105 protein-coding genes and 8 pseudogenes (2 of these 113 running past the window's edge) are annotated in these 111,962 nt (G+C 70.7%); 65 read left to right on the top strand and 48 right to left on the bottom strand.

What is annotated here, in order from left to right:
• The 3 genes in view from zwf to tkt are tightly spaced (at most 35 nt apart) and all read right to left on the bottom strand, a layout consistent with a single transcriptional unit that may run on beyond the window.
• Positions 1–928, bottom strand: partial view of a glucose-6-phosphate dehydrogenase gene (zwf, locus tag A8W25_RS07345; RefSeq protein WP_067157799.1) — the 5' portion only. Its footprint begins 596 nt before the window's first position; 928 of the gene's 1,524 nt are visible here — the first part of the coding sequence; it begins with the start codon at positions 926–928; its stop codon lies beyond the left edge, outside the window.
• Positions 929–931: 3 nt separating this feature from the next.
• Complete coding sequence (gene tal, locus A8W25_RS07340; protein ID WP_067157797.1) at positions 932–2,050, bottom strand: transaldolase; 1,119 nt, start codon at positions 2,048–2,050, stop codon at positions 932–934.
• Between the two features lie 35 nt (positions 2,051–2,085).
• Entirely contained in the window at positions 2,086–4,188 is a 2,103-nt protein-coding gene (gene tkt, locus A8W25_RS07335; RefSeq protein WP_067157794.1) for a transketolase, read from the bottom strand.
• Positions 4,189–4,518: 330 nt separating this feature from the next.
• On the opposite strand from tkt, the gene A8W25_RS07330 reads away from it, so the two are divergent.
• From A8W25_RS07330 to A8W25_RS07320, 3 genes are all read left to right on the top strand, one after another.
• Positions 4,519–5,472, top strand: a complete 954-nt coding sequence (locus A8W25_RS07330) for a heme o synthase (protein ID WP_079125879.1) — start codon at positions 4,519–4,521, stop codon at positions 5,470–5,472.
• A 90-nt stretch (positions 5,473–5,562) separates the two neighbouring features.
• The gene (locus tag A8W25_RS07325; RefSeq protein ID WP_067157788.1) at positions 5,563–5,904 is read left to right on the top strand and encodes a hypothetical protein; all 342 of its coding nucleotides are present in this window, start codon (positions 5,563–5,565) and stop codon (positions 5,902–5,904) included.
• Between the two features lie 71 nt (positions 5,905–5,975).
• On the top strand, positions 5,976–7,079 hold the full coding sequence (locus A8W25_RS07320; RefSeq protein ID WP_067157785.1) for an amidohydrolase: 1,104 nt from the start codon (positions 5,976–5,978) through the stop codon (positions 7,077–7,079).
• On the opposite strand, the gene A8W25_RS07315 is transcribed toward A8W25_RS07320, so the two are convergent.
• The 3 genes from A8W25_RS07315 to A8W25_RS07305 form a co-directional block, all read right to left on the bottom strand.
• Positions 7,053–8,048, bottom strand: a complete 996-nt coding sequence (locus A8W25_RS07315; protein ID WP_079125878.1) for a COX15/CtaA family protein — start codon at positions 8,046–8,048, stop codon at positions 7,053–7,055. The genes A8W25_RS07320 and A8W25_RS07315 overlap by 27 nt on opposite strands.
• A gap of 64 nt (positions 8,049–8,112) precedes the next feature.
• Entirely contained in the window at positions 8,113–8,886 is a 774-nt protein-coding gene (locus A8W25_RS07310) for an ABC transporter permease (protein ID WP_067157779.1), read from the bottom strand.
• Positions 8,883–9,809: an ABC transporter ATP-binding protein gene (locus A8W25_RS07305; RefSeq protein ID WP_067157777.1), complete on the bottom strand. Its 927-nt coding sequence runs from the start codon at positions 9,807–9,809 to the stop codon at positions 8,883–8,885. The genes A8W25_RS07310 and A8W25_RS07305 overlap by 4 nt, the downstream gene beginning before the upstream one ends.
• Before the next feature lie 350 nt (positions 9,810–10,159).
• On the opposite strand from A8W25_RS07305, the gene A8W25_RS07300 reads away from it, so the two are divergent.
• From A8W25_RS07300 to A8W25_RS07250, 11 genes are all read left to right on the top strand, one after another.
• A complete protein-coding gene (locus A8W25_RS07300; protein ID WP_067157697.1) occupies positions 10,160–10,915 on the top strand; it encodes a helix-turn-helix transcriptional regulator in 756 nt (251 codons plus the stop codon).
• Positions 10,912–12,333 carry a Fe-S cluster assembly protein SufB gene (gene sufB, locus A8W25_RS07295; RefSeq protein WP_067157694.1) on the top strand — a complete coding sequence of 474 codons (1,422 nt, stop codon included), beginning with the start codon at positions 10,912–10,914 and terminating at the stop codon, positions 12,331–12,333. Before A8W25_RS07300 ends, sufB (A8W25_RS07295) begins: the two co-directional genes overlap by 4 nt.
• A 63-nt stretch (positions 12,334–12,396) precedes the next feature.
• Positions 12,397–13,578: a Fe-S cluster assembly protein SufD gene (gene sufD, locus A8W25_RS07290; RefSeq protein WP_067157690.1), complete on the top strand. Its 1,182-nt coding sequence runs from the start codon at positions 12,397–12,399 to the stop codon at positions 13,576–13,578.
• Positions 13,578–13,898: a non-heme iron oxygenase ferredoxin subunit gene (locus A8W25_RS07285; RefSeq protein WP_067157688.1), complete on the top strand. Its 321-nt coding sequence runs from the start codon at positions 13,578–13,580 to the stop codon at positions 13,896–13,898. Before sufD (A8W25_RS07290) ends, A8W25_RS07285 begins: the two co-directional genes overlap by 1 nt.
• 6 nt (positions 13,899–13,904) lie before the next feature.
• Positions 13,905–14,669, top strand: coding sequence for a Fe-S cluster assembly ATPase SufC (gene sufC / locus A8W25_RS07280; RefSeq protein ID WP_067157685.1), 765 nt, complete (start codon positions 13,905–13,907; stop codon positions 14,667–14,669).
• Entirely contained in the window at positions 14,666–15,922 is a 1,257-nt protein-coding gene (locus A8W25_RS07275; protein WP_067157682.1) for a cysteine desulfurase, read from the top strand. Before sufC (A8W25_RS07280) ends, A8W25_RS07275 begins: the two co-directional genes overlap by 4 nt.
• Before the next feature lie 10 nt (positions 15,923–15,932).
• Complete coding sequence (gene sufU, locus A8W25_RS07270) at positions 15,933–16,397, top strand: Fe-S cluster assembly sulfur transfer protein SufU (RefSeq protein WP_067157679.1); 465 nt, start codon at positions 15,933–15,935, stop codon at positions 16,395–16,397.
• Positions 16,394–16,732 carry a metal-sulfur cluster assembly factor gene (locus A8W25_RS07265; RefSeq protein WP_067157773.1) on the top strand — a complete coding sequence of 113 codons (339 nt, stop codon included), beginning with the start codon at positions 16,394–16,396 and terminating at the stop codon, positions 16,730–16,732. The genes sufU (A8W25_RS07270) and A8W25_RS07265 overlap by 4 nt, the downstream gene beginning before the upstream one ends.
• 228 nt (positions 16,733–16,960) lie before the next feature.
• Positions 16,961–18,283 carry a hypothetical protein gene (locus A8W25_RS07260; RefSeq protein WP_234386194.1) on the top strand — a complete coding sequence of 441 codons (1,323 nt, stop codon included), beginning with the start codon at positions 16,961–16,963 and terminating at the stop codon, positions 18,281–18,283.
• A 77-nt stretch (positions 18,284–18,360) separates the two neighbouring features.
• A complete protein-coding gene (locus A8W25_RS07255; RefSeq protein ID WP_067157770.1) occupies positions 18,361–18,897 on the top strand; it encodes a TetR/AcrR family transcriptional regulator in 537 nt (178 codons plus the stop codon).
• A 54-nt stretch (positions 18,898–18,951) separates the two neighbouring features.
• Complete coding sequence (locus A8W25_RS07250) at positions 18,952–19,275, top strand: DMT family transporter (RefSeq protein WP_067157767.1); 324 nt, start codon at positions 18,952–18,954, stop codon at positions 19,273–19,275.
• A 15-nt stretch (positions 19,276–19,290) separates the two neighbouring features.
• On the opposite strand, the gene A8W25_RS07245 is transcribed toward A8W25_RS07250, so the two are convergent.
• Positions 19,291–20,178: a winged helix-turn-helix transcriptional regulator gene (locus A8W25_RS07245; protein WP_067157764.1), complete on the bottom strand. Its 888-nt coding sequence runs from the start codon at positions 20,176–20,178 to the stop codon at positions 19,291–19,293.
• Positions 20,179–20,272: 94 nt separating this feature from the next.
• On the opposite strand from A8W25_RS07245, the pseudogene A8W25_RS32045 reads away from it, so the two are divergent.
• A pseudogene (locus A8W25_RS32045) lies at positions 20,273–20,863 on the top strand (MFS transporter); the annotation flags it as partial.
• 246 nt (positions 20,864–21,109) lie between these two features.
• Positions 21,110–21,841 carry an antibiotic biosynthesis monooxygenase gene (locus tag A8W25_RS07235; RefSeq protein WP_234386315.1) on the top strand — a complete coding sequence of 244 codons (732 nt, stop codon included), beginning with the start codon at positions 21,110–21,112 and terminating at the stop codon, positions 21,839–21,841.
• Between the two features lies 1 nt (position 21,842).
• On the opposite strand, the gene A8W25_RS07230 is transcribed toward A8W25_RS07235, so the two are convergent.
• Positions 21,843–23,681 carry an endonuclease/exonuclease/phosphatase family protein gene (locus A8W25_RS07230; protein WP_067157760.1) on the bottom strand — a complete coding sequence of 613 codons (1,839 nt, stop codon included), beginning with the start codon at positions 23,679–23,681 and terminating at the stop codon, positions 21,843–21,845.
• A gap of 375 nt (positions 23,682–24,056) precedes the next feature.
• Between A8W25_RS07230 and A8W25_RS07225 the strand changes: the two genes are divergently transcribed.
• Both A8W25_RS07225 and A8W25_RS07220 read left to right on the top strand, forming a co-directional pair.
• Positions 24,057–25,496 (top strand): hypothetical protein, encoded by a 1,440-nt coding sequence (locus tag A8W25_RS07225; RefSeq protein WP_067157758.1) that lies wholly within the window; start codon positions 24,057–24,059, stop codon positions 25,494–25,496.
• 66 nt (positions 25,497–25,562) lie between these two features.
• Positions 25,563–26,615, top strand: coding sequence for an aminotransferase class V-fold PLP-dependent enzyme (locus tag A8W25_RS07220; RefSeq protein ID WP_067157755.1), 1,053 nt, complete (start codon positions 25,563–25,565; stop codon positions 26,613–26,615).
• 126 nt (positions 26,616–26,741) lie between these two features.
• Here the strand turns inward: A8W25_RS07220 and A8W25_RS07215 are convergent, their stop codons facing one another.
• Positions 26,742–27,269: a MarR family winged helix-turn-helix transcriptional regulator gene (locus tag A8W25_RS07215; protein WP_079125876.1), complete on the bottom strand. Its 528-nt coding sequence runs from the start codon at positions 27,267–27,269 to the stop codon at positions 26,742–26,744.
• A gap of 92 nt (positions 27,270–27,361) precedes the next feature.
• Here A8W25_RS07215 and A8W25_RS07210 point away from each other — a divergent pair, with 92 nt between their 5' ends.
• Both A8W25_RS07210 and A8W25_RS07205 read left to right on the top strand, forming a co-directional pair.
• Entirely contained in the window at positions 27,362–28,447 is a 1,086-nt protein-coding gene (locus A8W25_RS07210) for an alkene reductase (RefSeq protein WP_067157751.1), read from the top strand.
• A gap of 57 nt (positions 28,448–28,504) precedes the next feature.
• Complete coding sequence (locus tag A8W25_RS07205) at positions 28,505–29,200, top strand: hypothetical protein (RefSeq protein WP_067160745.1); 696 nt, start codon at positions 28,505–28,507, stop codon at positions 29,198–29,200.
• Here the strand turns inward: A8W25_RS07205 and A8W25_RS07200 are convergent.
• The 6 genes from A8W25_RS07200 to A8W25_RS07175 all read right to left on the bottom strand — a co-directional run bounded on the left by A8W25_RS07200 (position 29,178) and on the right by A8W25_RS07175 (position 34,377).
• The gene (locus tag A8W25_RS07200) at positions 29,178–29,837 is read right to left on the bottom strand and encodes a hypothetical protein (RefSeq protein WP_067157747.1); all 660 of its coding nucleotides are present in this window, start codon (positions 29,835–29,837) and stop codon (positions 29,178–29,180) included. The two genes, A8W25_RS07205 and A8W25_RS07200, sit on opposite strands and share 23 nt — an antisense overlap.
• Positions 29,838–29,892: 55 nt before the next feature.
• On the bottom strand, positions 29,893–30,747 hold the full coding sequence (gene thpD, locus A8W25_RS07195) for an ectoine hydroxylase (protein WP_067157744.1): 855 nt from the start codon (positions 30,745–30,747) through the stop codon (positions 29,893–29,895).
• 5 nt (positions 30,748–30,752) lie between these two features.
• On the bottom strand, positions 30,753–31,157 hold the full coding sequence (locus A8W25_RS07190; protein WP_067157741.1) for an ectoine synthase: 405 nt from the start codon (positions 31,155–31,157) through the stop codon (positions 30,753–30,755).
• Positions 31,158–31,207: 50 nt separating this feature from the next.
• The gene (gene ectB / locus A8W25_RS07185; RefSeq protein WP_067157738.1) at positions 31,208–32,482 is read right to left on the bottom strand and encodes a diaminobutyrate--2-oxoglutarate transaminase; all 1,275 of its coding nucleotides are present in this window, start codon (positions 32,480–32,482) and stop codon (positions 31,208–31,210) included.
• A complete protein-coding gene (gene ectA / locus A8W25_RS07180) occupies positions 32,479–32,988 on the bottom strand; it encodes a diaminobutyrate acetyltransferase (protein WP_067157735.1) in 510 nt (169 codons plus the stop codon). Before ectA ends, ectB begins: the two co-directional genes overlap by 4 nt.
• Positions 32,989–33,279: 291 nt before the next feature.
• Positions 33,280–34,377: a pyridoxal-phosphate-dependent aminotransferase family protein gene (locus tag A8W25_RS07175; protein ID WP_067157732.1), complete on the bottom strand. Its 1,098-nt coding sequence runs from the start codon at positions 34,375–34,377 to the stop codon at positions 33,280–33,282.
• Between the two features lie 90 nt (positions 34,378–34,467).
• On the opposite strand from A8W25_RS07175, the gene A8W25_RS07170 reads away from it, so the two are divergent.
• Entirely contained in the window at positions 34,468–35,559 is a 1,092-nt protein-coding gene (locus A8W25_RS07170) for an amidohydrolase family protein (RefSeq protein ID WP_067160742.1), read from the top strand.
• 45 nt (positions 35,560–35,604) lie between these two features.
• Here the strand turns inward: A8W25_RS07170 and A8W25_RS34750 are convergent.
• Positions 35,605–36,555: pseudogene (locus A8W25_RS34750) on the bottom strand (DUF5954 family protein); the annotation flags it as partial.
• A gap of 284 nt (positions 36,556–36,839) precedes the next feature.
• On the opposite strand from A8W25_RS34750, the gene A8W25_RS07160 reads away from it, so the two are divergent.
• The gene (locus A8W25_RS07160; protein WP_067157726.1) at positions 36,840–37,610 is read left to right on the top strand and encodes a hypothetical protein; all 771 of its coding nucleotides are present in this window, start codon (positions 36,840–36,842) and stop codon (positions 37,608–37,610) included.
• A gap of 119 nt (positions 37,611–37,729) precedes the next feature.
• Here A8W25_RS07160 and A8W25_RS07155 read toward each other — a convergent pair whose 3' ends face one another.
• Complete coding sequence (locus A8W25_RS07155; protein WP_067157723.1) at positions 37,730–38,095, bottom strand: hypothetical protein; 366 nt, start codon at positions 38,093–38,095, stop codon at positions 37,730–37,732.
• A gap of 347 nt (positions 38,096–38,442) precedes the next feature.
• On the opposite strand from A8W25_RS07155, the gene A8W25_RS07150 reads away from it, so the two are divergent.
• Positions 38,443–38,871 (top strand): hypothetical protein, encoded by a 429-nt coding sequence (locus tag A8W25_RS07150; protein WP_067157720.1) that lies wholly within the window; start codon positions 38,443–38,445, stop codon positions 38,869–38,871.
• Positions 38,872–38,968: 97 nt separating this feature from the next.
• On the opposite strand, the gene A8W25_RS07145 is transcribed toward A8W25_RS07150, so the two are convergent.
• On the bottom strand, positions 38,969–39,688 hold the full coding sequence (locus tag A8W25_RS07145) for a neutral zinc metallopeptidase (RefSeq protein WP_067157717.1): 720 nt from the start codon (positions 39,686–39,688) through the stop codon (positions 38,969–38,971).
• A 787-nt stretch (positions 39,689–40,475) separates the two neighbouring features.
• Between A8W25_RS07145 and A8W25_RS07140 the strand changes: the two genes are divergently transcribed.
• Together A8W25_RS07140 and A8W25_RS07135 are read left to right on the top strand one after the other, a co-directional pair.
• The gene (locus tag A8W25_RS07140) at positions 40,476–40,814 is read left to right on the top strand and encodes a beta/gamma crystallin domain-containing protein (RefSeq protein ID WP_420708452.1); all 339 of its coding nucleotides are present in this window, start codon (positions 40,476–40,478) and stop codon (positions 40,812–40,814) included.
• 218 nt (positions 40,815–41,032) lie between these two features.
• Positions 41,033–41,791, top strand: a complete 759-nt coding sequence (locus tag A8W25_RS07135; RefSeq protein ID WP_199831693.1) for an alpha/beta fold hydrolase — start codon at positions 41,033–41,035, stop codon at positions 41,789–41,791.
• A 105-nt stretch (positions 41,792–41,896) separates the two neighbouring features.
• On the opposite strand, the gene A8W25_RS07130 is transcribed toward A8W25_RS07135, so the two are convergent.
• On the bottom strand, positions 41,897–42,949 hold the full coding sequence (locus A8W25_RS07130) for an LLM class flavin-dependent oxidoreductase (RefSeq protein WP_067157707.1): 1,053 nt from the start codon (positions 42,947–42,949) through the stop codon (positions 41,897–41,899).
• A gap of 254 nt (positions 42,950–43,203) precedes the next feature.
• Here A8W25_RS07130 and A8W25_RS07125 point away from each other — a divergent pair, with 254 nt between their 5' ends.
• Positions 43,204–43,743, top strand: coding sequence for an ArsR/SmtB family transcription factor (locus A8W25_RS07125; RefSeq protein WP_067160739.1), 540 nt, complete (start codon positions 43,204–43,206; stop codon positions 43,741–43,743).
• A 17-nt stretch (positions 43,744–43,760) separates the two neighbouring features.
• Positions 43,761–45,026 carry an MFS transporter gene (locus A8W25_RS07120; protein WP_199831736.1) on the top strand — a complete coding sequence of 422 codons (1,266 nt, stop codon included), beginning with the start codon at positions 43,761–43,763 and terminating at the stop codon, positions 45,024–45,026.
• A gap of 129 nt (positions 45,027–45,155) precedes the next feature.
• Here the strand turns inward: A8W25_RS07120 and A8W25_RS07115 are convergent, their stop codons facing one another.
• A complete protein-coding gene (locus A8W25_RS07115) occupies positions 45,156–45,677 on the bottom strand; it encodes a DUF11 domain-containing protein (protein ID WP_067157700.1) in 522 nt (173 codons plus the stop codon).
• A 304-nt stretch (positions 45,678–45,981) separates the two neighbouring features.
• Here A8W25_RS07115 and A8W25_RS07110 point away from each other — a divergent pair, with 304 nt between their 5' ends.
• The 8 genes from A8W25_RS07110 to A8W25_RS07075 all read left to right on the top strand — a co-directional run bounded on the left by A8W25_RS07110 (position 45,982) and on the right by A8W25_RS07075 (position 52,572).
• Positions 45,982–46,737: a helix-turn-helix transcriptional regulator gene (locus A8W25_RS07110; RefSeq protein WP_067157697.1), complete on the top strand. Its 756-nt coding sequence runs from the start codon at positions 45,982–45,984 to the stop codon at positions 46,735–46,737.
• Positions 46,734–48,155 (top strand): Fe-S cluster assembly protein SufB, encoded by a 1,422-nt coding sequence (sufB, locus tag A8W25_RS07105; RefSeq protein ID WP_067157694.1) that lies wholly within the window; start codon positions 46,734–46,736, stop codon positions 48,153–48,155. Before A8W25_RS07110 ends, sufB (A8W25_RS07105) begins: the two co-directional genes overlap by 4 nt.
• A gap of 63 nt (positions 48,156–48,218) precedes the next feature.
• A complete protein-coding gene (sufD, locus tag A8W25_RS07100; RefSeq protein ID WP_067157690.1) occupies positions 48,219–49,400 on the top strand; it encodes a Fe-S cluster assembly protein SufD in 1,182 nt (393 codons plus the stop codon).
• Positions 49,400–49,720 carry a non-heme iron oxygenase ferredoxin subunit gene (locus tag A8W25_RS07095; RefSeq protein WP_067157688.1) on the top strand — a complete coding sequence of 107 codons (321 nt, stop codon included), beginning with the start codon at positions 49,400–49,402 and terminating at the stop codon, positions 49,718–49,720. Before sufD (A8W25_RS07100) ends, A8W25_RS07095 begins: the two co-directional genes overlap by 1 nt.
• Before the next feature lie 6 nt (positions 49,721–49,726).
• Positions 49,727–50,491, top strand: a complete 765-nt coding sequence (sufC, locus tag A8W25_RS07090; protein WP_067157685.1) for a Fe-S cluster assembly ATPase SufC — start codon at positions 49,727–49,729, stop codon at positions 50,489–50,491.
• Positions 50,488–51,744 (top strand): cysteine desulfurase, encoded by a 1,257-nt coding sequence (locus A8W25_RS07085; protein ID WP_067157682.1) that lies wholly within the window; start codon positions 50,488–50,490, stop codon positions 51,742–51,744. Before sufC (A8W25_RS07090) ends, A8W25_RS07085 begins: the two co-directional genes overlap by 4 nt.
• Positions 51,745–51,754: 10 nt before the next feature.
• Complete coding sequence (gene sufU, locus A8W25_RS07080; RefSeq protein ID WP_067157679.1) at positions 51,755–52,219, top strand: Fe-S cluster assembly sulfur transfer protein SufU; 465 nt, start codon at positions 51,755–51,757, stop codon at positions 52,217–52,219.
• Positions 52,216–52,572, top strand: a complete 357-nt coding sequence (locus A8W25_RS07075) for a metal-sulfur cluster assembly factor (RefSeq protein ID WP_067157676.1) — start codon at positions 52,216–52,218, stop codon at positions 52,570–52,572. The genes sufU (A8W25_RS07080) and A8W25_RS07075 overlap by 4 nt, the downstream gene beginning before the upstream one ends.
• On the opposite strand, the pseudogene cbiE reads toward A8W25_RS07075, so the two are convergent.
• Positions 52,486–53,523, bottom strand: a pseudogene (gene cbiE / locus A8W25_RS32035) (precorrin-6y C5,15-methyltransferase (decarboxylating) subunit CbiE); the annotation flags it as partial. The gene A8W25_RS07075 and the pseudogene cbiE sit on opposite strands and share 87 nt — an antisense overlap.
• A complete protein-coding gene (gene cobM / locus A8W25_RS07070) occupies positions 53,520–54,356 on the bottom strand; it encodes a precorrin-4 C(11)-methyltransferase (RefSeq protein ID WP_067157673.1) in 837 nt (278 codons plus the stop codon). The pseudogene cbiE and the gene cobM, both read right to left, overlap by 4 nt.
• Positions 54,357–54,433: 77 nt before the next feature.
• Here cobM and A8W25_RS07065 point away from each other — a divergent pair, with 77 nt between their 5' ends.
• The gene (locus A8W25_RS07065; RefSeq protein WP_067157669.1) at positions 54,434–55,153 is read left to right on the top strand and encodes a ZIP family metal transporter; all 720 of its coding nucleotides are present in this window, start codon (positions 54,434–54,436) and stop codon (positions 55,151–55,153) included.
• 35 nt (positions 55,154–55,188) lie between these two features.
• Here the strand turns inward: A8W25_RS07065 and cobI are convergent, their stop codons facing one another.
• From cobI to A8W25_RS32030, 3 genes and pseudogenes are all read right to left on the bottom strand, one after another.
• Positions 55,189–55,917 carry a precorrin-2 C(20)-methyltransferase gene (gene cobI, locus A8W25_RS07060; RefSeq protein WP_067157666.1) on the bottom strand — a complete coding sequence of 243 codons (729 nt, stop codon included), beginning with the start codon at positions 55,915–55,917 and terminating at the stop codon, positions 55,189–55,191.
• Positions 55,914–56,711: pseudogene (locus A8W25_RS07055) on the bottom strand (cobyrinic acid a,c-diamide synthase); the annotation flags it as partial. The pseudogene A8W25_RS07055 and the gene cobI, both read right to left, overlap by 4 nt.
• Positions 56,647–57,468 (bottom strand): annotated as a pseudogene (locus tag A8W25_RS32030) (inorganic phosphate transporter); the annotation flags it as partial. The pseudogenes A8W25_RS07055 and A8W25_RS32030, both read right to left, overlap by 65 nt.
• Positions 57,469–57,766: 298 nt before the next feature.
• On the opposite strand from A8W25_RS32030, the gene A8W25_RS07035 reads away from it, so the two are divergent.
• The 3 genes from A8W25_RS07035 (at position 57,767) to A8W25_RS07025 (ending at position 61,263) form a co-directional block, all read left to right on the top strand.
• On the top strand, positions 57,767–58,426 hold the full coding sequence (locus A8W25_RS07035) for a class II aldolase/adducin family protein (RefSeq protein WP_067157656.1): 660 nt from the start codon (positions 57,767–57,769) through the stop codon (positions 58,424–58,426).
• Between the two features lie 75 nt (positions 58,427–58,501).
• Complete coding sequence (locus A8W25_RS07030; protein WP_067157654.1) at positions 58,502–59,626, top strand: alpha/beta hydrolase; 1,125 nt, start codon at positions 58,502–58,504, stop codon at positions 59,624–59,626.
• 320 nt (positions 59,627–59,946) lie between these two features.
• On the top strand, positions 59,947–61,263 hold the full coding sequence (locus A8W25_RS07025; RefSeq protein ID WP_067157652.1) for a hypothetical protein: 1,317 nt from the start codon (positions 59,947–59,949) through the stop codon (positions 61,261–61,263).
• 42 nt (positions 61,264–61,305) lie between these two features.
• On the opposite strand, the gene A8W25_RS07020 is transcribed toward A8W25_RS07025, so the two are convergent.
• Positions 61,306–61,695, bottom strand: a complete 390-nt coding sequence (locus A8W25_RS07020; protein WP_067157647.1) for a VOC family protein — start codon at positions 61,693–61,695, stop codon at positions 61,306–61,308.
• 106 nt (positions 61,696–61,801) lie between these two features.
• A complete protein-coding gene (locus tag A8W25_RS07015) occupies positions 61,802–62,695 on the bottom strand; it encodes a neutral zinc metallopeptidase (RefSeq protein WP_067157645.1) in 894 nt (297 codons plus the stop codon).
• A 98-nt stretch (positions 62,696–62,793) separates the two neighbouring features.
• On the opposite strand from A8W25_RS07015, the gene A8W25_RS07010 reads away from it, so the two are divergent.
• The 4 genes and pseudogenes from A8W25_RS07010 to A8W25_RS32025 all read left to right on the top strand — a co-directional run.
• Entirely contained in the window at positions 62,794–63,492 is a 699-nt protein-coding gene (locus A8W25_RS07010; RefSeq protein ID WP_067157642.1) for a PQQ-binding-like beta-propeller repeat protein, read from the top strand.
• A gap of 187 nt (positions 63,493–63,679) precedes the next feature.
• A complete protein-coding gene (locus tag A8W25_RS07005; protein ID WP_067157639.1) occupies positions 63,680–65,278 on the top strand; it encodes an ABC-F family ATP-binding cassette domain-containing protein in 1,599 nt (532 codons plus the stop codon).
• A 347-nt stretch (positions 65,279–65,625) separates the two neighbouring features.
• Positions 65,626–65,847 carry a helix-turn-helix domain-containing protein gene (locus tag A8W25_RS07000; protein ID WP_067157635.1) on the top strand — a complete coding sequence of 74 codons (222 nt, stop codon included), beginning with the start codon at positions 65,626–65,628 and terminating at the stop codon, positions 65,845–65,847.
• 176 nt (positions 65,848–66,023) lie between these two features.
• A pseudogene (locus A8W25_RS32025) lies at positions 66,024–66,758 on the top strand (enoyl-CoA hydratase/isomerase family protein); the annotation flags it as partial.
• Positions 66,759–66,761: 3 nt separating this feature from the next.
• On the opposite strand, the pseudogene A8W25_RS06995 reads toward A8W25_RS32025, so the two are convergent.
• Positions 66,762–68,057, bottom strand: a pseudogene (locus tag A8W25_RS06995) (MFS transporter); the annotation flags it as partial.
• Between the two features lie 70 nt (positions 68,058–68,127).
• On the opposite strand from A8W25_RS06995, the gene A8W25_RS06990 reads away from it, so the two are divergent.
• From A8W25_RS06990 to A8W25_RS06980, 3 genes are all read left to right on the top strand, one after another.
• A complete protein-coding gene (locus A8W25_RS06990) occupies positions 68,128–69,114 on the top strand; it encodes a GlxA family transcriptional regulator (RefSeq protein WP_420708414.1) in 987 nt (328 codons plus the stop codon).
• A gap of 99 nt (positions 69,115–69,213) precedes the next feature.
• Positions 69,214–69,933 carry a DsbA family oxidoreductase gene (locus A8W25_RS06985; protein WP_067157630.1) on the top strand — a complete coding sequence of 240 codons (720 nt, stop codon included), beginning with the start codon at positions 69,214–69,216 and terminating at the stop codon, positions 69,931–69,933.
• 116 nt (positions 69,934–70,049) lie between these two features.
• Complete coding sequence (locus A8W25_RS06980; RefSeq protein ID WP_079125874.1) at positions 70,050–71,192, top strand: aminotransferase class V-fold PLP-dependent enzyme; 1,143 nt, start codon at positions 70,050–70,052, stop codon at positions 71,190–71,192.
• 201 nt (positions 71,193–71,393) lie between these two features.
• On the opposite strand, the gene A8W25_RS06975 is transcribed toward A8W25_RS06980, so the two are convergent.
• The 5 genes from A8W25_RS06975 to A8W25_RS33885 form a co-directional block, all read right to left on the bottom strand.
• Positions 71,394–72,236, bottom strand: a complete 843-nt coding sequence (locus A8W25_RS06975) for a hypothetical protein (protein WP_324616212.1) — start codon at positions 72,234–72,236, stop codon at positions 71,394–71,396.
• Between the two features lie 424 nt (positions 72,237–72,660).
• The gene (locus A8W25_RS06970; protein ID WP_067157624.1) at positions 72,661–74,202 is read right to left on the bottom strand and encodes a hypothetical protein; all 1,542 of its coding nucleotides are present in this window, start codon (positions 74,200–74,202) and stop codon (positions 72,661–72,663) included.
• 270 nt (positions 74,203–74,472) lie between these two features.
• Positions 74,473–75,375, bottom strand: coding sequence for a CAP domain-containing protein (locus A8W25_RS33890; RefSeq protein ID WP_067157621.1), 903 nt, complete (start codon positions 75,373–75,375; stop codon positions 74,473–74,475).
• A 279-nt stretch (positions 75,376–75,654) separates the two neighbouring features.
• Complete coding sequence (locus A8W25_RS06960) at positions 75,655–76,392, bottom strand: VOC family protein (RefSeq protein ID WP_067157618.1); 738 nt, start codon at positions 76,390–76,392, stop codon at positions 75,655–75,657.
• A gap of 215 nt (positions 76,393–76,607) precedes the next feature.
• Entirely contained in the window at positions 76,608–77,213 is a 606-nt protein-coding gene (locus tag A8W25_RS33885; protein WP_067157616.1) for a HEAT repeat domain-containing protein, read from the bottom strand.
• Positions 77,214–77,222: 9 nt separating this feature from the next.
• Here A8W25_RS33885 and A8W25_RS33880 point away from each other — a divergent pair, with 9 nt between their 5' ends.
• The 3 genes from A8W25_RS33880 to A8W25_RS06940 all read left to right on the top strand — a co-directional run bounded on the left by A8W25_RS33880 (position 77,223) and on the right by A8W25_RS06940 (position 80,259).
• The gene (locus tag A8W25_RS33880) at positions 77,223–77,648 is read left to right on the top strand and encodes a hypothetical protein (protein ID WP_067157613.1); all 426 of its coding nucleotides are present in this window, start codon (positions 77,223–77,225) and stop codon (positions 77,646–77,648) included.
• Between the two features lie 562 nt (positions 77,649–78,210).
• The gene (locus A8W25_RS06945) at positions 78,211–78,945 is read left to right on the top strand and encodes a helix-turn-helix domain-containing protein (RefSeq protein ID WP_234386427.1); all 735 of its coding nucleotides are present in this window, start codon (positions 78,211–78,213) and stop codon (positions 78,943–78,945) included.
• Between the two features lie 141 nt (positions 78,946–79,086).
• Complete coding sequence (locus A8W25_RS06940) at positions 79,087–80,259, top strand: 4-hydroxybenzoate 3-monooxygenase (RefSeq protein WP_199831692.1); 1,173 nt, start codon at positions 79,087–79,089, stop codon at positions 80,257–80,259.
• Positions 80,260–80,378: 119 nt separating this feature from the next.
• On the opposite strand, the gene A8W25_RS06935 is transcribed toward A8W25_RS06940, so the two are convergent.
• Positions 80,379–80,780, bottom strand: coding sequence for a winged helix-turn-helix transcriptional regulator (locus tag A8W25_RS06935; RefSeq protein WP_067157605.1), 402 nt, complete (start codon positions 80,778–80,780; stop codon positions 80,379–80,381).
• Between the two features lie 96 nt (positions 80,781–80,876).
• Between A8W25_RS06935 and A8W25_RS06930 the strand changes: the two genes are divergently transcribed.
• Both A8W25_RS06930 and A8W25_RS06925 read left to right on the top strand, forming a co-directional pair.
• On the top strand, positions 80,877–81,254 hold the full coding sequence (locus A8W25_RS06930; protein ID WP_067157602.1) for a VOC family protein: 378 nt from the start codon (positions 80,877–80,879) through the stop codon (positions 81,252–81,254).
• Between the two features lie 78 nt (positions 81,255–81,332).
• Positions 81,333–83,324, top strand: a pseudogene (locus tag A8W25_RS06925) (glycoside hydrolase family 9 protein); the annotation flags it as partial.
• A 65-nt stretch (positions 83,325–83,389) separates the two neighbouring features.
• Here the strand turns inward: A8W25_RS06925 and A8W25_RS06920 are convergent.
• Genes A8W25_RS06920 through A8W25_RS06905 form a run of 4 tightly spaced genes read right to left on the bottom strand, consistent with a single transcriptional unit; the run spans position 83,390 to position 88,789 of the window.
• Positions 83,390–85,789, bottom strand: a complete 2,400-nt coding sequence (locus A8W25_RS06920; protein ID WP_067157599.1) for a beta-glucosidase family protein — start codon at positions 85,787–85,789, stop codon at positions 83,390–83,392.
• Entirely contained in the window at positions 85,786–86,604 is an 819-nt protein-coding gene (locus A8W25_RS06915; RefSeq protein ID WP_067160736.1) for a carbohydrate ABC transporter permease, read from the bottom strand. The genes A8W25_RS06920 and A8W25_RS06915 overlap by 4 nt, the downstream gene beginning before the upstream one ends.
• Positions 86,604–87,500 carry a carbohydrate ABC transporter permease gene (locus tag A8W25_RS06910; protein WP_067157596.1) on the bottom strand — a complete coding sequence of 299 codons (897 nt, stop codon included), beginning with the start codon at positions 87,498–87,500 and terminating at the stop codon, positions 86,604–86,606. The genes A8W25_RS06915 and A8W25_RS06910 overlap by 1 nt, the downstream gene beginning before the upstream one ends.
• Positions 87,497–88,789: an ABC transporter substrate-binding protein gene (locus A8W25_RS06905; protein WP_067157593.1), complete on the bottom strand. Its 1,293-nt coding sequence runs from the start codon at positions 88,787–88,789 to the stop codon at positions 87,497–87,499. Before A8W25_RS06905 ends, A8W25_RS06910 begins: the two co-directional genes overlap by 4 nt.
• Positions 88,790–88,970: 181 nt before the next feature.
• Between A8W25_RS06905 and A8W25_RS06900 the strand changes: the two genes are divergently transcribed.
• Positions 88,971–90,008, top strand: a complete 1,038-nt coding sequence (locus A8W25_RS06900; protein ID WP_067157590.1) for a LacI family DNA-binding transcriptional regulator — start codon at positions 88,971–88,973, stop codon at positions 90,006–90,008.
• Between the two features lie 231 nt (positions 90,009–90,239).
• On the top strand, positions 90,240–91,544 hold the full coding sequence (locus A8W25_RS06895; protein WP_067157586.1) for an endo-1,4-beta-xylanase: 1,305 nt from the start codon (positions 90,240–90,242) through the stop codon (positions 91,542–91,544).
• Positions 91,545–91,606: 62 nt separating this feature from the next.
• Here A8W25_RS06895 and A8W25_RS34735 read toward each other — a convergent pair whose 3' ends face one another.
• Together A8W25_RS34735 and A8W25_RS06890 are read right to left on the bottom strand one after the other, a co-directional pair.
• Complete coding sequence (locus A8W25_RS34735; RefSeq protein WP_420708413.1) at positions 91,607–91,771, bottom strand: helix-turn-helix domain-containing protein; 165 nt, start codon at positions 91,769–91,771, stop codon at positions 91,607–91,609.
• Between the two features lie 23 nt (positions 91,772–91,794).
• Positions 91,795–92,223, bottom strand: a complete 429-nt coding sequence (locus A8W25_RS06890; protein ID WP_067157583.1) for a VOC family protein — start codon at positions 92,221–92,223, stop codon at positions 91,795–91,797.
• A 256-nt stretch (positions 92,224–92,479) separates the two neighbouring features.
• On the opposite strand from A8W25_RS06890, the gene A8W25_RS06885 reads away from it, so the two are divergent.
• A complete protein-coding gene (locus tag A8W25_RS06885; RefSeq protein WP_067157580.1) occupies positions 92,480–93,136 on the top strand; it encodes a DUF1326 domain-containing protein in 657 nt (218 codons plus the stop codon).
• Here the strand turns inward: A8W25_RS06885 and A8W25_RS06880 are convergent.
• Positions 93,133–94,329 carry a permease gene (locus A8W25_RS06880; protein WP_067157577.1) on the bottom strand — a complete coding sequence of 399 codons (1,197 nt, stop codon included), beginning with the start codon at positions 94,327–94,329 and terminating at the stop codon, positions 93,133–93,135. The two genes, A8W25_RS06885 and A8W25_RS06880, sit on opposite strands and share 4 nt — an antisense overlap.
• A gap of 129 nt (positions 94,330–94,458) precedes the next feature.
• Between A8W25_RS06880 and A8W25_RS06875 the strand changes: the two genes are divergently transcribed.
• Positions 94,459–95,073 carry a DUF1326 domain-containing protein gene (locus A8W25_RS06875; protein WP_067157574.1) on the top strand — a complete coding sequence of 205 codons (615 nt, stop codon included), beginning with the start codon at positions 94,459–94,461 and terminating at the stop codon, positions 95,071–95,073.
• A gap of 1 nt (position 95,074) precedes the next feature.
• Here the strand turns inward: A8W25_RS06875 and A8W25_RS06870 are convergent, their stop codons facing one another.
• The 3 genes from A8W25_RS06870 to A8W25_RS06860 all read right to left on the bottom strand — a co-directional run bounded on the left by A8W25_RS06870 (position 95,075) and on the right by A8W25_RS06860 (position 97,656).
• Positions 95,075–95,911 carry a DUF2182 domain-containing protein gene (locus tag A8W25_RS06870; RefSeq protein WP_067157570.1) on the bottom strand — a complete coding sequence of 279 codons (837 nt, stop codon included), beginning with the start codon at positions 95,909–95,911 and terminating at the stop codon, positions 95,075–95,077.
• Positions 95,912–96,125: 214 nt separating this feature from the next.
• Positions 96,126–97,028: a DUF3626 domain-containing protein gene (locus tag A8W25_RS06865; RefSeq protein ID WP_067160733.1), complete on the bottom strand. Its 903-nt coding sequence runs from the start codon at positions 97,026–97,028 to the stop codon at positions 96,126–96,128.
• Positions 97,029–97,188: 160 nt separating this feature from the next.
• Positions 97,189–97,656 (bottom strand): MarR family winged helix-turn-helix transcriptional regulator, encoded by a 468-nt coding sequence (locus A8W25_RS06860; RefSeq protein ID WP_067157567.1) that lies wholly within the window; start codon positions 97,654–97,656, stop codon positions 97,189–97,191.
• A 161-nt stretch (positions 97,657–97,817) separates the two neighbouring features.
• On the opposite strand from A8W25_RS06860, the gene A8W25_RS06855 reads away from it, so the two are divergent.
• Both A8W25_RS06855 and A8W25_RS06850 read left to right on the top strand, forming a co-directional pair.
• On the top strand, positions 97,818–98,972 hold the full coding sequence (locus tag A8W25_RS06855) for a serine hydrolase domain-containing protein (RefSeq protein ID WP_067157564.1): 1,155 nt from the start codon (positions 97,818–97,820) through the stop codon (positions 98,970–98,972).
• Between the two features lie 118 nt (positions 98,973–99,090).
• Positions 99,091–99,663, top strand: coding sequence for an antibiotic biosynthesis monooxygenase (locus A8W25_RS06850; RefSeq protein WP_067157561.1), 573 nt, complete (start codon positions 99,091–99,093; stop codon positions 99,661–99,663).
• Here A8W25_RS06850 and A8W25_RS06845 read toward each other — a convergent pair.
• Entirely contained in the window at positions 99,660–100,328 is a 669-nt protein-coding gene (locus A8W25_RS06845; RefSeq protein WP_067157558.1) for a hypothetical protein, read from the bottom strand. The two genes, A8W25_RS06850 and A8W25_RS06845, sit on opposite strands and share 4 nt — an antisense overlap.
• Positions 100,329–100,401: 73 nt before the next feature.
• Entirely contained in the window at positions 100,402–100,980 is a 579-nt protein-coding gene (locus A8W25_RS06840; RefSeq protein WP_067157556.1) for an NIPSNAP family protein, read from the bottom strand.
• 549 nt (positions 100,981–101,529) lie between these two features.
• Here A8W25_RS06840 and A8W25_RS06835 point away from each other — a divergent pair.
• Positions 101,530–102,663, top strand: a complete 1,134-nt coding sequence (locus A8W25_RS06835; RefSeq protein WP_234386313.1) for a M4 family metallopeptidase — start codon at positions 101,530–101,532, stop codon at positions 102,661–102,663.
• A gap of 88 nt (positions 102,664–102,751) precedes the next feature.
• Positions 102,752–103,054 (top strand): protealysin inhibitor emfourin, encoded by a 303-nt coding sequence (locus A8W25_RS06830; RefSeq protein ID WP_067157553.1) that lies wholly within the window; start codon positions 102,752–102,754, stop codon positions 103,052–103,054.
• A gap of 43 nt (positions 103,055–103,097) precedes the next feature.
• On the opposite strand, the gene A8W25_RS06825 is transcribed toward A8W25_RS06830, so the two are convergent.
• Positions 103,098–104,834, bottom strand: a complete 1,737-nt coding sequence (locus tag A8W25_RS06825; RefSeq protein WP_067157550.1) for an immunity 49 family protein — start codon at positions 104,832–104,834, stop codon at positions 103,098–103,100.
• 383 nt (positions 104,835–105,217) lie between these two features.
• Between A8W25_RS06825 and A8W25_RS06820 the strand changes: the two genes are divergently transcribed.
• The 6 genes from A8W25_RS06820 to A8W25_RS06795 all read left to right on the top strand — a co-directional run bounded on the left by A8W25_RS06820 (position 105,218) and on the right by A8W25_RS06795 (position 111,427).
• Positions 105,218–107,047, top strand: coding sequence for an SCO2524 family protein (locus A8W25_RS06820; protein WP_067160727.1), 1,830 nt, complete (start codon positions 105,218–105,220; stop codon positions 107,045–107,047).
• 3 nt (positions 107,048–107,050) lie between these two features.
• Positions 107,051–107,953, top strand: a complete 903-nt coding sequence (locus tag A8W25_RS06815) for an SCO2523 family variant P-loop protein (protein WP_067157547.1) — start codon at positions 107,051–107,053, stop codon at positions 107,951–107,953.
• Positions 107,950–108,921 carry an SCO2522 family protein gene (locus A8W25_RS06810; protein ID WP_067157544.1) on the top strand — a complete coding sequence of 324 codons (972 nt, stop codon included), beginning with the start codon at positions 107,950–107,952 and terminating at the stop codon, positions 108,919–108,921. The genes A8W25_RS06815 and A8W25_RS06810 overlap by 4 nt, the downstream gene beginning before the upstream one ends.
• Before the next feature lies 1 nt (position 108,922).
• Complete coding sequence (locus tag A8W25_RS06805; protein WP_067157541.1) at positions 108,923–109,891, top strand: SCO2521 family protein; 969 nt, start codon at positions 108,923–108,925, stop codon at positions 109,889–109,891.
• 58 nt (positions 109,892–109,949) lie between these two features.
• The gene (locus A8W25_RS06800; RefSeq protein WP_067157538.1) at positions 109,950–110,897 is read left to right on the top strand and encodes a DUF6879 family protein; all 948 of its coding nucleotides are present in this window, start codon (positions 109,950–109,952) and stop codon (positions 110,895–110,897) included.
• Between the two features lie 68 nt (positions 110,898–110,965).
• On the top strand, positions 110,966–111,427 hold the full coding sequence (locus A8W25_RS06795) for a GNAT family N-acetyltransferase (RefSeq protein WP_067157536.1): 462 nt from the start codon (positions 110,966–110,968) through the stop codon (positions 111,425–111,427).
• A gap of 12 nt (positions 111,428–111,439) precedes the next feature.
• On the opposite strand, the gene A8W25_RS06790 is transcribed toward A8W25_RS06795, so the two are convergent.
• A protein-coding gene (locus tag A8W25_RS06790; protein ID WP_067160724.1) for an ATP-binding protein crosses the window boundary here: on the bottom strand, positions 111,440–111,962 show its end. 1,832 nt of this gene lie beyond the right edge of the window; only the last 523 of its 2,355 coding nucleotides appear in the window; its start codon lies off the right edge, out of view; the stop codon is at positions 111,440–111,442.

The following is a 111,962-nucleotide window of genomic DNA, read 5'->3' as shown; positions in this document are numbered from 1 at the left end:
CCGCGTACTGGCCGCGCACCGCGTTGGCGCCCAGGTCCTTCGGCAGCCGTACGGCGCCCAGGACCTTGGTCTTCTCGGCCGCGAGCGCATCCGCGTCGAAGGAGGCGGGCTCCTCCATCGCGGTCAGCGCGAGCAGCTGGAGGAGGTGGTTCTGGATGACGTCACGGGCCGCGCCGATGCCGTCGTAGTACCCGGCCCGGCCGCCGATGCCGATGTCCTCGGCCATGGTGATCTGGACGTGGTCGACGTACGACCGGTTCCAGAGCGGCTCGAACATGGTGTTGGCGAAGCGGAGCGCCAGGATGTTCTGGACGGTCTCCTTGCCGAGGTAGTGGTCGATCCGGAAGACCTCGTCCGGCGGGAAGACCTCGTGGACGACCTGGTTGAGCTCCTGGGCGGAGATCAGGTCGTGGCCGAAGGGCTTCTCGATGACCGCGCGGCGCCAGGAGCCGTCCTTCTGGTCGGCGAGCCCGTGCTTCTTGAGCTGCTGGACGACCTGGGGGAAGAACTTCGGCGGCACCGAGAGGTAGAAGGCGAAGTTTCCGCCGGTGCCCTGCGCCTTGTCGAGCTCGGCGATGGTCGACTTCAGCTGCTCGAAGGCGTTGTCGTCGTCGAAGTCGCCCTGGACGAAGCGCATGCCCTGGATGAGCTGCTGCCAGACCTCCTCGCGGAAGGGGGTCCGCGCGTGCGCCTTGACGGCGTCGTGCACCTCCTGCGCGAAGTCCTCGTCCTGCCACTCGCGGCGGGCGAAGCCGATCAGTGAGAAGCCCGGCGGAAGCAGACCGCGGTTGGCGAGGTCATAGACAGCGGGCATCAGCTTTTTACGGGACAAATCGCCCGTGACGCCAAAGATCACCAGGCCCGACGGCCCCGCGATACGCGGGAGCCGTCGGTCTGCGGCGTCACGCAGCGGATTGCTGCTTGACAAGTTCTACGCCTCCGAGGGTGCGAGGCGCGCCAGCTCCGCCTCGGTCGACTTGAGCAGGTCGTTCCAGGCCGCCTCGAACTTCTCGACGCCCTCGTCCTCCAGGAGCTGCACGACCTCGTCGTACGAGATCCCCAGCTTCTCGACGGCGTCGAGCTCGGCGCGGGCCTGCTCGTAGGTGCCCGAGACGGTGTCGCCGGTGATCTGCCCGTGGTCGGCGGCCGCCTCCAGGGTGGCCTCCGGCATGGTGTTCACCGTGTTGGGGGCGACCAGGTCGTCGACGTACAGGGTGTCCTTGTACGCCTTGTCCTTCACGCCGGTCGAGGCCCACAGCGGGCGCTGCTTGTTGGCGTGCGCCTTGTCCAGCGCGGTCCAGCGGTCCGAGGAGAAGACCTCCTCGTACGCCTCGTACGCGAGACGGGCGTTGGCCAGACCGGCCTTGCCGCGGGCGGCCTTGGCCTCGTCCGTGCCCAGCGCGTCGATCCGCTTGTCGATCTCGGTGTCCACGCGGGACACGAAGAAGGACGCCACGGAGTGGATCTTCGCAAGATCCAGGCCGCGCTCCTTGGCCTTCTCCAGGCCGGCCAGGTAGGCGTCCATGACCTCGCGGTAGCGGGCGAGGGAGAAGATCAGCGTGACGTTGACGCTGATGCCCTTGCCGATGACCTCGGTGATCGCGGGCAGGCCCGCCTTGGTCGCCGGGATCTTGATGAGCGTGTTCGGCCGGTCCACCAGCCAGGCGAGCTGCTTGGCCTCGGCGACCGTCGCCTTGGTGTGGTGCGCCAGGCGCGGGTCGACCTCGATGGAGACCCGGCCGTCCTGGCCCTCGGTCGCGTCGAAGACCGGGCGCAGGATGTCGGCGGCGTCCCTCACGTCCGCCGTCGTGATCATGCGGATGGCCTCTTCGACGGTGACCTTGCGAGCGGCGAGGTCGGCGAGCTGCTGCTCGTAGCCGTCACCCGAGGAGATCGCCTTCTGGAAGATCGACGGGTTGGTCGTGACGCCCACGACGTGCTGCTGGTCGATCAGCTCGGCGAGGTTGCCCGAGGTGATCCGCTTGCGCGACAGGTCGTCGAGCCAGATCGCGACGCCTTCGTCGGAGAGGCGCTTGAGTGCGTCTGTCATGAGAAATGCATCTCCTACTAGTTCGTATACCGGCGTCAGCGCGCGGCGGCGGCGAGAGATTCCCGGGCGGCTGCGGCCACGTTCTCGGCGGTGAAGCCGAACTCGCGGAAGAGCACCTTGCCGTCGGCGGAGGCACCGAAGTGCTCCAGCGAGACGATGCGGCCCGCGTCGCCCACGTACCGGTGCCAGGTCAGGCCGATACCGGCCTCGACCGCGACCCGCGCCTTGACCGACGGCGGCAGGACGCTGTCCTTGTACGCCTGGTCCTGCTCCTCGAACCACTCGACGGACGGCATCGAGACGACCCGGGTCGGCACACCGGCCGCCTGGAGCTCCTCGCGCGCCCCGACGGCGAGCTGGACCTCGGAACCGGTGCCGATGAGGACGACCTGCGCCTCAGCGGTCTCGCCCGAGGGGCCCGTGGCGTCGAAGAGCACGTAACCGCCCTTGGCCGCGTCCTCGTTGGGCTCGTACGTCGGCACGCCCTGACGGGTCAGCACCAGGCCGTGCGGGGCGCCCTTGCCGAACACCTTGGTGTACCGCTTGAGGATCTCGCGCCAGACGATCGCGGTCTCGTTGGCGTCCGCCGGGCGGACCACGTTCAGACCCGGGATCGCGCGCAGCGAGGCCAGGTGCTCGACCGGCTGGTGGGTCGGGCCGTCCTCGCCCAGACCGATGGAGTCGTGCGTCCACACGTACGTCACCGGCAGGTGCATCAGGGCCGACAGGCGCACCGCGTTGCGCATGTAGTCGGAGAACACCAGGAAGGTGCCGCCGTAGATACGGGTGTTGCCGTGCAGCGCGATGCCGTTCATCTCGGCGGCCATCGAGTGCTCGCGGATGCCGTAGTGGATCGTGCGGCCGTACGGGTCGGCCTCCGGCAGTGGGTTGCCCTCGGGCAGGAACGACGAGGTCTTGTCGATCGTCGTGTTGTTCGAGCCCGCGAGGTCGGCGGAGCCGCCCCACAGCTCGGGGATGACCGAGCCCAGCGCCTGCAGGACCTTGCCGGAGGCGGCGCGGGTGGCGACGCCCTTGCCGGACTCGAAGACCGGGAGCTTCTCCTCCCAGCCCTCGGGCAGCTCGCCCGCGTTGACGCGGTCGAACTCGGCGGCGCGCCGCGGGTTGGCGGTACGCCACGCGGCGAACGACTTCTCCCACTCACCCCGGGCCTCACGGCCGCGGTCCAGGGCGCCGCGGGTGTGCGCGATGACCTCGTCGGCGACCTCGAAGGTCTTCTCCGGGTCGAAGCCCATGACGCGCTTGGTGGCCGCCACCTCGTCGTCGCCGAGCGCCGAGCCGTGCGCGGCCTCGGTGTTCTGCGCGTGCGGGGCGGGCCAGGCGATGATCGAGCGCATCGCGATGAAGGACGGGCGCCCGGTCTCGGCCTTGGCGGCCTCCAGCGCCTCGAACAGCGCCTGCGGGTCGAGGTCGCCGTTCTCCTGCGGGGCCACGCGCTGGACGTGCCAGCCGTACGCCTCGTACCGCTTCAGCGTGTCCTCGGACACGGCGGTCTCGGTGTCGCCCTCGATGGAGATGTGGTTGTCGTCCCAGAGCAGGACCAGGTTGCCCAGCTTCTGGTGACCGGCCATCGAGGACGCCTCGGCGGAGATGCCCTCCTGGAGGCAGCCGTCGCCGGCGATCGCGTAGACGAAGTGGTCGAACGGGGAGGTGCCGGGGGCCGCCTCCGGGTCGAACAGACCGCGCTCGTAGCGGGCGGCCATCGCCATGCCCACGGCGTTGGCGACACCCTGGCCCAGCGGGCCGGTGGTGGTCTCCACGCCGGTGGTGTGGCCGTACTCCGGGTGGCCCGGGGTCTTGGAGCCCCAGGTGCGGAAGGCCTTCAGATCGTCCAGCTCCAGGCCGTACCCGGCCAGGTAGAGCTGGATGTAGAGCGTGAGGGACGAGTGGCCCGCGGAAAGGACGAAGCGGTCGCGCCCGGTCCAGTCGGCGTCCGCCGGGTCGTGGCGCATCACCTTCTGGAAGAGGGTGTACGCGGCCGGGGACAGGCTCATCGCCGTACCAGGATGGCCGTTGCCGACCTTCTGTACAGCATCCGCGGCCAGAACGCGGCCGGTGTCTACGGCCCGCTGGTCCAGTTCGGTCCACTCAAGGTCTGTGGTGGTCGGCTTGGTGCTCACCCTGAGTCAGGGCTCCTCTCCACATGTTCGTTCCCGGTGACTGTGGGCGCACCGGGCGCTGTCGAGCCTACCCCCGCCGGAACGCTCATTTTTTCGACTGCCCACCGGTTGGGACACACACCTCCAGAGTGCCCAAGAGCGGTCACTTCCGCCTCACGGCGTAGTCTTCGCGACCCGGCCCCAACACGAGCCCACCCCCGCGAAGGGCGGCGTATGGGCAACGTCTACAGTGGCGTGGTACGCGCAAGTCTTCGCCGGGCTCTCCTGCCCGGAACGTCCGGGCCCATCCGACCGATTGCCCCGGGACTTGCTGGGAATTCTCTGTCAGGGGTGTGCGTGACGGCCGTCGAGTCCCGACCCGCAGGGGTCGTCTTGACTCCCAGCCCGGGGGCCCATCGGCCGTTCGGGGCCCGCGTCAAGGCGTTCGTGGCACTGACCAAGCCGCGGATCATCGAACTGCTCCTCATCACCACCATTCCGGTGATGTTCCTGGCCGAGCAGGGCGTGCCGTCACTCTGGCTGGTGCTCACCACCACCATCGGCGGCTATCTCTCCGCAGGCGGCGCCAACGCGCTGAACATGTACATCGACCGCGACATCGACGCCCTGATGGACCGCACCTCGCAGCGGCCGCTGGTGACCGGGATGGTCTCGCCGCGCGAGTGCCTGGCCTTCGGCATCACTCTCGCGGTCGTCTCGACGCTGTGGTTCGGACTGCTCGTCAACTGGCTGTCCGCCGCGCTGTCCCTCGGTGCGCTGCTCTTCTACGTGGTCGTCTACACGATGATCCTCAAGCGCCGTACCGCGCAGAACATCGTCTGGGGCGGCATCGCGGGCTGTATGCCGGTCCTCATCGGCTGGTCGGCCGTCACGAACTCGATGTCGTGGGCCGCCGTCATCCTCTTCCTGGTCATCTTCTTCTGGACGCCGCCGCACTACTGGCCGCTGTCGATGAAGGTGAAGGACGACTACGCGCGCGTGGGCGTCCCGATGCTGCCGGTCATCGCCTCCAACCGGGTCGTGGCGCGCCAGATCGTCGCCTACAGCTGGGTGATGGTCGCCGTCTCGCTGCTGCTGACCCCGCTCGGCTACACCGGCTGGTTCTACACGGCGGTGGCGCTCGTCTCCGGCGGCTGGTGGCTCTGGGAGGCGCACGGGCTCCAGAACCGCGCCAAGTCGGGCGTGACGGGCGCGAAGCTGAAGGAAATGCGCCTGTTCCACTGGTCGATCACCTATGTGTCGCTGCTGTTCGTGGCGGTCGCGGTGGACCCGTTCCTGCGCTAGTCAGCCGCTCTTGTGACGGGAGGGCCCAGTGGTACAAGCCACTGGGCCCTCCCGTCGCATCTGGATCTACTCGCGAGTAGCATCCTGGACATGGCAGAAACCCAGGTTGACGAGAAGCAGGCCGCCAAGGCCCAGCGGCGGGCGGCGCGCCTCGCCAAGCAGATCGGCCACTTCGCCAAGGAGCACGGCGGCGCCGAGGGCCAGGTGGCGTACCTCGGCCGGCGCGGCGCGCGGATCGTGCTGGTCGGCGAGGACGGCGGCTGGGGCGACCTGGTGGCCCCCAGCCACGCCGTCGCGCTGAGCGCGGTCGAGAAGGCCGGGATCACCGTCCACGAGGACTTCGACGGCGAGTTCGCGGCCAAGGTGAAGACCGGACGGTACGAGTGGAGCCGGATGGCCGGGATCCAGCTCGGCGGTCCTAAGAACGGCTGAACGGCAACAGCAACACTCATCCGGGGCTCACCCGTTAGTGAGGTGGAAGCACACCACCCAGGGAGCCCCGGATGATCGACGCCGTGCCGCAGCCGGACCTGGTGGACCAGTACTGCCACGGGGTGCTCCGCACCGAGCTGGGGCTCGGTACGTTCGAGACGCAGCTCGGCAGGACCGGCGCCCCGCCCGCCCCCGGCACCACCTTCTTCGACACCCAGACCGGCTTCGCGGTGCGCCGCTGGTGCCCGCCGCTGCTGGGTCTGGAGGCGCACTGCGCCCCGGCCCGCTATCTCGCCCGCCGGCGCGAACTGGGCGTCCTGGAGACCGTCCGGCGGCTGCTGCGCGGCTCCGGCGTCTCCACCTATCTGGTCGACACCGGCCCGCCGGGCGATCTGACCGGGCCGGGCGAGCTGGCCGCCGCCGGGGCCGCCGACGCCCATGAGATCGTCCGGCTCGAACTCCTCGCCGAGCAGGTCGCCGACACCTCGGGCACCGTCGACGCCTTCCTCGCCAACCTCGCCGAGGCCGTGCACACCGCGGCCGCCTCCGCCGTCGCCTTCATCTCCGTCACGGCCGTCCGCCAGTGCCTCGACCCGGACCCGCCCGGACCCGGCGAGGTGCGCGGGGCGGCGGGCCGCTGGCTCACCCGGCGCCGCATCCAGGAGCCGCTGGAGGACCCCGTGCTGCTGCGGCACCTGCTGTGGAGCGCGGTCGCCTCGGGGCGGCCGCTCCAGCTGCGGCTCGGCATGGACGACGCGACCGGGCTGGCCGCCTTCGCCGCCGCGACCAACGGCCTCGGCACGGACCTGGTGCTGCTGCACGGCTATCCGTACCACCGCCAGGCCGCCCATCTGGCGAGCGTCTTCCCGCATGTGTACGCGGACGTGGGGCCGGCCCTGGTGCGTACGGGGGCGCGGGCCGCCGACGTCCTGGCGGAGCTCCTGGAGCTGGCGCCGTTCGGGAAGCTGCTCTACTCCAGCGGCGCGCGCGGGCTGCCCGAGCTGCACGTGGTGGGCGCGCGGCTGTTCACCCACGCGCTGGGCCGGGTGCTGGGCACCTGGGTGGCCGACGGCGCGTGGGCGCGTACGGACGCGGAGCGGGTCGCCGCGATGATCGGGGCGGGGAACGCCCGGCGGGTGTACGGGCTGTCAGGCGCGGGTGAGCGCCGGGTCTGACTGGGCCGGGACGGGCACGGACGTGTGCGGGCGCTCGCGCAGCGACAGCATGACGCGGACCACGGCGATCCACACCAGGCAGGAGCCGAACATGTGCAGGGCGACCAGGGCCTCGGGGGTCTTGGTGAAGTACTGGACGTAGCCGATGACGCCCTGGCCCATCAGCACCAGGAACAGGTCACGGGCCCGGTCGCGCGGGCCCATCGGGGCGTCGACCGCCTTCAGGACGAACCAGAGCGCGACCGTGAGGGCCACCACGACCCAGGCGAGGTCGGCGTGCAGCTGGCTGATCATCGTCCAGTTCAGCGGGATGCGCTCCACGTCGCTGGAGTCGCCCGCGTGGCGGCCCGCGCCGGTGACGACCGTGCCGACCGCGACCAGCGCGCCCGCCGCGACCACAAGCAGCCAGGTCAGCTGGACCACGGCCTTGCCCACCAGCGGGCGCGGCTCGCCGTCGCCCTCCCGGGTGCGCTGCCAGGTCATCATCGCGACCGTGAGGAGCGCGGTGGAGAGCAGGAAGTGCGCCGCGACGGTGTACGGGTTGAGGCCGACCAGGACGACGATGCCGCCCAGGACCGCGTTGCCCATGACGATCCAGAACTGGACCCAGCCGAGCCGGGTGACAGAGCGCCGCCAGGGCTTGGCGGCCCGGGCCGCGATGATCGCCCAGCCGACGGCCGCGCACAGCACGTACGTCAGCATCCGGTTGCCGAACTCGACGGCGCTGTGGAAGTTCATCTCGCCGGTCGGCGTCAGGCTCTGGTCGGTGCACTTGGGCCAGGTCGGGCAGCCGAGCCCGGACCCGGTGAGCCGTACCGCGCCGCCGGTCACCACGATGACGACGGCCATGACGACGGCGATGAGCGCCGCGCGCTGGACGGTCCGCGGGGACGGCGTCCACCGCTCGGCGATGAAGGCGAGCGGATTGCGCACCGCCTGAGCCGCATCGGCTCGGGTCACGTTCGGCATGGGCTCTATCGTAGGGGTCCGTTTGTGCATGTTTTCACGAGGGGTCGGCCGCCCGGCGGGACCCTTACTCCCAGCGGAAGAACCGCGCCGCCGCGCCCAGGCCGAGCACCGCCCAGACCGCCAGGATCCCCAGGTCGCCCCAGGGCATCGAGGCGCCGTGCTGGAGGACGTCCCGCAGCCCGTCCGAGAGGGCCGAGACGGGCAGCAGCCCGAGCGCCGTCCGGACGCCGTCCGGGAACTTCTCCATCGGCACGATGACGCCGCCGCCCACGAGCAGCAGCAGGAACACCAGATTGGCGGCGGCGAGCGTCGCCTCGGCCTTCAGCGTGCCCGCCATCAGCAGCCCGAGCCCGGAGAACGCGGCCGTGCCCAGCACCAGGAGCAGCAGCACGGCGAACGGGTTGCCGTGCGGCGACCAGCCGAGCGCGAAGGCGATTCCCGTCAGCAGGGCGATCTGGAGGACCTCGGTGACCAGCACCGACAGCGTCTTGGCGGTCATCAGCGCCCAGCGCGGCAGCGGGGAGGCGCCGAGCCGCTTGAGCACGCCGTAGCGGCGCTCGAAGCCGGTGGCGATGGCCTGGCCGGTGAAGGCGGTGGACATCACGGCGAGGGCGAGGACGCCGGGGGTGAGGAAGTCGACGGACTTCCCCTCGCCGGTGTCGATGATGTCGACGCCGCTGAACAGCACCAGCAGCAGCGTCGGGATGACCACGGTGAGCAGCAGCTGCTCGCCGTTGCGCAGCAGCATCCGCGTCTCCAGCGCGGTCTGCGCGCCGATCATCCGGCCGACGGGCGCGGCCCCGGGCCTCGGCGTGTACGTACCGGTACCGGCGCTCATCGGCGCAGCTCCCTGCCCGTGAGTTCCAGAAAGACGTCTTCGAGGGTGTGGCGCTCCACCGCGATGCCGTCGGGCATCACGCCGTGCTGGGCGCACCAGGAGGTGACGGTGGCCAGCAGCTGCGGGTCGACGGTGCCGCTGATGCGGTACGCGCCCGAGGTGAGCTCGGCCGCGGCCGAGCCCTCGGGCAGCGCCTTGAGGAGCGAGGCGAGGTCGAGCCCGGGGCGGCCGGTGAAGCGGAGCGTGTTCTCGGCGCCGCCCCGGCAGAGCGTCTCGGGGGAGCCCTGGGCGACGACCTTGCCCGCGTCGACGATCGCCACGTCGTCCGCGAGCTCCTCGGCCTCGTCCATGAAGTGCGTGGTCAGGACGGTGGAGACACCGTCGGCGCGCAGTTCCCGTACGAGGTCCCAGGTGGCGCGGCGGGCCTGCGGGTCCAGGCCCGCGGTCGGCTCGTCCAGGAAGACCAGCTCGGGGCGGCCGACCACGGCCATGGCGAGCGCGAGGCGCTGCTGCTGGCCACCGGAGAGCCGGCGGTAGGTGGTGCGCCCGCAGCTCTCCAGGCCGAGGCGCTCGATGAGCGCGGGCACGTCGAGGGGCTGGGCGTGCAGCTTCGCCATGTGGCGGAGCATCTCCTCGGCGCGGGCGCCGGAGTAGACGCCGCCGGACTGGAGCATCACGCCGATGCGCGGGCGCAGCCGCTCGGCCTCGGTGACCGGGTCGAGGCCGAGGACGCGGACGGTGCCGGCGTCGGGTCTGCGGTAGCCCTCGCAGGTCTCGATCGTGGTGGTCTTGCCGGCACCGTTGGGGCCGAGGACGGCGGTGACGGTCCCGGCGGCGACCCGCAGGTCGAGGCCGTCCACGGCGGTCTTCGATCCGTACCGTTTGACCAGGCCGGTGACCTGGACGACGGACTCGCTCTTCATGACGGGCAAGTCTAGGCAGCGCGCGCGGGGCGCCGGACCGTGGGGCGGGGGTCGTACGGGGGCACGGACGCGCGGGTGCGCGACCTTCGTTTTCCGGCCATCGGGGGCCCGGTCGAGCCCCTCTGCGGACCCGGCCGAAAGTGATCGCCCCGGGGTAGCCGAAAAGGACTGCGTCCCGGCCATATGGCGAGGTCAAGGGGGTTGGCGGGGTCTATTTCAGGTCTGCCCCATTTGATCGATCAAAGATCGTTTCCGCAGGTCAGCTTAGGTATGCCTAAGTGATGCACCGCACCGCTCGATGATCGAGACGTGGCTTGTCAGGCTCTGAGGAATTACGCAACAATGGTGTTGTGAAAAACGTCGGCGAGGCTCCGCAGGAGGAACTCGCGACCGGTGAGCGGTCCACCCGCAACCGGGTCGCGCGCTCCATCCTGGACCATGGGCCCTCCACCGTCGCGGACCTCGCGAAGCGCCTCGGCCTCACCCAGGCCGCCGTCCGCCGCCACCTCGACGCACTGGTGGCCGACGAGGTCGTGTCCCCCCGCGAACAGCGGGTGTACGGGGCACGGACCCGCGGCAGGCCCGCCAAGGTCTTCGCCCTCACGGACTGCGGGCGGGACGCCTTCGACCAGTCGTACGACAAGCTGGCCGTGGACGCGCTCCGCTGGATCGAGAAGTCCGCGGGCGGCGGCCCGGCAGGCGAGGAAGCCGTCGTCGCCTTCGCCCGGGCACGGATCGAGGCCCAGGCCGAGGGCTACCGCGAGGCGATCGAGGCAGCGCCCCCCGAGGAGCGCACCGAGGCCCTGGCCAAGGCCTTGACCGCCGACGGGTACGCTGCTACGGCGCGCAGTGCGCCCCTCCCCGGACGGGGCGAGCAGCTCTGCCAGCACCACTGCCCGGTCGCCCACGCCGCCGAGCAGTTCCCACAGCTGTGCGAGGCGGAGACGGAGTTCTTCTCCCGCCTCCTCGGGACCCATGTGCAGCGTCTGGCCACCATCGCCCATGGCGACGGGGTGTGCACGACGTTCATCCCGCACAGCGCACCGCAGCCCCCGCACGACACCGAATCAGCATCCACAAGCACGGCCGGGAGGAACCCCGCATGACTCTCCCCACGGAGACTGCCCACCCCGAACTCGAGGGTCTGGGCAACTACGAGTACGGCTGGGCCGACTCCGACGCGGCGGGCGCCGCCGCCAAGCGCGGGCTCTCCGAGGACGTCGTCCGCGACATCTCGGGCAAGAAGAACGAGCCCGAGTGGATGCTGAAGCTGCGCCTCAAGGGCCTGCGGCTCTTCGGCAAGAAGCCCATGCCGAACTGGGGCTCCGACCTCTCGGGCATCGACTTCGACAACATCAAGTACTTCGTGCGCTCCACCGAGAAGCAGGCCGCTTCCTGGGAGGACCTGCCGGAGGACATCAAGAACACGTACGACAAGCTCGGCATCCCCGAGGCGGAGAAGCAGCGCCTCGTCGCCGGTGTCGCGGCCCAGTACGAGTCCGAGGTCGTCTACCACCAGATCCGTGAGGACCTGGAGGAGCAGGGCGTCATCTTCCTCGACACCGACACCGCGCTGAAGGAGCACCCGGAGCTCTTCCAGGAGTACTTCGGCACCGTCATCCCGGTCGGCGACAACAAGTTCGCGTCGCTGAACACCGCGGTGTGGTCGGGCGGATCGTTCATCTACGTCCCGAAGGGTGTCCACGTCGACATCCCGCTCCAGGCCTACTTCCGTATCAACACGGAGAACATGGGCCAGTTCGAGCGGACGCTGATCATCGTCGACGAGGACGCGTACGTCCACTACGTCGAGGGCTGCACCGCCCCGATCTACTCCTCGGACTCGCTGCACAGCGCCGTCGTGGAGATCATCGTCAAGAAGGGCGGCCGCTGCCGCTACACGACGATCCAGAACTGGTCGAACAACGTCTACAACCTGGTCACCAAGCGCGCCGTGGCGTACGAGGGCGCGACCATGGAGTGGATCGACGGCAACATCGGTTCCAAGGTCACCATGAAGTACCCGGCCGTCTACCTGATGGGCGAGCACGCCAAGGGCGAGACCCTGTCCATCGCCTTCGCGGGCGAGGGCCAGCACCAGGACGCCGGATCCAAGATGGTCCACATGGCGCCGAACACGTCCTCCAACATCGTCTCCAAGTCGGTGGCGCGTGGCGGCGGCCGCACCTCGTACCGCGGTCTGGTCGAGATCGGCGAGGGCGCGGCCGGATCGAAGTCGAACGTGCTGTGCGACGCGCTGCTCGTCGACACGATCTCCCGCTCCGACACCTACCCGTACGTCGACGTCCGCGAGGACGACGTGTCCATGGGCCACGAGGCGACCGTCTCCAAGGTCTCCGAGGACCAGCTCTTCTACCTGATGAGCCGCGGTCTGACCGAGTTCGAGGCGATGGCGATGATCGTGCGCGGCTTCGTCGAGCCGATCGCCAAGGAGCTGCCCATGGAGTACGCCCTGGAGCTCAACCGGCTGATCGAGCTGCAGATGGAGGGCTCGGTCGGCTAGTACGGCCACCGTCCCCGCAGCAGCGAACGCAGACTGATCTAGGAAGAGAGCACTACGACAGCCATGGCTGAGGCTCAGAACATTCCCGCGGGCTCCACCACCGCGGGTTCGATCGCGGTGGCCGCCGAGTCGACCGTCGCCACGCGCATGAGCGCGCCCCCGTCCTTCGACGTGGCGGACTTCCCGGTGCCGCACGGCCGCGAGGAGGAGTGGCGGTTCACGCCGCTGGAGCGGCTGCGCGGGCTGCACGACGGCACCGCCGTCGCGACCGGCGACGGGCTGCGCGTCGAGGTGAACGCCCCCGAGGGCGTCACCGTCGAGACCGTCGGCCGCGACGACGCCCGGCTCGGCCGGGCCGGCACGCCGGTGGACCGGATCGCCGCCCAGGCCTACTCGGCGTTCGAGAAGGCCTCGGTCGTGACCGTTCCCAAGGAGGCGGTCCTCAGCGAGCCGATCCGCATCGCCGTGCACGGCGAGGGCGGCACCGTCTTCGCGCACCAGGTCGTCGAGCTCGGCGCGTTCGCCGAGGCCGTCGTGGTCATCGACCACACCGGTGACGCGGTGCTCGCCGCCAACGTGGACTTCGTCCTCGGTGACGGCGCCAAGCTGACCGTCGTCTCCGTCCAGGACTGGGACGCCAAGGCCGTCCACGTCGCCCAGCACAACACGCTGGTCGGCCGGGACGCCTCCTTCAAGTCCGTCGTCGTCACCTTCGGCGGCGACCTGGTCCGGCTGCACCCGCGGGTCTCCTACGCGGGCACCGGCGGCGAGGCCGAGCTCTTCGGCCTGTACTTCACCGACAAGGGCCAGCACCAGGAGCACCGGCTCTTCGTCGACCACAACACGCCGCACTGCAAGTCCAACGCCGTGTACAAGGGCGCCCTGCAGGGCGACGACGCGCACGCCGTGTGGATCGGTGACGTCCTCATCCAGGCCAGCGCCGAGGGCACCGACACCTACGAGATGAACCGCAACCTGGTCCTCACGGACGGCGCCCGCGTCGACTCCGTGCCGAACCTGGAGATCGAGACCGGCGAGATCGCCGGCGCCGGTCACGCCTCGGCCACCGGCCGCTTCGACGACGAGCAGCTGTTCTACCTGATGGCGCGCGGCATCCCCGCGGCCGAGGCCCGCCGTCTGGTGGTCCGCGGCTTCTTCGCCGAGCTGGTCCAGCAGGTCGGCGTCGCCGATGTCGAGGAGCGCCTGCTCGCCAAGATCGAGGCGGAGCTGGAGGCGTCCGTCTGATGACCGCCTTCGTCCGCGTCTGCGCACTGAGCGAGCTGGAGGAGGACACCCCGAAGCGGGTGGAACTCGACGGCACGCCGGTGTCGGTCGTCCGCACGGCGGGCGAGGTGTTCGCGATCCACGACATCTGCTCGCACGCGAACGTCTCGCTGTCGGAGGGCGAGGTGGAGGACTGCCAGATCGAGTGCTGGCTGCACGGCTCGACCTTCGACCTCCGCACCGGCAAGCCGTCCGGCCTTCCCGCGACGCGACCCGTGCCCGTTTACCCCGTAAAGATCGAAGGGGACGATGTGCTCGTCTCCGTATCCCAGGAGAACTAAGTCCCCATGGCAACGCTTGAAATCCGCGACCTGCACGTCTCCGTGGAAGCCGAGAACGGCCCCCGGGAGATCCTCAAGGGCGTCGACCTGACCGTGAAGCAGGGCGAGACCCACGCCATCATGGGCCCCAACGGCTCCGGCAAGTCCACCCTCGCGTACTCGCTCGCGGGTCACCCCAAGTACACGATCACCGGCGGTACGGTCACCCTGGACGGCGAGGACGTCCTGGAGATGTCCGTCGACGAGCGCGCCCGCGCCGGCGTCTTCCTCGCCATGCAGTACCCGGTCGAGGTCCCCGGCGTCTCGGTCTCCAACTTCCTGCGCACCTCCGCCACCGCCGTGCGCGGCGAGGCCCCCAAGCTGCGCACCTGGGTGAAGGAGGTCAAGTCCGCGATGGAGCAGCTCCAGATGGACCCGGCCTTCGCCGAGCGCAACGTCAACGAGGGCTTCTCCGGCGGTGAGAAGAAGCGCCACGAGATCCTCCAGCTGGAGCTCCTCAAGCCGAAGATCGCGATCCTCGACGAGACCGACTCGGGTCTGGACGTCGACGCGCTCCGCGTCGTCTCCGAGGGCGTCAACCGCGTCCGCGAGTCCGGCGAGGTCGGCACGCTGCTGATCACGCACTACACGCGCATCCTGCGCTACATCAAGCCCGACTTCGTGCACGTGTTCGCGAACGGCCGCATCGCCGAGTCCGGCGGCGCCGAGCTCGCCGACAAGCTGGAGAACGAGGGCTACGAGGCTTACACGAAGGGTGGCGCATCCGAGTGACACAGCTGCCGGGCCTCCTCGACACCGAGGCGATCCGTAAGGACTTCCCCTTGCTGGACCGTGTGGTCCACGACGGGAAGAAGATCGTGTACCTCGACAGCGCGGCGACTTCGCAGAAGCCGCGCCAGGTGCTCGACGCCCTCAACGAGTACTACGAGCGGCACAACGCCAACGTCCACCGTGGTGTGTACACGGTGGCCGAGGAGGCCACGGCGCTGTACGAGGGTGCGCGCGACAAGGTCGCCGCGTTCATCAACGCGCCCAGCCGCGACGAGGTGATCTTCACCAAGAACGCCTCGGAGTCGCTCAACCTGGTCGCCAACATGCTGGGCTGGGCCGACGAGCCCTACCGGGTGGACCACGAGACCGAGATAGTCATCACGGAGATGGAGCACCACTCCAACATCGTGCCGTGGCAGCTGCTCGCGCAGCGCACCGGCGCGAAGCTGAAGTGGTTCGGCCTCACCGACGACGGCCGTCTCGACCTCTCCAACATCGACGAGATCATCACCGAGAAGACGAAGATCGTCTCCTTCACGCTGGTCTCCAACCTGCTGGGCACGGTCAACCCGGTCGAGGCGATCGTCCGCCGCGCCCAGGAGGTCGGCGCGCTGCTCTGCATCGACGCCTCGCAGGCCGCGCCGCACATGCCGCTGGACGTCCAGGCCCTCCAGGCCGACTTCGTGGCCTTCACCGGCCACAAGATGTGCGGCCCGACCGGCATCGGCGTCCTGTGGGGCCGCCAGGAGCTGCTGGAGGACCTTCCCCCCTTCCTCGGCGGCGGCGAGATGATCGAGACGGTCTCGATGCACTCGTCGACGTACGCGCCGGCGCCGCACAAGTTCGAGGCGGGCACGCCCCCGATCGCGCAGGCCGTGGGCCTGGGCGCGGCCGTGGACTACCTCTCCTCGATCGGCATGGACAAGATCGCCGCGCATGAGCACGCGATCACCGAGTACGCGGTCAAGCGTCTGCTCGAAGTCCCCGACCTGCGGATCATCGGCCCGACCACGGCCGAGGACCGGGGCGCCGCGATCTCCTTCACGCTCGGCGACATCCACCCGCACGACGTGGGCCAGGTCCTCGACGAGCAGGGCATCGCGGTCCGGGTCGGCCACCACTGCGCGCGCCCGGTCTGCCTGCGCTACGGAATTCCCGCGACCACGCGAGCGTCTTTCTACCTGTACTCCACGCCTGCCGAGGTCGACGCCCTGGTGGACGGTCTGGAGCACGTACGGAACTTCTTCGGCTAGGGGTAGCGACGTGAAGCTGGATTCGATGTACCAGGACGTCATCCTGGACCACTACAAGCACCCTCACGGGCGGGGCTTGCGGGACGGTGACGCCGAGGTGCACCACGTGAACCCGACGTGCGGGGACGAGATCACCCTCCGGGTGAAGTACGAGGGCTCGCAGATCTCCGACATCTCGTACGAGGGCCAGGGCTGCTCCATCAGCCAGGCCAGCGCCTCGGTCCTCAACGACCTGCTGGTCGGCAAGGAGCTGGACGAGGCGCAGCGGATCCAGGAGACCTTCCTGGAGCTGATGCAGTCCAAGGGCAAGCTGGAGCCGGACGACGCGATGGAGGAGGTCCTTGAGGACGCGGTCGCGTTCGCCGGGGTCTCCAAGTACCCCGCGCGCGTGAAGTGTGCTCTGCTGAGCTGGATGGCCTGGAAGGACGCGACGGCCCAGGCGCTGGGCGCCGGAGCCGAGAGGAAGAGCGCATGACCGAGAACGCAGAGGCCACGTTGAAGCCGGCCTCGGAGGAAGAAGTCCGCGAGGCGCTGTACGACGTCGTCGACCCCGAGCTGGGTATCGACGTCGTCAACCTGGGCCTCATCTACGGCATCCACATCGACGACTCCAACGTCGCCACCCTGGACATGACCCTGACGTCGGCGGCCTGCCCGCTGACCGATGTGATCGAGGACCAGGCGAAGTCGGCGACCGAGGGCATCGTCAACGAGCTGAAGATCAACTGGGTCTGGATGCCGCCGTGGGGCCCGGACAAGATCACGGACGATGGCCGCGAGCAGCTGCGGGCGCTGGGGTTCAACGTCTGACCTCTCCGGTCGCACCAGTACGCCGGACGGCCCGCACGCGCTTTGGCGCGTGCGGGCCGTCCGGCGTTGTTCGTCTTCCGTACGTACCCCGTACGGCCGGAATTGGCGCACGCACCGGAGTCTTCTCGTCGACATCGCGTCGACGAGAGGCACCCAGTGCTGCATCACGTTTCCCGTACCAGGCGCGTTGCCCTTGTGGTGGTGAGCGGGGGTCTTACGCTGGCCGGCATGGGCCTGAACGCACCCGCGCACGCGGCCGGATACGGCACCCCGACCCTCTCGCTTTCGGCCGGATATCTCTCGGGGGCCGTGGGGGCCACCGGGGACCCCGTGGTGACCGTGACCGTGGGGCAGAGCGGGGCCGACGCCTCCGCGCTCACCGTCGCCGCCTCGGCCAGCACCAAGTCCTCCGTCGCCGGGACCGGGGACGTGAGGGTCACCGGGACCGGGGCCACCCGGCAGGTGGCGGTGGCCGCGCGCGGGCGCGGGTACACCGACCTCACCCTCAAGCTCACCGGGCTCGGCGGCAAGAGCGTCACCAAGACACTGCACTACGCCGCCTCGGGCGCGGTGCGGGACGCCGCCGACACCCGCTACTTCACCGGGTCCAGCGACGCCTCCGCCGCCGTCGACGTGGGCGGCGGTCATGTCGTCGTCGCGGACGACGAGTCCAACACCCTGCGGCTGTACGACCGTTCGGCCTCCGGGGCGCCCGTGCGGACCTGGGACTTCAGCTCCCAGCTCGGGGTCTCCAAGGAGATCGACATCGAGGGCGCGGCCCGGGTCGGCGACACCGTCTACTGGACCGGCTCGCTCGGCAACAACAAGGACGGCGAGTACAAGGCCGACCGCAACACCGTCTTCACCACCACCGTCACCGGGTCGGGCGCGAGCACCCAGCTCACCGTCGGCCGCTCGTACAAGAAGCTGCGCGACGACCTCGTCGCCTGGGACCGCGCCAACGGCGACCGGTACGGCTTCGCCGCCGCGACCGCCGCCGGACAGGCGCCCAAGCAGATCGACGGGTTCAACGTGGAGGGCCTGGAGTTCGCGCCCGGCTCGACCACCACCGCGTACATCGGGTTCCGCGCGCCGCTGGTGCCGCCGGCGAGCGGCGGCAAGGCGCTCATCGTGCCCGTCACCAACATCGACAAGGTGGTGGGCAGCGGGGTCAAGGCCGCCTTCGGGGCGCCCGTCGAGCTCGATCTGGGCGGGCTGAGCATCCGGGACATCCGTAAGAACGCCGCCGACCAGTATCTGATCGTCGCCGGGTCGTGGGCCGCCGACGACAACTCCGACCCGTACGCCCTGTACTCGTGGGACGGGGTCGCCGCCCACGCTCCCGTGAAGCTGCGCGACCTGCCCACCAGCGACCCGGGCGGCTGGGAGGCCGTCGTGGAGGTGCCGGACCTGTCGGCGCCGGGCGCCCGCGCCCAGCTGATCACCGACAACGGCTCGGCCGACCTGTACGGCGACGGGACCGATGCCAAGGACCTCACCCACCCCGAGTGGAAGAAGTCCCGCGCCACCTGGTTCACCGTCACCGGCTGACCCCGGGCGGCCGCCGTCCCGTCACCGGGTGCCGGGTACGGTCGTGGCATGGCCCCCGTCCCAGGAGCGTGCGACTGATGGCCCGACGGTACGACCCCGACCGGCGGCGCCGCATCATCGACGCCGCGATCCGGGTGGTGGCCGAGCGCGGGATCTCCGGGCTCAGCCACCGCAGCGTCGCCGCCGAGGCCGATGTGCCGCTCGGCTCCACCACGTACCACTTCACGACGCTCGACGAGCTGATGGTCGCCGCGCTGCGCCAGGCCAACGAGGGCTTCGCCGCCGCGATCCGCGACAGCGGGGCCCTGGCGGAGCCGGGCGTGGACGTGGCCGCCGAGCTCGCGCGGCTGATGGGCGAGTGGATCGCGGGCGACCGGGCGCGGGTGGAGCTGGAGTACGAGCTGTATCTGGCGGCGCTCCGGCGGCCCCCGCTGCGGCCGGTCGCCGCCGAGTGGACCGAGGGCGTGGCGGAGGTGCTCGCCCGCCACACGGACCCGGTCACGGCTCGCGGTCTGGTCGCACTGATGGACGGCATCTGCCTGCAGGCGCTGCTGACGGGGGGCGAGTACGACGAGCGGTACGCGCGCGTGCTGCTCGCCCGGTTGCTGCCCTGACGTTCATCCCCTCGTTATGTACGCCCGTACGCATCGCTGTGTACGCTTGTCCGTATGCCGTACGTCCTGCTCTCCTGCGCCATCGCGTCGGAGATCGCCGCCACCTCCGCGATGAAGTACAGCGAGGGCTTCACCCGGCTCTGGCCCTCACTCGTCACCGCCTGCGGATACCTTCTGGCGTTCTATCTGCTCTCGCTCACCCTGAAGTCGATGTCCGTGGGCACGGCGTACGCGATCTGGTCCGGCGCGGGCACGGCCGTCATCGCCGCCATCGGGATGCTCTTCCTGGGCGAGACGATGACGGCCGCCAAGTTCGCCGGGATCGCGCTGATCATCGTCGGTGTGGTGCTGCTCAACCTCGGCGGCGCCGCGCACTGAGAGCCTGGCGGGGGTTCAGCCTCCGCCGCCCGCCCGGCGCACCGCGTCGAGCGCCGCCCGTACGCTCGCCTCGATGTCGGTGATCGGGTACAGCGCCTCGACGACCGTCCGGTCCCGGTCGACCACCAGCGTCAGACGCTTCAGCCGGCTCACCCCCGCCGTGCGGAAGGTCGGCAGCCGCAGCGCGGCCGTCAGCGTCAGGTCCGCGTCCGACAGGAGCGGGAAGCGCAGTCGCTCCTTGTCCGCGAACGCCCGCTGCTCGTCCGGGCGTTGGGTGGACACGCCGTGCACGGTCGCGCCCGCCGCCGTGAACTCCTCCAGCTGGTCGCGGAACGTGCACGATTCGAGCGTGCAGCCCGGCGCCCCCGGGATCCCCGCCCAGCCGGGCGGATAGGACTCCTTGCGGGCGTAGGCGCCGGGAAAGCAGTAGAGCACGGTGTACGCGCTCTCCCGCGCCACCGGATCCCTCAACTCGCCGTCGAAGTCCATGAGTTGGACCTCCGGCACCTTGGTGCCCACCAGCTCCCGCACCCGCCCGGTCTCCCCGGACCTCTCCGTCGCCGTGGCCATCGTCTCTCCTTCTCCCAGCACCCAGGTGTCTCCCCAGTCCTGGAGTGCGATCAGTACGGGCAGCAGGGCACGGCCGCGCGGAGTCAGGCGGTACTCGTACCTCACCGGGCGCTCCTGATAGGGCTCCCGGGTCAGCACCCCGGCCTCGACCAGCAGCTTCAGCCGCTCGGCGAGCACCTTGCGGGACATGCCGAGCTCACGCTGGAGCGCGTCGAAGCGGTGCACCCCGCGTGCGGCGTCGCGCACGATCAGCAGGGTCCACCAGTCGCCGACGACGTCCAGGGCCTGGGCGATGGCGCAGTGCTCGTCGTCGAGCCGGGTGCGTTGAGGCATGCCTCCATCCTTCCGTACGCCGTTGACCTGCGATCCCCATGCTGACATAGTCCGTTCCCATAAGGAACTCACTACGGATCAAGGGGGCGGCCGCGTGAAGACCTTGCGTGCGGTGCCGAGAACCGTCCGGCTGCTGTGCTTCGGCATGTTCTTCAACGCGGTCGTCAGCTTCACGTTCATCTACCTCTTCGTGTACCTGACCGGCCCGCGCGGTCTGAGCGTCGGCCAGGCCGGAGTGATCAGCGGGGTCGGCGGCATCGGCCTGGTCGCCGGGAACTTCACCGGCGGCTGGTTCGGCGACCGCTACGGCCACCGCCGCGCCCTGCTCGCCGGGGCGCTGGTCAGCGGCTCCCTGCTCGCCGTGCTCGCCCTGCTGCCGACCCCGGCCCTGATCGCGGCCCTGCCGCTCGCCCAGTACGCCTCCGGAGTCGTGCGGTCCGCGAACTCCGCGCTCGTCGCCGTCGGCGTCCCCGAGGGCAGCCGCCGCCAGGGCTTCGCGGTGATGCGGTTCGCGTCCAACGCGGGCTTCACCGTCGGCCCGCCGCTCGGCGCCCTGGTCGCCGACCACTGGTCCTACGACTGGCTCTTCGCCGCCGACGGCGTCGGCACCCTGCTCTTCGCGGCGTACGCGGCCCGGGTGCTGCCCGCCCGCGCGGCCGCCCGGCTGAGGGCTTCGGCCGCGCCCGCCGTCGACGCGGGTGTGCCCGAGCCCGGCCGGACCTTTCCCGAGCTGGTCGCGGAGGCGGCGCTGCTCCAGGCCCGGCTCGACTGGTTCCAGGGCGAGTTGGCGCGGCTCGGCGACCAGGAAGGGTGACCCGGCGGGCGGGGGGCGGGAGTGCTCCTGTCCGGCCTTGACCTCAAGTGTCCTTGACGTTTCAGGATGGTGATCGTCAACGCAGCACAGCACCGCGACGATCACCAGGAGACCGCCATGCCCGCCATGCCCGCCACGCCCACCGACGTGAAGTTCGACGCCCTGCCCGACCTCCGCCGACCCGGCGTCGAAGTCGTCAAGTCCAGCGTCTGGCGGATGGGCACCCCCGAGCGGCAGCGCGCCGCCGTCGAGGCGATCGCCGCGGCGTGGGGCAGCCGGGACTGGCCGGACGTGGGCCTGCTGTCGTACAGCGTCTACACCGGTACCGACGGCGACGCCCTGCTGCACTACTCGCAGTGGCGGAGCGAGGCCGCCTACCAGGACTTCTTCCGCCGGTTCCGGGACGGCCGCAACGCCGAGATCGACGCGGCGGTCCCCGGTATCGAGCGCGTGGGACTCCACTCGTACGAGCTCTACCGCAGCAGCGGCCCGCGGCCGGGCGACCCCCGTACGCCCGGCTGCATAGTGATCGTCGACGTGGAGTTCGAGGGACCGGACCCGGAGCGCCAGCGGGCCTGGGTGGACGGTGTCTTCGAGGCCCTGGCCACCGACCCGGACCTGCCCCCGGGCGGTGTCTCCGCCCACTTCCACACGAGCCTGGACGGCACCCGCGTCCTCAACTACGCCGAGTGGGAGAGCGAGCAGGCTCACCTCGACGCCCTGGCCGCGCCCGGCGCCGGGGTCGGCTCGAAGACCCCGCAGTGGGCCCGGGTGCAGAACCACCCGGGCGTCACCGGTGGCGGGGTGACGCGCTACCTTCCGGCGCTGACCGTCACCCCGGCCTCCTGACCTACGGGCGGAAGCGGATGACCTGCGGGTCGTGGTCGCTGTTCTGGTCCGAGAACTCCGCGTTGATGTGCACGCTGTCGTAGTCGAAGCCGCGGACGGCCGGGCTGTGGAGGATCTGGTCGAGCACCTGGGTGTTGCCCTGGTACACGTAGGAGTAACGCTCCTTCTTCGGCAGCGCGCGGAACGCCGAGCGCAGTGCGCCGCCGTCCTCCAGGGCCTTGGTGGTGCCCGAGAAGTCGAAGTCGTTGATGTCGCCGAGCGCGAGGACCCGGGCGTGCTTGTCGACCGCGAGGATCTGCTTCACGAAGCCGTTCACGGCCTGCGCCTGGAGCAGCCGCTTGGCCTCGGAGGAGCGCGGCACCGGCTGGTGCTGCGAGACCAGGCCCTCGTCGCCGCCCTTGGAGGCGAAGTGGTTGGCGATGACGAAGACCGTCTGCCCCTTGAAGACGAACTCGCCCGCGAGCGGCTTGCGGCTGTCCGCCCACGCCGGGTTCGCCGGGTCGATCCGCCCGGGGGAGAGGGTCAGCGCCGGGCGGCCCTTGGTGCCGGTGACGCCGACGGCGGTCTTGGAGTCGCCGCCGGGGCGGTCGGTGAAGGAGACCCGCGCCGGGTTGAAGAGGAACACCTGGCGGATGTTGCCGCCGGGCTCGCCGCCGTCCTTCAGGTTCTCCGGGTCGATCGAGCGCCACTGGTAGGCCGGGCCGCCCTTGGCGACGATCGCGTCCGTGAACTTCTTGAGGGTGGCGGAGGCGTCCACCGTGCCGTCGTTCTTGGCGCCGTTGTTGTCCTGGATCTCCTCCAGGGCCACGATGTCGGGCGAGGCGAGGTGGGTGACCACACCGTCGGCCAGCGCGTCGAACTTGGCCTGCGGGTCGGACGGGTCCAGGTTCTCCACGTTGTAGGTGGCGACCGCGAGCTCACCGGCCCGCTGCTTGCGGGTGCTCTCCCGCTTGAGGCCGTTGTCCTTGACCGTGCCGAGCGTACGGGCCGTGATCGTGTACCCGCCGAACTGGTTGAAGTCCAGCGGCCCTTCGGTGGCGCCGGTCAGCGTGTCGCCGACGTTCGCCTTGGGGAACGGCTGCTGGGCGCTCGGCACCAGGCTCTGGATCTGGAGACGGCCGGAGTTCTGGTCCTCGTACGACGCGTACAGCGCGCCGCCCCGCTTGGTGCGGTTCTCGTGCGGCTTCACCGTGACCCACAGCTCGCTGTACGGGTCGGTGGCGCCCACGATCCGCGAGGTGCCGATGCGGACGTCCATGCCCTCCAGGGACTCGTAGTAGTCCAGGGCGTACTTCTTGGGCTGGAGGGTCAGACCGTTGACGCTGTTGCCGGCGGCCGGGTCGCCCGCCGGGGTGTAGCGGCCGGGAACCGTACGGGCCGACACCGTGACCGGGGCGGGCAGCGCGTTGCCCGAGGAGACGACCGTCACGGTCGGCTTGGATATCTGGGTCAGCGACTGGTTGCCGGAGGAGAGGCCGCCCGGGACGTACTCGGTGACCGTGCCGGAGACCGTCACCGCGTCACCGACGGCCACCTTCGGCGCCGAGCTCGTGAAGACGAAGACGCCCTCACTGGTGGCCGGGTTGTCGTCCGGCGCGGTGTCCTGGAACCAGAAGCCCTTCGAGGAGCCGTACGTCCGTACACCCGTGACGACGCCGGGCACCTCCGCCACCTGCTGGCCGGCCAGCGGCGAGGTGCGGGTCGTGCCCTGGATGTCGTGGATGCGGGCCGGGGCGGCGGCGGCCGGGTCGGCGGCGGCCGACGAGCCGGCGGCGAGCAGACCGGCGCCCAGCGCTGCGGCGACGACGGCGGAGACGGCGGCGGATCTCGGAACGGGCATCAACAAACTCCGGGAGGATGAGGGATCGGTGCACGTGCGGGTGCGGTGCTGCTCAGGTGTGCAGCAAGTTCTACGCGCGTCAATCTCTTGGCTGAGCGGTGCAGTTGTCAAGGGTCGCCGGGTGGCCGGAATCTGACGGCCGGATGAACCGTCCGCCGGGGGAGACCGGACACCGCCCGGTGATTCCCGTACGCAACGGCCGCCGCCCCGGCCGGAACCCGCCGTACGGCCCGGCGCCGGACCGGCGGGGGAGCGTGGCCGGGCGCGGCGATACCCGGTGAAATGCGTCTACGCTGGGTGCCTCTCGAATCACCCGTGATTCACCCTGCGACCCACCCGGCAACCACGCCGCTTCGCCCGAGGAGTACGCCACAGATGTCCGGAGACCGCCCCACCCTGCCGCCGGTGCGGCTGCACTCCGAGGCCGAGCTCGCGCGGGCGGCGCTCGCCGCCCCGCTGCTCGCCCACGCGGTCAGGCTCGCCCGCTGGGCCGGGCCCGAGACCCGTGTCGGCGCCGGGGGCGAGCTCGTCGAGGAGCAACTGCCCGCGGCCGCCGAAGCCCTGGGTCTCGCCGCCGACGACGACGGCGCGGCGGACGCCAGCGAGGCGTGGCGGGTCGCCGTCGACGCCGGGCTCGTCGACGTCACCGACGCCGAGGAGGAGGACGCCGAGGGGACGGCCGCGCCGGGTGAGGCGCTCGCCCTGCTCACCTCCGGCTCCCCGCAGGACGTCCTCACCACCTGGCTGGACGCCTTCGACGCGGTCTTCGCGGACGCGACCGCGCCCGTGCTCGACGACTTCGCCGACCTCATCGGGGACGACGGCGAGCTCGACTTCGACCGGCTCGACTGGGACCCGCAGGCCGAGGCGGACTTCCTGGAGGGCGTGCTCGGCAACCTGTACCTGCTCACCGTGACCGAGGGCGGCGCGGGCGAGGGCCCGGTGCCGCTGCCCGCGCTCGCCGCGTCGATGATCGTCCCCGACGACATGGGGGAGCCCACCGACGACATCCTGGAGCAGGTCTCGGACGCGATGATGCGCCTCGACGACCAGTTCCGGATCCTGGAGCCGATCGGCCTGGTGGAGTACCGGCCGGTGGACGAGGCCCTGATGGCCGAGGAGGGCGAGGAGCCCGCCCCGCCCGTCGACGACGAGGACGTCGCCCGGTACGGCATGGTCCGCCTCACCCCGCTCGGCCTCTACGGCGTACGGGCCCGGATGCTGGAGGCGGGCGTGGAGGCGCCGGCCGTCGGTGACCTCGCGGACAAGGGCGCGGACGTGCTGCTCGACGGCATCGCGTACTACCCGGAGGCGGCCGCCCGCGCCGAGACCGAGCAGTGGCTGGCGCGGCACGAACTCCCCGCCGCGGTACGGGAGCTGCTGGCGGCGGCGCGCGGCTCGGACGAGCGCGGTCCGCTGCGCCGCCTCCACTGCCAGCAGGCGCTCGCCCTCACCGGTCCCGAGGCCGAGCCCGCGCTGCGCGAGGTCCTGGACGACGCGGAGCTGGGCGGCCTCGCCCGGGTCTGGCTCGCCGAGCGCGGCGCGGCGGACGTGCCCGCGCCGCCGGAGGCGATGGTGTTCTGGCTCGCCGTGGACACGATTGCCGCGCAGCTGGCGGTGGACGGGGATCTGGAGGAGCTCCAGGGGCTGGTGGAGGGCCTCGTCGGGCAGCACAGCGGCTTCTTCGACGCGGCGTGGCGGGTGGAGCACCCCGCGACGGCGGACGTTCTGGAGGCGATGGGCCGGCTGCACCCGGAGAAGAAGGTGGCGAAGGAGGCCCGCAAGGCAGCCTTCAAGGCCCGCTCGCGGGCGTAGCCGGGGCCCCCTTCTGGGCCCGGTGGGGGCTGGTCGCGCAGTTCCCCGCGACCGCAGGGTGGGATCATGGAGATCCTGGAGCCCCTGTCGGGCGACGCGTTCGCGCCCGAGACGACGTATCTGAACACCTCCGGCTGCGGGCTGCTGCCCCGGCGTGCCGTCGACGCCATCGCACGCCTCGCCGCGGAGAACGCGGCGGGCACCCGCGAGGGTGCGGGCGGCTTCGACGCGCTCGCCGCCGCCCGTGCTTCGTTCGCCCGGCTCGTGGGGGTCGGCGCCGACCGGGTCGCGCTCGGCTCGTCCGTCTCGGTGCACGTCGCCCTGATCGCCCACTCGCTGCCCGCCGGGGCCGAAGTCCTCGCGCCCGAGGGCGAGTTCAGCTCGGTGGTGCAGCCCTTCGCGGTACGCGGCGACCTCAAGATGCGGTACGTGCCGCTGGAGTCGCTGGCCGAGGAGGTGCGGCCGGGCACGGCGCTGGTCGCCTTCTCGTCCGTCCAGTCCGTCGACGGGCGGGTCGCGGACCTCGCGGCCGTACGGGCCGCCGCGGCCGCGCACGGGGCCCGTACGCTCCTCGACGCCAGCCAGTCGGCGGGGTGGCTGCCGCTGGACGCGGGCGCGTACGACTACACGGTCACGGCCGGCTTCAAGTTCCTGACCTGTCCGCGGGGCACGTCCTTCCTGACGGTGACCGAGGAGGCCCAGGAGGGGCTGGCGGCGCTGCACTCGGGGTGGTTCGCGGCGGAGGACCTGTCCGACAACTACGGGCCGGTGCGGGCCCTCGCGGGGACCGCGCGGCGGTACGACGAGCCCGCGTCGTTCCTGTCGTACCACGCGGCCGCGGAGTCGCTGGCGGGGCTTGAGGCCGTGGGCGTCGACGCCGTCCACGCGCACGACCTGGCGCTCGCCGGGCGGCTGCGGGCGGGGCTCGCGGAGCTGGGGCACGGGGTCGTCGCCCCGGACTCGGCGATCGTCGCCGTGCCGGGGCTGGGCGGGAAGCAGCCGGAGTTGCTGCGGGCGGGGGTCTACGCGTCGGAGCGGGGCGGGAACCTGCGGTTCGCCGTCCACCTGTACAACTCGTCCCGCGACGTGGACCGGGCGCTGGAGGTGCTCGCCGGGTGACCCTCGCGGGGTGCGGTGAGTCCGGCCGCGGGTCGTGTGCGGCCGCTCACGCCGTTCCCCGCGCCCCTGATCGGGTCGTCTGCCGCGCCGCTCCCCGCGCGCCCTCAGGGGTTCAAAGGCAGGCTCTCAGCAGTTCTCCGGGTCCGCCATCGGGCAGAGGTTCGCTTCCACCTTTGCCAGGAGGCGGGCCAGTTCGGTGCGCTCCCTGGGGGTGAGGCCCGCCAGGGTCTTCTCCTCCAGGTCGCACCAGGCCGCCTCCACCTCGTCGTGCAGGGCGCAGCTCGCCTCGGTCGCCTCGACCAGGGAGGCGCGCCGGTCGGTGGGGTCGGGTCGGCGGCGGACCTGGCCCGACTGCTCCAGCCGCTGGAGCATCTTCGTCACCGTCGACGGGTCCAGCTCAAGCACCCTGATCAGCTCGGACTGGCGCACCGCGCCCGCGTCCCACAGATGCATCATCAGGATCTCCTGGCCCGCGTAGAGCCCGGTCGTGCGCAGCAGCCGGCCCGCGGCGACGCGGTGCAGCCGGGCCACCCGTGAGACGGCGTGGCTGATCGGGCCCCCGCGCGCCGCCTCCGGGGTGCGGGACAGCTCGGCGCAGACGGAGGGCCCCGTCTCCGTACAGAGAGGGTCTGGGGTGGGTGCGTCCGTGGTCATGCCACAACTTTACCTTGGTCGGCCAATGAATGGGTTACAGTGAAGCGCGTCGGATTACTTGGCCGACCACATAACCCTCCCCTGGAGCTGTCATGACCACCGCCTTCGACCCGATCGACCTGTCCGGCCTCCACCTCCCCAACCGCATCGCCATGGCGCCGATGACCCGCAGCCGCGCCTACGGCCCGGGCAACTCGCCCACCGCGTCCACGGCCGCGTACTACGCCCAGCGAGCCGGTGCCGGGCTGATCATCAGCGAGGGCATCCAGCCGGCCGCCGTCGGCCAGGGCTACCCGGACACCCCCGGGCTGCACAGCGAGGAGCAGGTCGCCGCCTGGCGCGAGGTCACCGACGCCGTACACGCCGAGGGCGGCCGCATCTTCGCCCAGCTGATGCACGCCGGCCGCATCGGCCACCCCGACCTGCTCCCCGGCGAGCTGGTCAACGTCGCCCCGTCCCCGGTCGCCGCCGCCGGGAAGGTCTACACGCACAACGGCCCGCAGGACTTCCCCACCCCGCGCGAGCTGACGGACGACGAGGTCGTCGAGACCATCGGCGCCTACGCCTCGGCGGCGCGCAACGCCATCGCGGCCGGCTTCGACGGCGTCGAGCTGCACGGCGCCAACGGCTACCTCATCCACCAGTTCCTGGCGCCCCACACCAATGTGCGCACCGACCGCTGGGGCGGCTCCGACGAGGCCCGCACCCGGTTCGCCGTCGAGGTCGTCAAGGCCGTCGCCGCCGAGATCGGCGCGGGCCGCACCGCCCTGCGCATCTCGCCCGGAAACAGCTACAACGACATCAGCGAGCCCGCGCCGGAGGCCACGTACACCGCGCTGGTCCGCGAGCTGGCGCCCGTCGGGCTCGCTTATCTGCACATCCTGGAGGGCGGCCCCGGGCTGCGCGACCTCACCCGGAACCTGCGCAAGCTCTTCGAGGGCACGGTCGTGCTCAACGCGGCCACCGAAGGCCCCACCGGCCCGGACTCGCTCGGGCTCATCGAGGACGGCACCGCCGACCTGCTCTCGTACGGGGCGCTCTTCCTCGCCAACCCCGACCTGCCGCGGCGGCTGGAGACGGGCGGCCCCTTCAACACCCCCGACCCGGCCACCTTCTTCGGCGGCGACGACAAGGGCTACCTCGACTACCCGGCCCTGGACGCCGCCGTGGTCGCCTGACCCAGGAAAACCCGATGGTCACGGCCCGGCCCCCCGAGGGAGGATCGGGCCGTGACCATGGACATCGAGCAGGACGTCAGGGCGCGCGCCGCCGCCCGCAACAACGCCGAGTGGTGCGAGGCGCTCTGCCGCGCCCACGGCATCACGGGCGCGTGGGGCCCGCACGCCTGGACCAGCGCCCGGCGCACCCCGCCGCTCTACCCCGACGCGGTGACCCTCGACCCGGCCGCCGCGGCGCACGAGATCACGGCGGGCATCGACGCCTCACCGGGCGCCTCGGTCAAGGACAGCTTCGCCACCCTCGACCTGACGTCCGACGGCTTCGAGGTCCTCTTCGACGCCCAGTGGATCCATCGCCCCGCGCCCGGGCCGGGCGAGGGCGGGTGGGAACTCGTGCGTACCGAAGCCGAGTTGGAGCGGTGGGAGCAGGCGTGGGCGGACGGGGACGGCGGCGGTCTGTTCCCGGCCGCGCTCCTCGCCGAGGGCTCCCACGCCTTCCTCGCGGCGCGGGACGCGACGGGCCGGACCGTCGCGGGCGCCGTCGCCAGTACCAGCGAGTCGGTGGTGGGCGTCTCCAACCTGTTCGCGGCCGACGGCGACCTCGACGCTGCCTGGGCCGGCTGCCTGGGCACGCTCGCCCGGCACCGGCCCGGCCTCGACGTGGTCGGCTACGAGAGCGGTGACGACCTCGCGGCCGCCGTCCGCGCCGGGTTCACCCCGGTCGGCGGCCTCAGGATCTGGCTGCGTCACTGAGCGGTTCGCCGTACCAGCGCCAGGACTCCCGGCGCGGCAGCTCCGGCAGCTCCGCCCGGCCGGTGGCCCACAGCAGAACGTGCCACCGGTCCGGGTCCGCCGGAACCTCGAGGAACAGCCGCGCGAGCACCCGGTCGCACAGCCCGCCGGGCGGTGCCCAGGTGACCCCGAGCCCCTCGGCCACGTCGTGGGTGTGCAGCAGCGTCTCGACGACGCCCATCGCCGCGAAGCCCTCCGGGTCCGAGACGCCGAAGCCGTGGAAGGCGCGCACATCCGGGGAGGACGTGCGCACCATCGCGGTCAGCAGGGCGCCGCTCGCCTCCAGGGTCTGAAGGAGCCCGGCGGGCCCGGCCGCGCGGTCCGCGTGCACCGCGTTGCGCGGCCCGCCGGGACGCTTCGCCTCCCACAGGTACGGCACCTCGCCGTCCAGCGGCGGCTGCTGCGGGCCGAGCTGCACGGCGTACGCGAAGAGGTCGTCCGAGAGGTGCTCGACGGTCTCCCAGCAGTCCCACTCCAGGGAGCCGGCCTTCACGCTCCAGTCCGCGGCGAGACCCGCCCGCAGCGCGGTGACCGAGAGCCGCACGGCGTGCTCGACATCGGCCGCGGTGACGGGAGTTCGTGAAGAGTCATCAGCCATGGGCCGACCGTACCAACGATCACCGTACGGTCGCGTGGGGGCCACCCCCCACCGGTCACGGCACCGGAGTGAAGTCTCTGGCGCCGATGAACTCCGGGCGGCGTATCGGGGCCGCGAACGGCTCGGCCGCCGCGTTCTCCACGCTGTTGAAGACGATGAAGACGTTGCTGCGCGGATACGGGGTGATGTTGTCCCCGGAGCCGTGCATACAGTTGCAGTCGAACCAGGTCGCCGAGCCCGCGCGGCCCGTGAACAGCCGGATCCCGTGCCGGTCCGCCATCTTGGTGAGCGCCTCGTCGGAGGGCGTGCCCGCGTCCTGCATCTGCAGCGACTTCTTGTAGTTGTCCTTGGGCGTGGCCCCGGCGCACCCGAGGAAGTCCCGGTGCGAACCGGGCATGATCATCAGGCCGCCGTTGGTGTCGTGGTTCTCGGTGAGCGCGATCGACACGGAGACGGTGCGCATGTTCGGCAGACCGTCCTCGGCGTGCCAGGTCTCGAAGTCCGAGTGCCAGTAGAAGCCCGACGCCCCGAACCCCGGCTTCACGTTGATGCGCGACTGGTGGACGTACACGTCCGAGCCCAGGATCCGCCGGGCGGTGCCGACCACGCGCTCGTCGCGCACGAGACCCGCGAAGATCTCGCTCATGCGGTGCACCTCGAAGACCGAGCGCACGGACTGCGTCGAGGGCTCCACGATCGCCCGCTCGTCGGCGCGCACCGCCGGATCGGCGATCATCCGCTCCAGCTCACGCCGGTAGAAGGCCACCTCGTCGTCGGCGAGCAGCTGGTCGACGGTGAGGAAGCCGTCCTTCTCGTACGACTCGAATCCCTCGGACGGCCCCCAGACGACGGGGTCCTGACGGGGAGTCACTACTTCGGTGGCGCCTCGGGTGGGGTACAGGTCCTGCATGGTGATCAGCCCTCCTCGGGTTCGGTGAGCAGCGGGTAGACGCCGTTCTCGTCGTGGTCCTCCCGTCCGGTGACGGGCGGGTTGAAGACGCAGACGCAGCGGAAGTCGGTCTTGGGGCGCAGGGTGTGGCGCTCATGGCCGTTCAGCAGGTACATCGTGCCGGGCTCGATCCAGTGGGTCTCGCCGCTCTCGTGGTCGGTGAGCTCGGCCTCGCCCTCCACGCACAGCACCGCCTCGATGTGGTTGGCGTACCACATCGACGTCTCGGTGCCCGCGTACAGCACGGTCTCGTGCAGGGAGAAGCCGACCTTCTCCTTGGCGAGCACGATCCGCTTGCTCTCCCAGGTGCCGGAGGCGGCGCGGACATGGCGTTCGGTGTTCTCGATGTCCTTCAACGAGCGGACGATCACAGTGGGTTGCTCTTTTCTCTGTAGTGCGTGCGGGGTGGTCGCCCCGCGGGTCAGACCGCCGTCTCGCGGACGGCGCGGGCGAGGGTGCGCAGCCCCTCGTCGAGCTCGTCCTCGGTGATCGTGAGCGGCGGGAGGAGCTTGGCGACCTCGCTCTGCGGGCCCGAGGTCTCGACGAGGAGACCGAGGTCGAAGGCGCGCCGCGCCACCGCGCTCGCCCGCGCCTTGTCGTGGAACTCCATGCCCCAGACCAGGCCGTGGCCCCGGTACTCCTTGACGTCGACCAGGTTCTCCTCGGTGATGGAGATCAGCGCCTGCTCGACCTGCTCGCCGCGGGCCCGGGTCTGCTTCTCCAGGGCGCCGCCGTCGGCCCAGTACGCCTCCAGGGCCGCGGTCGCGGTGACGAAGGCCGGGTTGTTGCCGCGGAAGGTGCCGTTGTGCTCGCCCGGCTCCCACACGTCCAGCTCCGGCCTGAACAGGCACAGCGACATGGGCAGTCCGTAGCCGCTGATCGACTTGGACAGGGTGACGATGTCCGGGGTGATGCCCGCCTCCTCGAACGAGAAGAACGCGCCGGTGCGCCCGCACCCCATCTGGATGTCGTCGACGATCAGGAGCATGTCCTGGCGACGGCAGAGGTCGGCGAGCGCGCGCAGCCACTGGGGCCGCGCCACATTGATGCCGCCCTCGCCCTGCACGGTCTCCACGATCACGGCGGCGGGCTTGTTGAGCCCGGAGCCCTGGTCCTCCAGGAGCCGCTCGAACCACAGGAAGTCGGGCACCTGCCCGTCCAGGTAGTTGTCGAACGGCATCGGCGTGCCGTGCACCAGCGGAATTCCGGCCCCGGCGCGCTTGAAGGCGTTGCCGGTGACGGCGAGCGAGCCGAGCGACATGCCGTGGAAGGCGTTGGTGAAGGAGACGATCGACTCGCGGCCCTTCACCTTCCGCGCCAGCTTCAGCGCCGCCTCGACCGCGTTGGTGCCGGTCGGGCCGGGGAACATCACCTTGTACGGCAGGTCGCGCGGGCGCAGGATCACGTTCTGGAACGTCTCCAGGAACGCGCGCTTCGACGTGGTGGCCATATCCAGGCCATGGGTGATGCCGTCGCGTTCCAGATAGTCGAGCAGCGCGCGTTTGAGCACCGGGTTGTTGTGGCCGTAGTTGAGCGAGCCGGCCCCGGCGAAGAAGTCGAGGTACTCGTGGCCGTCCTCGTCGGTGAGCCGGGCGCCCTGGGCGCGGTCGAATACGGCGGGCCAGCCGCGGCAGTAGCTGCGGACCTCCGACTCGACGGTCTCGAAGACGCTCAGCGCGGGCGGGGTGATGGTCACAGTCGTACTCCCAGGTCGATCCGGTAGAGGACTTCCGCCTTGTGCCCCTCGTCGGGGAACAGGCCGCTGTCGAAGAGCACTTCGCGGCGGGGCGCGGTGCCGCGCCGCTCGGCGAAGGCGGTGAACAGCCGGTCGGAGGCGGTGTTGTCGGGGGTCACGGTGGTCTCGACGGAGCTGACGCCGTGCGAGTCGGCGACCTTGCCGGTCAGCGCTTCGAGCAGGGTGCCGGCCAGGCCGCGCCCCCGGTGCTCGCGGTCGACGGCGACCTGCCAGACGACGAGCGTCTCGGGCCGGTCGGGCCTGACGTACCCGGTGACGAAGGCGATCGGCTCACCGGTGGCGTCGCGCGCCACCACGGAGGTGGCGGCGAAGTCGCGGCACCAGAGCAGATAGCTGTACGCGGAGTTGAGGTCCAGGACTTGTGAGTCGCGGGCGATACGCCAGATCGCGGCGCCGTCCTCGACGCGTGGGGTGTCGATATGGACAACGGTCTGTGCGGCGGTCATGCGGAGGGAATTTACCCAGCGGAAATCGAAATCGCATTCCCGGGAGGGGGTGTGCTGAGCACTGTTCTGTGTTATCACGCAGGCATACGCGCGAGGTGGTTTGTCCGGTAATTCCCGGACAAAAAGGCACCTCTGTGGAGTCGATCACACCCGTACAACCATCCCGAAAACCTTGTTGAGATCTTGCGTTTGAGATCAACAAGCCGGGGCAGAAGAAAACGGGAAGCTGCTCTGTATAAAGCGGCTTCCCGTTTACTGGAATTAATCGGCTATTTGTCTGCGGTAAAGGTGTTACCAGGTTTGTGAAACGGCCTTGAGGGCAGCTGCCGTGTCGACCTCGCGGCCCGTGGCGCCCAGCGCCGCACCCAGCGCCACGAGGGAGCCGCGCACCGCGGCCGGGGTGGCGTCGGCCCCGTAGTGGTTGACCCGGATCATCTCCTTCGCCAGCGCCCCGCCGCCCGCGATCAGCGGCAGCGCCGGATCGGCCGCCAGCGCCTCGGCGACCAGCTCCGAGGCGTCGACGCCCTCCGGGGTGCGCAGCGTCGTGGCCACCGGGGCCGCGTCCCGCGCCTCGTGGACGTACGGCTCCAGCCCGCCGCCGAGCGCCGAGGCGCCCGCCCGGGTCGCGGCCGCGGCCGAGGCGTGCCGGGCCGTCACCGTGTCCAGGCCCGCCGCCTCGATCCGCTCCACACAGGCCTCCAGCGCCAGCATCTCCAGCTGCGCCGGAGCGTGCGGCAGCGCCTTGCGGCCGCCGTCGATCCAGCGCTCCTTCCAGTCGAGCAGCGAGAGGTAGGAGCGGCGCGGGGCCTTGGGGTTGGCGGCGATCCGCGCCCAGGCGCGCTCGCTCACCGACACCGCGGAGACGCCCGCCGGGCCGCCCATCGCCTTCTGCGCGCCGATCACGCACAGGTCCACGCCCCACGCGTCCGGCAGCAGCGGCTCGGCGCCCACCGAGGCGACCGCGTCCAGCATGAACAGCGCGCCGTGCCGGCGGACCACCTCGCCGATCTCCGCCACCGGGTTGGTGTTGCCGGTCGCCGCCTCCGCGTGGACCAGGGAGACGAAGTCGATCTCCGGGTGCTCGCTCAGCGCCCGGTCGACGTCCTCGGCGGAGACCGCCGTGTGGAAGGGGACCTCCAGGTCGACCACGTGCGCGCCGCAGTCCCGCAGCCAGTTGCCGAAGGTCTGGCCGTAGGGGCCGGTCACCACGTTCAGCGCGGTCGAGCCCGGGTGCGCGGCGCCCCGGATGCAGCCCTCCAGCGGCAGCAGTGCCTCGCCCTGCGTGATCACCACGTCCTGCTCGGTGGCGAGCAGCGCGGCCACCCGCCGCTCGATGGCCGCGAAGCGGGCGGCGGTCAGCGGGGCCAGATCGAGGAACGGGTGCGTCACAGCGGTGCCTTCTTCACATCAGCGGGTGTACTCGGTACGTCGGTGGGTGTACCCGGTCGAGCGTACCCAGCGCCTCGTACAGTGCTGACCATGAGCGATCACGTGGTGCTGCATGTGAAGGGGCGGGTGCTCGTCGGGCCCGAGGAGGTGCGGGAGGAACTGTGGGCGGTGGACGGCCGGATCACCTACGAGCGCCCGCCGGGCGCGGTGGACGCCGTCACGGTCACCGGCTGGGCGCTGCCCGGCCTGGTCGACGCCCACTGCCACGTCGGGCTCGACCAGCACGGCCCGGTCGACGACGAGACCAGCGAGAAGCAGGCCCTCCAGGACCGGGAGACGGGCACGCTGCTGGTGCGGGACGCGGGCTCGCCCTCCGACACCCGCTGGATCGACGACCGCGAGGACCTGCCGAAGATCATCCGGGCGGGCCGCCACATCGCGCGCACCCGTCGCTACATCCGCAACTACGCCCATGAGATCGAGCCCGGCGACCTCGTCGCGTACGTGGCCCGCGAGGCGCGGCGCGGTGACGGCTGGGTGAAGCTGGTCGGCGACTGGATCGACCGCGAGGTGGGCGACCTGTCGCCGTGCTGGCCGCGCGGCGAGGTCGAGGCGGCGATCGCCGAGGCGCACCGGCTCGGTGCCCGGGTGACGGCCCACTGCTTCGCCGAGGACTCGCTGCGGGACCTGGTCGAGGCGGGCATCGACTGTATCGAGCACGCAACGGGCCTCACCGAGGACACCGTCCCGCTCTTCGCCGAGCGTGGTGTCGCCATCGTCCCGACCCTGGTCAACATCGCCACGTTCCCGCACCTCGCGGACGGCGGGGAGGCGAAGTTCCCGGTCTGGTCGGCCCATATGCGCCGCCTCCATGCCCGCCGCTACGACACGGTCCGCTCGGCCTACGACGCCGGGATCCCGGTCTTCGTCGGCACCGACGCGGGCGGCTCGATGGCGCACGGCCTGGTCGCGGCGGAGGTGGCGGAGCTGGTCAGGGCGGGCATCCCCCCGGTCGACGCCCTCTCCGCCACGGCCTGGGGCGCCCGCACCTGGCTGGGCCGCCCGGTCCTGGAGGAGGGCGCTCCCGCGGACCTGGTGGTGTACGAGGAGGACCCGAGGGCGGATGTGCGGGCGCTGGCGGCGCCGAGCAGGATCGTGCTGAACGGCCGGATCGTGGGCTGAGGGCGACGGGGCCGGTGGGGGCGGGGAGTTGACGCGGAGCATGCGGCGGGTGCGGGCGATCCGGTAGAGCGTGCCGTGGACCTCCAGCTCGTTGATCGGTCCGGCGCGGAGTCGCTCGGCGGCCGCGACGTACGCGGCGAGCTGTGTGGCGGTGTGCGGGTCGCAGTCCCCGGCGGCCAGGAGAGTGCGCGCGTCGGTGCGCACGTCGGGGAGGAGGCGGCGTCGGAGGGGTTCGAACTGCAGCAGGGTGTACTCCAGTGTCTTACGGGCCTCATGCGGAGTGGGGTGCAGGGAGCTGGAGGGTGTCCACCCTGTACCGCTGCGTTCGACGAGGGTGTAGGTGGCGGGCAGCAGCACGACGTCCGGGTGAGAATCCCGGGCGCGGTGTGAGTCGTCGCGCACGGGGGAGGGGAAGCGCGTGCCGGTGTAGGACAGGTTGCGCAGGGCGAGGGTTTCCGCGGCCTGGGCCGGGGTGAGCGGCGCGTCGGGGTCCAGGACCAGACCGTCGTCGATCTGTGCCACCGGGGCTTTCGGGTCCCAGTCGGGTACGGCCGGCTCCGGGTCACTCGGGCGAGGCAGCTCGATCCCGTCGCTGCCCGCACCCGCGTACTCTTCGGCCCGTACGATGCGGTAGCGGGTCCCCAACATGGTGAGTTCCTCGACGCGTTCGCGCTCCAGCCGGGCGACCGCTGCCAGCAGCCCACGCCGTTCGGCTCGGTCTTTGGCGTTGTCCTTCGCCCGGAACCACAGCTGTGAGTTGAGGCTGTCGCGGGCTTCTTGCGGGTTGGCCGCTGTCACGGGGACCACGACGCGCCATCGTGGCCCGTCCTCGGCGCGCTGGGCGGCCACCCCGAACACAGGACCGCGCACCGCGACGCCGCCCGCCCGAAAGGCGGCGTCAACGGCGTCTGCCTCCGCGACGGCTTCCACCGGTTCCACCGGGACCCGCACGACCAGTGGCCGCGCCCGGCCTGCTCCCTCTTGCCCGTAGTTCATGGCCCCATCCTGCCGATTACGGTGCACCTACTTGAGGGGTTCGCGGTCTTTGCCACCCACAGGGGCCGCTTTTGCGTCAACGGAGCGCCCTGTGAGGGGTGCTCGGGCCGACTGCGTACGCCAAGACTGACCTGGCGGTCGAGCAGGCTCCGAAGCCGATGTGGCCCGTATCCACGCCCGGGTATGAGCGGGAACCTTGCACCCCGTCCGTCCGTCATTTCCACGGGGGTTGCTACAGAATCAGCACCCCCTCCGCTCTTCACCACCGAGGTCCGAGGAGATCCATGGTCGACACCGTCAACTCACTGGCCGCCCGTCATCACGAAGTGGTGGTGGAGCTCCTGACCAAGGGACCCGCCGTGGCAGGCACCAGGGGCCTCCATGATGTCGTCGCGCGTGCCGCGGCGCTCGGCCCCGACGGTGCGTGGCTCGCCGCGGCCGGCCACGCGGGCCTGGGCGGGCTGGCGTGCGTACAGGGGCAGGTGGATGTGGCCATCCTCCACCTTGAGGCCGCGGTGTCAGGCGGCTTCAACGACTGCGTGTCGCTGCACATCGCCCCGATACGCCCGCTGCATCACGATCCCCGCTTCCAAGCCCTGTACCGGCGGATGCGTATCACCCAGGCCGACCTCGACGAGTTCTTCTGGCTGCACCAGGAAATACAGATCATGTCGAGGGAAGCCCAGAACGCGACCGTCGACAACATCGGCCGCCTCGACACCGGAGTGTCGCTGCTCCCGCAGGCACCCATGCCGACCCGTGAACCGAACACCCCCGGCGTCCTGATCACCCGTATCGACCTCGCCGCGACCCAGACCGCGCTCCAGCAGGCCGCCGTGAAGGCGGAATTCCAGCGCAGCTCCGGCAATACCAGCCTGAGTCTCATCGACGACTCGTGGGACTACGACCGTGCCAGGCGCGACGCCTGGCACGCCGACGACCTGGACACCCACCGCCTACAGGCTGCCGCGGCCCGGGCTTTCGTCGAACGCCCCGGCGTCGACACCAGGATCATTCCCTGCCCGCCGCTGGGGTCGATCACCTACCCGGGCTGAGGAGGGCCCCACCAGCACGGTGGCCGCTGAGAGCCTGTCTTTGGCTCCCTCGGCGGCCACCGTCCGCCATGTCGCGCATGCCCGCCCCCCCCGGCCGACAGGGGCGTGGTGGCAGACGCTCACGCTTCGGTCAGCCAGTCTTCCCCAAGACCGTCGAGAACGAACCCGTTCGCGAAGCGCACCTTGTATGTGATCTGAGCGCCGACTCCCGCGTCGTACGCGCCATGCCCGATGATCTGCCGACGGAGCTGATCGACCAGGTCGGCCGCGAAGCCGGCGAGCAGGGCCGCGCGGATTTGCTGATCGAGGAGCGCGGCCTGCTGCTGGGCGAAGCCGGTGGCTTCCTTCGTCGCGCCCGTGACGATGCCCTCCAAGCCCTCGGCCAGGAACAGCGGACCGGGGAATCCGACCCTGACCGCTGTGTCGTTTGCGCTGACCTGTACATCCCTGGCCAGCTTCACTGTCGCGCCGGTCTCGTACGGCATGGGCGTACCCCCCTCGCTCGATCTTGGCCGTGATCATGGCAAGCGTAGTCGAGGCGCCATGGCAGGAAAGGGCGTTGGCAAGATCAGGAGTCCGGCCTGCCCGGCAGTGTTCTGGGTGCATCAGGCGGGCAGCAGGTCGGACCATCAGTCGCGTTCGTGCGCGTTCCCACAGGTCAGCGGGATTGTTCAGTACGCGAGCAGCGGGCTGCCGAACAATCCCGGGCCTGGTTGGCTTGCGACCAGCGGCCACCAGCCACCGCCGGGGGAGCCTGTGTTCGCCCGTTCTCTCCCCTGCCATGGGCTCTGGCAGGGGCCGTGACCGACCGAATGACACCAGAGGGGAAACCATGCAGATAGGCAAGATCACCGCCACCGCCGCGATTGTCGCCGCCATCACCTCGGGAGCCGTGCTGCCCGCGTCGGCTGCCGGGAAGCCGTTCCGGCCGCCGGAGGGCATTACCGCGAACAAGCTGATCGCCCCGAACGTCGTGCAGTTCTCCTACCGGTGCAAGCCGAATCTGGACCGGAGTATTCACGTGGGTCTGACCGCGCCGGAGACCCAGCCGACGACGTATGTCGGGAAGTGGCTGCGGCGCGGTGACATCGTCTGCAACAACAAGTGGCAGACCAAGACCGTGGCCCTCACCGAGGTTTTCGAGGGACGGGACCGCAAGCTCAACCCGGGGGAGCAGGGCCGGGTGTGGGTACGGATCTACGGCGACTACACCGGGCCCGGTGACCTGCCGATGCAGACCCGCATCATGACCGCCCGCTGAGCAGGGGGATACCGCAGCCAGTGACAACGGCCGCCGCGCTCTTGGGCGCGGCGGCCGTTGTCCGCGTACACGGTGACGGACTCCGGTATGACGCCACTCAGCTGGGCAGGCAGGCGTTGACCCCGCCCCGGCCTCCCGTGCTGAAGGCCGACAGTCGCTGGTCGGCGTTGCCGTGGTCCTGGGAGTTGGTCCAGGGCGACTCGTCGGCGAGCGCGGTCAGCGCCTGGGCCAGTTCGTCGGTGTCCCCCGGCTCGAACTGCAGCTCCTCGGAGCCGAACAGAGTGGCCCCGGCCAGGCAGTCCGCCTGGAGTTCCTGGGCCACGTCCTTGAGCCCCAAGACCCTGCGCTGCACGGCGTGGCCCCATTCATGGGCGATGACCAGATACACCCAGGAGTCGCCTTGGGCGTAGCCGTCGCTCATCAGTTTTCCGTCCCAGGCGATGAAGTCGCCGGCCGGGCAGTAGAACGCGTTGTACGGGACGGCCGGTTGGCTCCCGCAGCTCGGGGCCTGTGGAGTGTTGGGCGTGTACGTGCCGACGACCTTCGGGGAGCGATAGGTGCCGGTGAAGTGCTGATTCCAGTGTGACCGCCAGAAATCGTCCACCACGTTGACAGCGTCCCGGGCCTCGGCCGTCCAGGCTTCGTCCGCCGGGTTCCCGGCGGACGAGCCGTCCGTCCCGCTCCGTTGGTCCCCCTTGTTCGCCGGTACGGTGCCCCGGTTCGGTGGACCGCCGTCCGAGCAGCCCGCGACGAACACCACGGCGAGGAGCACACCTGCCGCACCGGCCACGGGCCACGTGCTGCGATGCAGGGCCATGACTGCCTCCTGTCCTCGGCACACGGGAACAGGGTGCGCGCCCCCCGCCCGCACCCCAGTGTCCCGAACGGGGTCCTTCAGGGCAGCGCCTTGCCCAACACCGACAGATCTGATCGAGGTGCGACCTGGGCGGTCCAGGAGCCCCCCTCTGCTTCAATGCGCCTCCTCAAGTGCCTTGCCACGCGCCTTGGGAGCCGCCGCGTCACGAAGTCGGTCATCCGTGGTCCTCCCAAACCGCGAACGGAACTCCGAGCGTCAGTGGGCCAGTTGGCGATCAATAACCCATCAACAGTGGATCAGCGGCCCTTGGCCGGTCGGTCTCCACCGCGCTCGTCGGCCACGAAGGCACGACCACGGTCACGAGGTGGCCATGCTGCTGTCGGTGGCTGTGCCGCCGGGCGCCAACTGTGCCCATGGGACTGCCCGTTCGGTCCTTGGCCGCCGAGGCGCATGGTCTGTAAATGGATAAGGGGCGTAGTGAGGGGATGCGGAAGAGGTCATCGACGATCTCCTGAGCAAATGCAACGGGTACCTGGGAGAGAAACATGACAACCCGCATAGTCTCGATCTAGACATTCAGGGGAGCATTCCGGCCCTGAGGGACGTGAATGATTGCCGTGTGCAGCTTCCTTGAGTGATATTGATGAGGAAAGCCAGAGAGACGAAATTGCGGAGGGGTTGCGCGTAGGTAGGCGTATGTTTTTCGCGAGCCTTTATTTGTGCAACCGTGACGTGGTTTCCCCCTGTTCGTACATCGAATGAAGGAGAACTGGTGATCTCAAAGACGATGAGGGTGGCACGTTCCGTGGTCGTGGCGTTGGCGGCCACCACGGCGGTGACGGTGGCCATGCCCACGGGTAACGCGTTCGCCATCGACCACGTCGAGTGCCGCGGCGGCGAGAACTTCCTGAAGATCTGGTCGCACCTGGACAACCGCTCCAGCGTGGACTGCTACGCCAACAAGGGCCGGAAGTCCTTCGGCAGCTGGTGGGTGGACCGCATCTCGACGGGCAACAACGATCTCATCTACTACGATGTAAACGGCGACTCGGTCCGTATCAACCGGTGGACGGACATCACGTTCCCGAACCGTCCCCCGCGGGTCAAGGACATCGAAATTCTCTAACGGGCGAGAGGGTGGCACCCCGAGGGATCCACGCCGACTGGCGTCCTCCGTGGATTCAATCTCCTTTCGGCGTGGAATCAAATTGCCCGTCGGGATAAATTCACTCCTGCCCGGCTCATGAATGTAGGCCACGCGAATTCGCGTGGCCTACATTCATGAGGACGCGGTAGCGGAGGTGTTTCCCTCACTGGGGGTACTTGGCGGCTATGCTCGCCTGCGTGGGCGAAATCGTAGTGGTGCGTGATGGCTCTGGGCCGGAGGTCCTGCTGGTACATGGTGGTGCCGGCCCGCGGACGACGTGGGGTGCTCTTGCTGCGCTGTCCGACCGGTGGACGCTGGCATACGTCCATCGCCGTGGCTATCCGCCGAGTCCACCGCCAAAGGAGCGTCAGGACTTCGAGGTTGATGCCCTGGACCTGGCGCCGCTGCTCGTCGGCCGCCCGCACGTGGTCGCCCACTCCTACGGCGTACTGGGGACGTTGATCGCGGCCGCTGCCGCGCCGCACAGCGTGCGCTCGCTCACGTTGATCGAGCCGCCGCTCAACTACCTTGTCCCTGGCGATTCTGAGGCGGCGCGGCTTGAGCGCATCGGCGATGCGGTCCTCACCCACGGGATGGATGCGGACCCGGCCGAGCTGCGGGAGTTCCTCCGCGTCGCGGGCGCACCCATCGGCGACGGCCCGCTCCCCGAGGCGGTGGTCGCCGGTGTTCGGCGGGCGCACGGTGCCCGGCCGACCAGCGAGGCGCGCCCGCGGCTCGACGCGATCCGGGACGCGGGCGTCCCGGTGCTCGTCGCGTCCGGAGACCACGTGGCCGCGCTTGAGCGGATCTGCGATGCGCTCGCGGAGGCGCTCGGTGCCCAGCGCAGCGTGCATCCGGGCGCCGGGCACTTCGTCGCCGCAGCACCGGGCTTCGCCGAACAGCTTGAGACCTTCCTGCGTACGAGCGTCACGCGTCGAGGTTCTTCCAGCAGGTGAGTGCGGCGGCGTTTCTGGTGGGTCCGCCATCTGCATCGCGGCCGTGCATCCGCGCTCTGCCGGTGCCGGGCGAGCAGGCCCGCGTGGTGCGGACGCGCGGAGGGTTCAGGCCAGGAGTTCGGCGAGTTGGGCCATCTCGGTGGGCGGGTCGACCACCGGTTGGATGAGGAGTTCGTCGATACCGGCCTGTTCCAGGGCGGTGATACGGGTGAGGAGGTCGTCGCGGGTGCCGACGAGGGCCAGGGTGTTCATCAGTGAGGGCAGGATCAGGTCCCGGTCCTGCGGGGCGATGCGTCCGAGGTAGTTGGGGTAGAGCTTGGTGTACCGGTCCGGCGCGGTGGCGGTGGTGCCACGCCGGTCCAGGAGCTCACGCACCGCCGCGCGTTCGTCGGGGCCGAGTTGCTCCGCGACCTCGGGTGTGTCGGCGGCGAAGTCCAGCAGCGACAGGACGAGGTGACCTGTCGCGTCCCGGGCCGCGTCGCTGTGGGGGTCCTCGTTCTCGTGCAGCAGGTGGAGCGCGGTGACCACGTAGGAGTTCCCATGGGAGCCGGGGGCACGGGACGTGCCGTGGATGGCTTGGCGGCTGGCGTCGTGCAGCGCCTGCCAGGCGGTGGGGTCGAGCAGGCCGAAGGAGATGAGGCCCGCACCGCGGCGGCCGGCGACGGCGGCGGCCTTGGGCCCGAGCGCGGCCACGACGAACTCGATCGGATCGGTGGTGTTCACGTGCGCCCCGGTGTGCAGGAACCGGATGTCGCGGACCTGGTCTCCTTCGCGGTACGCGGTCGGGCGCCCGGCACACAGATCCTGCAGGGCCGCGGTGAAACGCTCCAGCGCGGCCGCCGTGGTCGGCGGCATGCCCAGGGTGCGCCGGGCGGTGTTTCCGGTACCGACCCCGCAGATGATCCGGCCCGGTGCCAGGGAGTTGAGGCTGGCGAATCCGCTTGCCGCGGCCGGGGCCGAACGCAGCGCCGGTGAGGTCACGCCGATACCGAGCTTGATGCGCCGGGTGGCCTTCGCGCAGAGGCTCAGGGCGACGAAGGGGTCACCGTGGACCATCGGGGTGTCGTTGACCCAGAAGCTGCCGAAGCCCAACTCCTCGGCCCGCACCGCGAGATCCTCCACACCGGGGTGAGCGGCGACCACAACGCCTGCACGCATCAAATCTCCAAGGTACGAGGACCGAGTCGAACGTGCTCATACTCGCAGCTCGCCAAGGCTGAAGCCACGGGGCCGTGCTGCCGATGGCGGACCCACCAGGGGGACTTGCGGCGGCCTCGCTCCTGGAGAACGGCTTCAGCGACGAGTACGTCCGCGTCGCCCGCCGGCTCCTGAAGGGTCGTCATGGCAAGCCGACGCAAGCCGACTCCGAAACCCCCTTGCACAATGGTCAAGAATCATTGACCATTGTGGACATGCCAACCGATGATCTTCCCGAGACGTTCCACGTCACCACTGACGAGCAGCTACGCGCCGTCTCCAACCTCACGCGCCACCGGATCATGGCCGTGCTCCGCTTCGAGCCCGCGACGATCACGCAGATCGCCGAGCGAGTGGGCCTCGCGAAGGGGAGTTCCAGCTACCACGTACGGCTGCTGGAGCGAGCCGGCCTGGTGAAGGTGGTACGGACGCGGAAGGTCCGGGGAGTCACCGAGCGGTACTACGCCATGGCCGCGCGGTCGATCCAGCTGCCGGATCCGGGCGAGGGAGGGCCGGATGTGCTGATGCGGCATGCGGTGGCGGACCTGGAGGCGTCGCCGGCGGATGGCGAGCGGCACGTACGGATGGCGCATCTGCGGCTCACCGATGAGCAGTTCGCGGAGCTGGGGGAGCGGCTGCAGGCCCTGGCGGACGAGTACCGGGAGCTGTCCGACCCGTCGCTGCCGGACACGTCACTCGTTTTCGCACTCTTCCACCCGGCACAGCGCGCGCACACCGAAGGAGACGCCAAGTGACTTCGGACGTCAGAAAGATGCCGACCGGGTTCGGACGGCTGTGGACCGCGCAGACGGTGTCCTCGCTCGGTGACGGCGTGTCGCATGCCGCGCTGCCTCTGCTCGCGTTGACGTTGACGCGGGATCCGATGGCGCTCGCCGTCGTCACGGCCGCCGGAACGCTGCCGTGGCTGCTCTTCGGAGTGCTGGGCGGTGCGCTGGTGGACCGCTGGGACCGTCGGCGCACGATGTGGGTCACGGACGCGGCACGTGCGGTACTGCTCGCGATACCGGCGGCAGCGGCAGTGCTCGACGTGCTGAGCATTCCGCTGCTCGCGGCCGTCGCCTTCCTGCTCGGCCTCGGCGGACTCTTCTTCGACACGGCCGCCACGGCCTATCTGCCGGATCTGCTCGGCCGCGACCCCGCGCTCCTGGAGCGCGCCAACTCCCGCCTGCGCGGAGCCCAGACCGCCGCGTCCGGCTTCGCGGGGCCGCCCGCGGGCAGTGCCCTGCTCGCGCTCGGGCGGTCGCTTCCGCTGCTCGCCGACGCGGTGTCGTTCGCGCTCTCCGCAGCGCTCGTACGGTCGCTGCCCGTCACGCCCCGGCCCGTACCCCAGGTCCGTGAGTCGCTGCTGAGCCAGGCGCGGGCCGGTGCCTCGTACGTCTTCCGGGACCGGTTGCTGCTGGGGCTCGCGCTGCGTCCGGCGGTCGGGAACATCGCCTTCGTCGCCCTGGAGACCGTACTGGCCCTCTTCGCGCACGATCGCCTCGGCATCGGCACCTTCGGCTTCGGCCTGCTCCTGACCGCGGAGGCCACCGGTGGTCTGCTCGGCGCGGGCATCGCCTCCTTCCTCGGCCGACGCCTCGGCACCGGCACCGCGCTGACCTGCACGGCCGCGGTCGAGGGACTCGCCATCCTGGGCCTTGCCGCCGCCCCGAACCCGTACGTCGCCGGCCTCGCGCTCGCCGTCTGCGGAGCGGGCATGGGCGCCACGATGGTGCTCGCCCCCTCCCTGCGGCAGGCCATCGTCCCCGCCCACCTGATGGGCCGGGTCGCCTCCACCTCCCGCATGCTCGGCATGTGCGCCGCCCCGTTCGGCGCCTTCCTCGGCGGCTGGCTGGCCACCACCTACGACGTACGCACCCCGCTCTACACCGCCGCCGGCCTCCTTCTCACCATGACCGCCGTCACGTCGACCATGACCAGCAACCGCCGGGTCGAGGCGGCGCTGCGGGCCGCCGCCCCGGCCGACGATCCAGCTCACCCGGAATCCTCGGAACCCGTTCAGGCGGGTGCCATGTAGGGCTCCGCGAGCTCGTTGAGTCAGTGCTGAGCCCAGCTCGGCGTTCCCGCCCCGGCCATGGAACGCCGAGTTTGCCTTTGGGGTGGGCCCGGCGCTCGCTCGGGCCCACCCGGTGCAGCCTCTGCGATGTCAGGAGCAGGTGGCCAGGAGGATGGAGATCACGGTGCAGTTGGCCGTGGAGGTGTCGTTGCTGGCGTTGGGGTCAATCGGAGTTGACGCGGTACGTGTGCCGGTCACCGACACGCGGCCCAGTGAGAGCAGATGCAGGGGGATGTCGAAGGACTTGGTCGCGCGGGCACCGCTTGCGATGGCCTCGTAGGTACAGGTGACGGTCCCCGCACTGGTGGTGCATCCGGCAGACAGGCCGGTCGCGCTCGTACCCCGGGGCAGCGACGCGGTGATCGTGGCCGAGGTGGCGGCGTGCGGTCCGGCGTTGTTGGCCGTCAGTGTGTAGCGGAGGTAGGGCACCAGGATGCCCACACGCGGCTGGGCCGTGACACGCACATCGATGTCCGTGGCGGCCGGGGCGTAGGTGATGGTCAGCGAGCCGTCGCCCGCGCGCACGCCGGTGTGGAAGGCCGTGTCGGCCGGACCGTACCCGCTGCCTCCGCCGCCGCCCGCTGAGCCGACGGTGGCGGAGGGGCTGCTCATGATGGTCGTACGGGGGCACGGACGCGCGGGTGCGCGACCTTCGTTTTCCGGCCATCGGGGGCCCGGTCGAGCCCCTCTGCGGACCCGGCCGAAAGTGATCGCCCCGGGGTAGCCGAAAAGGACTGCGTCCCGGCCATATGGCGAGGTCAAGGGGGTTGGCGGGGTCTATTTCAGGTCTGCCCCATTTGATCGATCAAAGATCGTTTCCGCAGGTCAGCTTAGGTATGCCTAAGTGATGCACCGCACCGCTCGATGATCGAGACGTGGCTTGTCAGGCTCTGAGGAATTACGCAACAATGGTGTTGTGAAAAACGTCGGCGAGGCTCCGCAGGAGGAACTCGCGACCGGTGAGCGGTCCACCCGCAACCGGGTCGCGCGCTCCATCCTGGACCATGGGCCCTCCACCGTCGCGGACCTCGCGAAGCGCCTCGGCCTCACCCAGGCCGCCGTCCGCCGCCACCTCGACGCACTGGTGGCCGACGAGGTCGTGTCCCCCCGCGAACAGCGGGTGTACGGGGCACGGACCCGCGGCAGGCCCGCCAAGGTCTTCGCCCTCACGGACTGCGGGCGGGACGCCTTCGACCAGTCGTACGACAAGCTGGCCGTGGACGCGCTCCGCTGGATCGAGAAGTCCGCGGGCGGCGGCCCGGCAGGCGAGGAAGCCGTCGTCGCCTTCGCCCGGGCACGGATCGAGGCCCAGGCCGAGGGCTACCGCGAGGCGATCGAGGCAGCGCCCCCCGAGGAGCGCACCGAGGCCCTGGCCAAGGCCTTGACCGCCGACGGGTACGCTGCTACGGCGCGCAGTGCGCCCCTCCCCGGACGGGGCGAGCAGCTCTGCCAGCACCACTGCCCGGTCGCCCACGCCGCCGAGCAGTTCCCACAGCTGTGCGAGGCGGAGACGGAGTTCTTCTCCCGCCTCCTCGGGACCCATGTGCAGCGTCTGGCCACCATCGCCCATGGCGACGGGGTGTGCACGACGTTCATCCCGCACAGCGCACCGCAGCCCCCGCACGACACCGAATCAGCATCCACAAGCACGGCCGGGAGGAACCCCGCATGACTCTCCCCACGGAGACTGCCCACCCCGAACTCGAGGGTCTGGGCAACTACGAGTACGGCTGGGCCGACTCCGACGCGGCGGGCGCCGCCGCCAAGCGCGGGCTCTCCGAGGACGTCGTCCGCGACATCTCGGGCAAGAAGAACGAGCCCGAGTGGATGCTGAAGCTGCGCCTCAAGGGCCTGCGGCTCTTCGGCAAGAAGCCCATGCCGAACTGGGGCTCCGACCTCTCGGGCATCGACTTCGACAACATCAAGTACTTCGTGCGCTCCACCGAGAAGCAGGCCGCTTCCTGGGAGGACCTGCCGGAGGACATCAAGAACACGTACGACAAGCTCGGCATCCCCGAGGCGGAGAAGCAGCGCCTCGTCGCCGGTGTCGCGGCCCAGTACGAGTCCGAGGTCGTCTACCACCAGATCCGTGAGGACCTGGAGGAGCAGGGCGTCATCTTCCTCGACACCGACACCGCGCTGAAGGAGCACCCGGAGCTCTTCCAGGAGTACTTCGGCACCGTCATCCCGGTCGGCGACAACAAGTTCGCGTCGCTGAACACCGCGGTGTGGTCGGGCGGATCGTTCATCTACGTCCCGAAGGGTGTCCACGTCGACATCCCGCTCCAGGCCTACTTCCGTATCAACACGGAGAACATGGGCCAGTTCGAGCGGACGCTGATCATCGTCGACGAGGACGCGTACGTCCACTACGTCGAGGGCTGCACCGCCCCGATCTACTCCTCGGACTCGCTGCACAGCGCCGTCGTGGAGATCATCGTCAAGAAGGGCGGCCGCTGCCGCTACACGACGATCCAGAACTGGTCGAACAACGTCTACAACCTGGTCACCAAGCGCGCCGTGGCGTACGAGGGCGCGACCATGGAGTGGATCGACGGCAACATCGGTTCCAAGGTCACCATGAAGTACCCGGCCGTCTACCTGATGGGCGAGCACGCCAAGGGCGAGACCCTGTCCATCGCCTTCGCGGGCGAGGGCCAGCACCAGGACGCCGGATCCAAGATGGTCCACATGGCGCCGAACACGTCCTCCAACATCGTCTCCAAGTCGGTGGCGCGTGGCGGCGGCCGCACCTCGTACCGCGGTCTGGTCGAGATCGGCGAGGGCGCGGCCGGATCGAAGTCGAACGTGCTGTGCGACGCGCTGCTCGTCGACACGATCTCCCGCTCCGACACCTACCCGTACGTCGACGTCCGCGAGGACGACGTGTCCATGGGCCACGAGGCGACCGTCTCCAAGGTCTCCGAGGACCAGCTCTTCTACCTGATGAGCCGCGGTCTGACCGAGTTCGAGGCGATGGCGATGATCGTGCGCGGCTTCGTCGAGCCGATCGCCAAGGAGCTGCCCATGGAGTACGCCCTGGAGCTCAACCGGCTGATCGAGCTGCAGATGGAGGGCTCGGTCGGCTAGTACGGCCACCGTCCCCGCAGCAGCGAACGCAGACTGATCTAGGAAGAGAGCACTACGACAGCCATGGCTGAGGCTCAGAACATTCCCGCGGGCTCCACCACCGCGGGTTCGATCGCGGTGGCCGCCGAGTCGACCGTCGCCACGCGCATGAGCGCGCCCCCGTCCTTCGACGTGGCGGACTTCCCGGTGCCGCACGGCCGCGAGGAGGAGTGGCGGTTCACGCCGCTGGAGCGGCTGCGCGGGCTGCACGACGGCACCGCCGTCGCGACCGGCGACGGGCTGCGCGTCGAGGTGAACGCCCCCGAGGGCGTCACCGTCGAGACCGTCGGCCGCGACGACGCCCGGCTCGGCCGGGCCGGCACGCCGGTGGACCGGATCGCCGCCCAGGCCTACTCGGCGTTCGAGAAGGCCTCGGTCGTGACCGTTCCCAAGGAGGCGGTCCTCAGCGAGCCGATCCGCATCGCCGTGCACGGCGAGGGCGGCACCGTCTTCGCGCACCAGGTCGTCGAGCTCGGCGCGTTCGCCGAGGCCGTCGTGGTCATCGACCACACCGGTGACGCGGTGCTCGCCGCCAACGTGGACTTCGTCCTCGGTGACGGCGCCAAGCTGACCGTCGTCTCCGTCCAGGACTGGGACGCCAAGGCCGTCCACGTCGCCCAGCACAACACGCTGGTCGGCCGGGACGCCTCCTTCAAGTCCGTCGTCGTCACCTTCGGCGGCGACCTGGTCCGGCTGCACCCGCGGGTCTCCTACGCGGGCACCGGCGGCGAGGCCGAGCTCTTCGGCCTGTACTTCACCGACAAGGGCCAGCACCAGGAGCACCGGCTCTTCGTCGACCACAACACGCCGCACTGCAAGTCCAACGCCGTGTACAAGGGCGCCCTGCAGGGCGACGACGCGCACGCCGTGTGGATCGGTGACGTCCTCATCCAGGCCAGCGCCGAGGGCACCGACACCTACGAGATGAACCGCAACCTGGTCCTCACGGACGGCGCCCGCGTCGACTCCGTGCCGAACCTGGAGATCGAGACCGGCGAGATCGCCGGCGCCGGTCACGCCTCGGCCACCGGCCGCTTCGACGACGAGCAGCTGTTCTACCTGATGGCGCGCGGCATCCCCGCGGCCGAGGCCCGCCGTCTGGTGGTCCGCGGCTTCTTCGCCGAGCTGGTCCAGCAGGTCGGCGTCGCCGATGTCGAGGAGCGCCTGCTCGCCAAGATCGAGGCGGAGCTGGAGGCGTCCGTCTGATGACCGCCTTCGTCCGCGTCTGCGCACTGAGCGAGCTGGAGGAGGACACCCCGAAGCGGGTGGAACTCGACGGCACGCCGGTGTCGGTCGTCCGCACGGCGGGCGAGGTGTTCGCGATCCACGACATCTGCTCGCACGCGAACGTCTCGCTGTCGGAGGGCGAGGTGGAGGACTGCCAGATCGAGTGCTGGCTGCACGGCTCGACCTTCGACCTCCGCACCGGCAAGCCGTCCGGCCTTCCCGCGACGCGACCCGTGCCCGTTTACCCCGTAAAGATCGAAGGGGACGATGTGCTCGTCTCCGTATCCCAGGAGAACTAAGTCCCCATGGCAACGCTTGAAATCCGCGACCTGCACGTCTCCGTGGAAGCCGAGAACGGCCCCCGGGAGATCCTCAAGGGCGTCGACCTGACCGTGAAGCAGGGCGAGACCCACGCCATCATGGGCCCCAACGGCTCCGGCAAGTCCACCCTCGCGTACTCGCTCGCGGGTCACCCCAAGTACACGATCACCGGCGGTACGGTCACCCTGGACGGCGAGGACGTCCTGGAGATGTCCGTCGACGAGCGCGCCCGCGCCGGCGTCTTCCTCGCCATGCAGTACCCGGTCGAGGTCCCCGGCGTCTCGGTCTCCAACTTCCTGCGCACCTCCGCCACCGCCGTGCGCGGCGAGGCCCCCAAGCTGCGCACCTGGGTGAAGGAGGTCAAGTCCGCGATGGAGCAGCTCCAGATGGACCCGGCCTTCGCCGAGCGCAACGTCAACGAGGGCTTCTCCGGCGGTGAGAAGAAGCGCCACGAGATCCTCCAGCTGGAGCTCCTCAAGCCGAAGATCGCGATCCTCGACGAGACCGACTCGGGTCTGGACGTCGACGCGCTCCGCGTCGTCTCCGAGGGCGTCAACCGCGTCCGCGAGTCCGGCGAGGTCGGCACGCTGCTGATCACGCACTACACGCGCATCCTGCGCTACATCAAGCCCGACTTCGTGCACGTGTTCGCGAACGGCCGCATCGCCGAGTCCGGCGGCGCCGAGCTCGCCGACAAGCTGGAGAACGAGGGCTACGAGGCTTACACGAAGGGTGGCGCATCCGAGTGACACAGCTGCCGGGCCTCCTCGACACCGAGGCGATCCGTAAGGACTTCCCCTTGCTGGACCGTGTGGTCCACGACGGGAAGAAGATCGTGTACCTCGACAGCGCGGCGACTTCGCAGAAGCCGCGCCAGGTGCTCGACGCCCTCAACGAGTACTACGAGCGGCACAACGCCAACGTCCACCGTGGTGTGTACACGGTGGCCGAGGAGGCCACGGCGCTGTACGAGGGTGCGCGCGACAAGGTCGCCGCGTTCATCAACGCGCCCAGCCGCGACGAGGTGATCTTCACCAAGAACGCCTCGGAGTCGCTCAACCTGGTCGCCAACATGCTGGGCTGGGCCGACGAGCCCTACCGGGTGGACCACGAGACCGAGATAGTCATCACGGAGATGGAGCACCACTCCAACATCGTGCCGTGGCAGCTGCTCGCGCAGCGCACCGGCGCGAAGCTGAAGTGGTTCGGCCTCACCGACGACGGCCGTCTCGACCTCTCCAACATCGACGAGATCATCACCGAGAAGACGAAGATCGTCTCCTTCACGCTGGTCTCCAACCTGCTGGGCACGGTCAACCCGGTCGAGGCGATCGTCCGCCGCGCCCAGGAGGTCGGCGCGCTGCTCTGCATCGACGCCTCGCAGGCCGCGCCGCACATGCCGCTGGACGTCCAGGCCCTCCAGGCCGACTTCGTGGCCTTCACCGGCCACAAGATGTGCGGCCCGACCGGCATCGGCGTCCTGTGGGGCCGCCAGGAGCTGCTGGAGGACCTTCCCCCCTTCCTCGGCGGCGGCGAGATGATCGAGACGGTCTCGATGCACTCGTCGACGTACGCGCCGGCGCCGCACAAGTTCGAGGCGGGCACGCCCCCGATCGCGCAGGCCGTGGGCCTGGGCGCGGCCGTGGACTACCTCTCCTCGATCGGCATGGACAAGATCGCCGCGCATGAGCACGCGATCACCGAGTACGCGGTCAAGCGTCTGCTCGAAGTCCCCGACCTGCGGATCATCGGCCCGACCACGGCCGAGGACCGGGGCGCCGCGATCTCCTTCACGCTCGGCGACATCCACCCGCACGACGTGGGCCAGGTCCTCGACGAGCAGGGCATCGCGGTCCGGGTCGGCCACCACTGCGCGCGCCCGGTCTGCCTGCGCTACGGAATTCCCGCGACCACGCGAGCGTCTTTCTACCTGTACTCCACGCCTGCCGAGGTCGACGCCCTGGTGGACGGTCTGGAGCACGTACGGAACTTCTTCGGCTAGGGGTAGCGACGTGAAGCTGGATTCGATGTACCAGGACGTCATCCTGGACCACTACAAGCACCCTCACGGGCGGGGCTTGCGGGACGGTGACGCCGAGGTGCACCACGTGAACCCGACGTGCGGGGACGAGATCACCCTCCGGGTGAAGTACGAGGGCTCGCAGATCTCCGACATCTCGTACGAGGGCCAGGGCTGCTCCATCAGCCAGGCCAGCGCCTCGGTCCTCAACGACCTGCTGGTCGGCAAGGAGCTGGACGAGGCGCAGCGGATCCAGGAGACCTTCCTGGAGCTGATGCAGTCCAAGGGCAAGCTGGAGCCGGACGACGCGATGGAGGAGGTCCTTGAGGACGCGGTCGCGTTCGCCGGGGTCTCCAAGTACCCCGCGCGCGTGAAGTGTGCTCTGCTGAGCTGGATGGCCTGGAAGGACGCGACGGCCCAGGCGCTGGGCGCCGGAGCCGAGAGGAAGAGCGCATGACCGAGAACGCAGAGGCCACGTTGAAGCCGGCCTCGGAGGAAGAAGTCCGCGAGGCGCTGTACGACGTCGTCGACCCCGAGCTGGGTATCGACGTCGTCAACCTGGGCCTCATCTACGGCATCCACATCGACGACTCCAACGTCGCCACCCTGGACATGACCCTGACGTCGGCGGCCTGCCCGCTGACCGATGTGATCGAGGACCAGGCGAAGTCGGCGACCGAGGGCATCGTCAACGAGCTGAAGATCAACTGGGTCTGGATGCCGCCGTGGGGCCCGGACAAGATCACGGACGATGGCCGCGAGCAGCTGCGGGCGCTGGGGTTCAATGAACACCGCGTCCGGATCCGCTAGATCGGACAGGACCGTGGGCGCCGCGCCGTGCACCACCCGCACGTCCACGCCGTGCGCGGCCGCGTTGGCCCGGACGTGCTCGCAGCCCTCGGCGGTCTTCTCGACCGCGACCGCCGCCGCCCCGAACCGGGCGCACTCCACGGCCACCGAGCCCGAGCCGGCCCCTATGTCCCAGACGAGATCGCCGAGCCGGGGGCCGATCCTGGCCAGCGCGAGCGCCCGTACCTCGGCCTTGGTGATCATCGAGTCGCGGTGGGTGAACTCGCTCTCGTCCAGCGCCCAGCGGTCGGGTGTGGTCCGGCCGCCCGCGACCGTGCGCACCGGCGAGAGCGTCTTCTCCTCGTCCAGGCAGACGATCACGCTGACCGCGTCCCACTCCCGGGCCGCCGCCTCCGCCGGAGTCACCCGCACCAGCCGCTCCCGCTCGGGGTCGCCGAGGGCCGAGGCGACGACGAGCATCCGCTCGGGCGCCCGGCGGGCGAGCTCCGCGCCCAGCTCGGCGGGCCCGGCACCGGGCCCGGTCAGCACGGCGGTCTTGGGGTGCGCCCGGCACACGTTGGCGGCCGTCCGCAGGTCCCGCCCGTGCGCGCTGACCACCAGCGCGTCGTCCCAGGGCAGGCCGAGGCGGGCGAAGGCGACCGCCACCGAGGCGGTCCCCGGCCGTACGTCCAGCTCCTGCGGCCCGAAGCGCTCGGCAAGCGCCCGCACGATGCCGAAGAACCCGGGATCGCCGGAGGCCAGCACCACGACGCGGCCGCCCCGCTCGCGGTGCTCGGCGACGGCGTCGAGGGCGGGCGCCAGCGGACCGAGCACCACCTGCTTGGCCCCCGGCGGGACCTCGGCCGCCGCGAGATGGCGGGCGGCGCCGGTGACCAGCGTGGCCTCGGCCAGCGCCGCCAGGGCGTCCGGTGCCAGCGGCGCGCCCGTCCCCGTACCGATGACGGTGATCATGACGGGGAGCGCTCCGTCTTCTCGGCGTTCTCGGCCTTCAGCGCGCGCCGGGCCGCCGGGTCGGCCCGGCGGAAGCCGTGGAAGTGGCCCGGGTGGTAGAGGTGCGAGCGGGTGCCGGAGGCCGCGAGGGCCGGGCCGACCAGGAAGAGCGTGTGCTTCCAGAGCTTGTGCTCCTTGACCGTCTCCTCCAGCGTCTCGATCGTGCAGCGCAGCACCAGCTCCTCGGGCCAGGTCGCCTGGTACGCCACGACGACCGGGGTCGAGGTCGGGTAGCCGCCCTCAAGGAGCTCCTCCACCAGCTGGCCGGAGCGGGCGGCCGACAGGAACACCGCCATCGTCGTGCCGTGCCGGGCGAACTCGCGCACCTCCTCGCCGGGCGGCATCGGCGTCTTGCCGCCGCCGAGGCGGGTGAGGATGACGGACTGGGCTATCTCCGGGATGGTCAGCTCGCGCTGGGCGATCGCGGCGACCGCCGAGAACGACGAGACACCGGGGATGATCTCGACCTCCAGGCCGAGCCCCTCCACCCGGTCCAGCTGCTCCTGGGTGCCGCCCCACAGGGCCGGGTCGCCGGAGTGGATACGGGCGACCTTCAGCCCCTCGCGGGCGGCCCGCTCGTACACGCTGACGACGTCCTCCAGGGACATCGCCGCCGAGTCCAGGATCTCGGCGTCCTCGCGCGCGTGGTCCAGGACCTCGGCCTGCACCAGGCTCGCGGCCCAGATGACCACGTCGGCCTCGGCGATCGCCCGGGCGGCGCGGAACGTCAGCAGATCGGCGGCGCCGGGGCCGGCGCCGACGACGGTCAGCCTGCCGGTGGGGGCATCGGCCATGGGAGGGGTCCTCTCGTACGTCACACAGTCGGTAAAGCGAAATGCGCGGGGGTGGGTCAGTCGGTTAGCAAGGGCGCATGGTGGTGATCGTCGCGCTCGGCGCGTTCCTGATGACTCTGGTCGGCGGCTGGACGGCCCAGCGCGTCACCGACCGGCGCCATCTGGTGCTCGGGCTGGCGGGCGGGCTGATGCTCGGCGTGGTCGGGCTCGACCTGCTGCCGGAGGCGCTGGAGGCGGCGGGCGACGACGTCTTCGGCGTACCGGCCGCGCTGCTGCTGTTCGTCGGCGGCTTCCTCCTCGCCCACCTGGTGGAACGCCTGCTGGCGGTGCGCCGGGCGGCCCACGGGGCGGACGAGAGGGCGCCGCAGGTGGGCCTGACGGCCGCCGCGGCGATGGTCGGGCACAGCCTCATGGACGGCATCGCGATCGGCGCCGCGTTCCAGGTGGGCGGCGGTATGGGCGCGGCCGTGGCGGTCGCCGTGATCACCCACGACTTCGCCGACGGCTTCAACACCTACACGATCACCAGCCTGTACGGGAACGACAAGCGCAAGGCCGTCGCCATGCTCGTCGCGGACGCGCTCGCCCCGATGGTCGGTGCCGCCTCGACGCTGCTGTTCACCCTTCCGGCCGAGCTGCTCGGAAGCTATCTGGGTTTCTTCGGCGGGGTGCTGCTGTATCTGGCCGCCGCCGAGATCCTGCCCGAGGCCCACCACGACCACCCGGCCCGCTCGACCCTGCTGTGCACGGTCGCGGGCGTGGCCTTCATCTGGCTCGTGGTGGGCATCGCGGGGTGAGCCCGGCGGGGCCGGGGGCAGGGCCGGCGGCGGGGTCACAGCTTGCCGCCGCGTCCGCCCTCGCGCCGCGCGGGCGCGATGAGCGTCGAGAGGTAGGGCAGGGCGCTGCCGTCGAGCTCGGCGGCCGGGCTGATGGACTCCTCGTCCAGGCCCAGCGCCGAGCCCCACACCGCGTCGTCGATCCGCCCGGTCGCCCGCAGCGCCGCCGCCACCTCACCGGCCTGGCGCCCGAACTTGTACGCCACCACCGTGCCCGGCCCCTCCAGCGCGTCCTTGAGCACGGTCGCCCCGGCGGTGACGGGGACCAGCGTGAGCGGCTCCGTCCCCTCCGTGAGCACGGCGCCCGAACGCGCGGCGAGGTCCTGCATCGCGGTGATCCCGGGGACGGTCGCGATCTCCGTGCCCGGCACCAGCTCGGTGATGGTCTGGGCGAGATAGGTGAACGTCGAGTACACATTGGGGTCGCCGATGGTCGCGAAGGCGACGCGCTCATGGGCGCGCAGCAGCCCGGCGACCGTCTCGCCCGCCGCGTCCCAGGCGGCCTCGCGCCGGCCCCGGTCGGTGCGCTCGTTGAGCGCGAAGACGACCCGGACGACCTTGGCCCCGTCCACGTAGTGGAGCACGGTCGCCTCGGCGCGCCCGCGCTCTCCGGTGTCCATGACGGGCACGACGACCACATCGGCGCCCTGAAGGGCCTTGACGCCCTTCACGGTCACCAGCTCCGGGTCCCCGGGACCGACTCCGACTCCGACCAGCCTGCTCATCCGGCACACCTCTCAACGAACCGACGGGCGATGGTGGGCCGGGCGGCCCAGTGCGTATGCAGATAGCTCGCGTGCACGCCCTGTTGTACGAATCCTTCGACCCGGCGCTCCGGCTGCACGAGCCCCCACGCGGGCGCGGGCCCCGCCCCCGGGTCGAGGACGGTCCGGTGGAACTCGTGGCCGCGCAGCCGTGTTCCGGCCTCGGCCAGGCAACTGTCGCCCACGGCGACGGCTTCCCGGTACCCGAGTGTCAGCCGTTCCGACATCCGCGCGTCGGCGTCCAGGACGCCGCACATCGGCTGCCCGTCGAGCGAGCGCGCCAGATAGAGCAGCCCGGCGCACTCGGCGGCGACGGACGCGCCGCTCCGCGCGAGCTCCCCGACGGCCTTGCGCAGCGGCTCGTTGGCGCTGAGCTCCGCCGCGTAGACCTCGGGGAACCCGCCACCGATGACGATCCCCGCGGTGCCGTCGGGCAGCGCCTCGTCCCTGAGCGGGTCGAACACGACGACGTCCGCGCCTGCGGCGGCCAGCAGTTCGCCGTGCTCGGCGTACGAGAAGGTGAAGGCGGCGGCGCGACAGCTTCCAGATGAAGCCGGAGCCCGCGACCAGCAGGATCGCCACGAGGACGACGCCCCAGGTGCCCTGGCCGGTGAGGAACTCGGCGCCGGCGCCGACCAGACCCGCGGCGGGCAGGGTCAGACCCCAGGCGATGAACATCCGGGTCGCGGTGGACCAGCGGACCACACCGCCCTTGCGGCCGAGGCCGGCGCCCATGACGGAGCCGGAGCAGACCTGGGTGGTGGAGAGCGAGAAGCCGAGGTGCGAGGAGGACAGGATGACGGTCGCGGCACCGGACTGGGCGGCGAAGCCCTGCGGCGGCGCCAGCTCGGTCAGGCCCTTGCCCATGGTGCGGATGATGCGCCAGCCGCCGAGGTAGGTGCCCATGGCGATGGCCATGCCGGCCGAGACGATGACCCACAGCGGGGGGTTGGCGCCCGGGTGCAGCACACCGCCGGCGACCAGGGCGAGGGTGATGATGCCCATGGTCTTCTGCGCGTCGTTGGTGCCGTGGGCGAGCGAGACGAGACCGGCGGAGGCGATCTGTCCGGCCCGGTAGCCCTTGGCGGTGGCCTTCTCGGCGGCCGGGTCGACGTTCCGGTTGATCCGGTACGTCAGACGCGTGGCCAGCATCGAGGCGACGCCCGCCACGATGGGGGCGGCGACGGCGGGGAGCAGCACCTTGGTGACGACGGTCGAGCCGTTCACCGAGGACCAGCCGGCCGACATCACGGCCGCGCCGATCAGACCGCCGAACAGGGCGTGGGACGAGCTGGACGGCAGGCCGAGCAGCCAGGTCACCAGGTTCCAGAGGATGGCGCCGACGAGCGCCGCGAAGATGACCTCGGTTCTGATGCCCTTTTCGTTGATGATCCCGCCGGAGATCGTCTTGGCGACCTCCACCGACAGGAACGCGCCGACCAGGTTCAGTGCCGCGGACATGGCGACCGCGGCTTTGGGCTTCAGGGCGCCGGTCGAGATGGTCGTGGCCATCGCGTTGGCGGTGTCATGGAAACCGTTCGTGAAATCGAACACTAGAGCTGTCACGACCACAATGGCGAGCAGCAGCGTGATGTGTTCCATTTACCCAGGCAATCGTTCGACGTCAGTGGCTGGACGAACGTAAGTAACCTGGATGAACGGAAGGTGAACTGGGTCGGGCGTCACGGTGTATCTGACTGGTTTCTGGTGCGGCCAGGCCCTGACAAACCCCGTTAATCGCCCATAGGCCCCATTGAAGAGATTCTGCTCACTCCGCCGCCCCCGTCGCGGAGCCTGCGAGGATCGCCCCATGGGAGAGCCGAAGGACTCCGAAACGATCGCCGCGGCCTGGGCCGAGCTGACCGCCACCGCGCGCCGCACCGCCGAGGAAGGCCTGGTCGTGGGCACCTCGGGCAATGTCTCCGTACGCGTCGGGGACCTGGTCCTCGTCACCCCCACCGGCGTCCCCTACGACCGCCTCGGCCCCGGCGACACCGTCGCCGTCGACCTCACCGGCCGCCAAGTGAGGGGCACACTGCGGCCCACCAGCGAGCTTCCCATGCACCTGGCCGTATACGAGAACACCGGCGCCCGGGCCGTCGTCCACACCCACGCCGTGCACGCCACGGCCGTCTCCACCCTGGTCGGCGAGCTCCCGCCGGTCCACTACATGACCGCCACGCTCGGTGGTCCGGTCCAGGTCGCGCCCTACGCGCTGTACGGGACCGGGGAACTGGCGCGGAACATGCTCCGCGCCCTCGACGGCCGCACCGGCTGTCTCCTCCAGAACCACGGGACGATCACCTACGGAACCACTCTTTCCCAGGCATACGACCGCACCGCCCAACTGGAGTGGATGTGCCGCCTCTGGCTCGCCGCCTCCTCCGTCCCCGGCCGCACCCCCTCCCTGCTCTCCGCCGCCGACCTCGACCGGGCCGCCGAACAGTTCCGGGGATACGGGCAGGGGTGACGCCCGGGTGCCCGGGGCGTACCCCGGTGGCCCCGCCCACTGGCCGTGTCGCCGCGCACTGCCGACACTGGAACCGTGCGCCCGGCTACAGCGACGGCAGCGGCCGTCACCACACTCATCGGCGTCGGCGCGGCAGCGGTGGCCGCCGGACGGTACGCGAGCGACGCGGCCCTCAAGGCGCCGCCAGGCCGCCCGCTGCCCACCGACCCCGACCTCACCGTGCACTCCACGGCGCCCGGACGGATCGCCCTGACCCGCTGCCTGGCCTCGCTGCGCCCCGGTACGTACGGGATCGAGGGCCGCGGCGTCCACGCGGTGGTCGGCGAGGTCGTCGACGTGCCGCACGCGGCGGACACCGTGGTGCGCCGCCTGGAGCGGGTCACCTGGGGGAGCCCGCAGCCGGGTGACCGGGTCCGGTTCACCCCGCAGCTCCACCACGGCACCCCGGCCGAGGCGCTCGGCCTCGACCACGAGGACGTCGAGATCCCCGCGGAGCTCGGCGTGCTGCCCGCCTGGCTGGTCAAGGGCGTACGGAACACCTGGGTGATCACCGTGCACGGCCTGGGGACCACCCGGGAGCACCCGCTCAACGTCATGGGGTTCCTGCACCGCCACCGGCTGCCGGTGCTCGACCTCGCCTACCGGGGCGACGAGGGCGCCCCCCGGTCCCCGGACGGCCTCGGCCACCTCGGCGACTCCGAGTGGCGCGACCTCGACGCCGCGATCCGCTACGCCGTCCGCTCCGGCGCCGAAGGCGTCATCCTGCACGGCTGGTCCACCGGCGCCACCATGGCGCTGCACGCCGCCGCGAGCTCCGGGATGCGCGAGCGCGTCCGGGGCGTGGTCCTGGACTCGCCGGTCCTCGACTGGGAGGGCACCCTGCGCGCCCTCGCCCTCGCGCACGGCACCCCCAGCGCGCTGCTGCCGCTCGCCGTCCGGGCCGCGCAGGGCCGCACCGGCCCGCACGGCGACCATCTGCGCGAGGCGGCCGACCCGGCCGCCCTCAGCGTGCCGACCCTGATCTTCCACGGCCCCGACGACACCCTGGCCTCCTGGCCCCTCACCCGGGAACTCGCGGCCCGCCGCCCCGATCTGGTGACCCTTCACACAGTCCAGCAAGCCCCGCACGCCTCGATGTGGAACGCGGACCCCGACCGTTACGAGGAGGCGCTGCGGCGCTTCCTGACCCCGCTCATGTGACGGGCGGGGCCAGGGCCCCCGAAGCGGCGCACGAGGCACCCGGCACCGCCCCGGCGATCAGGGCGCCCATTCCGCTTCGGCTTTCGGCCCGTCAACGGACCGCACCCCCCATAGAGGCGGACCCCGTGCCCCGGCCGTGCCCGGCCCGTGCGGAAGCCGGGCGGGCTCCATTCCGTTTGGGCTTTCTGCCCGTCAACGGGAAGACTGCATCCGTGACGTCCCGGAAGCCTGAAGAGAAGTTGCCGCGAGACTCCAGACTGCGGCTTGTCCGCGCACCGCACGCGAAGGATGCCCGACCCCTCGCGACCGCCCGCCGCGCCGTGAGCGACCGCCGCTCCCGGGCGTCCCGGCCGCCCGAGGGCACCCCGGCCGCCGCCGAACTGGCCCGCCAGGCCAGAGCGGTGCTCGCCGACGCCGTCCGCGTCGCCCGCTGGGCCGACGCCGAGCGCGCCCGGGGCAGCGCGCCGCGCCCCGCCCCGACGGGCACCCTGTCGGGCGCCGCGGCCGAACTGGCCGCCGCCACCCTGCGGCTGACGCCCGCCCAGGTGCGGGCCGGCTGGGACCGGGCCCGGCTCGCCGGACTCGTCGAGCTGCACGGCGGCACCGCGCGCCCCGGCTGGCGGCTGCGCGCCTGGGACCGTGACGACGCCGCGGTGCTGCGCGGCTGGGTCGCCCTCTTCGACGCCTGGTCGATCGTCCACCCCGCCCCGGCCGCCATCGCGCCCGCCGCCGTGGCCGAGGTCGTCGAAGCCGTCCCCCAGGTGCTCTCCCTCCTCCAGCTCTCGGCCGGCCCCGTCCTCGTACCGGCCCTGCTCGACCTGCTCGGCCAGCGCGTCGCCGAACTGCGCGACGAGCGCTGCGAAGTGCCGTACGGCACCGACGCGGACGGCGGCGGCGACCACCCCGCCTCCCTCGCCTTCCTCTCCCTTCTCCTCGACTGGGTGCTGGCCGGGCTCGCCGCCGTCGGCGCGCTCACCCTCGGCGAGGGCTCGGCCACCCTCACCCCGCTCGGCAGCTGGGCGGTGTGGGTCAAGCTGGAGCAGATCTGCGTCGCCGCGCAGAGCCCGGCCGGCAACATCGAGCAGTCCGCCGAGGACATGCTGCGCGGCTGCGCCCGGCTCACCCCCGGCCCGGCCCGCGCCGAGTACCGCGCCTGGCTCGCCGCCCGGCCCGTCGGCAGCGCGGTGACCGAGCTGCTCGACGCCGCCCGGGGCGAGGACGCGCTGGTGCGCGGGCTCGCCTTCGAGGCGCTCCGGGTCGTCGGCGCCCCCGCCGAGCCCGAGGTGCGCGCCGCCACCGACGAGATCTTCCTGCGCCCCTACGCCCTGCTCTGGCTCGCCGAGCACGAGGGGACCGACCCCGAGGACGTCACCGCCGTCCTCACCCGCGAGGAGTCCACCTGGCTCTGGGTCGACACGGCCGCGGCCGTCGCCGACCACGGCGAGGTCGACCTGATGGTGCGCCACCTCGACTCGGCCGTGCAGGGCACCGTGCCCGCCCTGCTCGACGAGGTCAGGGCCGTCGGCCACCCCCGCACCGTCCAGGTCCTGGTCGCGCTCGCCGCCGCCCACCCGGACCCGGCCCTGGCCAAGGCCGTGCGACGCGCGGCCTTCCAGGTCCACACGGGCGGGGTCTAGGGCGACAGGCCCCGGGTCCCGGCCGGAGTGGCCCGGCCGGGGTCAGCCGCCCGTGCCGGGGGCGTACGTACCGAAGCTCCACACGTTGCCCTCGGCGTCGCGCGCCATGTAGTCGCGCGAGCCGTAGTCCTGGTCGGTGGGCTCCATCAGGATCTCCACGCCGTGCTCCACCGCCCGTTTGTGGTGCGCGTCCACGTCGTCCACCACCACATAGACACCGACCGGGCCCGCGTCGCGCATGGCCTCCGCGAAGAGGCCGCCCCGGCCCTTCGAGCCGAGCATCACCATGCCGGTGCCGCTGGCGAGTTCGGCGTGCAGCACCAGGCCGTCCGCGTCCTCGTACACACTCGTCTCGGTGAACCCGAAGGCCTCCTTCAGCAGCCGGATCGCCGCCTTCGCGTCCGCGTACAGAATCGTCGGATACACACTCATCACGCACTCCCGTCCCTCGTGCCGACCTGCCTCGATGTGACCTGGATCTCAGTCTTGCACCCGGCACTGACAACGCCCGGGGACCGTGCGCGGGCGGCCCCGGGGCTCAGCGCGCGAAGGTGTTGCAGCGGCCCATGTCGCCCGTGTCGAAGCCGGTGCGGAACCACTGCTGGCGCTGCTGGGCCGAGCCGTGGGTCCAGGACTCGGGGGTGACGCGGCCCTGGAACTTCTCCTGGATCCGGTCGTCGCCCACGGCCGCCGCCGCGTCCAGGCCGTCCTCGATGTCCTGGTCGGTCAGCCGGGTCAGCACCGGCCGGCCCGTCTTGGGATCCGGCGTCGTCGTGGCGTGGTGCGCCCACACCCCGGCGTAGCAGTCGGCCTGGAGCTCGACCTTCACCGCGTTGCTGCCCGCGCCCTGCCGCCCGTCCTGCGAGCGGGCCAGCGTGCCCATCAGGTTCTGGATGTGGTGCCCGTACTCGTGCGCCACCACGTACGCCTGGGCGAAGGGCCCGCCGGTGGAGCCGAACTTGGTCCGCAGGTCGTCGAAGAACCCGAGGTCCAGATAGACCTTCCGGTCGCCCGGGCAGTAGAACGGCCCGACCGCCGAGGTCGCCGTCCCGCAGGCGGTGGGCACCCGGCCGGTGAAGAAGACGGTCTGCGCGGGCGTGTAGCGGCCGCCCCGGCGCGGGAACTCCTGCGACCAGTAGTCCTGCACGCTGTTGACCACCGCAAGGACGCGGCAGTCCTCCCTGGTGTTGGCGTCGCGCCCCTTGCGGCAGCTCGCCTGCACCTGCCCCTGGGCCGACACCGAGGCCGCCGGGGTGGAGTCGCCGGAGGAGAGCCCCAGCTGCTCGGGGCCCACCCCGAAGAGCAGACCGAGCACGAGCGCGATGATCCCGACGATGCCGCCGCCGATGGTGGCTCTGCCGCCGGGGACGCGACTGCCCCGGACGTCCTGGACCTCGGACGTGTCCAGATCGGCGTCGTCGTCGAACTGCACGGCCCACCACCCTCCGTCACGCGATACCAACCCCGAGTATCGAACAGTTCATTGCGTTGCGCCCGTTTTGCCGCGGTGGCCGATACGCTCGGCGCCTCATGGACCGGAACCGTCTCGCGCTGGCCGCCGTCGCCGCCGTACTGGCTCTTCCCCTGGTCACCGCGGGCCGGCACGCCCGGCCCGCCCCCTACGGCGACCGCCTCACCGTGCTGCCCGCCGCCGCACCGGGCCGCCCGGCGGTACGGGTGCGGGGTGCGGCCGTCGAGGCGTACGACCCGAGGAGCGGGGCGCGCAGCTGGACGTACCGGCGCGAGGGGCGCCGCCCGCTCGCCGTGCGCACCGCGCCCGGGCACGCCTTCGCCCTGTGGAGCGACGGCATGGTCACCGACACCGCGCGCGTGCTCTCGGTCGACGCCGTCCGCTGGCACCGGGCCGTCCCGGGCCTCGCGGGCTGGCTCGCCGGGCGCCCCGGCCGGGCCGCGGGTGTACTCCAGCAGCTCGCCCCGCCCGCCCGGAGCGGCGGGATGCTCGCCGTCGTCACCCCCGAGCGCATCGCCGCGTACCGCACCGCCGACGGGGATCTGCGCTGGACGCTGCCCGCCCGGCGGGAGTGCGCCTTCGATCCCGGCCGCGTCGCGCGCGTGGAGGGCGTGCTGATCGTCGCCCAGCCGTGCGGCGACCGGGACGTGTGGACCCAGGAGCTGGTGGCGGTGGACACCCTCGGGCGGATCGCCCCCGGCCGCACCCCGCTGGGCAACGAGCTCCCCGCGCGCGAGGGCGCCGCCCGGGGCGTGTGAGACCCGTGCGCGACGGGGGTGGCGCGGCGCCCGGCGGACGACCTTCCGCAAAGGATCACCGCACGTAAAAGCAGTTGTGCGCCCCCGCTAGAATTGGTCCATGGCAATTCTCCTTGTGCATTAGACGGCGTCGACGCTCCTTCGCCCCCCGTCCGTCCCGCCGTCCATACCGCCCTGGAGTATTTCCGTGATCACCGCCTCCGGCATCGAGCTGCGCGCCGGCGCCCGCATCCTCATCGAGAACGCTTCCTTCCGTGTCGCCAAGGGCGACCGCATCGGTCTCGTCGGCCGCAACGGAGCCGGCAAGACCACCCTCACCAAGTGCCTGGCCGGCGAGGGCATCCCGGCCGGCGGCACCATCACCCGCTCCGGCGAGGTCGGCTATCTGTCGCAGGACCCCCGGACCGGCGACCTCGACGTCCTCGCGCGCGACCGCGTGCTCTCCGCGCGCGGCCTCGACGAGGTGCTGCGCAAGATGCGCGAGAACGAGGAGCGCATGGCGAACGGCAAGGGCGCCACGCGCGAGAAGGCGATGAAGAAGTACGAGCGCCTGGAGACCGAGTTCCTCACCAGGGGCGGGTACGCCGCCGAGGCCGAGGCCGCCACCATCGCCGCCGCGCTCGGCCTGCCCGACCGGGTGCTCGGCCAGCCGCTCCACACCCTCTCCGGCGGTCAGCGCCGCCGCGTCGAGCTCGCCCGCATCCTGTTCTCGGACGCCGACACCCTGCTCCTCGACGAGCCGACCAACCACCTCGACGCCGACTCCATCGTCTGGCTGCGCGACTACCTCAAGTCGTACCGGGGCGGCTTCATCGTGATCTCCCACGATGTGGACCTGGTCGAGACGGTCGTCAACAAGGTGTTCTACCTGGACGCCAACCGCTCCCAGATCGACGTCTACAACATGGGCTGGAAGCTCTACCAGCAGCAGCGCGAGGCCGACGAGAAGCGCCGCAAGCGCGAGCGCCAGAACGCCGAGAAGAAGGCCGCGGCCCTCAACTCGCAGGCCGACAAGATGCGCGCCAAGGCGACCAAGACGGTGGCCGCGCAGAACATGGCCAAGCGCGCCGAGCGGCTGCTCTCCGGCCTCGACGCGGTACGGGTCTCCGACAAGGTCGCCAAGCTGCGCTTCCCGGACCCGGCGCCCTGCGGCAAGACCCCGCTGACCGCCGAGGGCCTCTCCAAGTCGTACGGCTCCCTGGAGATCTTCACCGACGTCGACCTGGCCATCGACAAGGGGTCGAGGGTCGTCATCCTCGGTCTGAACGGTGCCGGCAAGACGACCCTGCTGCGGCTGCTCGCGGGCGCCGAGAAGGCGGACACCGGCGAGGTCACCCCGGGCCACGGCCTCAAGCTCGGCTACTACGCCCAGGAGCACGAGACGCTCGACCCGGACCGCACGGTCCTGGAGAACATGCGCTCCTCGGCGCCCGACCTCGACCTGGTCGACGTCCGCAAGACGCTGGGCTCGTTCCTGTTCTCCGGCGACGACGTGGACAAGCCCGCGGGCGTGCTCTCCGGCGGCGAGAAGACCCGGCTCGCCCTGGCCACGCTGGTGGTCTCCTCCGCCAACGTCCTGCTCCTCGACGAGCCGACCAACAACCTGGACCCGGCCAGCCGCGAGGAGATCCTGGGCGCGCTGCGCACGTACAAGGGCGCGGTCGTTCTGGTGACGCACGACGAGGGCGCGGTCGAGGCTCTGCAGCCCGAGCGCATCATCCTGCTGCCCGACGGGGTCGAGGACCTGTGGGGTCCCGACTACGCGGATCTGGTCGCCCTCGCGTGACGCTGGGCGACTGATCCACTCCATATGGATCATTCGGCTTACGCGTGATCCTCAATCTGAGTGAGTGCGTCTCGTACCCCGGCGTGTCATGCACGGGATCAAGATCCGGTGGGTACGGGACGGACTGATTCCGGAGTGTGACCCCGAGCACACCTCTGACCAGCGCGTTCTTCTCGCGTTTGAATCAGGGACGATTTCGCGGCCGCGCGGAATTCTTGATTCCGGCCCTCTCCGGCCCCGCCCTGCGCCGAAACCCGGTTGCACGGACCTTGCCGAATGGGTGGCCAGGAAGCCCGGGAGGGGTGATCATGAGAAGTCCAGAGCGCACTTCCCATGAGGAGGCACGGGTGGCCGAGACTCTGAAGAAGGGCAGCCGGGTTACCGGCGCCGCGCGCGACAAGCTCGCGGCAGACCTGAAGAAGAAGTACGACTCCGGTGCGAGCATCCGGGCGTTGGCCGAAGAGACCGGCCGCTCCTACGGATTCGTCCACCGGATGCTCAGCGAGTCCGGGGTGGTACTGCGCGGACGCGGCGGAGCGACACGCGGCAAGAAGACCGCCTCGGCCTGACCGGGGCCGGGCGGATCCAGGGGCTCACATCCGTGGGCCCAGCTCTACGGGCTCAGCTGTGTGGACCCAGGTCCATGGATTCGTCGGGTCGGGTTGCCACCCGGTCGGCCGCGCTGTCGGCCGGGTGGTTACTGTGCAGTCACTTATTTTGACCGCACCCGACCCGGAGGCGCCCCATGGCTTCGCCCGACCCCGTACTCGACAAGGACGGCGTCCGGCTCACCGTCGACGACGCAGTCGCCACGGTGACCCTGACCAATCCGGACAAGCGCAACGCCCAGTCTCCCGCTCTGTGGCGGGCGTTGGCGGCCGCTGGTCAGGAACTGCCCGGTACCGTCCGGGTCGTTGTGCTGCGGGGAGAGGGCAAGTCCTTCTCCGCGGGGCTCGACCGTCAGGCCTTCACTCCCGAGGGCTTCGACGGCGAGCCGTCCTTCCTGGACCTCGCGCGCGGCTCCGACGAGGAGCTGGACGGGGTCATCGCCGAGTACCAGGAGGCGTTCACCTGGTGGCGCCGCAACGACATCGTGTCGGTCGCGGCGGTCCAGGGGCATGCGATCGGTGCGGGCTTCCAGCTCGCGCTCGCCTGTGACCTGCGCGTCGTCGCGGACGACGTGCAGTTCGCCATGCGCGAGACCAGCCTGGGCCTGGTGCCGGACCTGACGGGCACCCACCCCCTGGTGGGGCTGGTGGGCTACGCCCGCGCCCTGGAGATCTGCGTGACCGGCCGCTTCGTCGGAGCGGACGAGTCGGAGCGGATCGGGCTCGCGAACCTGGCGGTGCCGGTTTCCGAACTGGACGCGGCGGTACGGGACTTGACGGCTGCGCTCGTCGCGGCGCCGCGGGATGCGGTGATCGAGACGAAGGCGCTGCTGCGGGGGGTTTCGGGGCGGTCGTACGAGGAGCAGCGGGTCCCCGGACACCAGCGCCCCGCACACCGCCACGCTCAGCGCCCCCGCCACCTGCCGCGCCGCGTTCAGTACGCCTGCCGCCAGGCCTGCTCGTTCCTGGGGGAGGGCCTCCATCATGGCTGCCGTCAGGGCCGGGATCGCCAGGGCGCAGCCGAGGGCCACGGGGATGAGGAGGAAGGCCGCCAGCAGCGGGGGCGTGTGTTCGTCGGGGAGCAGGAGGAGAAGCAGGCCCGCCGGGGCCAGGAGCTGGCCGAGCAGCAGGGGGCGGCGCGGGCCGTAGCGGGCGGAGAGCTTGCCCGACAGGACGTTCGTCGCCGGGATCAGCGCCGTCATCGGCAGGAACATCAGCCCGGCCACCAGCGCCGACTCCCCCCGTACCCGCTGGAAGTACAGACTGAAGACGAAGATCACGCCGTAGAAGGCGACGCTCGCCGCCGCCCCGACCGCGACCGCCACCGCGACCGTCGGTGTACGGAAGAGGCCCAGCGGTACGACCGGATGCGCCGCGCGCGACTCGATCAGGAGGAACGCCGCCCCGGACAGCAGGGCGACGGCGCCCGCGACCAGCCGTACCGGCCCCGACTCGATCACCGCGAAGGCCAGCGCGGCCAGCGCCACCACCGCCGTCAGCTGTCCCGGCAGGTCCAGCGGAGCCGGGCGGGGCTCCGGGCGCGGGGCCCGCAGCGTCAGGGCCAGGGCCGCCAGGCCCAGGGGGAGGTTGATGAAGAAGATGCCGCGCCAGTCCCATGCCGTGGTCAGCGCGCCGCCCGCGACCGGGCCGAGCGCCACCGCGACCGAGCCGCCCGCCGCCCACAGCGCCACCGCCCGGGCCCGGCGCGCCGGATCCGCGTACGCCTGGCGCACCAGCGCGAGCGAGGCGGGCAGCACCACGGCCGCCGCCGCGCCCTGCACCACCCGGGCCCCGATCAGCACCCCGAGATCCGGCGCGAAGCCGCACGCGGCCGAGGCGAGGACGAAGACGACCGTGCCCAGCGCGTACGCACGGGCCGAGCCGATCCGGTCCGCGAACGCGCCGGTCGACAGCATCAGCGCCGCGAACGCCAGCGTGTACGCGTCGACCACCCACTGCAGCCCGGACATCCCGCCGCCCAGGTCGGAGCCGATCGCGGGCAGCGCCACGTTCACCACGGACGCGTCCAGCGTGATCAACGCGAAGCCGAGGAGCGCGGCGGCCAGGGTGACGCCGGGGGAGGAGGGGCGGGCCGGCCGCCCAGGAGTCGGCTTCTCCGCGGTCAACGGGGTGGCGGTGGCGGTGGGTTGGCGTACGGCATCGGTTGGCATGCCCTCAGCCTGACGATCCACAGGCCGATACAGTAGTGACCCGAACGCCATGCATCCGGAGGTTCTGGCCATGCGGTCCGACCGAAAGCCCACCCCCTGGCGGCCCCACCGCGTCGTCGTCATCGCACCCTCCCCCCTGTCGATGTTCAACCTCGCCATCCCCGAACTGCTCTTCTCCAAGGTCGAGATCGACGGCGCCCCCGGGTACGAGCTGACCGTCTGCACCCCGGAGCCGGGCCCGGTCGCCACCACCGGCGGGCTCGATCTGTACGTGGGCCTGGGCCTGGAGGCCGTGGCGGACGCCGACACGGTGCTGGTCGCGGGGACGGGGCAGCGCTACACCGTCGATCCCCGCACGGTGGAGGCCGTCCGCGCGGCCGCCGCCGACGGGCGCCGGATCACCTCCATCTGCAGCGGCGCCTTCGTCCTCGCCGAGGCCGGACTGCTCGACGGGCGCAGCGCCACCACGTACTGGGAGCTGGCCGAGGAGCTGCGCCGGCGCTACCCGGCCCTCGACCTCAAGGGCGACGTCCTCTATGTGGAGGACGGCGACGTCATGACCTCGTCCGGCTACGCGGCCGGGATCGACATGTGTCTGCACATCATCCGCACCGACTACGGCGCCGCCGTCGCCAACCAGGTGGCCAGGGCCGCGCTGGTCGCGCCGGTGCGGCCCGGCGGGCAGACCCAGTTCACCCAGACCCCGCTGCCCCCCGAGCGGGGCGTGGCCTGCGCCGACGTCCGGGGCTGGGCGATGCGCAACCTGGACAGGCCGCTCACCCTCGCCGACCTGGCCCGGCACGCGGGGGTGAGCGTGCGCACCCTGACCCGGCGCTTCCAGGCCGAGAGCGGGGTCAGCCCGCTGCAGTGGCTGCTGCACCAGCGCATCGAGCGGGCCAAGGAGCTCCTGGAGACCACCACGCTCGCCATGGACCGGATCGCCGAGGCCAGTGGTCTGGGCAGCGCCGACTCGCTCCGCGCCCATCTGGTCCGGCGCACCGGCCTGACCCCGAGCGCGTACCGGGCCGGCTTCAGCAGGCTGGAGCGGGTGGGCTGAGCGGAGGGTGGGCCGGCCGGGGGAATGCCTCGCGCGTCCCGTACGTTGCACTACTTGAAAGTGATACAACCTCCTCCGAGAGAATCCGAGAGAAGTGACATGCGCGTCGAGATCTGGAGCGATATCGCCTGCCCGTGGTGTTATATCGGAAAAGCCCGATTCGAGAAGGGTTTGGCCGAGTTCGCCCACCGCGACGACATCGAGGTCGTGCACCGCTCCTTCGAGCTCGACCCGAACCGCCCCAAGGGCGCTGTCGGCCCGGTGATCCCGATGCTGGCCGAGAAGTACGGCCGCACCCTGGACGAGGCCCGCGGTATGGAGGAGCACGTCGCCTCCAACGCGCACGCCGAGGGCCTGGGCTACCTCACCGAGGGCCGCGACCACGGCAACACCTTCGACATCCACCGGCTGCTCCACCTGGCCAAGGCCCGGGGCCGCCAGGAGGCGCTGCTCGACCTCGCCTACCGGGCCAACTTCGCCGAGGAGCGCTCGGTCTTCGACGGCGGTGTGCTGCTGGAGCTGGCCGTCGAGGCGGGCCTGGACGCCGACGAGGCGCGGGCCGTGCTCGCCGACGGGAGCGCGTACGCCGAAGAGGTGCGCGCGGACGAGGCCGAGGCCGCCGCGCTCGGCGCCAACGCGGTGCCGTTCTTCGTGGTCGACCGCAAGTACGGGATCTCCGGCGGCCAGCCCGCCGAGGTGTTCACCCAGGCCCTTCAGCAGGCCTGGCAGGAGCGCACCCCGGTCCTCGCCACCCTCGGTACCCCCGCGGCCGACGGCGAGGCGTGCGGCCCGGACGGGTGCGAGGTCCCGCGCGCGTGACGCCCGTACGGCCGTGGGGCGCCCATCCGGGTGGCCCCAACCCGTAAGCATTCGTTGACGGTTCCCCCCGCCTTTTGTTGATTGACCCCGGGGCGGGGGGACCGCAGGGTGGGATCATGGAGATCCTGGAGCCCCTGTCGGGCGACGCGTTCGCGCCCGAGACGACGTATCTGAACACCTCCGGCTGCGGGCTGCTGCCCCGGCGTGCCGTCGACGCCATCGCACGCCTCGCCGCGGAGAACGCGGCGGGCACCCGCGAGGGTGCGGGCGGCTTCGACGCGCTCGCCGCCGCCCGTGCTTCGTTCGCCCGGCTCGTGGGGGTCGGCGCCGACCGGGTCGCGCTCGGCTCGTCCGTCTCGGTGCACGTCGCCCTGATCGCCCACTCGCTGCCCGCCGGGGCCGAAGTCCTCGCGCCCGAGGGCGAGTTCAGCTCGGTGGTGCAGCCCTTCGCGGTACGCGGCGACCTCAAGATGCGGTACGTGCCGCTGGAGTCGCTGGCCGAGGAGGTGCGGCCGGGCACGGCGCTGGTCGCCTTCTCGTCCGTCCAGTCCGTCGACGGGCGGGTCGCGGACCTCGCGGCCGTACGGGCCGCCGCGGCCGCGCACGGGGCCCGTACGCTCCTCGACGCCAGCCAGTCGGCGGGGTGGCTGCCGCTGGACGCGGGCGCGTACGACTACACGGTCACGGCCGGCTTCAAGTTCCTGACCTGTCCGCGGGGCACGTCCTTCCTGACGGTGACCGAGGAGGCCCAGGAGGGGCTGGCGGCGCTGCACTCGGGGTGGTTCGCGGCGGAGGACCTGTCCGACAACTACGGGCCGGTGCGGGCCCTCGCGGGGACCGCGCGGCGGTACGACGAGCCCGCGTCGTTCCTGTCGTACCACGCGGCCGCGGAGTCGCTGGCGGGGCTTGAGGCCGTGGGCGTCGACGCCGTCCACGCGCACGACCTGGCGCTCGCCGGGCGGCTGCGGGCGGGGCTCGCGGAGCTGGGGCACGGGGTCGTCGCCCCGGACTCGGCGATCGTCGCCGTGCCGGGGCTGGGCGGGAAGCAGCCGGAGTTGCTGCGGATTGAGCCAGATGAGGTGGGGGTGGGTGGTGGTACTGCATCGTCGTCCTCGCGCCACCGACGCGAAGCCGTCCACTCCCGCCGTCGGATGCTGCGCCTGCCGCCCGAAGGGAGTCAGCCGTGTATCGAGGCGATCGTGAGACGAGGCGCAGCCCAGACTCCGCTGCTTTGTCGGTCGTGCCGACAGCCCGGATGATCAGGTTCATCGCCAAAGCCCGTGGTCTTCGGGATGCCGGCCCGCTGTCGGCGTTGTTCCCGCAGGTTTCCCGAGGAGCCGCCGACTACAAGAAGGGACCCCCACTTGCGCGGGGGATCCCGATGGCTGTCGCCGGTACTTGACGGGCAGGTGGGGCGAGCGGCGCCGTGCCGGTGGCGGACCACCGGTGACGCGTCTTGCTCACGTCCGCGTCGCGACCCCACACCCCTTCCTCATCCGCTCCTCCATGGACGTACTGCGGTCGTACGGATCGATCGCGCGGCCGTCACCCGAGGCGGCGTCCCGTCCCGCTCCGAACTCCGGAGTGAAGTAGCCGTTCGGGTCGCCGCAACCGCCGTTCGTCATGTTCATCTTGTACGAGACCAGTGAGAACGTTCCCGCCTTGGTGATCACCTTCGAGGGATCGTCCCAGTCCATCACCACTTCGCGCCGCACAATCGTCCGCTCGACGTCGCCGCTGCCCGCGGCCGCGCGCACGACGGGGTAGACGTACGTGACATCCGTGGTCACCCGCAGCGCGCCGCGGTCACCCTGCCGGAAGGTGATCCGGCCCCGCGTCTTCACCACGTCGCCGACGAGACGTGTACGTGTCTTGTCGAACCGGCTGAACAACAGCAACGGGTCATTTGTCTTGCTGGGCGTACGAAACGCGGTCGACAGGTAGTCCTGCACGTCGCGCTGGTGCGGATTGATCAGGGCGATCGCGTTCGCGGGATGATCGCCCCGCAGCACCGCCGGATCCAGGCCGGCGGCGACGAGGAAGTCCCGGGAGTGGCCCAGGGCCGCTGCCACCTGCTCCGTACTCATCCAGCCGGTCGCCTTGGCCGCGGGCACCGAGATCCCCGCCGCGCCATCGGCCCACTGTGCCGCGGGCGACCCCCGGAACGGCGCGTCGAGCGTGGGCTGTTCCGCGGCCCGGGCGGGCGGAGCCTGGGTCGGACGACTCGTCTCCGCGGCAAGCGGCGCGCCTGTCGACGCGTCACCGGCGAACCAGTCGACCACCCGCCCCGGAAACAGGGCCACGGCCAGCAACGCGAGCGAGGCGATGAAGCCGACGGCGTACCAGCCCTGCTTCCTCCGCCTCGTCCGGGCCGGTGAGTATCCGCGCCAGGCCTGTGGTGCCTCGGGTTCCTCACGCAACCGCTGCGCCACCACCCGGGCGCGGGCGGACGGCTCCTTGGGTGCATCCGCCACACCATCCGCGGACTCCCGAAGAAACCGCTCCCACTCCTCGTCGGGCACGGCTGAACCGCCGCCCTGATCCCCCGCCACACTCACGCGAATATCCCCGCATCAACAAGCGCCGGGACCTCCCCGGCAACCCGCAAACGGTCGCACGACAGGGGGCTGACCTGGTGCTTCGGTACGCGCAACTGAGGTGGCCCGACTGTGGCTCCCCCCGGACGGCTCGCCCGGTGCGCCGCAGATCCTCAGACCTCCGGGATCCTCAGACCTCCGGCTCCGAGCGTTCCGCGCCCGTGCCCCGGTGCAGCACCGCTTCCCGGGCCCGCCGGGTGGTTTCCTCCGCCGCGTTCCGGCCCGTGCTCCGTTCGGCGGTGATGACGATGCCGATGCTGCCCTTGTCCGCCCACCCGCAAGCGACTTCGGGCACGCTGGCGGCGGGTTTGTATGTCACGCACTTCATCCAGCCGCCGTAGTGGCCCGGTTCGGCGTTCCACTCGGCGCTGACGGTCAGGCCGGACGCCTCCAGGCCTTCGCGCAGCTCGTCGAGGAGGTCGGGGGTCATCTGGTGGAAGTCGCCCGTCGCACCGAAGACGGCGAAGGCGGTCCGGCCGAGCTCCTCGTCCCCGTATACGTAGGCGAATGTCTCGTGTGCCGTGCCCCCGAAATTCACGTTCAACTGGTCGGCCATGCCCTGCTGGGCGGGTGTCAGTTCCAGCCGGTCCAGGACGCCGAGGCTCAGGGGCGCGGCGACCGTGTAGCGGGGGTAGTCCCGGTACTGGATCTGCGACCAGGTCACGGAACCGGCGGCCGCTCCGACGGCGGTGGCGAGGACGAGCGCGCCGGCGACCCGGCCGCGTGTGGTGTGGGCCGGTACGGGCGGTAGCACCGGGAAGGTGAGGTCCTGCGGAGCCTGGGTTGGGGTGGGCGGGGTGTGTGTCTGGGCTCTGCGTCGAGCCCCGCGTAGTACTTGGTGCAGGACAGCCGACGGCAGGAGAGGGAGTGCGGCGGCGCACGCGGTCCACGCCGGGAGGGGGACGGCGGGCACGGCGAGGAGTACCGCGGCGTAACTCACCCAGGACAGCAGGGTGGTCGCGAGCGGGTGTCCGACCATCCAGCGCAGTGGTCCTCGGCCCGGCCGGACCAGCGTGCTCAGGGTTTCGGCCAGCACCGCGAGGCGTTCGTCCTCGGGGCGGGCGGCTGCCTGGATGCGGGCTCGGTCCGCGGCCGTGCGGGGGGTGGGGGAGAGCGTGAGCACCAGCCTGGCGTCGTGGCGCTGCACGCGGGCGGGCTTGGGCACGTTCTTGCCGCCCGCTGCCCGTTCGGCCCGGAGCGCCTGGGTCGATCCCGGCGCCAACTCCCGTATCCGGGCGGTGAGTTCGGGGCCACGGCGGTGGCGTCCGGGGCGTTCCAGGTAGTCGGCGTTCAGGCACAGTTCCGCGTAGGCGGAGAGCAGCTCGATGTCGTTGGGGAAGGCGTCCAGGCCCGTACGGTAGACGGTCTCGGCGCGGTCGTCGTGGTCGTCGTCGTTCTCGGCGGCGTGGGCCCGGCCGAGCACGGTGTAGAGGCGGGCGACGGGCTCGTGCGTGTCGAGCGCGCGCCGCGCGGCCTCCCGCGCCTCGGCGAGCCGCCCGTCCCGGAGCAGCGCCTCCGCGTGGACCGCCGCGGTCAGTGCTGTTTCGGGTACGGCTGTGTCGGGCGCCGCGTCAGCCTCCGTGTCGACCGCCGTGTCGGTCGCCGTCTCAGCGTCCGCTTCTGCTTCCGCTTCCGCGCATGCCGAACTGCCTTCTTGCCCCTTGGCCTGCATGATTCCCCACCCTGCGAACACCCCGAACGGTTCGGTCCGAATTCCGTTCAGTGGGCAACTATGTCGCTGCGCGGTGGGACCGTCAACTGGGTTGATCGGTGGGCACCCCTTGCCCGGCCTTACGCTCCCACCTGCGGTGCTGCCAGGCTGCGTATGCGAGGAGAGGGCCGTCAGCCGGGGGCACGCCGCGGCGCCGGCACCGCGGCGTGCGTGCTCACTGGCGGCGTGTGGCTGCCGTCGGTGGCGCTTGCGGGCCTTGGTGGCCCCGGATCAGCCGACGAAGTCCTGCGCCCACCAGTAGTTGCCGTTCGCGTCGACCGTGACGCCGACGCCGGTGTACTTGATGGCGTCGTCGAGGATGTTCCGCTCGTGCAGCGGTTCCTTGATCCATGCGTCGACGACCGAGGCGGCGCTCTTCCACATGCCGGGCGCGCCGGCCGCGTTTTCACTGACTTTGCCGACCGGGTGGGAGTAGCCGTACTTGCGGAGCGAGTCGAAAATCGCTCCGAAGGTCCAGTGGCCCTGCTGGCCGCGGCGGGCCTGCTCGTTCGCCTCGTCCTGTGCGGTACGGGCCACGGCGTCGTCGTACTGGAGCGCCGCCTTGCCGTGCTGTACGCGGTAGTTGTTGACCAGGTCGAACACCTGGCGCTGCAGCGCGGCGGGCGGGTTCTGGCCCTGGTCGCCGCCCCACTTCCACACCTGGGATGCCGTGAAGTTGCAGGTGTAGATCTGCACCGGGGTGTTGTCGGCGGTGTTCCCGCCGGAAACGTCCAGGCACTTGTTGGACTGCGGGTTGATGAGCACGTCGCCCTGGTAGCGGACCCACTTCTGCGCTGCGCTGCCGTTGCAGTCCCACAGTTGCACGGGAGTGCGGTCGGTGGTGCCGCTGGACGCGACGTCCAGGCACTTGCCGAACGCGGTCACCGTCGCACCGACCTCGCCGGGCTGCTCGGTGTAGGTCCATCTCTGGGACGCGGTGCCGTTGCAGCCGTAGATCTGTACGGGGGTGCTGTTGGCTGTGTTCCCGCCGCGGACGTCGAGGCACTTGCCCCCGAGCCCGACGACCTGGCCGGTCATCTGCGCTGCCTGCGCGGTGGCCGGAACGGCGGCGACGCCCATCGCGGCGATGGCGAGCGTTCCCCATAGGTGCGACTTCTTGAGTGCCAGTGTCATGACAGTCAGTCCTTGCCCTCGTATGCGTGGCCCAGGCGTCTCACCAGGGCCGTTCATGTCGTCGAGGACGCTATGGACGGGCTCTCAATATCAACTAAACGCGGTCTAAGTGGTCTCGGTTGACGCTGTCTCCGGTGCGGTGCGGTGCGGTGCGGTGCGGTGCGGTGCGGTGTGGTGGAGCGTGGGATGTCCCCGCGCAGACGCGGGGAGCACCACCAGCATCAAGTACGCCGTGGTCACCGCCGCGGGACCATCCCCGCAGACGCGGTGACTTCGGGATCACCGAGGCGTGAGGAGGCAGAACTCGTTGCCTTCCGGGTCGGCCAGAACCGTCCAGGAGATTGCGGACTGATCAATATCAGGGTCGGTGGCGCCCAGGGCGCGCAGTCGGGCTGCCTCTGCGGCCAGGTCGTCACCGGGGTAGGGGCGTACGTCGAGGTGGACGCGGTTCCACACGCTCTTGGTGTCGGGAGTGCGAAGGAACTCCAGGTAGGGGCCGACGCCTTGGGCGGAGCGCATCGTCGCGTGGTCGTCGGTGACCTCGTGCAGCGTCCAGTCCATCGCCTCGCCCCAGAACCGGGCCATCACTCCTGGGTCGGTGCAGTCGACCACCACCGCGGCGATCGGCCCGGTGTCCCCGTAGACCGGGCGGGGCTCCAGGACGCAGAACTCGTTGCCCTCCGGGTCGGCCATGACCGTCCAGGGGACGTCACCCTGACCCACGTCGGCGAGCGTCGCACCGAGATCCTTGAGGCGCGCGACCAACTCCGCCTGGTGGGCGGTGGAAGTGGTGGCCAGATCAAGGTGCACCCGGTTCTTCACGGTTTTGGGTTCCGGGCGGGCGATGATGTCGATGCAAACGGCCACGGGGTCGGGGTAGGCGAAGCCCACGGGTTCGAGGTTGGTCACGCCGGGGCCCTCGCTGTCGACACCCCAACCGAGTGCCTCCGCCCAGAACCGGCCGAGCGCGGAGTCGTCCAGGGCCTTCATATTGATCTGCACAAGTCGTGTTGCCATGCCACAGATCCTAGAAGCAGACGCTGGCCTGGGCCGACGCGGTCAGACACGTACTCGCCCCCCGTGCGGTGGATGATGTACGTGGTCAGACGGGCAGGGTCGTCTGGTCGTCCGCCGTGATTCTGAATCGCATCCCGCTGCCCCCGTGCTGTCGCTGAAACGCGAACACCCCGAGGCCGGGCCTGTTGGCGGTTCAGTTCAGATCCGCACGGGGCTCAGGGCGTTGCCCCGGTGGCCCGTAGGAGCCGGATCGCCGCGACCCGCTGGTGGCGTGGACGGTCCTCGGCCAGGAGCCTGCGCAGCATGTCGTGCGGTAGGCGGTCGGCCCACGGCAACAGGGCTGCGGTCGCCTGCCGGACCACTGCCGACGACGGATCGTCCAGGAGCGGGCGTACGTCGTCCACGCGTACCGCGTCCAGCGCCCGCAGCCCGGCCACCGCGCAGGCGCGCACGCCGGGTACCGGGTGGGCGAGGAGCGCGCGGACCAGGTCCGCGTCCTCGTGCGTCCCGCACTCACCGAGGCCCACCGCGGCGGCGGGCCGGGCCGCCGGGTCGGCGCACAGCGCGCGGTACAGCGGCGCCGGGTCCGTGCCGCCCTCCCGCAGCACCCACCGGGCGCATGCCCGCACCAGGGCGGAGGGGTCGGTGAGGTACGGCTCGGCGTCGGCGTGCCGTCCGGCCCGGCGCAACGCGGTCACCCCCGTCGACCTGACCCGGGGCTGCCGGGAGGCGAGCAGTGGCACCACGACCTGGGTGAACGTGTCGGTGGTGCCCTGGCCGAGGGTGGCCACGGCCGCTTCGGCGCAGAGGTCCTGCACCACGACGTCGCGGTGGCGAGCGGCGGTCTGAGCCAGGTGCTTCGCCGGGAGCAGCCGCCGCTCGATGGCGACGCGGTGTGCGAGGCGGGCGGTGGCCCGATCGGCGCTGTCGAGCAGGGCCTCGGCTTGCGCGGCCGGACCCGCACTCAGCGCCCCGGTCAGCAGTTCCTGGGCGAACGCTCCTCGTGGTCGGCGGCCGAGGCGCAGGATCAGCGCGGAGTGCGCGGCCAGCCGGTGCCGGGGTGCCGCGGCCAGAAGTGCGCGGGCCCGTTCGCGTACCGGCCCTGCCCAGTCCGCGCAGCGGATGATGACCAGCGCGTGCAGTGCGGGCCGCTCCTCGGCGTGGCTCAGCGCGGCCTCGCGGATCAGGCCGTTGGGGTGGCAGAGGGCGAGGGCGAGTTCGGCGTCACCGGGCTTCCGGGACCAGGCGACGGCTGATCGACGACACCAAGGACGACGCGGCCCTGGCCGACGAAGCCAAAGAGATTTTCGGGATCGGCCTCAACTGGAACGTGGCGTCCAAGCCTTCGACGGCAGCGTTCCCGCAGTGACGCAGGGTGAGGCAGCGGCCGAATACATCGGTCAAGGCCAGATCCAGATGAGCCCCCTCAACGTGGCGTCCATCGCCGCCACCGTGAAGTCCGGAACCTTCAGACAGCCGATCACCGTGCCCAAGGGACTAGACGGCCGTGAACTGGCCACCGCGCAGCGCAGCATGCCCACGTCGGCCCATCAGCAGCTCAAGAGCATGATGCGGCTTCCCTGTGAACACCCGAACGGTTCGGTCAGAATTCCGTTCAGTGGGCAACTATTGTTTCTGCGCGGTGGGACGGTCAACTGGGTTGATCAATGGCCAAGGCTGGCCCGGGGACCCATCCCCCCAAGGCCGCCGACCAGCTTCAGGAAAACCGGCGCCGGGCCACCGGTACGCTGGCGGCCGATGCCGGAGCCCCGCCAACCCTCACCGCGCCTACCAACGCCCACGACACCACCGGCGGAGATGCCTCGTGGTGCGGCCTGGATCCCGCACGGCTACCACCTAGACGCCCACTCCCACACTCACGGCCAGTTGGTGTACGCCGCTGCCGGAGCGTTCGCCACCACGACGGAACGCGGGACCTGGATCGCCCCGGCGAACCGGGTGACGTGGACGCCGCCCGGGTTCGACCACTCCCATCGCTTCTACGGCCGAACCGACGTCCGTCTGCTCGACCTCCCCGTCGACCTGTGCGGCGAACTCACCTCGTACCCCGGTGTGTTCGAGGTGAGCCCGCTGCTGCGGGAGGTGCTCCTGGCGTTGACCGACCGGCCGGAGTTCCGCCCCGGGGCCGACCGGCGGCTGCTCACGGTGGTGGTCGACGAGCTCGCCGCGGCCCCCGAGCCGTCCCTTCACCTGCCCGAACCGCGCGACGACAGGCTGCGGGCCGTGACCGCCCTTCTGCACGCCGATCCCGGCCGGACCGCGACCCTGGCGGTGTTGGGGCGGACGGTGGGGGCGAGCGAGCGGACCTTGAGCCGTCTGTTCCACACCGACCTCGGTATGAGCTTCCACCGTTGGCGCACCGTCCTGCGCATCCATCACGCCCTGGTGCACCTCACCAACGGCCGGTCGGTCACCGACACCGCGATGGAGTGCGGGTGGTCCAACCCCTCCAGCTTCATAGAGGCGTTCACCACCATCGTGGGTCAGACTCCGGGTCGGTACCAGGCCGGTCTGCGCGGCGAGGTGACGTAGCCGTACGCCGTTCCCACCTTGGCGGCTTTCCCGTATTCGCTGACTGTTTCCCGGTTGGGGGAAATCGCGGCGCGGCTCACAGTGGGGGTGGGCACGCCGCGCCGCACCGGGCGACAGGCGTAGCGAGAGGGAGACGGACAAGTGATGGATACAGGTGAAAGCACCGCGGTCGTCATCGTGGGAGCCGGGGTCGCCGGACTCACGCTCGGCAATTTCCTGCTGCGCAGCGGCATCGACTGCACCGTTGTGGAGAAACACAGCCGGGCATACGTCGAGCAGAGGCAACGGGCCGGAACCGTCGACGCCCGAGGGGTGCGTATGTACCGGGAGTGGGGCCTCGAAGAGGTGGTGGAGAGCTTCTTCTCTCCGAAGATGATGGGTTTCCGGCTCGACGGCGAGGAGTTGCCGCTCGTCTTCGGCGGGGATGAGGTCGACGACATCGCCTTCTGCCCGCAGCAGGTCCTCGTACGCAACCTCACGGACGTCTTCCTGCGCGACGGCGGCGACCTCCGGTTCGAGGCCGCCGACGTCTTACTCGAAGGCATCGACGGCAAGCGCCCCCGCGTCCGTTACCGGGACGCCGCCGGTTCGACGAAGACCGTCGACTGCGACTACGTCGCCGGCTGCGACGGCCACCACGGCGTCAGCAGGGCCTCCATCCCCGCAGGCGTACTCACACGCCACGCTCATGAGTACGCGTACGCCTGGCTGAGCGTCCTGGCCGATGTGCCGGCCGATCCCGCAGCCATGGCGATACACTCCCGCGGCCTGGCCGGGCTGATCCCCCGTGGCACGAACGCCAGTCGGCTCTACCTCCAGTGCCCGGCCGAAGACGCTCTCGCGCAGTGGCCGGACGAACGCATCTGGAGCGAGCTGGAAGCCCGCTTCGGCACTCCCGTCTCGACCGGCCCGATCCTCGACAAGCGCCTCGTGCCGCTTCGTAGCGTGGTGTACAGCCCCATGAGTTACGGCAGGTTGTACCTGCTCGGAGACGCGGCGCACCTCGTCCCGCCGATGAGCGCGAAGGGGATCAACCTCGCTCTGCACGACACCGAGGTGTTCGCCCGCGCCGTGATCCGCCGGATGAAGGAGAGCGATTCGACCCTCCTCGATGCCTACTCGGAGACCTGCCTGCGCCACATCTGGAACTACCAGGCGTTCGCGGTCTGGATCACCGAGCTGATGCACAATGCCGGAGACGCCTCTTACGAGGGGGAGTTCCGCCGCCGGATCGCCCGAGCGGAGCTGGAGCGCATGTTCACGTCGCCGACGGCGAAGCGCCTGTTCGACGAGTTCAGCGCGGGCGTGAACTAGGGACTGTGGGGCCTCGCGTGCGCGGGGACCGTCATGCCAGTGGGCCGCTGACGACGAGGGTGTTGGTGTCGCCAGGACCTGTTGGCCTGGGGGGCGGAGGTCCGGTGCGGGACTGGTAATCAACGCACGGTGCCACGGTCATCCGCGTCGAAGCGGCGTCGTGCGGTGTCGATTTCGTCGAGGTAGCGGCGGGTCCAGGCGCACATGCCGTTGACCGTGTCGCGCAGCGCCGCGCCTGCCTCGGTGAGGTGGTAGTCGACGCGGGGCGGCACTGTCGCGTACACGGTCCTGTGCACGACCCCGTCTCGTTCCAGCCCGCGCAGGGTCTGAGTGAGCATTTTGTGGCTGATGCCCTCGACCTCGCCTCTGAGCTCGGTGAACCGCAGCGTGCGCGTCCCCAGGGCGTTGATGACGAGCAGTGCCCACTTGTTGGCCACCCCCGAGAAGATCTCGCGGGCGAGGGATTCGGCGCGCGTCAGGTCCGCTTCGTCGGGCACGGGCTGGGGCTGCTCGGTTTCCATGAGGTTCCTCTCTCACCGGAAAGTGCGTTCTTCCACGCCCGAGGCTACGCACCTACGGTTCCAGAGAACCCGGAAGAGACTTGAGAGGGCACGGCCATGACCATCCTGAAGACCTATGCACGCCTGTGGACCGACGACCTCGACCGCGCACTGCCTCTCCTGGAGCAACTCACCGGCGAGCAGCCCCACTTGCGTCTGGATTTCCACGCGGTGGGCCTCGCCGCTGTCGGCGGCTTCCTGGTGATCGCGGGCCCGGCCGAGGAACGCGCGAAGTACGAGCACGCCTCCGCCACCGTCGTCGTCGACGACCTCGATGCCCTTCAGGGGACGCTGGTATCGGCGAAGGCGATCATCACGACCCCCGTAGCCGATGGCCCGACGGGGCGGTTTCTCTACGCCCGCCACGCGGACGGAGCGGGCGTGGAGTATGTCGAGTGGAACGCGGAGTTGGTCGGCAGGCTCATCCGCACGTAGACCCTGATACGGATAGGGCGGACGGACTGTCCGCACGTACCGGAGGTTGCCTTCGGAGGGGTCGGGTCAGGGGCGGTCGACGCGGGAGGGGCGCCTACCGCCCGCCCCGCCGGGCACCTGGGTGTCGCCCCGAACAAGGGGGACACCAGCGTCCCCTGCCAGGCGGGGGTGTGCGACTACCGTCTGGACGTGCGCGGCGGCTGGTACGACGCGGGCGACCAGGGCAAGTACGTGGTCAACGGCGGTATATCCGTCTGGGAGATCGTCAACTCCTTCGAGCGGGCCCGCCGTTCGGGGAGCGAGGCGGCGCTCGGCGACGGGACACTGCGGGTGCCGGAGCGCGGCAACGGGGTACCGGACGTGCTGGACGAGGCCCGCTGGGAGCTGGATTTCCTGCTGCGTATGCAGGTTCCGGTGGGCAGGCCGATGGCCGGGATGGCGTTCCACAAGATGCACGACGCCCAGTGGACCGCACTGCCGACTCGGCCCGAACTCGACGACGCGCAGCGTGAGGTGCACCGCCCCTCCACCGCGGCCACGCTGAACCTGGCGGCCACGGCCGCACAGTGTGCCAGGGCGTACGCGCCCTACGACGCCGCGTTCGCCGCCCGCTGCCTGGACGCGGCCCGCCGTGCCTGGACGGCCGCCAAGGCCAACCCCGATGTGCTCGCCCCGGCGACCGACAACACTGGCGGCGGTGCGTACGAGGACGCCGACGTCTCCGACGAGTTCTACTGGGCGGCGGCCGAACTCCTCGCCACCACCGGAGAATCGGCGTACCGGGACGCTGTCGTCTCCTCGCCCCATCACGCCAAACCGGTCGACGGGTTCTGGTGGGGCGGCACCGCGACACTGGGCCGGATCACCCTCGCCACGGTCCCCGGCGTGGCTCTGCCCGCCGATGATCTGGCCCGGGTGCGCGGCCTGCTCACCACGGCAGCCGACAGCCACCTGTCCACCATGGCCCGCCAGGGCTACGCGGTGCCCATCCCGGCCGACGGCTACGTATGGGGCTCCAACAGCTCCGTCGCCAACAACGCGATGGTGCTCGCCGTCGCCTACGAGCTGACCGGCGCACAGCGGTACCGCGCGGGAGCGCTGGAATCGCTGGACTATCTGCTCGGCCGCAATGCGCTCGACCTCTCCTACGTCACCGGCTACGGCGAGCGTTTCTCGCAGAACCAGCACCACCGCTTCTGGGCGCACCAGAACGACGCCTCGCTGCCGCACCCCCCGGCCGGTTCCTTCGCCGGCGGGCCGAACTCGGGCCTTGAGGACCCGGTGGCCAAGGCCCAGCTTCCGGGCTGCGCACCGGCGGCCTGCTACGTGGACGACATCGGCTCGTACTCCACCAACGAGGTGGCGATCAACTGGAACGCCTCGCTGGCGTGGCTGGCGGCCTTCGCGGCGGAGCGAAGCGGCGCCCCGGCGCTTCCCGCCGTGCAGGTGGCACCGGCGGCGGTGACGGTCGCGGAGGGCGGCTCGGCGGCGGTGGGGGTACGGCTTACGGCCGCCCCGACGCAGAACGTCACCGTGACCGTGACCCGGAGCTCCGGTGACGAGGATCTGGCCGCGACAGCGGGAAGGACGCTGGTGTTCACACCGGCCAACTGGTCGACGTCGCAGCAGGTTTCGGTGTCCGCCGCGCAGGATGACGACGCGGTGCCGGGCAGCGCGACGTTCACAGCCGGCGGGCCGGGGGTGAGGGCGGCGACGTTCACGGCGACGGAGGTGGACGACGACGCGCCGTCAGCGGTGTCGTGCGCGGTGGCGTACCGGGTCGACAACGCCTGGGGCAACGGGTTCACGGCGACGGTGACGGTGAAGAACACCGGGGCGGCGGCGATCTCGGGCTGGACGCTGGGGTGGAACTTCGCGGGCGATCAGCGGATCAGCAGCGCCTGGAACGCCACGGTGAGCCAGGCGGGCGCCGCGGTCACGGCCCGGGACGCCGGATGGAACAGCGCGCTGGCGCCCGGTGCGAGCACCAGCCTCGGGTTCCAGGCGACGTACTCGGGTACGAACGCGGTACCGACGCGATACACCCTGAACGGTGTGCTCTGCTCCTGAGCACCGACCACACCCGGTGCCTGCCGCCCATGGCGTGGGCGGCAGGCACCGGGCAGGCAACGGACTCACGGATGAGAAGCCCGAACGGTCACAGTCGGGTGCAGGCGGCGGGTGTGGTCGAGCGGGCGCACCGGACCGGTGAGGCGCAGCGGTACGCAGAGACGGGCATCAGTGCTGGAGGCGGCGATCCGCAGCTCCAGCGCGCCGGGCTCCACGATCCGGTGGCGCTCTCGACCGGTGAAAGAGGCCAGGTCGGCGGGGAGCACCAGCTCCACACGGCACGCCGCCCCCGCGGCCAGCGCGATGCGCCGGTAGCCGACCAGCCGCTGCACCGGCTGCACCACACTGGCCACCGGATCGTGCAGGTAGAGCTGGACGACCTCGCTGCCCGCCCGGTCCCCCGTGTTGCGCAGGTCGAAGGCGAGCCGGAACTCACCGTCAGTGCCGGTTTCCGCCCTCTCGACCGCCAGCCCCGACCAAGTGAATTCGCTGTAGCCGAGTCCGTGTCCGAAAGCGTAGGCGGGTGTCGGGTCGGTGCTGGAGACCTCGCTCGCCTGGGCGAGCCGCGCGGCGAGGTAGGTGGAGGGCTGGACGCCGGTGTGCGTGGGGATACTGACCGGCAGCCTTCCGGACGGGTTGACCCTCCCGCTGAGCACGCCCGCCACGGCCTGCGTACCCGCCTCGCCCGGGAAGAAGCACTGCACGATCGCTGCCGCCTCGCTCACCGCTCGCCCCAGTACGTACGGCCGACCCGCCAGCAGGGTGACCACGATCGGGGTGCCGCAGTCCAGCATGGCGTCGAGCAACTCGTTCTGGCGTCCGGGTAGTTCGAGTGTCGCGGCGTCGCAGCCCTCGCCGCTGGTGCCGCGGCCGAACAGCCCGGCCCGGTCGCCGAGGGCCAGCACCACCACGTCGGCCCGGTGGGCGGCCCGGACGGCTTCCTCGATGCCGCTCGCGTCCTCACCGTCGATGCCGACGCCGCGCACGGTCCACAGTTCACCGTCGGGGAACTCCGCCTGCAACGCCTCGTACAGCGTGGGGAGTTCGATGCCGAGCGGCACCTTCGGGTGCTGGCTTCCCACGTGCACCGGAAAGGCGTAGCAGCCGAGTACGGCGGTGGGCTCGTCGGCGTTGGGGCCGATCACCGCGATCCGGGTGGGGCGGCTCAGCGGCAGCAGGCCGTCGTTGCGCAGCAGCACCACGGCCTGTTCGGCGAGTTCGGCGGCGAGTGCCCGGTTGGCGGGCCGGTCGAGGTCGACGAGGCCGCGCAGTCCCCCGACTGCGCTCAGATCGGTGCCGGCGAGGGCGTCGGGCACGGGGTTCCAGTCCGGGTCCAGCAGCCCGAGCCGGGCCTTCTGGACCAGCACCCGGCGCAGCGCCCGGTCGATCAGCCGCTCCGGTACGAGCCCGGTGGCGACGGCGTCGAGCAGGGGCTGTCCGAAGGTCTTCACGGTCGGCAGTTCGACGTCGACGCCGCTGGTGAGAGCCAGGGCGGCGGCCTGCGACCAGTCCTCGGCGACGCCGTGCAGGGCCTTGAGGAAGGCGATGCCGAAGTAGTCGGCGACGACCGTGCCGTCGAAGCCCCAGGTGTCCCGGAGCAGACCGGTGAGCAGCGTCTCGTCGGCGGCGCTGGGGATACCGTCGGTGTCGGTGTAGGCGTGCATGACCGAGCCGGGGCGCCCTTCGCGCACAGCCATCTCGAACGGCGGCAGGATGACGTCGGCGCGCTCGCGCGGGCCCATGCCGACGGGGGCGAGATTGCGTCCGGCGCGGGAGGCGGAGTATCCGGCGAAGTGCTTGAGGGTGGCGACGATTCCGGCCGACTGAAGGCCCTGCACATAGGCCGTGGCGATGGTGCCGACCAGGTACGGGTCCTCGCCGATGGTCTCCTCCACCCGCCCCCAGCGGGCGTCGCGCACCACGTCGAGGACCGGCGCGAGGCCCTGGTGCACGCCGACGGCCCGCATGTCGCGGCCGATCGCGGCAGCCATCCGGCGCACCAGCGCCGGGTTGAAGGCGGCGCCCCAGGAAAGCGGTACGGGATAGGCCGTGGCGCCCCAGGCGGCGAAGCCCGCCAGGCACTCCTCGTGGGCGAGGGCGGGAATGCCGAAGCGGTTGGCAGCGGCGATCCGGCGCTGGGAACGCAGCAGGGAGAGGGCGCCCAGTGCCGGGTCGACCGGCGCCGTCCCGAACGGACGGGTCAGCTGGCCGAGCCCGTACGGCAGCAGGGTGTCGAGGTCGGGCGGATCCTCCATCTCGTGCTGGTGCGGCGCGATGTCGCCGCCCTCGTCGCTGGCGCCCACCCAGACGCCGAACAACTGGGCCGTCTTCTCCCGCAGGGTCATCGCCGCGATCAGCGCGTCGGCGCGGGCCCGCGGGCTGAGCGCGGTGTCCCGCCAGGCGGGAACGCCGTCCGCGGCGGGGGTCGAGGTGCCACCGGGCTCGGGGTTCGGGGTGCCGATCATTTTCCTCCCACTCCCGTCAGGCCCTGGACGAGGGCGCGGCGGGCGAACAGGTAGACGACGAGGATGGGGAGCATGGACAGCACCACGGCGCTGAGCAGTCCGGGTACGTCGACGCCGTGTTCGGTCTGGAACTCGTACAAACCCAGGGTGATGACTTTGGTGGAGTCGGACTGGGTGAGGATCAGCGGGAACAGGAAGCCGTTCCATGCCTGGAGGGCGGCGAAGACCACGATGGAGGACAGGCCGCCCCTGGACAGCGGCAGCACGAGCTGCCGGAAGACCCGGGCCGGTGAGGCTCCGTCCATCGCCATCGCCTCGTACAGCTCGGGGCTGATGTCGCGCATCGCTCCGGTGAGGACGAGTGTGCAGACCGGGAGGCAGAAGGCGGCGGTCGGCAGGATGACACCGATGAGGTGGTCGTACAGCCCCGCCTTGCTGATCAGGTAGAACATCGGCACGATCACCGCTTGGGCGGGGATCGCCAGGCCCAGCAGGAACAGCCGGAACACCCAGCCGGTGGCCCTGCCGCGGGCTCGTACGATGGCGTACGCGAGCGGCGGGACGACCAGCAGCACGATCGCGACCACGCTGGCGGTGACGGTGAGGGTGTTGAGGAAGTCCTGGCCGAAGCCGTTGGACAGGTCGGTGAGGTAGTTGCGCACGGTCCACTGGGCGGGCAGGCTGAGCGGCCCCTCGGTGGAGTAGTCGGCGCGGGTGCGGAGGGTGGCGAGCACCAGCACGTACAGCGGCAGGCCGACCAGCAGCAGCCAGACCAGCGAGCCGAACCCGGCGAGGTAGTTGGGGCGCGGGCGTATCACAGGCCCTCCGTCGTGCCGCGCATCCGGTCGTAACCGGAGAACTTGACCACAGCCAGGGAGATCAGGGTGGCGACGACCACCAGGACCAGGGCGATGGCCGATGCGGCGCCGAAGTCGTAGCTCTTGAAGGCCTTTTGGTACATGTAGAAGGCGCTCACGGTGGTGTCGGTGCCGGGGCCGCCCTGGGTGAGGATCAGCACCGTGTCGAAGGTGGTGAGCCCGCCGACGACCATCAGAACCATCGAGGTGATGATGCTGTTGCGCAGTTGCGGCAGGGTGATGTGGAAGAACTGCCGGACGGTGCCGGCGCCGTCGATCGCGGCGGCCTGGTAGAGCGCTTGGGGGATGGCCCGGGCGCCGCCCTGATAGATCAGCGCGTGCAGGGGGGTGAACTGCCACACGCCCACGAAGGTGAGTACCGCGAGGGCGCCGCTGCGGCTGCCGAGCAGGTTGCCGTCGCCGAACAGCCAGGTCAGCTGGGAGGGTACGCCGAAGTTGGGGTCCAGGACGGCCCGCCACACCACGGACACGGCGGTCGCCGACAGCAGCAGCGGGACGAAGTAGATCGCGGAGAGCACGGCCCGGTTGCGCTGGTGCCCGGCGGCCCAGACGCCGAGCAGCAGGCTGACCGGCGTCTGGGTGACCACTCCGAGGCCGGCGAGCAGCAGGGTGGTCCAGACCGACTGGGTCATCACCGGGTCGTGGATCAGCGCACTCCAGTTGGCCAGGCCGTTGAAGTGCGGCTCGCTGATGCCGTCCCAGCTGGTGAAGGAGAGTACGACGACCAGGATGAGCGGCAGGATCGCGAAGAGCAGGAAGAACACCGCGGCGGGCGCCGCCCAGACGAAGCCGGGGCGGCTCACCCCCGCCCCGGACTTCGGGGCGGTCCTCATGAGGCGGGCAAGGCCTGCATGGCCTTGATGAATCCGTCGGCGTCGAGCTTGCCGTCGAAGAACCGCTGGATGGCGGTGTGCATCGGGGTGGCCGCGCTCGGCGGGTATGCCTGGTCCCAGGACAGCTGAAACGAGGGGGCGGCTTTGACCAGCTCGTACTGGTACGTGGAGTACGCGGGGCTGGCCGCCTTGTCCAGGAAGTCGACGGTGTTGACGGTGGTGGGCAGGTTGCCGATGGCGAGCTGGGCTTCGACGAACTCCTTGGAGTACATCAGCTTGAGGAACGCGGCGGCGGCCTCGGGGTGCTTGGTCTTCTTCAGTACCGAATAGAAGTTGTTGGTGTTGCCCACCACGTCGGCCGGGTCGCCCTTGCCCCCGCTCAGGGTCGGGAACCCGGTGTAGCCGAGGCCGGACTTGGCGAAGTCCGGGTTGGCGTCCTGCTGGGTGGAGTAGTACCAGGAGCCCATCAGCTCGAAGGCGGCCCGGCCCCTGGCCACCAGGGCCGGGGAGCCGCCGTCGGTGAACTTCACCGAGTCGAAGGTACGGCCGAACGCGCCGGATTCGGCCAGTTGCCTCAGGGCGGTCAGTGCCTTGCGGCTGTCCTCGCTCGCCCAGGCGGCCCGATCGCCGTTCACCGCCCGGGAGAACAGGCCGGGGCCGGCGATCCGGTCGTACAGGTACTCGAACCACATCAGGGTGGGCCACTGGTCGGCGCCGCCGAGCGCGATCGGGGTGATGCCCTTGGCCTTGAGGGCCTTGGTGGCGGCGATCAGCTCGTCCCAGGTGCGCGGCGGGGTCAGACCGGCGTCGGCCAGCACCTTCTTGTTGTGGAACAGCAGCACCGGCTGGGTGCCGCGCATCGGCACGCCGTACGGTTTGCCGTCCACGACGGCCGAGTTGAACACCGACGGCAGGAAGTTGCTCTTCAGGCCCGGGTCCTTGGCGATGAAGCCGTCCAGCGGGAGCAGCAGGCCGGCCTTGACGAAGGGCTGGATGGAGCCGCCGCCCCAGTTGAAGAAGACGTCCGGCGCGTGCGGGGTGTTGATGACGGTCTGCAGCTTCTGCTGGTAGTCCGCGCCGGGGACGGTGTCGAGTACCACCTTGACCTTGGAGGTCTTGTTGAAGGTCTCGACCATCTGTTTCTCGACCTTGTTGGCGGCGTCGCCGTAGACCATCACGTGGATCGTCCCGGAGCCAGCGCCGGAGGAGGTACCGCCCGAGCCGCACGCCGCGGTCATGCCCAGGACGAGTGCGGTGGTGACGGCGATCGCGGCAAGTCTCGGTCCCATGCCCCTACCCTCGTTCGCAAGTTTCGGAATATTGAGCGAATGTGGTCGGAAAGCTAGGACCGGCCTCGCCGCCCGTCAAGACTTCCGGCGAGATCCGATCCAACGGGCCGACCGGCTAGCATCCGTGCGGTCGGCCACCCACAGCGCAGTTCGCCCAGCAGGGCAAGGGCAGGAGGAAACCGTGAGCAGAGCGGCGACGCTCGCTGAGATCGCGCACGAGGCAGGGGTCTCGGCTCCGACTGTTTCGAAAGTCCTCAACGGCCGGGCCGACGTCGCCCCGGCCACCCGGGAGCGGGTGGAGGAACTGCTGCGCCGGCACGGCTACCGGCGGCGGCGGGGCACCCAGCCGAGCCCGCTGCTCGAACTGGTCTTCCACGAGCTGGAGAGCGTCTGGGCGATGGAGGTGATCCGCGGCGTCGAGAACGTGGCGCGCGCCGAAGGCCTGAGCATCGTCCTCTCGGAATCCTCCGGGCGGCTCACCCCCGGCCAGTCCTGGGTGGACGGGGTGCTCGCCCGCCGCCCCACCGGCGTGCTGCTGGTCCTGTCCGGCCTGGACCGCTCCCAGCAGGAACAACTGGCCGGCCGCGACATCCCGTTCGTCGTGATGGACCCGGCCGGCGACCCCGGCCAGGAGGTGCCCGCCGTCGGCACCACCAACTGGGACGGCGGCCTGGCCGCCACCCGGCACCTGCTCGACCTCGGCCACCGCCGGATCGGCCTGATCGGCGGCCCGGGCCGGATGATGTGCAGCCGGGCCCGGGCCGACGGCTACCGGGCCGCCCTCGACATGGCGGGCATCGCCTACGATCCGGAACTGGTCCGCGAGGGCGACTTCCACCACGAGGCGGGGCACCGGATCGGACGGGAGCTGCTGAACCTCCCCGACCGGCCGACCGCCGTGTTCGCCGGAAACGACCTACAGGCCCTCGGACTCTACGAGGCGGCCCGTGAGCTGGGGTTGCGCATCCCCGAGGACCTCAGCGTGGTCGGCTTCGACGACCTGCCGCTGGCCCGCTGGGTCGGCCCGCCGCTCACCACCGTCCGCCAGCCGCTGACCGAGATGGCCGAGGTCGCGGCCCGCATGGTGATCGACCTGGCCCGGGGCACCCGCCCCGGCACCCAGCGGGTGGACCTCGCCACCAGCCTGGTCGAGCGCTCCAGCACGGCCTCACCTCAGAAGCGCCCCCGAACGGTTGACGGAGCATCAGCCCGGTTCTAGGGTCAGCGACAGAATCGCTGTAGGGTTCGAAACTTTCGACAAGCAGACTCCCCCACAGCATCTCCGCACGGTCAGCGTTCCCCGCACCACCGCACGTCCGTCTCTCCTCCCCCACAGAGAAAGGACCACGCCGGTGTCAGTCCGGACGCCCCGCCCCCCCGCCCCAGGCACGCCCGGCGCGCCTTCGGCGCCGCCGCCGTCACCGCAGTCGCCGCCCTCGCCGCCACCCTCCTGCCGACCGGCCAGGCGGGCGCGGCAGGGCCCACCCTGCGCTCGCTCGCCGAGGCGAAGGGCATCTACTTCGGTACCGCCATCACCCAGACCGACCTCGACAACTCCTCGCTCACCGCCGTCGCCGGCAGCCAGTTCGGCATGCTCACCCCCGGCAACGAGATGAAGTGGGACACCACCGAGCCCTCGCGGGGCAGCTTCAACTTCGCCCCCGCCGACCGGATCGTCTCCTTCGCCCAGACCCACTCGATGAAGCTGCGCGGCCACACCCTGGTCTGGCACAGCCAGCTCCCGTCCTGGGTCAGCAGCCTGCCCACCACCCAGGTGAAGGCCGCGATGGAGGACCACATCACCAACGAGGTGTCGCACTACAAGGGCAAGCTCTACGCCTGGGACGTGGTCAACGAACCCTTCAACGAGGACGGCAGCCTCCGCTCCGACGCCTTCTCCAACGCGATGGGCAGCGGATACGTGGCCGACGCGCTGCGCACCGCACGCGCCGCCGACCCCGATGCCAAGCTGTACCTCAACGACTACAACATCGAGGGCCAGAACGCGAAGAGCGACGCCATGTACAACCTGGTGAGGTCGCTCAAGAGCCAGGGCGTCCCACTGGACGGCGTCGGCTTCCAGGCCCACTTCATCCTCGGCCAGGTCCCCTCGACCTTCAAGGCCAACCTCCAGCGGTTCACCGCCCTCGGCGTCAACGTCGCCATCACCGAGCTCGACGACCGCCTCCAGCTCCCGGCGACCGGCGCCGCGCTCGCCCAGCAGGCCAGCGACTACGCCTCCGTGATCAACACCTGCCTCGCCGTCACCGGGTGTACGGGCATCACCCAGTGGGGCGTCGGCGACGCGGACTCCTGGATCCCCGGCGCCTTCCCCGGCTACGGCGCCGCCACCATGTACGACACCGGCTACCAGCCGAAACCGGCCTACACCGCCTCCGTCACCGCCCTCGGCGGCAGCACCACCCCCACGCCGGGCACCTCCTGCAAGGTGACCGGCAGAGTCAACGCCTGGAACACCGGTCTGACCGAGGACATCACCCTCACCAACACCGGCTCGTCCACGATCAACGGCTGGGCTCTGGCCTTCACCCTGCCCGCAGGCCAGACCGTGACCAGCGCCTGGAACGCCACCATCACTCCGGCCAACGGCCAGGCCACCGCCACAAACCTCAGCTACAACGGCACCCTGGCCCCCGGCGCCGCCACCTCCTTCGGCTTCCAGGCCACCCACACCGGAAACACCTCCTTCCCCATGGCGTTCAGCCTCGACCACAGCCCCTGCACCATCGCCTGACGGTCTTTCCCACCCCTCCGCACACAGCCCGCACCCCGCACCCGGGGTGCGGGCCCGCGCACTCACCGAGCGGGGCGGGGCGGAGGCGTGGTGGCCTGGAGGAAGTGGCGCGCCCGTTCCATGCGCCGGGCCCGGATGCAGCCGACGACCGTCTCCCCCGTGGCCGCGCGGATGAGCCGCGTCAGATGGTTGTGCGAGACACCCACCGCCGTCGCGGTCTCCGGCACCGTCAGCCGGTCGCCGCGGCCCCTCAGTCGATACAGAATTCGTTGCCCTCGATGTCCAGCATCGGGATACACGCATCATTGCCGTCATACAGCGTGCGCACGTGGACCGCACCGAGCGGGACCAGTCGTGCGCACTCGGCCTCAAGTGCGGCGAGGCGCTCTTCGCCCACGAGCCCGGTGCCGACCCGCACGTCGAGATGCACCCGGTTCTTGGCGGCCTTCCCTTCAGGGACGCGCTGGAAGTACAGCCGCGGGCCCACACCTGACGGATCAGTGCAGGCAAACCATGCGTCCTGCTGCTCAGGTGGCTGGGAACGCTTGAAATCGTCCCATGTGGCAAACCCCTCCGGTGGCGGAGGTACGACGTACCCCAACACCTCGCACCAGAAACGGGCGAGGCGCTCGGGCTCCGCGCAGTCGAAGGTGACCTGGAACTTCTTGATCGACGTCACGGGGCCACCGTAGGGGCACATGCACTTCGGCGAAACCCCGGGGTGTGCCCGCGGCCTCACTCCACGGACCCCGCTGTCCCATATCCCCCGAAGGCACTGAAGTACCGGCCGCTGTTCCCCTCATCCCTGCCGGTAACCGAGGCGTGAGGTGCAAGCTGGAAGGGAGGCCGCCTTGCCGGCCCGGGAGCGGGCTGGGGAAGACCCGCGGCCTCGCCACTCCGAATGGGCCCCCGGGGCTCGGCAGGAGGGAAGCGAGATGACAGAACAGGTCACCACCGGTACACACTGGCGCCTGACCGGTGATTGGTTCGATGTGTGCAAGTGCGCCATACCGTGTCCCTGCACGTTTGCCCAGCCCCCGACCTACGGCGACTGCGAAGGCGTGCTGGCCTGGCACATCCGGGAAGGCCGCTTCGGCGACGTTTCGCTGGACGATCTCAACGTCCTGATGCTCGGTTCCTTCGTCGGCAATGTCTGGGCCGGCGAACACACCGACGCGTACGCCGCGGTATTCCTGGACGAGCGTGCCGACGAGCAGCAGCGCGGTGCACTCGGTGCCATCTTCGGCGGTGAGGCGGGCGGATGGCCGGCGCGGTTCGGGGAGATGTTCCACCCCGAGATGCGCGGCATGGACTTCGTTCCCATCCGCGTCGAGATCGACGAGGACCTCGGCAGCTGGCGGGCCGAGATTCCCGGCAAGGTCACGGCCACCGCCGAGGCGCTCACCGGCCCCACGACACCGGACGGCGCACGCGTCCAGGTCCACAATGCCCCGGGCGCCGAGGTCGGACCGGGCCAGGTCGCCACCTGGGGGCGGGCCACTGCCGACCGCGCCGAGGCGTTCGGCTTCTCGTGGGAACGCTCGGGGAAGTCGAGCAAATACTTCCCGTTCGACTGGAGCGGTCCCGACTAGCGCGGACCCGATGCCCCGGAGGCGGGCCCGTGCCCCTGTTCGCCGTCTCCGGGTGAGCCGTCTCCGGGTGTGCCACCCATCATCCGCAGCATGGCCGGGCCGCCGGTGCGCCAGAACCGTACGAGCAACGTCGCGGCCAGCAACAGGAAGGCGATGTTGAGCCACGTCGTGTAGTTCCAGGCGACCCCCTCCTCGGGGATCGTCGCATCGGCCTGGTCGGGAATCAGCCCCAGTCCACCGAAGGCGAACTCGACCGCGTATCCGGCGACGGCCATCGCGACGAAGAAGGTGACCAGCAGGTAGACGGCCATCCGGGCGCCGTAGTACTTCCGGTAGATGTTCAGGATCGGCAGGATCAACAGGTCCGCGAAGATGAAGGCGACCACACCGCCGAAGCTGATGCCGCCCTTCCACAGCACCACGGCCAGTGGGACGTTGCCGATCGAGCAGACGAACGTGGCCACCGCCACCCATGGCCCGACCAGCGGGCCGATCAGCTTGGCGGCGAGCGGATGCCCTTCCAGGAAGAACGTGCGCCAGAAGTCGTCCGGCACCCAGGCCGCGATCGCCCCCGCGATCAGCAGCCCCGCCACCAGGTCCCGCACCACCGCGGCCCACTCCATGACGAAGATATGGGACACAGACGTGAAGCCGTCGCGGGAGAACAAGCGGCGCGCGAAACCGCCCTCCCCCCGCACCGACATGTCCATCGCCGCATGGCCTTCCATCGATCCCGCGATCCCACGCTCGGCCTGCTCCCGCGCCTGTGTCAGCAGCCGCTCGCGCAGGAAGAGACGGAACAGCACGGCGAGTACGACGATCATGATCGGCCCGCCTGCGAACTCGGCGGCCGTGAACTGCCAGCCCATCAGCAGTGCGAGGATCACGCCGAGCTCCACCACCAGGTTGGTGGAGGCGATCTCGAACGCCATCGCCGCGGTGAAGTCCGCGCCCTTGCGGAACAGCGAACGGGCCAGCGCCACGGCCGCGTACGAGCAGGACGACGAGGCCGCCCCGAGGCCGGCCGACAGGGCGAGCGTGCGCGGCCGGTCATCGCCCAGCAGCCGGACGACGGTCGAGCGGCGCACCACCGCCTGCACTACGGCCGACAAGGCGAAGCCGAGGATCAGCGCCCAGGTGACTTCCCAGGTCATCGACCCGGCGATGGACAACGCGTGGCCGATCGCTTCCACAGTGTGCCTGCCCTTCGGCGCAGGATTCCAGCGTTTGCCAGGAAACGCCGTTTACAGGCCAATTTGACAGGTCTAGCGTAAAAGTACAGGCGACGCTCGCCGCCATCACCATGGAAGAGGGGAGCAGTCATGTCGTGGACAATTTCCGGCACGTATGTGGCCGGTTGCTCTTGCGCGGTGTTGTGCAGCTGTCCGTACGACGGCCAGCCACGGGACGCCAAGGGCGGGACCGAGTGCCTCGGCACCGCCGTGTTCCATGTGGCGGACGGGAACCTGGACGACCTGGACCTGTCCGACGTGGACTTCGCGTTCTACAACCACTTCCCCTCCAATCTGACCTCCGGCAACTGGAAGGTCGGGATCGTCGTGGACAGCGCGGCCAGCGACGAGCAGGCCGAGGGCCTGGAACGCATCCTGTCCGGCCGCGAAGGCGGACCGTTCGGCCAGCTGTCCCAGTTCTACGGCGAGTACCTGGGCATGGAGCGGGCGAGGGTGGCCCTCACGGGCGGGGACAGTCCCGGCCTTACGGTCGAGGGCCGGACGGAACTCTCCTACGAGCCGCTCACCGGGCCCGACGGCAGCTCGACAAAGATCAAGAACGCCATGTTCGGGTTCGCGCCCGAATTCGAAGTCGGCAGGACCTCCGGTCGGTCCGATGCCTTCGGGCTGAGCTACGAGGCGTCGTACGGCGAGACGGCCGGCTACGTCTTCAGTAGCGCGGAGACCGTTGCGACAGGCCGGTGAGTCACATACCGCCCATCGACGGCATCGACCCCTGCAACCCCGGCAGCAGCCAGTCCTGGAACGGGGCGAGTACGGCCAGTACGAGAAACGCGACGCCCACGACCCGGGCGAGCAGCGGGCCATGGGACCACAGCTTCTCCACGAAGATCACCACGGCCAGTCCGGCCATCGCCGCCACGTTCATCACCCCGAGGGGAACGAGGACGACCATCAGTCCCGCACAGCAGCCGACACAGTAGGCGCCGTGATGGACACCCACCCGAAGGTCGCGGGCCGGCCGCCGGAACCCGGCGTAGCGCACCAGGTGGCTCATGGGGTCGCGGCAGTGCCGCAGACAGACGTACTTGAGGGGGCCGAGCTGATACAGGCCCGCGAGCAGGAAGGACACCGCCCCGATCCAGCGTCCGGCGGTGGGATGGTCGTCCACCAGGCCCCCGGTGAGGGCCAGGGCTCCGTAGGCGAGCAGTCCGAAGGCGGTCCACACCAGCAGATACCCACCCACGAACTCCACGGTGCGCAGGGTCCGTGCCCAGCCCGAGGACTGCCGACCGATCCCCCGCACCCATGTGATGGCCACCGGCGCCATCGACGGCAGCATCATGGCCGCCATCATCGTCACCCACAGCAGCAGGAACAGCGGCAGCGCCATCCCCATCGTGCCCGGCTCGACCCCCATGTCCCGGGCCTGCCCGATCGTCAGCGCCCATGCGGGCACCGCGATCAGTACGACCAGGAACCAGGCGGCGGCGAGATCCCGCTTCGGCAGCAGGCCCCCGCCCGCTCCGGTCGGCGCGGCCGACCGGGCGGATACGGGGGCGGAAGTCTGGTGGTGACGCATGGGCGTGTACTCCTGCGGCTTCTTCCAGGACAGCACGTATCCCGCTGCGGCGCGACCTCGTAGGTCACTGGACGAGCACCGACGTGGCCGAGGCGGCCTCAGCCACCGACGGCGAGGTGGTGCCGGTACTCCTCACCCCGGGCGTATACAGCGCGAACCCGCCACCCCCGACCGGCCAGCACGCACAGCGACCGGCCCAGCGACCGTCTGGTGGTCAGCGAAGGCCATCGAGCACGGGCACGTCTTCTCGCCCATTGTTCGCTTCCCCATCGAAGAGCCGCACGGGCGCGCCGAAACGTGCGAGGTAGTGCCACACCTTCTTGACCGCCTGCGGGTCATAGCGGCCCGTACGGGCGGCATCTGCGACGATGCGCGGGTCGAGCCTGCCACCCACGGCGATCTGGGCGCCCAGGTCGACATACTCCTGGCCCCGGTAAGCGGGGCGCAGGTGGAGTTCCTCGACCGTGAGCTGGAATCCGGGGTGCCATCGCACCGGGCACGGAAGACGACGGGCCGCCTCCTCAAGGGGCGTGCCCTGGTAGCAGGGGTCCAGGACCAGCGCTTCCACATCGCGGTCCAGTCGGACCGCGCCGTGCACCTGCGCCTCGATGTAGTCGTCGAGGGCGTCCTGCGCATCAGCCAGAGCGAGTTCGATCAGACCCATGCGCTCCGCGGTAGCGAAGTCGGCGGGTTCCAGGTAGCTGTCCGGGTAGCAGAACGTGGTCCGCGCCAGCGCCTGGGCATTGAGCTGGAAGCAGGCCGAACCGAAGCGGGGCGCCGCACCGACCGGCTTGCGGCGGAAGTTCAGTGCTCCGTAGACGGGCCGGTCGTGGGGTGACGCGTCGTCATAGGCTCCGCCGAAGATCCGGCTCTCCCACCGCCACCGGTCACCACCCGGGTGGGCGGTCAGGCCTCCGTTGCTCGTGCCGGTGACGAACTGCGAGAGGTAGACGCCCGCCTGACCCAGGGCCTCCAGGATCGGCTTGCCGTCAACCAGCCGGTCCGGGTGGAAGTTGAGAGTGACCCGCAGCGTCGGGTCCACAGGAGGACCGGACGACAGCCCGGCGACATGCCCGAGGGCCCGTTCCTGCGGTGTCTGGATGGCGTCGGAAATCATGCGCGTAGTGTCCCCCGAGCTGATCAGACCGTGCACCCGGGTTTCCCAACAGGCAGGGGCGAGAGCCTCGTCATAGGGACGCGGCCCGCCCATACCCAGGAACCGCTCCGCACCCACGGCGTTGTGACGGTTCAGCCCTTCGCGTCGACGACCGACATCATCAGGAGCTGCCCTCGCTCGACTGGTGGCGCTGGTCGTCGACAACCTTCGTGAACGCGTCCTTGAACGCGGCGTAGCCGTCCGCGCCGAGTTCGTGGGCGTGGCGGCGCTCGATGTCGGCGAGGATGGCGTCGGAGTGCTCCATCTGCGCCAGGCCCCGCTCGGTGGGCAGCACGAGCTTGGCACGGCGGTCCGCGGGATCCGGCTCCCGGCGTAGGTAGCCGAGGACTTCGAGCTCGTCGACGAGCTTGCCGACGACCTGTTTGTGCTGGCCGGAGCGGCGCGCCAGGTCGGTGGCGCGACTGCCCTCGGCGTCGAGGAACGCCAGGATCGCGCCGTGTTGCGGGCGCAGGTCACCGAAGCCGTCCCCGGCCAGCCGCGCGAACAGTTCACGCTGGATGCCGAACAGCAGGCCGGCGGCCAGGATCCCCAGGTCGGGGTTGTCGCGTTTCGTCTCACTGCGACGCATCGGTCGACCACTCCTCAACTTAGTCACCAATGTTGACGGTAATTATCAGTGACTATACCGTAGCCGTTGTTGATCACGACCGGCCCGGCCGTGAGGACGCAGTCACAGGGCTGCTTCATACCGCCTGTTGCGTTCTTGAGACCAGAAAGAAGGCACGTGAGATGTCCACCACCAGCACCGTTGTGCACGGCACTGTCGCCGGAGGCTTCGAGGACGTACGTGAACGCCTCACCTCGGCCGCCGAAACGGAGCCCGGCCTCTCGGCGCAGCTCGCCGTCTACCACCGAGGCCGACAGGTGGTGGATCTGTGGACCGGCCCCGGCCTGACCGGGGACTCGCTCCTCGCACTGTTCTCGTCCGGCAAGGGTGCCGCACACCTGGTCCTGGCGCTGCTGGTCCAGGACGGCGTGATCGATCTCGACGCCCCGGTCGCCGCGTACTGGCCCGAGTTCGCCGCCGAGGGCAAGGCCGGGATCAGCGTGCGGGATCTGCTGGCCCACAAGGCCGGACTGATCGGTGTCGACGGCGGCTTCACGCCCGCCGAACTCGCCGACGACCGGCTGCTCGCTGCCCGGCTGGCAGCCCAGAAGCCCTATTGGGCCCCGGGCACCGCCTACGGCTATCACGCCTTCGTCATCGGCGCCCTGACCGGCGAGGTGGTGCGCCGTGTCACCGGGACCTCGCTGCAGGACGTCTTCGAGCAACGGATCCGCGCGCCCCACCACCTCGACTTCCACCTCGGCCTGCCCGCCGACCAGGAGCACCGCTACCTGCCGGTCCAGCCGTTGCCGCCGCACCAGCAGGAGATCGCCCAGGCGAACCTGCCCACCCCGGACTCCCTCACCGGTATCGCCTTCAACTTCAACGCCACCGCGCCGACCGATCTCGTCGAGTTCGCCAACACCCGCACCGTGCGTGCGCTCGGCCCCGCCTCGGCCGGAAGTGTCGGCACCGCCCGCGGTCTGGCACGGATGTACGCCGCCGCGATCGGCGAACTCGACGGCCATGCACCGCTGCTGAAGCCGGACGTGCTCACCGAGTTCACCACGCCGCACACCTCCGGCACCGACGTGGTGACCGGTGAGCGCGACCACTTCCTCCTCGGGTTCGAGGCCCAGGCGGTCCGCTACCCCAGCCTGGGCGCCGACGCCTTCGGGCACAGCGGCGCGGTCGGCGCCCAGTCGTTCGCCGACCCCCTCAGCGGCATCGCCTACAGCTACGCCCGCCGCCGCTTCTCCTTCGGCGGCGGAGGCGGCGCCCCCGAGAACCGGGACCTCATCGCCACCGTGATCGAGTCCGCTGCCGCCGCCGGCTGAGCGTCCGTGGCTCGTCGCCCAGCTGGGGCGCTATCGCCACCACGCCTCAGGACAGGCCCCGCCGAGGCATCCAACCCGTAAGGTAGGGACGGGCGCGGTGAGATCATGAGGAGTTCGTGTGACCGCGGTCAGTCTTGAGCACGCCACTGTTCCCGTCGACGCGGGAGAGGTGACCCTGCTGATAGCCCGCCGGGTGGAACCCGGCTACGAAGCCGCCTTCGAACTGTGGGCGAGGGGCATCCTCGAAAGCGCGGCCGCCTTCCCCGGCCACCTCGGATACGGACTCTTCCGCTCCGCCGGCGGCGACGCCCCCTGGTTCCTCGTCCACCGTTTCCGGGACGCGGCGGCATGCCGGGCCTGGCAGGAGTCGCCGGAGCGGGCGGCCTGGTTCGCCGACTGCGAGGGACACCACCACACCGAGATCGCCCGGCGCCAACTGACCGGCATGGAGACCTGGTTCGCCAAGCCGGGATCGACACGGCCTGCGCCACCGAGGTGGAAGATGGCGATCAGCGCGACCCTGGCGATCTACCCGATCTCCGTACTCGGCAGCCTCTTTCTCATGCCACGCCTGACCGCGCTCCCCCTCCTGCTCGCCAGTGCGATCGTGGCCTGCGTCTTCAACGTCCTCATGACGTACGTGGCGATGCCCGCCGTCAGCAGACTCCTGCGCGGCTGGCTCACCCCTTAGAGCCTGTCGGCCGGGGCTTGAGGCTCAGGCAGGTGCGGGGCGTCGGGATGGTAGTGGCGCTGACGTTGGACCGGGGCGGTGGCGAAGTCGCCGGTGCCGTTGAGGACTTCGCCGGGGCCGAGGCGGATGCCGTGGGCGCGGCCGAAGCCCTTGAGGACGGCGCCCCGGTGGTCCGGGTCGGGGTGGGTGTACGGGCGGCCCGCGGCCAGGTCGGCCGAGCGGGCGGAGACCGGGCCGAGGACCTGGCTGCCGGCGCCGAGCAGGCCGGGGCCGATCACCTCGGCGCCGCCTGAGATCCGCACCCCGTCGCCGATCCGGATCCCGCCGTCGCCCGCCGCCGTGATCCGCGCTCCGCCGTCGCCGATCTCGGTGTCCCTTCCGATGGTCACGAGCGCGCCGCCGGTGGCGCGGATCCGGGCGCCGCCGTACAGCGTCGTGCCCGCGCCGATGCCGCACCGGCTGTCGCCGTCGCACTCGACGACCGCGCCGGGGTAGAGCGTGACGCCCGGGTGCAGCTCGACCCGCCGGGAGACGAGCACCGAGAACGGGTCGAGCACGGCCGTGCCCTCGTCGGCGAGGTCCAGCAGCTCGGTGGGCGTGAGCAGTCCGCGCTCGCGCCGCAGCCGGTCGAGGCGCTCCCAAGGAGAGCCGGTTCCGTTGATCATTGGCACATCGTCGACACGGGCGGGAGCCGTTGTCCAACCGAAGCAGCTCCCGCGCCCGGAAACCAGCGCGAGGCTATGTCGTCACGGGTTCCAGCCGCAGCCGCCGGATCGGCCAGGGTGGTGGTTCGGCCGGGCCGAACCAGACGCGGACGTCCTCACCGGTACGGACGGGCAGGAGGGGGTAGTCGTTCTCGGCGTGCTCGGTGCGGTGCAGCGCGTGGCCCGGGCCCAGATGTCGGGTGGCGTACGCGTCGAAGGCAGCCGCGTCGGACGAGTGGCAGATGGTCGCGACCACCTCGCGGGTGCCCGGCTCGGTGGCGAAACCCGGGCCGCGCAGCAGCAGGACGTCGTCGCTGTCGACCATGGTGGCGTTGGCCGCCTCGCGGTGCTCCCGCCAGACCGGGCCGGTGTAGAACGCCTCCAGCGAGCGCCGACGGTGCGTCATGTCGGGGAACGAGCGCAGCCAGACGAAACGGTCCGGGTCGTCAAGGTCGCGGAACCGGCCGCCGACAGTGATGCCGACCGCTTGCTGGCCGGTCACGAACTCGCGCTCGAAGAGCTCGATCAGCGTCTCCCGGGTGTGGGGGCGCAGGCTGTACTGCCGGAGTTCGACGATGCCGATACGTATGCTCGCGAAGTTGAAGTCGTCCATGCGCCGTATGCTAGGAACACTCTCCTGACACCTACTGTCAGTGAACCTACTGTCAGTGAGGAGCGGAGCCCCACTCGGGGTGCACACCGGCGGCATCGAATAGATACTCGTAGTGGACACGGTTTGCACCTCCGCGGTCATGCGCACGGCGCACTCGGCGGAAAGGCTCGCCATACGGCTGAGCAGGCATGCAGGGAGGTATCTTGCCCTTCACGCAGGTGTCGTCCCGCGCATGAGACGCGGTCGTTCAGTCACAGCAACACCGTCAGTCCGACGATCAGCGCCCTTGACGCGGCGCCTCCGGCGCCCACGATCCACGATCCACGAGGGCGACCTGGGCAACTTGTTCGACGCCGCGGTGGCCAAGCCAGTCGAGGCGGGCGTGGTTGTTCTGGAGCACGAAGAACAACCCACACGAGACACCGGATGAGCGAGGCCTTACCGCCGCCCCTCTTCTACGCGAGGTATCCGATGACCAGGACCTGCCGCCTCAGTTGCATCATCCCCCCGCTCCTTCTCGAAAAGCTCCTCAGAAGCGAGAAGAGCGAGGTGCACCAAGCAGCGTTGGACACCCTGCTGACCACCGCGGGGTTGCGCGGTGAGCGAGCCGTACGGGCGTCCTTCGCCGGCACCGCCACCCCCGGCAACGGCCGACGGACCGTCTTCGACTGCCAGCACGGCAGGGCGCTTCCCTCGGCTGTGCTGGCCCGGTCGGAGGACGGACCGGAACCCGCAGAGGACTCCGTCAACCGGGCGTTCGTCGGCCTGGGCACGACGCGCGACTTCTACCACGACGTGTTCGGTCGCAATTCGATCGACGACCGGGGGATGCGTCTGGACGGGTACGTCCACTTCAGCGCGAAGTACAACAACGCGTTCTGGGACGGCCAGCAGATGGTCTTCGGCGACGGAGACGGAGAGATCTTCACCGACTTCACCGGCTCCCTCGACGTCATCGCCCACGAGTTGACGCACGGAGTCACCGAGAACACGGCGGGCCTCGCCTATCACACGCAGTCCGGGGCCCTCAACGAGTCCATCTCGGACGTCTTCGGCTCGCTGGTCAAGCAGTGGTCGCTGAAGCAGACGGTCGAGGAGGCGGACTGGCTGATCGGACCTGAGGTCTTCACCCCGAAGATCGAGGCCGACGCCCTGCGGTCGCTGAAGGCGCCCGGGCATGCGTACGACAACGCCCTGTTCGGCAGGGACCCCCAGCCCGACCACATGAGCAAGTTCGTCCACCTCCCCGACTCCGAGAGAGGGGACAACGGCGGAGTGCACATCAACTCCGGCATCCCGAACAAGGCGTTCTATCTCACGGCGGTGGGTATCGGCGGATACGCGTGGGAGGCCGCCGGACTCATCTGGTACGAAGCGCTCAAGGCGTCCACCGTCGAAACCCAGTTCCAGGATTTCGCGGACACCACCTACCAGAAGGCCGAGGCACTGTACGGAGCCGGCAGCGCCGAACAGCTCGCCGTGCTGGCCGCGTGGCAGGAAGTAGGAATCCAGATCAGCGGGGTCCCGGCCGGGGTCGCCCGGACGCGTAGCCGCGCGGGCAACCGCAACGGCGGCGCGGGTCGGCAGGACGGCCTGGCGGCCTTGACCAAGCAGATCGGGACACTGACCACCCAGGTGACCGCGCTGGCCAAGGACGTGGCCACGCTCAAGGGGAAGAAATAACCCCCCGCCCCCGGTGGTTGATGCGGGCCAACCCTCGGACGATCGTGACGGCAGAGAGCGCCGCGCCGTGGCCCGGGAGGTTGGGACGATGAGGGTGACCTTGGAGACACACGGCGGGCAGGCGGCCGCGATCAACCTCCGCCTCCCGCCCAAGGTGCTGGACACCGACGCCCTGTCCAAGAACGCCTCAGCCGAGCTGGCCCGGCTGGTCGCGGAGGCCGCCCCGGTGCCCGCAGCGGAACAGCCCGGCCGCGCCCGAGACGCGATGAGCTACACCATCACCGTGGAGGACGACGGCCGCTCGACCGTTCTCACCCAGACCGACGCCACCATGTCCCCGGCGTTCGCGACCTTGCTCAGCCGACTCGAAAGCCACTTCGCCCAGCAGTGAGAACGGGCCCCAGCCGGCGGCGGCGTCCCGCTGTGGCCCGCCCCTAGAACGGCTCCGCGGCCCGCAGGAGGCCCTGCGGCAGGTAGGCCGATTCGACGCGGATGTCCCAGCCGCGTCGGCGAGCGTGGCAGGCCAGGGCGAGGATGTCGAGGTTGACGGAAGCGTCCGGATCGTCGGCGCGGTCGGCGACCTGGTAGTAGTCGCGGTGGGCTTCGAGCGCGTCGGCCAGGGCCAGGTTGAAGCTCTCCTCGTCGCCCTCCACGAGCTGCGACAGCAGCACGGCCGGCGGCATGGCGAAGCCCCAGTCCTCGGCCCTCTCGGCCTGCTCCAAGGCCCGCTGCGCCGCCGGTTCGGGATCGGTGCCCTTCAGGTAGGCGTGGAGGGCTTCGCGGTACGCGGCGAAGGCGGAGCCGTCCGGGCGGGCGAACGCAGGGCCGGTGAGGACCAGCGGGGCGAGGTCCTCGCGTGCGCCGCTGATGAGGGCGAAGGCAGTGGCGTTCTGCCAGTTGCCGGCTCCGGCCTTCTCGTCCCGCTGGGCCGGGTAGCGCAGTGTGCGGCCGTCGATGGTCACCTCGACCTCGGTGCCCGGCTCCGCCCGTGCGATGCGGAAGAGGGCCGCCCCTATCTGGGCGCCCAGCCGAAGGTTCGCGAGCTGGGCGTCCGTGACGCCGCCGGTGTTCCCCGCGCGCCACTTGAAGAGGCGCTCCTGATCGCTCAAGACGCTGTCGAGCCGCGAGACAGCGAGAGGGTCCGCGTCGACGGGGGTGAGCGCCTCCCGAACGTGTTCCTCGTACATGGCCTCGATCTGCGGGCCGACCGTCCAGTCGACGGTCGGCCGCTCCACCACCAGCGGGCCCGCGGCGAGCGCGGCCACCGCGTCCGCCCGCCGCTCCCGGCCGAACCCCGCGACCCGCGGGCCACGGCTCTGGAAGCCGGTGATCAGTGCGTGCGGAAGGTAGTCGGTGTGAACGGCAGGCGCCCAGTCACGGGTCCGGTACGCGAGCGCGGCGAGGGCCAAGGGGACGAGCGGGACAAGCGTGCTCGGGGAGGCCGTGGGGCCGTGCAGGGCGCTGTGCCTGACCAGGAGGTCGGCCAGCGCGGCATCAAAGGCCTCCTTGTCCTCGGCGGCCAGGGCGCGCAGCGTACGCAGCGCTCCGCTGTCCGGCCGGTCCAGGAGGGGCTCGCCCGTCTCCCCCGCGCGGGTACCCATGCGGTCCAAGGCTGCGTCAACGGCGGCGAGCTTGGCCTGCGCGCTCGGCGGGTACTCCTCGTCGTCGCCGGTGTCGTCCAGGACCACGGCCATCAAGCCTGTGGCGAGCTCGCCGGCGGGCGTTCCCTGCGCCCGCGCGGCGAACTTCTCCCGGGCGAAGTGGAAGGCCTCGCCGTGCCACTTCGCTTTGTCCCTGAGGACCGCCAGGCAGAGCGCGTCGATCCACTCCTCGGGCGTGACGCTCTCCGCGGGGGCATCCTCACCCGGGTCGTAGCTCATGCCGAAGTTCACGTACTCCAGGAAGACCTGGAAACTGCAGTGCGGGTGGTACGCCGCGTAGGCGACGGCGCCGGCCGCGGCCTCGCAGGCGTCCTTGAGGGCGGCCTTGGCCTCCGAGGTGTCGAGGCCGGGTGTCTCCACGGAGAGGGCGCCCAGGTAGTCGAGGAACTCGTCGGCGATCGACTGCCACTCGTAGGTGGCCATCCGGCCACCCCGCGACATGGACCGCACCCGGCCCCCGATGCGGTTCGTGAAGTCCTCGCGTGCTGCCGACACGACGGCCCCGCCCACCTGGTGACGCTCTATTCGCACTGCCCTGCTCCTTGATCGAATCTCTGCGGACAGCCTAGGCGCGGGATCTGACAATCCGGCTGCTGCCGGGCACGGGCCTCCAGCCGGGCCGCGCCGAGCGGCCTGCGATCCCGTACACCGAGACACGGCGAACACTCGCCGGCCCTCTCACCCTGACGCGGCGTCAAATATGCCTGACGGAGCGCATGCGGGGAGCCATGGGGACGCCGTACGGGCGGGGCACGATGTCGACCGGCCTCGCTTTCCCGCGACACGCTGCGGTCTCCCGGCGGCGCGGTTCGTCGGCGGCCGAACCCCCCAGGAAGTACGGGAGCGGATATGCTCTGGGCCCGAATATGGGGCACCCGGGCGAGGGGTGGGGGATGCAGATCAAGCCACGCCAGCACCTGCTTGATATATGGCAGGCCGTGTCACGCCATTCGTTTGACAGTGGTGAATGGGACTGGGGTGAAGAGGGAGGCCTCAACAGTGTCGCCGACGCCGAGCGGCTGTTGTGCCTGATGTATCCGGCCACGGAGATCACCGCATTCCGGCTGGACGATCCGGACACCATGGAACGCGACGTGCAGGCCGCGCTCAAGGGTATGGGCGGCCGGACGGAGATCCCGGCGAAGCTGGTGAACATCCTCGCCGAGTTCATGGACACGCATACCACCGAGGACGAAGGGCCCAGCTTCGCGGGCGGTCATTACTTCGAGGCGTGCGACCCCGGCAAGGAACTCACCGGGGAGCAGCGCCGGCTGGGCGTCGTCGACTCGTTCTCGATGTCGATCACTCTGTGCCTGGCCACCCTCGGCTTTCTCAAGGTCTACCTGGGCAGGACCCGGCGCGCGGAAGTGCGTGCCCGCATCGAGGAGCTCAGGGCCGCCACCGAGACCCGGCTCACCGCCGCCATGGTGAGCCTGCTGCGCTCCTTCACCGTCAACTGCTTCGACCCCGACAGTGCGCAGGGCCGCGCTCTGTGCGATGTCCTGGGGCAGGGGCAGGTCTCCCAACGCGTCGTGGTGGAGCGGTTCCAGCGACGCTTCGCCGCACTGCGCGCCACCATCGACGAGAGCCTTGTGCTCGGCGTCGACATCGCCGACGACGAGAACCAGCTCTTCGAGTGCGGGTGGGCCTGGACTCTGGTGAAGGACTCCCCGCAGGTCGAGACCACGCAGTTCACCGGCCGGCAGCCCGCCGGCGTCGCCTGGCCTGTCCCCTACCTCTACTTCACCGTGGTCGCCCTCGACGGCATCCAGGACCTGTTCTCCGAACGCACCCTCACTCTCGGCCTGCTGACCCCCGAACAGCAGCGGCTCGCCGAGGCGTTACGCCTGCGGTGGGAGATCACTCAGCAGTACTGGTCCGGCATCGCCCGGTTCGGCGACGTCTGGCCGCTGGAGGACATCCCCTGGCGTACGACCGGGCAGCGCCTGGAGTCCGAGTACTTCTCCCTGTCGGTCGCCTCCATCCTGGTCCACGACCTGGTACGCCGCCGCGCCACCGACGAGGACCTCACCCGTACCGTCGCGGTGATGGAGCGGCTCGCCGAGCGCGGCCGGATCAGCAGCCGGATGACCGAAGGGGACCCAGCGATCGTCCTGCATGCCCCGGGCGTGCGGCTGCCGCTCCAGGGCAGCGGCGACATCGGCCCCGCGATGCAGTGGACGATGGCCGACTTCTCCGCCCAGCTACTCAAGCGGACCATCCAACTCTGCGCGCTCTCACAGAACGTGTCCGCGCACGACCGGCTACTGAGACTCGCCGAACGTATCTTCGACCACGTGTGGAAGCGCCGCATCCACTATGACGAGGGAGTCGGCCAGTGGGACGACGTGCAGGCCGTCTACCCGCATGCGCCGACCGCAGAGCGGCCGCCGTCCTGGAGCTTCACCGAACGAGTCGTCGAGTGCATGGTGGCCGGCCATCGGCTCTACACCGAGTCGCCGATCCGCAGCACCGAACTGATCAGCACCGCCTCCTCGCTGCTCAATGAGGCGACCCACCTGTTCGGCAAGGAACTCCTCGAACCCACCTCGGGCCAGGACACCTCACGCAGCCTCACGCTGCGGTCCGCCGAGGCCGGACTCAGGCGGGCACGCGAGCTCCTCGACCACCGGCCCGGCACCGCCATCGCACTCATCCTGGGGATCCTGGTCGAGCTCGACGGCCTGGCGCGGGGCAGGCACGCCGCTGCCCGGGGAGAGTGAACGGTGCTCGTCTTCGCCGCTTCGGACAAGGGCGGCACCGGCCGCTCGGTCACCAGCGCCAACATCGCCTTCCGCCGCGCGCTGACCGGCGACGACGTCTGCTACCTGGACTTCGACTTCGGCTCGCCCACCGCCGCAGCGGTCTTCGACGTACCGGACGCCAGGGGCGGCCTCCACTCCTACCTCCGGGGGCAGGCGCAGGAGCCGGTCCGGCTCGACGTCTGGGCGCGTACCGAGCACCCGACCCTGCGCCACCGGCCCGCCGGCTCCGGCAGCCTCGCCCTGTTCCCCGGCGACCACAGCGGCGGCGAGTTCGCCGTCGGCAAGGACTCCGTTCTCCGTTGCGTCGACCTCTTCCTGCGGCTCCACAGTGAGTTCGACGTGGTGGTGGTCGACCTCAGCGCCGGCCGCAGCTACGCCGTCGACCTGGCGCTGGAGGTCACCGCACGGCCCGAACTGCGAGGCGTCGGCGCCCGGTGGCTCATCTATCACCGGTGGACGCGGCAGCATGTGATCGCCGCCTCCGGGTTCGCCTTCGGCCCGCGCGGCATCCTCGACGGCGGCGCCGCCCGGGGTCACGACGTCGAGCAACTGCGGGGCAGCATACGTTTCGTACGCGCCGCCGTGCCCGACCCGCAGACGCCACCGTGGTCCTTGGCGCCGCCCGCCCAGTACGCGTGGATGGTCAGCTGCGACCAGGACCTCCGCCGGCTTGCCGCCGACCGCGGCCTCGGCCATACCGTGACTCTCGGCTCCGTACCGCTCGACCCCGTGCTGCAATGGCGCGAACAGCTGATCACCGATGAGGACGTGCTCTCCAGCCAGGTCGCCGGCCTGGAGACGCTGAAGGCATTTGAGCACCTGGCCGAGAAGCTCACCGACGACGACGTCTGGGGGACGCCGTGACGGAGACCGGAACCAGCGCCGTCTTCCGGGAGACGACCCTCGAACCGCGCACCCAGGCGGTGCCGCTCGCCCATGTGTCGCTGGAACTCGGCCACCTCTACCCGGAGGACTTCGAGGCGGGTCCGCAACGGCTGCGCGCGCACTTCGCGCAGGTCCGGCCGTGGGCCGACGCGGCACGTACGGTCGCCGCCGCAGGCGGACGCAGGCCCCGGGTCAGCACCTGCTTCCTGGTGGACGAATACTGCACCCGCGTCTCCACCCCCGCCGCGCTCCTTCCCGTCGTGCTCGCCGAGGCCGAACGCGCCGGGCTCGTCATCGACTACCTGGCCCGCGAGTCCGGCTGCGCCGTCGCGGACGGTGTCCCCGTCGCCGAGGGAGTGCGGGCCCGCCTCGTCGAGTCGCCGCCGCCCGGCAGCGACGGTTCCCGGCCGCCGGTCGGCCGGAGCGGCTGGCTCGCCAACGGCCGCCGAACCCCCGACGCGCCAACCGTGGAGGCGATGGCCGACGCCCCCGTCTGGCACCCGCCCGCCGAGACCACCGCCCGGCGGCACTCGGTCTTCCTCGACGCCGAGCTCTGGGACGAGCCGACCGGGCGGCGCGTCTGGTCGTGCGCGTTCCTGGCCGCCGTCTGGCAACTGGCCCGGCTCGGATTACTGCGGCACTGCGGCGAACCCGTTCTCCAGCCCGTGCCGTGGGCGGCCGACGAGGACTTTCCGGGCGACTGGGACGCGCTGCCGCCACTGATCCGGCTCACCCCCTGCGCTGCGCCCTTCTCCGCCTACCGCACCTGCTCCGTCCTCCCCTCCCGCCTCCTGCCGGTCGAGCATGCGGTGCGGGTCGTCCTCGACCAGGTGAACGTCGAGCCGCAGGCTCTGCGCCAAGTCGCCGAACGTGCCTCGGTCGAGGGGCTGTCGCTACCCGAGGAAATCACCGACCGCATCTCCTACGTCTTCCACGAGGAGCCCTGAGATGGACGGGGGCGCGGACACCGGTGGGCTGAGCGGACAGAGTCCGGAGCCGGTCCTGGTCTTCGGCGAAGTGCACACCCGCCTGCTGCCGCACTCCCAGGCACTCTCCGCGCGCGACGCCGCCGACCTGCTGCGATGGGGGGCGGGCGAGCAGACCCGAGTCTCCGAGCGACCCAATCTGTACGTCCGGTCGCCCGACGTGCTGACCGGCGTGGACTGCCACCTGCCCACCGCCTCCGGCGCCAAGGTCCGCGCCGTCGGCACCGTCACCACCCGCGCCACGCTCACCGAGGGCCGACTCCTGCAAGTGGGCACCTTCTGCGCGGTCACGGCCGAAGGCCCCCACCAACGGCGCCGCTGGGGCCACTACCTGGCCCGCCCCGGCATCGTCGAGCCGTACGGCACGCTCCCCGGGCGCGATGTCGCCGACGGCCACCTCAACGACGCCCGCCGCCCCGGTGACCTCGACCTGGGAGCGATCGCCGACCGTAGGCTCGTCCGGATGGTGCGGGCCCGGGCACTCGACCAGCAGCCGCCCTTCAAGTCCCGGGTCACCCGGCTGCGTTGGGTGGCGCTACCGGACGTCCAGGGTCCGTCCCTGACGAGCTTCACCCTGGCCGAAGACGGACTGCGTACGGCGGAGCTCGGGCTACCGACGGGAATCACCGCGGACGCCGCCGCCGCGCTCTGCCATGACCTCGCCCTGCACGACTGGCTGCTCACGACGCTCATCAGGATGGTCGAGCGCAGCCGGCTCGGCTCGATAGACGGGCGGGACGCGCTGGCGGCGCTGCGTCCCGCCGTCGACCATCTGATGCATCTGTGGATGCCGTCAGCGCGCGTGGACCGGGTCCTGCGCCCGCTGTGGGAAGTGCTGGAGCGGGAACCCGGATTCACCAGGCAGTGGCTGAACCTGGTCCAACGGATCAGGGATCAGATGGCCTTGCAGACCGCCGCGCACCTGCGGTAACTGAGCGCCCACCCCTGGGTGGGGACGCGCACGATCCCTCCCAAGGAGACCACGACACATGGCCGGATCGCCGAACACGCCGGAGCCGGTGAAGCCTTCGACTCCACGCCGCCCGCCCATTCTGCTCAGGCCACTGGTGGCCGTGCTGGTCGCCGGAGCCTGCTATCTGCTCACCGGCCTCACCGAGCAGCCCCCGGTCTGGAAGCTGACCGTCTCGGTCCTCGCGGGCGGGGCGGCGCTGATCATCCAGTTCATGAACGACTTGGCCGACCGGATCGCCTCGCTCGAAGAGACACTCGCCACGGAAAACTCCGAGATGAAGGAGCTGGTCGCCGACGGCTTCGCCCGCGTCAACGAGGACACCGAGCTCTTCAGCATGGTCGATCGTTCGGCGCTGTCGCGGGAGGAGGTGACCCGGCTGGTCCGCAGTGCGACGACCCTCGGGACGGCCGCCCCGTCGATCATGGAGCCCTTCGTCCGCGCGGAGCTCCTGCGGCTCACCTCGCTGATGGAGCACCTCAACCTGGAAGTCGTCCACCGGGAGGGAGAGGACCACGACTGGATCACGACCCTGACTGAGTGCGCCGCCCTGACCATCGACGCCACCAGCAGCTGGGCCGACCGGGACTTCTGGGCGAGCGAACTCGGCGTTCGGTATCTGGGGGCGCAGCGCGACGCGATCCACCGGGGCGTGCGCATCCGGCGGCTGTTCATCGTCGCGGAAGCCGAGGACACCACCCCCGAACTGAGCCGCCTCTGCGACGACCAGCGAAGCCTCGGCATAGAGGTGCGCGTGCTGTCGCTCTCCGAACTGCCGCCCACCGCCCGGATGACCGCGATCGGTGACTTCGTCGTCTTCGACGAGTCGCTCTCCTACGAGATCGTCTTCGACCTGCTCGGCGTCACCGCCCATACGGCCATCAACCTGCGCTTCCCCCAAGTCGCCCAGCGGGTCCAGCAGTTCAGCACCCTCTGGGAGGCGGCAGAGGGCACCGACCGGTCGTGACGCCGTGCGGCGCTCCTTGACCGTGCAGGACGGGAATCCGGCGCCACGTCCGGTGCACACTGGGTGCCATGCGGGACGGACAGGTGCGTCAGGCGGTCGAGGGCGACCTGGCGGCCATCGCGGCCCTGGAGGCGCGCGCGTTCCCCGGCCTCAGCTATCCGTACTTCGCGCTGCGCCAGCTGTTCGACGTCCATGGCCACCACATGCTCGTCTCCGCGGGCACCGGAGGGCTGTACGGCTACGCGCTCCTGGCCGGCGACGGCAGCGGCCGGTCGTGGCTCCTGTCGCTCGCGGTCGAACGCACCCACCGGCAGCGCGGTCACGGGCGCAGCCTGCTCGACGCCGTGCTGAGCCGCGCGGACGACCGGGGGCTCGGCGCCGTCTGGCTGAGCGTGGCCCCGGACAACCACCCCGCTCTGCGGCTGTACGAGGCGTCGGGCTTCTGCCTCGTCGAGCGGCACAGCGACTACCTCGGGCCGAGCCAGGAACGGCTGTTGATGGTCCGTGCGGCGCCCCTCCGGTCTCCTTAGGGCCGCCCTCCGTCATCCAGCAGGCAGCCGAGCCGTCACAGCCGAGCACAGGGCCCTCGCCCGGGCGTCGGTGTAGCGCCGCAGGATGCCGACGGCCTCCCGCCGGTGCGATGCCGCAGCAGCGGTATCGCCGGTCCGTTCCATGGCCGCGGCCAGGTTCTCCAGCGCACCGGCAAGCCGCCAGTCGTCGCCGAGCTCCCGGAACTCCACAATGGCCAGGCGGTGGAACTGCACGGCTTCCTGCGGCCGGTCCAGCGCCTGGTAGGCCTGCCCGGTCATGTCCAGCGCCGTCCCCTCCATCGCCTGGTCACCCAGGAGCCGGCCGATCGACGCGGCGCGCTGGAGCGCGGCCAGTCCGTCTTCGGCGCGGCCTGCCGCGAGGCGGACGCGGCCGAGTTCGGTCTCGCACTGTCCTTGGTAGATGACGTTGCGGGTCTCGTACGCCATGTGCAGGGCCTGGCCGATATGCCGATCCGCGTCGGCCAGAAGGCCCGTCTCCCGGTCGATCGTCGCCTCCACCCACAGGCATTCCGAG

Source organism: Streptomyces sp. ERV7 (assembly GCF_001653515.1).
In the GTDB taxonomy this organism is placed as follows: domain Bacteria; phylum Actinomycetota; class Actinomycetes; order Streptomycetales; family Streptomycetaceae; genus Streptomyces.
This window is presented reverse-complemented; position numbering and strand designations above follow the sequence as displayed.

What these genes read in the sequence shown, in the direction of transcription:
- A8W25_RS07245 (WP_067157764.1), bottom strand. Translation starts at nt 20,178, where the DNA reads ATGCCTCAACGCACCCGGCTCGACGACGAGCACTGCGCCATCGCCCAG.
- A8W25_RS07035 (WP_067157656.1), top strand. Translation starts at nt 57,767, where the DNA reads ATGGGAGAGCCGAAGGACTCCGAAACGATCGCCGCGGCCTGGGCCGAG.
- A8W25_RS07125 (WP_067160739.1), top strand. Translation starts at nt 43,204, where the DNA reads ATGCCAACCGATGATCTTCCCGAGACGTTCCACGTCACCACTGACGAG.
- A8W25_RS07095 (WP_067157688.1), top strand. Translation starts at nt 49,400, where the DNA reads ATGACCGCCTTCGTCCGCGTCTGCGCACTGAGCGAGCTGGAGGAGGAC.
- A8W25_RS06845 (WP_067157558.1), bottom strand. Translation starts at nt 100,328, where the DNA reads ATGATCAACGGAACCGGCTCTCCTTGGGAGCGCCTCGACCGGCTGCGG.
- A8W25_RS06920 (WP_067157599.1), bottom strand. Translation starts at nt 85,789, where the DNA reads ATGATCGGCACCCCGAACCCCGAGCCCGGTGGCACCTCGACCCCCGCC.
- A8W25_RS06910 (WP_067157596.1), bottom strand. Translation starts at nt 87,500, where the DNA reads ATGAGGACCGCCCCGAAGTCCGGGGCGGGGGTGAGCCGCCCCGGCTTC.
- A8W25_RS07230 (WP_067157760.1), bottom strand. Translation starts at nt 23,681, where the DNA reads ATGCCCGTTCCGAGATCCGCCGCCGTCTCCGCCGTCGTCGCCGCAGCG.
- A8W25_RS07120 (WP_199831736.1), top strand. Translation starts at nt 43,761, where the DNA reads ATGCCGACCGGGTTCGGACGGCTGTGGACCGCGCAGACGGTGTCCTCG.
- A8W25_RS07155 (WP_067157723.1), bottom strand. Translation starts at nt 38,095, where the DNA reads ATGCCGTACGAGACCGGCGCGACAGTGAAGCTGGCCAGGGATGTACAG.
- A8W25_RS07075 (WP_067157676.1), top strand. Translation starts at nt 52,216, where the DNA reads ATGACCGAGAACGCAGAGGCCACGTTGAAGCCGGCCTCGGAGGAAGAA.
- A8W25_RS33890 (WP_067157621.1), bottom strand. Translation starts at nt 75,375, where the DNA reads ATGACACTGGCACTCAAGAAGTCGCACCTATGGGGAACGCTCGCCATC.
- A8W25_RS07150 (WP_067157720.1), top strand. Translation starts at nt 38,443, where the DNA reads ATGCAGATAGGCAAGATCACCGCCACCGCCGCGATTGTCGCCGCCATC.
- A8W25_RS07205 (WP_067160745.1), top strand. Translation starts at nt 28,505, where the DNA reads ATGGACATCGAGCAGGACGTCAGGGCGCGCGCCGCCGCCCGCAACAAC.
- A8W25_RS06870 (WP_067157570.1), bottom strand. Translation starts at nt 95,911, where the DNA reads ATGCGTCACCACCAGACTTCCGCCCCCGTATCCGCCCGGTCGGCCGCG.
- A8W25_RS07310 (WP_067157779.1), bottom strand. Translation starts at nt 8,886, where the DNA reads ATGAGCGCCGGTACCGGTACGTACACGCCGAGGCCCGGGGCCGCGCCC.
- A8W25_RS07255 (WP_067157770.1), top strand. Translation starts at nt 18,361, where the DNA reads ATGGCCCGACGGTACGACCCCGACCGGCGGCGCCGCATCATCGACGCC.
- A8W25_RS07130 (WP_067157707.1), bottom strand. Translation starts at nt 42,949, where the DNA reads ATGCGTGCAGGCGTTGTGGTCGCCGCTCACCCCGGTGTGGAGGATCTC.
- A8W25_RS07225 (WP_067157758.1), top strand. Translation starts at nt 24,057, where the DNA reads ATGTCCGGAGACCGCCCCACCCTGCCGCCGGTGCGGCTGCACTCCGAG.
- A8W25_RS06860 (WP_067157567.1), bottom strand. Translation starts at nt 97,656, where the DNA reads ATGCGTCGCAGTGAGACGAAACGCGACAACCCCGACCTGGGGATCCTG.
- cobM (WP_067157673.1), bottom strand. Translation starts at nt 54,356, where the DNA reads ATGGCCGATGCCCCCACCGGCAGGCTGACCGTCGTCGGCGCCGGCCCC.
- A8W25_RS07170 (WP_067160742.1), top strand. Translation starts at nt 34,468, where the DNA reads ATGAGCGATCACGTGGTGCTGCATGTGAAGGGGCGGGTGCTCGTCGGG.
- sufD (WP_067157690.1), top strand. Translation starts at nt 48,219, where the DNA reads ATGGCTGAGGCTCAGAACATTCCCGCGGGCTCCACCACCGCGGGTTCG.
- A8W25_RS06905 (WP_067157593.1), bottom strand. Translation starts at nt 88,789, where the DNA reads ATGGGACCGAGACTTGCCGCGATCGCCGTCACCACCGCACTCGTCCTG.
- A8W25_RS07140 (WP_420708452.1), top strand. Translation starts at nt 40,476, where the DNA reads ATGAGGGTGGCACGTTCCGTGGTCGTGGCGTTGGCGGCCACCACGGCG.
- tal (WP_067157797.1), bottom strand. Translation starts at nt 2,050, where the DNA reads ATGACAGACGCACTCAAGCGCCTCTCCGACGAAGGCGTCGCGATCTGG.
- thpD (WP_067157744.1), bottom strand. Translation starts at nt 30,747, where the DNA reads ATGCAGGACCTGTACCCCACCCGAGGCGCCACCGAAGTAGTGACTCCC.
- sufB (WP_067157694.1), top strand. Translation starts at nt 10,912, where the DNA reads ATGACTCTCCCCACGGAGACTGCCCACCCCGAACTCGAGGGTCTGGGC.
- A8W25_RS06840 (WP_067157556.1), bottom strand. Translation starts at nt 100,980, where the DNA reads ATGGACGACTTCAACTTCGCGAGCATACGTATCGGCATCGTCGAACTC.
- sufB (WP_067157694.1), top strand. Translation starts at nt 46,734, where the DNA reads ATGACTCTCCCCACGGAGACTGCCCACCCCGAACTCGAGGGTCTGGGC.
- cobI (WP_067157666.1), bottom strand. Translation starts at nt 55,917, where the DNA reads ATGAGCAGGCTGGTCGGAGTCGGAGTCGGTCCCGGGGACCCGGAGCTG.
- sufC (WP_067157685.1), top strand. Translation starts at nt 49,727, where the DNA reads ATGGCAACGCTTGAAATCCGCGACCTGCACGTCTCCGTGGAAGCCGAG.
- ectA (WP_067157735.1), bottom strand. Translation starts at nt 32,988, where the DNA reads ATGACCGCCGCACAGACCGTTGTCCATATCGACACCCCACGCGTCGAG.
- A8W25_RS07020 (WP_067157647.1), bottom strand. Translation starts at nt 61,695, where the DNA reads ATGAGTGTGTATCCGACGATTCTGTACGCGGACGCGAAGGCGGCGATC.
- A8W25_RS07305 (WP_067157777.1), bottom strand. Translation starts at nt 9,809, where the DNA reads ATGAAGAGCGAGTCCGTCGTCCAGGTCACCGGCCTGGTCAAACGGTAC.
- A8W25_RS07160 (WP_067157726.1), top strand. Translation starts at nt 36,840, where the DNA reads ATGGTCGACACCGTCAACTCACTGGCCGCCCGTCATCACGAAGTGGTG.
- A8W25_RS06980 (WP_079125874.1), top strand. Translation starts at nt 70,050, where the DNA reads ATGGAGATCCTGGAGCCCCTGTCGGGCGACGCGTTCGCGCCCGAGACG.
- A8W25_RS06935 (WP_067157605.1), bottom strand. Translation starts at nt 80,780, where the DNA reads ATGGAAACCGAGCAGCCCCAGCCCGTGCCCGACGAAGCGGACCTGACG.
- A8W25_RS07315 (WP_079125878.1), bottom strand. Translation starts at nt 8,048, where the DNA reads ATGCCGAACGTGACCCGAGCCGATGCGGCTCAGGCGGTGCGCAATCCG.
- A8W25_RS06820 (WP_067160727.1), top strand. Translation starts at nt 105,218, where the DNA reads ATGCAGATCAAGCCACGCCAGCACCTGCTTGATATATGGCAGGCCGTG.
- A8W25_RS06855 (WP_067157564.1), top strand. Translation starts at nt 97,818, where the DNA reads ATGTCCACCACCAGCACCGTTGTGCACGGCACTGTCGCCGGAGGCTTC.
- A8W25_RS06865 (WP_067160733.1), bottom strand. Translation starts at nt 97,028, where the DNA reads ATGATTTCCGACGCCATCCAGACACCGCAGGAACGGGCCCTCGGGCAT.
- A8W25_RS07320 (WP_067157785.1), top strand. Translation starts at nt 5,976, where the DNA reads ATGATCGACGCCGTGCCGCAGCCGGACCTGGTGGACCAGTACTGCCAC.
- A8W25_RS06990 (WP_420708414.1), top strand. Translation starts at nt 68,128, where the DNA reads ATGCGGTCCGACCGAAAGCCCACCCCCTGGCGGCCCCACCGCGTCGTC.
- A8W25_RS07010 (WP_067157642.1), top strand. Translation starts at nt 62,794, where the DNA reads ATGGACCGGAACCGTCTCGCGCTGGCCGCCGTCGCCGCCGTACTGGCT.
- A8W25_RS06970 (WP_067157624.1), bottom strand. Translation starts at nt 74,202, where the DNA reads ATGCAGGCCAAGGGGCAAGAAGGCAGTTCGGCATGCGCGGAAGCGGAA.
- A8W25_RS07235 (WP_234386315.1), top strand. Translation starts at nt 21,110, where the DNA reads ATGCCCGCCATGCCCGCCACGCCCACCGACGTGAAGTTCGACGCCCTG.
- A8W25_RS06805 (WP_067157541.1), top strand. Translation starts at nt 108,923, where the DNA reads ATGGACGGGGGCGCGGACACCGGTGGGCTGAGCGGACAGAGTCCGGAG.
- A8W25_RS07325 (WP_067157788.1), top strand. Translation starts at nt 5,563, where the DNA reads ATGGCAGAAACCCAGGTTGACGAGAAGCAGGCCGCCAAGGCCCAGCGG.
- A8W25_RS07065 (WP_067157669.1), top strand. Translation starts at nt 54,434, where the DNA reads ATGGTGGTGATCGTCGCGCTCGGCGCGTTCCTGATGACTCTGGTCGGC.
- A8W25_RS07215 (WP_079125876.1), bottom strand. Translation starts at nt 27,269, where the DNA reads ATGACCACGGACGCACCCACCCCAGACCCTCTCTGTACGGAGACGGGG.
- A8W25_RS07220 (WP_067157755.1), top strand. Translation starts at nt 25,563, where the DNA reads ATGGAGATCCTGGAGCCCCTGTCGGGCGACGCGTTCGCGCCCGAGACG.
- A8W25_RS06985 (WP_067157630.1), top strand. Translation starts at nt 69,214, where the DNA reads ATGCGCGTCGAGATCTGGAGCGATATCGCCTGCCCGTGGTGTTATATC.
- A8W25_RS06830 (WP_067157553.1), top strand. Translation starts at nt 102,752, where the DNA reads ATGAGGGTGACCTTGGAGACACACGGCGGGCAGGCGGCCGCGATCAAC.
- A8W25_RS07210 (WP_067157751.1), top strand. Translation starts at nt 27,362, where the DNA reads ATGACCACCGCCTTCGACCCGATCGACCTGTCCGGCCTCCACCTCCCC.
- A8W25_RS07115 (WP_067157700.1), bottom strand. Translation starts at nt 45,677, where the DNA reads ATGAGCAGCCCCTCCGCCACCGTCGGCTCAGCGGGCGGCGGCGGAGGC.
- A8W25_RS06885 (WP_067157580.1), top strand. Translation starts at nt 92,480, where the DNA reads ATGACAGAACAGGTCACCACCGGTACACACTGGCGCCTGACCGGTGAT.
- A8W25_RS07285 (WP_067157688.1), top strand. Translation starts at nt 13,578, where the DNA reads ATGACCGCCTTCGTCCGCGTCTGCGCACTGAGCGAGCTGGAGGAGGAC.
- A8W25_RS07250 (WP_067157767.1), top strand. Translation starts at nt 18,952, where the DNA reads ATGCCGTACGTCCTGCTCTCCTGCGCCATCGCGTCGGAGATCGCCGCC.
- A8W25_RS07200 (WP_067157747.1), bottom strand. Translation starts at nt 29,837, where the DNA reads ATGGCTGATGACTCTTCACGAACTCCCGTCACCGCGGCCGATGTCGAG.
- A8W25_RS06930 (WP_067157602.1), top strand. Translation starts at nt 80,877, where the DNA reads ATGACCATCCTGAAGACCTATGCACGCCTGTGGACCGACGACCTCGAC.
- A8W25_RS06875 (WP_067157574.1), top strand. Translation starts at nt 94,459, where the DNA reads ATGTCGTGGACAATTTCCGGCACGTATGTGGCCGGTTGCTCTTGCGCG.
- A8W25_RS06960 (WP_067157618.1), bottom strand. Translation starts at nt 76,392, where the DNA reads ATGGCAACACGACTTGTGCAGATCAATATGAAGGCCCTGGACGACTCC.
- A8W25_RS06795 (WP_067157536.1), top strand. Translation starts at nt 110,966, where the DNA reads ATGCGGGACGGACAGGTGCGTCAGGCGGTCGAGGGCGACCTGGCGGCC.
- A8W25_RS06945 (WP_234386427.1), top strand. Translation starts at nt 78,211, where the DNA reads ATGCCTCGTGGTGCGGCCTGGATCCCGCACGGCTACCACCTAGACGCC.
- A8W25_RS07260 (WP_234386194.1), top strand. Translation starts at nt 16,961, where the DNA reads ATGGGCCTGAACGCACCCGCGCACGCGGCCGGATACGGCACCCCGACC.
- sufC (WP_067157685.1), top strand. Translation starts at nt 13,905, where the DNA reads ATGGCAACGCTTGAAATCCGCGACCTGCACGTCTCCGTGGAAGCCGAG.
- sufD (WP_067157690.1), top strand. Translation starts at nt 12,397, where the DNA reads ATGGCTGAGGCTCAGAACATTCCCGCGGGCTCCACCACCGCGGGTTCG.
- A8W25_RS07145 (WP_067157717.1), bottom strand. Translation starts at nt 39,688, where the DNA reads ATGGCCCTGCATCGCAGCACGTGGCCCGTGGCCGGTGCGGCAGGTGTG.
- A8W25_RS06800 (WP_067157538.1), top strand. Translation starts at nt 109,950, where the DNA reads ATGGCCGGATCGCCGAACACGCCGGAGCCGGTGAAGCCTTCGACTCCA.
- A8W25_RS07265 (WP_067157773.1), top strand. Translation starts at nt 16,394, where the DNA reads ATGACCGAGAACGCAGAGGCCACGTTGAAGCCGGCCTCGGAGGAAGAA.